This is a genomic window from Nocardioides sp. URHA0032, from assembly GCF_000620645.1.
Taxonomy (GTDB): Bacteria; Actinomycetota; Actinomycetes; order Propionibacteriales; family Nocardioidaceae; genus Nocardioides.
Genome location: NZ_KK211160.1, coordinates 1 through 113338 on the forward strand (window position 1 = coordinate 1; position 113338 = coordinate 113338).

Below are 113338 nucleotides of genomic sequence, written 5' to 3' on the forward strand. Positions count from 1 at the left end.
CCGCAAGCCGCAGACCGGCCGCCGGCAAGCCGGGAGGCGACCGCAACCACCCACCCGCCGTCCCCACTCGCTGCCATGTCGGTCGCCACCACCCACGGTCCGCAAGCCACAGGCCGGCCGCCGGCAACGTCCCTGCCGGGTGCGCCTAACTCCGGCGCGCGCCCCGGCGCGGCGGGAGCGGCACGAACATCGAGGTGCGCGCGGCGTACTCGGGATAGCCCGCGCGCTTCATCATCGTCCTCTCCAGCAGCCGGGCGCCGGTGATCCACACCAGCCAGACGGTCATGGCGGCCGGGGAGAGGACAGTGACGGCCGCCGCCAGCCAGCCGGAGGCGACCCCGCCGACGAGCCAGATGCCCCACCAGACGCAGGCGTCGCCGAAGTAGTTGGGGTGCCGCGTCCAGGACCAGAGCCCGCGGTCCATCACCGGGCCGCGGTCCGGGTCGCGCTTGTACGCCGAGAGCTGGGCGTCGCCGACGGACTCGAACACCACGCCCACGACCCAGACGAGCAACCCCAGCCAGACCGCCGTCGTCCACGAGGTAGACGATAGGGCCGCGGCCTGCAGCGGCAGCGAGACCAGCCAGACCGCCGCGCCCTGCACCAGGAAGACCCGGCGTACGGCGACGCCGACGCCGACCTCGGGCAGCGGTCCGCCGAGCAGCTCGCGGTAGCGCGGGTCCTCACCGTGGCCGCGGGCGCGGGTGAAGATGTGCGACGACAGGCGGCCGCCCCACACCGCGACCAGGCCGACCAGCAGCCACGACTGCCAGTCACCCGCGACGACCGCGCAGACGAGCGCGACCCCGACCAGGGCCAGTCCCCAGGCGACGTCGACGACCGACACGCGGCCGAGGCGTACGGCGGCCAGCGCGGTCAGCGTCATCACGACGAGCGCGACGGCGAGCGACAGGCCGGCCACGATCAAGAAGTCAGGCACGGGCACAGTCCATCAGTCCTCCCGGGCGAGGGTCAGCTGCTGCACGTCGAGGTACCCGGACGCGAACCCGGCCCGCGAGTAGCAGAGGTAGAAGTGCCACATCCGCAGGAAGGTCTCGTCGAACCCGAGGGCGAGCACCTCGTCCCGGCGGGCGAGGAACGCCTCGTCCCACCGGCGCAGCGTCTCGGCGTAGTCGGCGCCGAACGCCAGCCGGTCCACGACCCGCAGCGTCGTCTCCCGGGAGGCGATCTCGTCGATCGCCCGGGCCGACGGCAGGAAGCCACCGGGGAAGACGTACTTGTTGATCCACGTGTAGCTGCCGCGCGTCGCCAGCATCCGTTGGTGCGGCATCAGGATCGCCTGCAGCCCGACGCGACCGCCGGGCGCCAGCACCCGGTCCAGCGTGCGGAAGTAGGTCGGCCAGTACTCGTACCCGACCGCCTCGACCATCTCGACCGAGAGGACGGCGTCGTACGACCCGGTCGCGTCGCGGTAGTCGCAGAGGTCGACCTGCACGCGGTCGGCGTACCCGGCAGCCGCGATCCGCTCGCGGGCCAGCGCCTGCTGCTCGACCGACAGCGTGAGGGAGCGGACCGTAGCTCCCCGGGCAGCGGCGCGGATCGCGAGCTCGCCCCATCCCGTGCCGATCTCGAGCACCCGGGTGCCGGGGCCGACTGCGGCCGCGTCGAGGAGCCGGTCGATCTTGCGGAGCTGCGCCTCGTGCAGGTCGGTGGTCCCGTCGAAGAGCGCCGAGGAGTACGTCAGGGACTCGTCGAGGAACAGCCGGAACAGGTCGTTGGAGAGGTCGTAGTGGTGGGCGATCAGCTCGCGGGTGTGGTCCTTCGTCGTGCGGTGGTCGCGCGGGGTCCCGGGCAGCACCAGTCGGCGCATCCGCTGCAGGGGCCGCGGGACCAGGTCCGCGACGTTCGACGCGAGGACGGTGAGGAACCCGGTCAGGTCCTCGGCGTCCCAGGCACCGGTCAGGTAGGACTCACCGAACCCGATGAGCCCGTCGCGGCCCAGCCGCGCGTACACCTCGTCGGGCCGGTGGAGGGTGATCGCGTAGGGCTCCAACGGCAGCCGGCTCATCGCCGAACGGAAGAGCCCGCGGGCAACGCGGGCCGAGACCGCGGTGCGCGCGCCGCCCGGGACGTCCTCGAGGGAGGGCCAGGCAGCCCGGGTCGGGGTGATGGTCATCGGACAGCTTGCTGGTGGTGGTCGGGGCGCGGGCGGACCGGGAGCCGCCGCAGCCAGAGAGCGAGGCCGTGGGCACGGATCAGCAGCGCGCCGCGCAGGGCGGCGGGCGCCGCGCGCAGCGGCCCGTGGGTCGAGCGGCGACCGGTCAGCGAGGCGCTGAACCGGGCGCCGTCGTCACTGGTCAGCGTGACCGCCACGAGGAGGTCGTCGCCCGGCACCGGCACCCGCAGGTCGTACCGGCCGTCGGTGCCGTGGAACGGCGACACGTACATCGCCTTCGGGGTGGAGGCCCGGCCGTGCGCGTCCGGGTGCACGAGGTAGGCGTGCCGGTCGCCGTAGGTGTTGTGCACCTCGACGACCACGCACGGCGGCTGCTGCTCCGGGAAGACCCAGAACACGCTGATCGGGTTGAAGCAGTAGCCGAGCGCGCGGGGGTGGGCGGCCATCCACAAGCGGCCGGCGCCGAACTCGACGCCGTGGCGCAGCAGGAACGCCGCCACGTTGTCGCGGATCGTCAGCGTCGGGTCCCCGAGGTGGTCCCGGGCTTCGAACCGGCCGAGGACGCCGTGGTCGGGAAGTCGGTCCAGGTCGACCACCCAGGTGTGCGACCGGTGCGTGAACGTGCGCCGGAACGGCGCCCGGCGGGTGTGCCGGATCGTCGTCGCGTAGACGCCGGGCGACGGCTCGGGCTCACCCCAGTCGAACCCGAGCCGCGCCGCGGCGGCGGCGCCGGAGCGCGCGCCGTCCTCGTGGAAGCCCCACCCGTGGTACGCGCCGGCGAACGCGAGCCGGTCGGTGTCGAGCTCGGGCAGCCGGGCCTGGGCGGCGACCGACGCGGGCGTGTAGAGCGGGTGCTCGTACTCCATCCGGTCGAGGACCAGCGCCGGGTCGACGAGGTCCTCGCCGCCGAGCGTGACGAGGTAGCGCGTGGTGGTGGGCAGCCGCTGCAGCCGGGTCAGGTCGTAGGTGACGGTGACGTGGCCGCGGGCCTCGGCCGGCCGGTGGAAGTTCCACGACGCCCGGGCGCCCTCGGCGCGCGGCAGCACCGAGGTGTCGGTGTGCAGCAGCGCGACGTTGTGCGAGTAGTCGATCGCACCCAGGACCTCGCGCTGCGCGGCCGTCGGTGCGGCCAGCATCGCCAGCGCCTGGCCCGGATGCGTCGCGAGGACGACGGCGTCGTACCGCTCGACGGAGCCGTTGCCGTCCGTGACGTCCACCCGGTCCGCGGTCTCGAGGACCGAGGTGACCTTGGTGCCGAGCCGCACGTCCGGCAGCACGTCCGCGACCCGGCGCACGTACTCGTGCGAGCCGCCGGTGACCGTGCGCCACTGCGGCGAGTCCGACACGGACAGCATCCCGTGGTGCTCGAGGAACGCGAACAGGTAGCGCGCCGGGTACTCCAGCGCCACCGCCGGGTCGCACGACCAGACCGCGGCGACCAGCGGCTCCATGAAGTGCCGGCGGAAGTACGGCGGGAAGCGGTGCCGGTCGAGGAACTCGCGGAGCGTCACGTCGTCGCGGAGCCGCCGAGCCAGCCGGTGGAAGCGTGGGATGTCGACGAGCATCCGCAGGTACGCCGGGCTGGCGAGGTTGCGGCCGCCCGGGAAGAGCCCCCGCGCGCCGAGCGCCCCGGCGTACTCGACCCCGGAGACGTCGTCGCGCACGGACATCGACATCTCCGACTCCTGCGTCGCGACCCCGAGCTCACGGAACAGCCGCAGCAGCGTGGGATAGGTCCGCTCGTTGTGCACGATGAAGCCGGTGTCGATCGCGTGCCCGTCGGGGCCTTCCTCGACCTGATGCGTGTCGGCGTGGCCGCCGAGCCGGTCGTCCGCCTCGTAGAGCGTCACCCGTGCGGTGCGGGAGGCGACGTACGCCGCGGTCAGCCCGGCGACTCCGGAGCCGACGACGGCGACGCGCTGTCGTGGGTCAGGCACTGGTCCTCCCGAAGTCGAACAGCGCGATCGGCTTGGTCGTGGGCGATGTGGAGCCACCTGCCGGCTCGACGGTGATGCCCGCAGCGAGTGCCGTGGCGGCGTCGCCGCTGAGGATCACGGTCTGGTCGGCGGCGACCGGCATCACGCCGGCGGAGACCATGCCGCGCCCGGGCTGGTCCAGCCACAGCTGGTAGACCTTCCCGTCCGGCGGGGCCGGCATGTCCTTCGTGACGATGACCGCCTTGTCGAGCCCGTCGGAGTGGGTCACCGTCGCCTTCGCGCCGCCGGGGAAGTCCAGCGACGTGCTCTTGGCGTCCGACGCGTGCAGCACCTGGTCGGCGATCGGGACGCTGCCCTGGCTCGTGTCCGACCACGGCTGCTGCCAGGCGACGGCACCTCCGCCGGCCAGCAGGACGGCGGCCGCGGCGGCGACCAGCCACCGGGCGGTACGCCGCGGGCGCGGCCGGGCCACCGGCACCTCGGGGGGCAGTGGACGGATCGAGCCGATGCCGGCGAGCACCGCGGCGCGGAGCTCGGCGGGCGGCTCGACGGGCGTCGTCTCGGCGAGCAGGCCGGCGGCCTCACGGAGGCCGGCCACCTCGGCGCGGCACTCCGGGCACTCGGCGAGGTGGCGCTCGAACGCCGCGCGCTCGAGGTCGTCGAGCGCGTCGACGGCGTACGCGCCGGAGAGAGCGTGGATGTCACTCATGCGCGTACTCGCTTCGCTCCGTGCGCGCATGAGGCACATGGCACGCTGTCTTGGACGATGAGTTCGCTTCGCTCACTCATGAGCCCACCCCCAGGGCGTCGCGCAGCCGGATCAGTCCGTCCCGGATGCGGGTCTTGGCAGTGCCGACCGGCAGGTCGAGCATGGTCGCCACCTCCGTGTGTGTGTAGCCGCCGAGATAGGCGAGGCTGACGGCCTCGCGCTGCACCTCGGTCAGGTGCGCCAGCGCCCCCCTGACCCGGCGCGCCTCGAGCGAGGCCTGCGCGGCCTCGGCGGTCGAGTCGTGATCGACGGGCTGGTTGTGGTGCTGGTACGTGGTGTCGCGTCGCGATGCCGACTCTGCCGACCGGACCCGGTCCACCGACTTGCGGTGGGTGATGGTCAGCAGCCACGAGAGCGGACTGCCCCGGTCGGGGTCGTAGCGCCCGGCGGTGCGCCAGATCTCCAGGAACGACTCCTGGGTCACCTCCTCGGCCTGGGCCCGGTCGCGCACGACGCGGAGCGCGAGGCCGAACACCCGCGACGCCGTGGCGTCGTACAGGAGGGCGAACGCGCGCTCGTCGCCGCGACCGGACGACCGGAGCAGGTCGACCAGGTCGGGAGCCGGCGGCCCGTCCTCGGGGGACGGGCCGCCGGACTCGACAGGCCGGATGTGGTCCACGTGTCGCTCCTCCTGCCCGTCAGGGCATCAGCACGGAGTCGATGACGTACACAGTGGCATTCGCGGTCGGGATGTTGCCGCACAGGACGTGCGCGTCGCCCGACCCCACCGTGAAGTCCTCGCCCGAGCCCTGCACCGTCAGGTCGTCGCCCTCGAGGGTCTGGTGCGTGCCGGCGAGCTGGTCGGGCGTGAGCTGGCCCGGCACCACGTGGTACGTCAGGACCTTGGTCAGCGTCTGCTTGTCGGCCAGGACGGCTTTCAGGGCCTTCTTCGGGATCTTCGCGAACGCGTCGTCGGTCGGTGCGAACACCGTGATGCCGTCGGCCGAGTTCAGCGTGTCCCCGAGGCCGGCCTCGCCGACGGCGGCGACGAGCGTCTTCAGCAACGGGTTCGCGCTCGCCGCGGTCGCGACCGGCTCGGTCGCCATCCCGTTGAACGAGCCGCCGCCGGAGCTGGGAACGGCGGCGCAGCCGGCGCCGAACGTCTGGGCGCCGGCGTCGACGGCGGCGTCCGACCCCATGTCGTCGGAGGGGCTGCTCATCGAGCTCGGGGTGTCGCTCGCGGTGGAGTCACCGGAGGAGTCGCTGCTGCTGCACGCGGCCAGCCCCATGCTGGCGGTGAGTGCGAGTGCGGCGATGCCGCTGGTACGGCGGAGGGAGCGGTTCATGGTCTTGCCTTCCCGTTCGGGTCTGGTCGATGAGTGGTTCGGAGCCGCTCGCCGACCGGATGGGTGACGTCGGTCACCTGACGTTGACGACGATCTGCTGCACGCCGCTGGACCCGGCCGGGAACGGCGTCGCGCGCGCCATCGTCTGCACCTCGCCGTCGCCGTCGGTCGCGCGTACGGCGAGGATGTGCTGGCCGGGCTCGGCCGTCCACGGCAGGTACCACTGGCGCCAGTAGCCGCTGCCCGCGCTCGGGCCGAGCCGGGCGGGCAGCCACGCGCCGCCGTCGACGCGCACGTCGACCTTCTGCACGCCACCGCTGTGCTGCGCCCACGCGATGCCGCCGATCACGGTGCGCCCGGCGTCGACGGTCGAGAGCGGCCTCGGGGTGTCGATCCGGCTCGAGAGCTTGATCGGCGCGTCGGTCGCCCACTTCCGATGGGTCCAGTAGGCGTCCTGCTCGGCGTACGTCGTCAGCGTCATCCGGGTGATCCACTTGCAGGCGCTGACGAAGCCGTACAGGCCGGGCACCACCATCCGCGCCGGGAAGCCGTGCTCGCGTGGCAGCGACGCCCCGTTCATCCCGACCGCGATCATGGCGTCCCGGCCGTCGGTGGCGACGTCGAGCGGGGTGCTGATCGTCATGCCGTCGACGTCGGTGCTGAGGATCTGGTCGGCCTTCGTGCGGTCGATGCCCGCCTTGTCGAGCAGGTCGGTCAGGGGGACGCCGAGCCAGCGCGCGGCTCCGACGTACGTGCCGCCGACCTCGTTGGAGACGCAGGTGAGCGTGATGTCGCGCTCGACCAGCGGCATGGCGAGGAGGTCGTCGAGGGTGAGCGTCACCTCGTCGTCCACGTCCCCGTCGATGGTCAGCGTCCAGCCGTCCGGGTCGACGATCGGCAGCGTCAGCCGGGTGTCGACGCGGTAGAAGTCGGACCGCGGCGTGCGGAACGGCGTGATCCCGGGCACCCGCTGGTCCAGGCCGGCCGGGAACGGCCCGGCCGGGTCGGCGGCGGCCGGCAGGTCGATGCTGACCGGGCGGGTCCGGTACGACGTGAGCCACTGCCCGGCCGCCCCGAGGCCGACCGCGGCGCCGACGAGGACCCCGCCGGCGAGCAGAACGCCGCGTCGCCCGCCGGCCTCCGGTGGCGTACTGGTACGGACCAGCCAGGCCAGCGCCGCAACCCCCGTGACCGCCGCCACGAGGCTCGGCAGCACGTCGCTCGGAGCGGCTCCGGGACGGCGCAGCGCGGCCACCGCGGGGATCGCCACGAGGACGAGGAGCAGGGCTGCGCCGTACCGGAAACGGCGTCGCGCGAGCAGCCCCGCGACCGCCGCGAGCAGCAGCACGCCCACCATCACCGAGCCCACCAGCACCGTCTTGTCGTGCGTGCCGAAGCGCTGGATGGCCCATTCCTTCAGGGGTGTGGGCGTCAGGTCGATCACCGTCGACCCGACCACCAGCACCGGTGACGACGCGGGCTCGAGAGCGGCGGCCACGACATGCCCGGCCGCGACCCCGACGAGGGCGGCGAGGACTCCGGAGCCGGCGTACAGCAGACGAGTGCGCATACAGCGCATTCGGAGCCGACCGGTTCTCAGGATTTCCTCAAGATGCCGCGGGCGACCCGCGGAGCCCCTACCGTTTCGCCGATCGCACCGTACTGCCCGGAGACGGGCTGAGGCTGGGGGGCCACCGCGATGAAGCCGCTGACGCGCGCACTCATTTCTGCGTATCCGCACGACCACGCTCGTCGAGCGGGCGTCGTCGTGCTCACCATGGCAATAGCTGCCCTGGCTCTCGTGCTGGTGCCTGCCGCACCCGCGCGTGCGGCCGGAGGTGGCTCGTCGTCCTCGCCGAGCTTCGTGTGCACCACCGACGTCGTGTACAGCGTCGACGGCAACACGCACGTGCTCAGCAAGGTCAACCCGACCGCCGGCACGTCCACGCCCAACGGGACGATCCCGGCCGACGGCAGCGACGACATCAACGCACTCGCGCTGCCGAGCGGCGGCGGTCGGTACATCTACGCCTTCAACCGGGCCGACAACTCGATCATCCGGTTCGACGCGACGACCAACGACGCCGACACCTGGAGCGCCCCGTCGAACTCCAGCGCCAGCAGCGTGATCGCGGGTGCGATCAACCCCGCGAACGGGATCTACTACTACGCCTCCGGCGGCTCGACCTGGAAGCTGTTCGCGTTCAACACCAACACGAACACCTCGATCGGCCAGGTCGGCACGATCGGCGGCCTCTCGAGCAACGGCGACATGGCGTTCGACGCGACCGGCAACCTGTACGTCGTCAGCAACGCCAGCACCACAGCGGCCGGCACGCTGGCCCGCGTCAACGGTCCGCTGCCCACCACCGCAGGTACGACGGCGCTGACCGCGAACCTCCTGACCACCCTGCCGGACAACTCCGGCCAGTACGCCTCGATGGCGTTCAACGGCGACGGCTACCTGGTCGTCGGCACCGGCTCCGGCAAGGTGCTGAAGATCAACCCCTCCAGCGGTGTGCTCGTGCAGACCAAGACCGTCTCGCTGAGCCTGTCCGACATGGCCTCGTGCACGGCGCCGAGCGTCGCCTCGGCGCGTGTGGACCTGCCGCAGGGCCGCCACGACAGCGCCGACCAGTTCAAGGTCGCGATCACGGGCGGCGGCGTGACCACCGGCAACACCGGCACCACCACCGGCACGGACACCGGGCTGCAGGACGCCTCCGGCGAGGTCGCGGGCCCGGTCGTCGTGCTGCCGAGCACGACCTACACGATCACCCAGACCGCCTCGGGCGGCACGGACCTCAACGACTACACGACGACGTGGAAGTGCGTGAAGGCCGGCGACGGCTCGACGCTCTCCGAGGGCACCGGCAACAGCGGCACGTTCACGATGCCGAGCACCTCCGGCACGACCGCCGTCTGCACGTTCACCAACCTGCCGCTGCTCCCGGCGATCGAGATCGACAAGACCGCTGGCGCGATCAGCGACCTCGACGGCAACGGGCCGGACGCCGGCGACACGGTCACCTATTCGTTCAAGGTGACCGACACCGGCAACACCGCCCTCAGCAACATCGCCGTGACCGACGCCAAGGTCGGCGCGGTGACCTGCCCGCAGACGACGCTGGCGGTGGGCGCGAGCATGACCTGCACGCCCAAGAGCTACACGCTGCTCGCTGCCGACGTCACCGCCGGCAAGGTCGACAACACCGCCTCGGTCACCGGCAAGGGCCCCAACGGCGTGATCGTCACCGACGACGACACCGTCTCGACCATCGTGCCGGCCAACCCGAGGGTCGCGCTGGACAAGGTCGCCGGCGCGATCGTCGACCAGGACAGCAACGGCGCGGACGCCGGCGACAAGATCACCTACACGTTCAAGGTGACCAACACCGGCAACGTGCCGCTGACCTCGGTCGGCGTCACCGACGCGAAGGTCGGCACGGTGACCTGCGCGCCGACGACGCTCGCTCCGGGGGACTCCGTCACCTGCACGGCAGCGCCGTACGTCCTCACCCAGGCCGACGTGAACGCCGGCGTGGTGAACAACAGCGCGACCGCGAAGGGCACGCCGCCGACCGGCTCGGCGGTCACCGCGACCGACACCGCGACCGTCCCGGTCCCGTCGCTGCCGGCGATCGAGGTCGACAAGTCCGCGAGCACGCTCAAGGATCTCGACAGCAACGGCCCGGACGTCGGTGACGTGATCACCTACTCCTTCGTCGTGACCAACCGCGGCAACGTCGGGCTCACCCTCGTCGCGGTCAGCGACCCGAAGCTCGGCGGCACCATCCCGTGCCCGACGAGCTCGCTCGACCCGGGCCAGTCGATGACCTGCCCGAACAAGGACTACACGCTGACGCAGGCCGACGTGAACAACGGCCGCGTGGACAACACCGCGACCGCGACGGGCAAGCCGCCGACGGGCAGCAACGTCACCGACGAGGACTCGACGACGACGATCCTGACCGGCACCACGGCGCTCGTCGACCTCGACAAGGTCGCCGGCGCGATCGTCGACCTCGACGGCAACGGGCCGGACGCGGGCGACCGGATCACCTACACGTTCAAGGTCACCAACATCGGCACGGTGACGCTGAACCCCGTCTCCGTGACCGACCCGAAGGTCGGCACCGTGACCTGCTCGCCGAACCAGCTCGCGCCGGGCGCGTCCGTCACGTGCACCGCGCCGGCGTACGTCCTCACCCAGGCCGACGTCGACCTCGGCAGGGTCCAGAACACCGCGACCGCGCACGGCACGCCGCCGACCGGTCCCGAGGTCACCGACCAGGACACGACGAACAGCCCGGTGCCGGCGGCTCCGGCGCTGGAGCTCGACAAGTCGGCCGGGCCGATCGTCGACGGTGACAGCAACGGTCCGGACGCCGGTGACACCGTCACCTACTCGTTCACGGTGAAGAACACCGGCAACGTGACGCTGAACCCGGTGACCGTGAGCGACCCGAAGCTCGGCGCGATCACCTGCCCGGGCACCGCGCTGGCGCCCGGTGCGACGGTCGCCTGCACGAACAAGGCCTACGCACTGACGCAGGCCGACGTGGACGGCGGCACGGTGGCGAACACCGCGACCGCCCACGGCACGCCGCCGACCGGCTCCGAGGTCACCGACACCGACTCGACGACGACGCCGGTCCCGGCCGGGCCGTCGCTCTTCCTGGACAAGGTCGCCGGCTCGATCAACGACACCGACGGCAACGGTCCCGACGCCGGCGACACCATCGTCTACTCGTTCACGGTGAAGAACACCGGCAACGTGACGCTGAACCCGGTCACGGTCAGCGACCCGAAGCTCGGTGGCGCGATCAGCTGCCCGTCGGGTCCGCTCGCACCCGGTGCGACCGTCGCGTGCACCGACAGGACGTACGCGCTGACGCAGGCCGACGTGGACGGCGGCACGGTGGCGAACACCGCGACCGCCCACGGCACGCCGCCGACCGGCTCCGAGGTCACCGACACCGACTCGACGACCACCCCGGTGGCGCCGAGCGCATCGATCAACCTGGTGAAGACCGCCAGCGCGGTACACGACCTCAACGGCAACGGCATCGACGACGGTGACACCGTGACCTACACGTTCAAGGTCACCAACACCGGCAACGTCACGCTCACCAACATCACCGTCGCCGACCCGAAGGTCGGTCCGGTGTCCTGCCCGAGCAGCCCGCTGGCGCCCGGTGCGTCGGTCGACTGCGACCCGCGCACCTACACGCTGACCCAGGCGGACGTCGACAACGGCTCGGTCGACAACACCGCGACCGTCACCGGCAGCACGCCGACCGGCGGCACCGTGACCGACGACGACGCGCGGACCGTGGACCTGCCCGCCACCGGCTCGATCCAGCTGTCCAAGACCGCCAGTGCGGTCAACGACCTGGACGGCAACGGCCCGGACGCCGGCGACACCGTCACCTACTCGTTCCAGGTGACCAACACCGGCAACGTCAAGCTCGACCCGGTGATGGTGAGCGACCCGAAGGTCGGTCCCGTGACGTGCCCCTCGGGCGGTCTCGACCCGGACGAGTCCTTCGACTGCACGGACGTCGTCTATACCGTCACCGCGGCCGACGTCACCAGCGGCGGCGTTGACAACACCGCGACGGCGACCGGCAGGACGCCGGACGGCGGCACGGTGCAGGACACCGACTCCACCCACACCCCGGTCCAGCCGACGGTGACCAACGTCAAGGTCGTGAAGACCGTCGACGACGCCACTCCGCGGGTCGGGGACGTGATCACCTACACGCTGACCGTCACCAACACCGGCGCGGCCAACGCCCACGACGTGGTGGTGAACGACGCCCTCCCGAGCGGCGTGACCTTCGTGTCCGCGGACGCCGCGTGCGACCGCTCCGGCTCGACGGTCCGCTGCGAGCTGGGCACGGTCCCGGCCGGGGGCACCCGGAGCGTCGACGTCCAGGTCAGGATCGACCCGCTGCCGGAGCTCGGTGCGGACCACCAGCACCTCTTCGACGTGCAGAAGGCCGAGGTCCAGGTCGACGTCGAGCCGGGCGACGAGGCCACCGGCACCGTCGTCTGCCCGACCGGGTACGTCGTGACCGACGGCTCGGGCCGCATCGACCACGTCGACCAGGGGACCGGAACGCTCGCCGACCTGCACATGACCGAGAACCACGCGGTCGGCAACGACAGCTGGCGAGCGCACTTCGTGAACGAGGCGACGGGACGAGCGCAGGCGAAGGTGTTCTCGGTGTGCGTGAAGACCGAGAGCGAGGTCGTCAACGGCCACAGCCACCACATCGTGGTCGGTGACCTGATGAGCCACACCGAGCCGCTGCCGCACGGCCGGACCGACGTCACGCTGAACTGTGGCCCGGGCCAGACCCCGATCCAACCCGGCTACGTGCTCGACGGCATCGCGCCGGTCCTGACGACGTACCCGTCGGGCACCAACGGCTGGACGTGGGGGGTCGTCAACGACGGCGGCGCGACCACGGGCACGTTCACCATGCGCTGCCTGGACGACCTGGTCAGCGTCGTGGACGGGCACACCCACCACCTCGGGCTCGACGAGGTGCGTCAGCACATCACCGTCCAGCCTGGCCAGGAGGCGGAGTTCACGCTCAGCTGCGCGGACGACGCCAAGGGCGTCGTGGCGGGCTACGACATCGACGCGGGCCTGGTCGTGCTCGGCAACGACCCACGGCCGATCATCCGGGTGTTCAAGTTCTACAACCCGACCAGCCAGCCGCTGAGCGGTGACCTGTACCTGCTCTGCCTGAAGAACCGCACCGAGAAGGGCGCCGACCAGGGCGGCCACGTCGTGAACACCGCGACCGTGACCACCTCGACCCCGGAGACGACCAGCGGCGACAACAGCGACAGCGTCAGCATCCAGGTCGACGACTCGCCGGTCGTCACGCCGCTGGCACCGCTCGCGGTGTCCGGTGCGACGGTCTCCGCGGCCGTCCGCTGCGGCAACGGCGGGGGCACCTGCAAGGGCCGGGCCACGCTGGTCACGGCGTCGACGATCAAGGTGGGCGGCCGGACCATCAAGGCCGGGACGGTGCTCGCGAAGGGCGCGTACAAGATCCGGTCCGGCAAGAAGGGCACGCTGCGGCTGCACACGACCGCCGCCGGCAAGAGGGCGCTCGGGTCCAAGGCGCTCAAGAAGGCCACGCTGAAGATCGGCGGGGACACGCGGACGGTGCGCCTCCGGCACTGACACCGGGACCCCAGGGGGCGAGCTCGGGCCTGCGGCAGGCTCTCCTGTCAGGATGGGCCGCATGCCCGAGATCGTTCACTACACCTGGTCCGAGGCGGTCGCGACGATCACCCTGGACTCGCCCCACAACCGCAACGCACTGTCGCGCCAGCTCGTGACGGAGCTCTTCGAGGCGATCGAGCGGGCCGCCGCCGACGACGGCGTCCGGGTGGTGCTGATCGCCGCCGAGGGCCGGGTGTTCTGCTCCGGCGCCGACCTCTCCGAGGCGTCGACCGGCGGGATGGACGAGGGTGCGCGCCGGATCGTGGAGCTGCAGCGACTGATCGCGACCCTGGACAAGCCCGTGGTGACGCGGGTGTACGGCGCGGTGCGCGCTGGTGGCATCGGCATCGTGGCGGCCTCGGACGTCGTGGTGGCCGCGGAGGACGCGACGTTCGCGCTCACCGAGGTCAAGCTCGGGCTGGCCGCCGCGATCATCTCGCTCACCGTGCATGCCCGGATGAACCCCCGCGCAGCCGCGCTGACCACCCTCGGTGGCGAGGTGTTCAGCGGCGCCGACGCGGCGGCGTACGGCCTGGTCACCACCGCCGTAGCCGCCGACGCGCTGGACGACGAGGTCGCCCGGGTCTGCGCGTCGCTGGCCGGCGGCGCCCCGCAGGGCCTGCGTGAGTCCAAGCGGATACTCAACCGCGAGCTGGTCGCCCGCATCGACGCACACGGCGCCGAGATGGCCGAGCTGTCCGCCCGGCTGTTCGCCTCCGACGAGGCGAAGTCCGCGATGACGGCGTTCCTGACACGGAAGAAGTAGCCGACGGGTACGCTTGTCGACTTGCCGGAATCGGTCCGGGACGAGGGGAAGACAGGCGTTGTCGGAAGAGCTGGTCGATCGGGAGATCGCCAACGAGCAGGCGTTCGTTGACCGGGTGTACGTGCAGCTGGCGGAGTCCGCCAGGGCCGCAGCCGAGATCGCGAAGGAGGGCCACAGTCGTGGCCGGCTCGGCCACGAGGGTGGTCTGGTGGAGCGGGACGCGATGGTGTTCCAGGCCGCGCGCCGGATCGCGCAGCTGGACGCCGCGCACGAGGGGCTGGTCTTCGGACGCCTCGACCTGCGCGGCGAGGTCGACCCCGAGCCGCGCTACATCGGCCGGATCGGCCTGCGGGACGCCAACCGGGACTCGCTGCTGATCGACTGGCGCGCTCCCGCCGCCGCCGTGTTCTACCAGGCCACCGCCGCAGAGCCGCAGGACGTCATCCGGCGCCGGGTGCTCCGCGCCGCGGGGAACGTCGTGGTCGGCGTGGAGGACGAGCTCCTGGACGCCGACGCGCTCGAGCAGTCTGGAGCGGACCTGCCGATCATCGGCGAGGGCGCGCTGATGGCCCAGCTCTCGCGGGCACGCGACCGCTCGATGCACTCGATCGTCGCGACCATCCAGGCCGAGCAGGACCAGGCGATCCGCGCCCCGGGCAAGGGCGTCGTCACGATCTCCGGCGGGCCGGGCACCGGCAAGACCGTGGTGGCGCTCCACCGCGCGGCGTACCTCCTCTACACCGACCGGCGGCGCTACGAGAGCGGCGGCGTGCTGATCGTCGGCCCGAGCGGCGTCTTCATGCGCTACATCGAGCGGGTGCTCCCGAGCCTCGGGGAGACGGCGGTCGCGCTGCGCTCGCTCGGCGAGGTCGTGGACGGCCTGCGCGCCACCCGGCACGACGAGCCGGCCGTCGCCGACGTGAAGGGCTCGGCACGGATGGCCGAGGTGATGCGGCGCACCGCGCGGCAGCAGGCGCCCGGCAGCCCCGCCGAGTTCCGGATCTTCTGGCGGGACGACACGATCGTGCTGGGCCGCGGCGACCTCGGCCGGCTGCGTCGCCAGCTGATGTCGCAGGGCCGACGCAACCGGCAGCTCCCGCGCGTCGTGCCCACGCTGCTCGACGCGATGTGGCGGCAGGTGCGCGGCGAGCGCGGTCGCGACCGGGGCCGGGAGGCGTTCGACGACGACATGATGTCGACGCCGGCGTTCGTCGACTTCGCAGCCGCCTGGTGGCCGCCGCTCGACGCCACCGAGGTGTTCGGCTGGCTGCGGGAGCCGGAGTTCCTGGCCCGGGTCGCCGACGGCGTCCTCGGGCCCGAGGAGCAGCGGTTGCTCGCGAAGTCGTGGACGGCCGGCGCCCCGTCGATCGAGGACGTGCCGCTCCTCGACGAGCTGCGGTACGCCATCGGGGACGTCCCGGCCCGCACCGACGACGAGCGCGACCTCGACGAGACCGGCCTGCTCGAGGGCGGTGTCGACGTCCAGGAGCTGTTCACGGCGGCGGACCGCGAGTTCGCGCCGAGCGGGCGGGCGTGGGCACCGCCCACCCACCGGATCGAGGACGACCCGTACGCCCACGTGCTCATCGACGAGGCCCAGGACCTCACGCCGATGCAGTGGCGGATGGTCGGGCGCCGGGGCCGCACGGCGTCCTGGACGATCGTGGGCGACCCGGCGCAGTCCTCGTGGCCGGTGCCGGCCGAGGCGGCCGAGGCTCGGGCCGCGGCGCTCGAGGGCAAGGAGATCCACGAGTTCCACCTGTCCACCAACTACCGGAACTCCTCGGAGATCTACGCCTTCGCCGCGGCGTACGCCCAGCGGGTCGGCCTGGACGCCGACCTGCCGACCGCGGTCCGGTCGACCGGCGTCGAGCCGCAGGTCGTCGGAGGAGCGGCGGACCTCGAGTCCGCCACCCGCGCTGCGGTCGCCGAGGTCGCGGCGCAGGTCCAGGGCACGGTCGGCATCGTGGTCCCCGTCGCCCGGCGCTCGGAGGTCAACGCCTGGCTGGCGTCCTGGCCGGAGCTCGCCGACGACGCACCGGGCGCCCGGGCGGCCATCGACTCCTCGGTCACGCCGTCCGGGGAGGACCGGGTCGTCGTGCTCACCGGCCTGGACACCAAGGGCCTGGAGTTCGACGGGATCGTCGTCGTCCGCCCCCAGGAGATCGAGGACGAGTCGGCCACCGGCCGGGCGACGCTGTACGTCGTGCTCACCCGCGCCACGCAGCTGCTGACCTGCCTGAGCTGACGGCGAGAACAGGTTCTAGGATGCGCGCGTGCTCCGTGCCCTCGCCCTCGCCCTCGCCGCCGTCCTCCTGAGCCCGGCGGTCGCCTCCGCCGACCCGCTCCCGCGGCTGCACGCGACCCACGGGGCGAAGGCTGCGATCCGCACCGAGCACGGCGCGCAGGTCCTGCTCCGCGGGGTCAACGTGAACCAGGTCGGCGAGTACTTCCAGGCCAGCCCCGACCTCGCGCCGACGGTGCCGCTGACCGCGGACGACTTCCACGACATCGCGCGGCTCGGCTTCAACAGCGTGCGGCTGATCGTCAGCTGGTCGGCGCTGGAGCCGACCCCGGGCGCCTACGACACGGCGTACGTCGCCCGGATCCGGCAGGCGGTGCGGTGGGCGGCGTCGTACGGCCTGTACGTCGTGCTCGACATGCACCAGGACGCCTACGGCATCGCGGTCGACACCCCGCAGGACGTGACCTGCCCGAAGGGCACCGTGCCCAACAACGGCTGGGACGGGGCGCCGGAGTGGGCGACGATCACCGACGGCGCCTCGACCTGCCGGCCGGGCGAGCGTGAGCTCGCGCCCGCGGTGATCCACGCATGGCAGCACTTCTGGGACGACACCGACGGCATCCAGGCCCACCTCGTCGAGACGTGGGGACGCCTCGCCCAGGACTTCGCGCGCACCCGTGCCGTGGCCGGGTTCGACCTGCTGAACGAGCCGGGCTTCGGCCTGGACCCGACCGCCAACGGCACCACCGACCTCGGCGCCTTCTACGGCCGCGCGATCCGCGCGATCCGGGCGGGGGAGCGGGCGGGCGGCGGCTTCCACCACATCGTGTTCTGGGAGCCGAGCGTGCTGTGGTCGGCCTTCGGCAGCAACCCGGTGCCGGCCCCGGGGTTCACCCGGGACCGCAACCTCGTGTTCGCGCCGCACATCTACGCCGAGTCGCTGTCGCCGAACAGCATCCCGGGCGGCTTCGCGAGCGCCCGGGCCGTCGCCCGGCAGCACGGCGTGACGGTGTGGGGCGGCGAGTGGGGCTTCTGGCCGGAGCACCCGGCCGACGCCTCGGACAAGATCGAGCGGTACGCCGCGGCCGAGGACTCCGCCGGGTACGGCGGCGCATGGTGGGACTGGAAGCAGGCCTGCGGCGACCCGCACGTGGTGAACCGGCCCGGTGGCGAGCCGGCGGCGGTCTCACCCAGCCTGATCCGGTACTCCTGCCCCGAGCAGGTCGCCTCCCCCGTCGACCCGGCGTTCGGCGACGTGCTGGGCCGGCCGGTGCCGCGGGCGGTGCCGGGCACGATCACGGCGCTCACCTCCGACGGCCGCACCGGCGAGCTGGACCTGCGCGGCAGGGCCGGGAACGGCGCGGGCCGATGCGGGCTGCGGGTGTTCGTGCCGCACCGGTTCGCGGGCGAGAAGGTACGCGTCAGCGGCATCGACCACCTGCGCCGCAGCCGCGAGCTCGGCAACGTGGTGCTGAGCGGCTGCGTCGCGGACAGCTTCCGGCTGCGCCTGGGCTGATCACTACAGTCGTCCCATGACGACGACCCCCTCTGCCCGGGAAGCCATTGCGGCCGTCCAGGGGCACGAGGCGTGGGCGATCATCCGGCGCTCGACGCGGGCGGGTGACCGCGACACGGTCGGCGTCGTCGGGGGCCGCCGTCACGTGGTCGAGTCGATCCTCGACGTACCGCTCGAGGAGGGCGTGCCCGAGGCCGGGCACATCGCGGACCGGCTGCTCGCCGTACCGTTCCGGCAGGTGCGCGAGCGAGGCTTCGAGGCCCACGACGACGGGACTCCGCTGGTGGTGGTCGACGTCGAGACGGAGCTGGAGTTCACCGTCGCCGAGGTCGTCGACGCGATCGACGAGGTGGCGGTGGAGTTCTCCGACCGCGGGGGGTTCGACACCGACGACGACGCCTACGGCAAGCTCGTCGCGGCGATCATCACCGACGAGATCGGGCAGGGCGAGGGCGCCAACCTGGTCATCGGGCGGCACTACCGGGCGACCGTCGCGGACTGGGGCGCCGACAAGGCGCTGGAGGTCTTCCGCCGGCTGCTCGAGCGTGAGCGCGGCGCGTACTGGACGTTCGTCTTCTTCACCGGCGACCGGTACCTGATCGGCGCGAGCCCCGAGCGGCACGTGACCATCCACGGCGGCGACGTGCGGATGAACCCGATCAGCGGCACCTTCCGGCTGCCCCGCGAGGAGACGGACCTGCGCGGCGGGCTGCTGGACTTCCTGCGCGACGAGAAGGAGATCTACGAGCTCTTCATGGTCGTCGACGAGGAGCTCAAGATGATGTGCGACATCTGCCACGAGGGCGGGCAGGTGCTCGGCCCGTTCCTCAAGCCGATGAGCCGGCTCATCCACACCGAGTACCTCCTGGCCGGCCGCACCCGGCGCGACCCGCGCGAGGTGCTGCGCGACACGATGTACGCCGCGACCGTGACCGGCTCACCGGTCGAGAACGCGTGCCGGCTGATCAAGCAGTACGAGACCGAGGGGCGCGGCTACTACGGCGCCGCGCTGGCGATCCTCGGCCGCGACGCCCAGGGCGGACCGGTGGTGGACAGCCCGATCGTCATCCGCACCGCCGCCGTCGACCTCGATGGCCGGCTCACCGTGACCGCCGGCGCGACCCTGGTGCGCGACTCGGACCCGGCGTACGAGGTCGCGGAGACGCACGCCAAGGCCGGCGGCATCCTCAGCGCCTTCGGCCTGGTCGAGCCGGCGCCGGTCCCGAGCGTGAACGTCGCCGAGCTGGTGAACGACGAGGACGTGCTGCTCGAGCTGAACTCCCGCAACCGGCGGCTCTCCCGCTTCTGGCTCACCGACCAGGGCGGCTCGCCGCCGGACCCGCGCCTGGCGGGGCTCAGCGTCGTGATCCTCGACGGCGAGGACGACTTCGTGAACATGCTCCGGCACGTCCTCGGCGTGCTCGGCATGACGAGCACCGTCGTACGCCACGAGGACTACGCACCCGGCGTCCTCGACGGCTTCGACCTGGTGATCGTCGGCCCCGGTCCGGGTGACCCGCGCGACGGGGACGACCCGAAGATGGCGAGCCTGCGGGCCGCGGTCGCGGACCTGATGGCGGCCCGGCGGCCGTTCCTCGCGGTGTGCCTCGGGCACCAGACGCTGTGCCACCACCTCGGGATCCCGCTCACCTACAAGGACATCGTGTTCCAGGGGACGCAGTCACCGGTGGGCATCGCCGGCCGCACCGAGCGTGTCGGGTTCTACAACACCTTCGTCGGCCGGGTCGGCTCCGCGACCCTCCCCGACGGCGTCGCGGTCGAGACGGACGTCCAGACCGGTGACATCCACCTCGTCACCGGTCCGCACTTCCGGGGCATCCAGTTCCACGCCGAGTCGATCCTCACCGAGCACGGGTACGACCTGCTGCACGAAATCGTCGGCGACCTTCTCCTCGAACGCGGTACATCGAGTTCCTGATTCGCTACGCTCTTGCCTGTGACACGGCGGGAATCCGCTCGTGGGCCCGGTGAAGACTGCCCCCCAGCTTCATCGGGCCCTTCCGCGTTTCCGGGCGTTCGTGGTCGGCCCGGTTGGCGTCCCCAGGGGTGGGCTGGTGGCCCGGTTCGCGTCCCCAGGTCCGCGGTTGGTGACCAAACCGCACGGATTTCGGGCCGGAACCTGCGGTTGGTGACCAATCCGCAACGCCCGACACGCCGAGGACCTGACGCCGCGACTAGGTTGTGCCCGTGGCTCCGGACGTGGTCGTGGTCGACCACCACGACTCCTACACGTGGAACCTGGTCCACCTCATCGCGGCGGTGACCGGGGCGCTGCCGTCGGTCGTCCAGCACGACGAGGTGTCCGCGGCCCAGGTGCTCGCGCACTCCCACGTCGTGCTGTCGCCCGGCCCGGGCCACCCCGGCGTCCCCGCGGACTTCTCGGTCGGCCGCGAGGTGCTCGCCGCCGGCTCCCGGCCGGTGCTCGGCGTGTGCCTCGGCCTGCAGGGCCTGGTGACGGCGTACGGCGGCTCCGTCAACCGGGTCGAGCCCGCCCACGGCGAGGTCGCCGCGGTCACCCACGACGGCCGCGGGGTGTTCGCGGGCCTGCCGTCACCGTTCGCGGCGGTGCGCTACCACTCGCTCGCCGCGGTCGCCGTGCCCGACAACCTCGAGGTGTCCGCGTGGGCGGACGGCGTGGTGATGGGGGTGCGGCACCGGTCGCTGCCGCTCGAGGGCGTGCAGTTCCACCCCGAGTCGATCCTCTCCGAGCACGGTGCCCGGCTGGTCGCCAACTTCCTGGGCCTCGCGTGACCGACCCCGTCGCCTTCTTCCGGGAGACCGCCGCGGCCCACCCGCGCTGCTTCTGGCTCGACGGCGGCGGCGCCCGCGAGTGGTCCGGTCGCCGGTCGATGGTCGGCTGGCTCGACGAGGACGACCTCTCGCTGACGTACGACGCCGCGACGCGGACCGTCACCCGGCACGCCGCCGGCCGCGCGGACGTCGTCGGCGACGACGTGTTCGCCGCCCTGGAGGCCGAGCTCGCCGACGGCTCGCCCGAGGACCACTGGATCGGCTACCTCGGCTACGCCTGCCGGCCCGACCTGCCGGCCACCGTCGGCGGCCCGCTCCCGGACGCGGTCTGGATGCGGCCCCGCGAGATCAGGTTCTTCGAGCACGAGGTCGTCGGGCGTCCCCTGACGTCGCCGAGCGCCGCCGCGGCCGATGACGGCAGGGATCCGCGTCCGACCGGTGATCCCGGCACGCAGTACGCCACCGCTTTCGCCGAGGTCCAGGAGCAGCTGCACGCGGGCAACACCTACGAGGTCAACCTGACCTACCGGCTCGAGGCCGGGAGCGACCTCGACCCGGTGACGGCGTACCTGCGGCTCCGCGAGCTCAACCCCGCGCCGTACGCCGGGTTCCTCCAGCACGACCTGCCCGGGGCCCGCGCCTGGCTGCTGAGCAGCAGTCCCGAGCGGTATGCCCTAGTCGGGGCCGACCGCACCCTGGAGACCAAGCCGATCAAGGGCACCACGCCGCGAGGCGCGACTCCCGAGGAGGACGAGCGGACCCGCCGGCACCTCGCCACCGATCCCAGGTTCCGCGCCGAGAACCTGATGATCGTCGACCTGCTCCGCAACGACCTCGCGACCGTCTGCCTACCGGGGTCGGTCACGGTGCCGACGCTGATGGACGTCGAGTCCTACGAGACCGTGCACCAGCTGGTCAGCACGATCCGGGGCACGCTCCGGCCGGAGGTGACGACCGTCCAGGCGCTGCGGGCGCTCTTCCCGGCCGGGTCCATGACCGGTGCACCGAAGCTGCGCACCATGCAGGTCATCGAGGCTGTCGAGGACACGCCCCGGGGCGTCTACTCGGGCGCCTTCGGCTGGGTGTCGGCCGACGGCCGCGCCGACCTGGGCGTCGTGATCCGGAGCCTCACGACCGCCGGCGACGGCCGGTACTGGCTCGGCACCGGAGGGGGGATCACCGTGCGCTCCGGGCTGGAGGACGAGTACGCCGAGTCGCGCTGGAAGGCCGAGCGGCTCCTGAGCGCGCTGGCCCCGCGAGAACGCACCACCCAGGAACCGGCCGAGCGACGTGGGACGACCCCGCGATGACCCGGAACGGGCGTCGCGGCGAACGCCCGCATCGACCGGTGATCTACCGTGGAGGGCATGGAGAACGCGCACGTCATCGTGCTGTTCGGCGCGACCGGTGACCTCTCCCGGCGCAAGCTGCTGCCCGGCCTCATGCACCTGTGGCAGGCCGGACTCATCGACGACTCGCGCATCGTCGGCACGTCGCTGGAGGAGATCGACACCGAGACCTTCGTGAAGCTCGCGCGCGAGGCCTGCGACGAGTTCTGCAAGAAGCCGATGAGCCCGGAGGAGTGGGCGCGGTTCTCGCAGCTGCTCAGCTACGTCCCACAGACGGCCGGGCCGGCGGCCCTCGCCGAGACGGTGCGCGCCGCGGAGACCGATCTCGAGCACGGCGGCCGTGCGGTGGACTTCCTGCACTACCTGAGCGTGCCGCCGAAGGCGGCGCTCGACGTGGTGCACCAGCTCGACCAGGCCGGGCTGGTCAAGCAGTCGCGGATCGTGATGGAGAAGCCGTTCGGCACCGACCTGGAGTCCGCGCGCAGGCTGAACGCCCGGCTGCACGAGGTCTTCGACGAGAGCCAGATCTTCCGGATCGACCACTTCCTCGGCAAGGAGGCGGCCCAGAACATCCTGGCGTTCCGCTTCGCCAACGGCCTCTTCGAGCCGATCTGGAACCGCAACTTCATCGACCACGTGCAGATCGACGTCCCGGAGACCCTGGGCCTGGAGATGCGCACGAAGTTCTACGAGAGCACCGGCGCCTACCGCGACATGGTCGTCACGCACCTGATGCAGGTGCTGGCGTTCATGGCGATGGAGCCGCCGACCTCGCTCGCGCCGGACCCCATCGGCGAGGAGAAGCTCAAGGTGTTCCGCTCGATGCGGGCGATCGAGCCGCACAACGTCGTGCGCGGTCAGTACGCCGGCTACACCGATCACGCCGAGGTCGCCGAGGAGTCCGACACCGAGACCTTCGTGGCGCTCAAGGTGGAGATCGACAACTGGCGCTGGGCGGGCGTGCCGTTCTACCTGCGCACGGGCAAGAAGATGGCCGAGGGGGCGCGGATCATCTCCATTGCGTTCAAGGAGCCTCCGCTGGCGATGTTCCCGCGTGGCTCGAACGCCGGGACGCAGGGGCCTGACCACCTGACGTTCGACCTCGCCGACCAGTCCCGGATGTCGCTGTCGTTCTACGGAAAGCGCCCCGGGCCCGGGATGAAGCTCGAGAAGCTCTCCATGCAGTTCGCGACCCACGAGACGTCGTCCTCGCTCGCGGTCCTGGAGGCGTACGAGCGGCTCATCCACGACGCGCTGCGCGGCGACCACACCCTGTTCACGACGGCCGACGGCATCGAGACGCTCTGGGCGAAGTCCATTCCGCTGCTGGCCAGCCCGCCCCCGGTCCGCACGTACCCGGTCGGCAGCTGGGGCCCCAACGCCATCCACCAGCTGGTCGCGCCGAACGCCTGGCGCCTGCCGTTCGAGCGCTCCTGGCGCGACCCGAACGTCTACAGCTAGACCCCCGGCGCCTTCCGGCGCTCGCCGTTGTCGGAGTACTCGACGCCGCTGAGGTCGACGGCGCGCCGGCTGTTCGCGAGCGCCGCGACGGTGACGGTCCCGAGCGGGCCGCTGCGGTCGAACATCGCGCACGTCCCGGACGCGATGCCGTCGTGCTCGACGCGGTCGGTCGCGAGCAGCCCGATCTCGAGGCCCGCGGGCTGCCTGGCCAACGTCAAGGCGATGTCGGTGTTGATGTACTCGACCCCGCGGGTGCCCCAGTTGGTGACCATGCTGGCGCTGTCGGCGGCGGCGGCCGCGGTCTGGAAGCCGGTCAGCGGCTCGTCCGGGACGACGGGGATCGCGCTGGTCCAGTACGCCTTCCGGTCCGCGTTCTGGTGCTGGGTGAAGTCCTGCGACCAGGTGCCGCCGGAGAGCAGGAACGGCACCCGCGGCTCGTCGCTCGGCGGCGCAACGTCGAGCGGAGGAGGGGACGGGCGCCCGGCCGGCTCCCACACCTCGCCGTCCGTGCTCGCCGACGGCTTGAGGAACGTCGCGCTGGCCCGGGCCACCCGCTCGCCACCCTGGCTCATCGTCACGTCGACCAGGCAGATCCGCGACCCTTCGCGCACCACCTCGGTCGTGAACGCGCACGGCTGCATCCGCGCCTGCCGGAACAGGTCCACGGACCACCGCGCGGGCCGGAGGTCGGTGCGCCCGGCCCCCGCGAGACCCTCCTCGGCGGCGCGGGCGAGCGCGCCGCTGACGGCCACGCCGTGCATCTGGTCGTCGCTCCACATGCTGCACGCCAGCGGGGTCGGGACGAGGTCGGCGCCGGCGCGGGTGAAGAACGAGATCGGGTCGGTCACCGGCCTATTCTCGCGGAGCCTTCCGGGCCAGCAGCGCGAGGAGGTCGGTGGCGCTCGTCACGAACTCGTCCTCGTCGTACGGCCTCAGGTGCACGGCGTTGACGCTCTGCACGAGGCCCTTGGTCTGGACGAACCCGGTCACCAGGATCCCGGACCTCCGCTCACGGACGGCGATCCGGGCGGCGTCGGCGCCGGGCACCGTGACCGGGTGCAGCTGGGTCGCGATGGCGCCCATCGAGTCGAGGGCCGCGTCGAGGCCGCCGTCGAAGTAGAGGTACGAGACGTCGTACGCCGGCCCGCCCTTCTCCTCCGGCACGAACGTGCAACGTGGCTGGTCGGTGGTCCCGGTCTGCTCGGTCACCTGCTCCCCGGCGATCCGGCTGACCGCCGCGGCCGTCAGCCCGTCGCAGGGGCTCCACGCGACGTCGGCCGCCAGGGTCTCCTGCGCGGAGGGGGCCGGGGAGCCGGACGGGTCGGACGACGAACAGCCGGCCAGCAGCGCCGCCGCGGCGAGCGCGACGGGGACGGCGCGTCCCCTCACGACGCGGGTGTCCAGTCCGGGACCGGGGCGATCGAGCCGGGCAGCCAGAGGGTCATCCGGGCGCCGCCGGACGGCGACGTGCTGGCCTCGACGGTCCCGGAGTGCCGGGACGCGACCTGGCGCACGATCGACAGGCCGAGCCCCGACCCGGGCATCGAGCGGGACTCCTCCGAGCGGTAGAACCGGTCGAACACGTGCGGCAGGTCCTCGGGACCGATGCCCGGCCCTTCGTCGTCGACGACCAGGGTGCCGTCGGCCATCCGGACGGTCACGGTGCCGCCCGTCGGGCTCCACTTCGCCGCGTTGTCCAGCAGGTTGGTGACGGCACGCTCGATGCCGGCCTGCTCGCCGACGACGAACCACGGCTCGAGGTCGACGTCGAAGGTCGTGCCCGGCGCGCGCCGGCGCACCCGGCCCACGGTGCGGTCGACGAGGTCGGCGAGGTCGACCTCCTCCACCACGTGGGTGAGCGGCTCGTCGCGGGAGAGCTCGACCAGGTCGCCGATCAGCGTGGTCATCTCCTCGATCTGGGCGCGCACGTCGTCGAGAAGCTCCTCCTTGGCCCCGGGCGGGAGCCCGCCGGAGCTGTCGGCCTGGCTGAGCAGGTCCAGGTTGGTGCGCAGCGAGGTCAGCGGCGTGCGGAGCTCGTGCCCGGCGTCGGCGACCAGCTGTCGCTGCCGGTCCCGGGACGCCGCGAGGGCGGCCAGCATCTGGTTGAACGCCGCGGTGAGGCGGGCGATCTCGTCGTCGCCCTCGACCGGCATCGGGCGGAGGTCCTCGGTGCGCGCGACCTCCTCGACCGACGCCGTCAGCCGGCGGACCGGGCGCAGGCCGTTGCGGGCCACCGCCCACCCGGCCATGCCGGAGGCGATCACACCGGCCAGCCCGAAGAGGAACATCACGATGCCGAGCTTGCGCAGCACCTTCTCCTGCGACTCGAGCGACTGCGCCACGACGAGCGCCTGGCCGGGCTGCTGGGTCGGCACGGTGACCACGCGGAACGCCTGCCCGGCGGCATAGATGGTGCGGATGCTCTCGTGGGCATCGCCGGTCGCCACGTCGACCTCCTGCTGACCGAGCTCGAGCTGGTCGTCGGAGCTCTTCGTGGTGGAGCACGTACGGACCGCCGGGGTCGCGCCGACCTGGATGAAGGCGATGCGGACGTCGGCGGCTCCCAGGGCCCAGGTCGGGATCTCGCAGTCGCTGGTGATCTCGGCGAGGGCCTGCGACTTCGCGGCCTGGGTCGCCCGTTGCACCAGCGAATCGTCGAGCGTCGCCTGCAGCTGCATCCGCACGGTCAGGTAGGCGCCGAAGGCGACCAGCAGGACCGTCGCGCCGGCCGCGATGGTGGTGAGGACGGTGACCCGGGAGGCCAGCGAGCGGCGGTAGTGCCACCGCCCGTCCGGGCCGGCGGGTGGGAAGACGGTCACGATTCCTTCAGCACGTAGCCCACGCCGCGGACGGTGTGGATCAGGCGGGGCTCCTCCTCGGCCTCGGTCTTGCGGCGCAGGTAGCCGACGTAGACCTCGAGCGAGTTGGCGGTCGTGGGGAAGTCGTAGCCCCAGACCTCCTCGAGGATGAAGGAGCGCTCGAGCACGCGGCGGGGCCGGCGCAGGAACATCTCCAGGAGGGTGAACTCGGTGCGGGTCAGCTCGATCGGCCGCTCCCCGCGCCGGACCTCACGGGTCGCGATGTCCATCGAGAGGTCGGAGAACGAGAGCACCTCGTCCTCGGCGTCCTCGTCCCGAGGGGCGGCCCGGCGGAGCAGCGCCCGGAGCCGGGCGAGCAGCTCCTGGAGGGCGAACGGCTTGGTGAGGTAGTCGTCGGCGCCGGCGTCGAGCCCCTCGACCCGGTCGCCGACGGCGTCGCGCGCGGTGAGGACGAGGATCGGCAGGTCGTTGCCCGCGGTGCGCAGCGCGCGGGTCGCCTCGATGCCGTCGAGCCGGGGCATCATCACGTCCATCACGACCACGTCCGGGGCGGAGGCGGCGATGCCGGCGAGCGCCTCGGCGCCGTCGCTGGCGAGGGTGACGGCGTACCCGTTGAACTCCAGGGACCGCCGCAGCGACTCACGGACCGCCTTGTCGTCGTCGACGACGAGGACGCGCGGCTTCGGTCCGGGAGCGGTGATCACGTCCCTACTGTGCCAGCCATGCCTGAGTCCGCACTGAGAGCGGCGCTCACGTGTAGCGGGCCGCGATGTCGGCCGCGCGACCGGCGTACCCACCCCCGAAGTGGCAGGCGTGCACGAGCAGCGGGAACAGCTGGTGCAGGGCGAGCCGGTCCTCCCAACCGTCGGCGAGCGGGTTCGTGCCGGCGCACGCCTCGGCGTACGCGTCGAGCATCCGCGGCAGGTGCGGCAGGCCGAACAGCGCCAGCATCGCGAGGTCGATCTCCCGGTGGCCGCCGTACGCCGCCGGGTCGATCAGCCACGCGTGGCCGTCCAGGCCCCAGAGCACGTTGCCGTTCCAGAGGTCGCCGTGCAGCCGCGCCGGTCCTTCCTCGGGGACCAGCGCGGCCAGTCGCGGCACGACCGCCTCGATCGCGGCCGCCTGCTCCGGGGTCGCCGAGCCGCGGTCCCGGGCGAGCTTGACGTAGGGGAGCAGCCGACGGACCGCGTAGAACTCGGCCCAGCTGTCGCAGGGCTTGTTGGGCATCGGCAGCTTCCCGATGAAGCCGTCCCGCTCGCGGCCGTACGACGGCGCCCCGGCCGCGTGGGTGGTGGCCAGCTCGCGGCCGAGCGCGGCCGCGGCGTCCACCGAGCTCTTGCCGGGCTCGACCCAGCGGATGATCAGGCACTCGTGGTCGACGGCGAGCACCTCGGGGACGTGCGCCGCCCCGTCGGGCGCCGGCTCCGCCAGCCACCGCAGGCCGGCCGCCTCGGCGGTGAAGAAGTCCTCGGGCGCGTGCGGCAGGGTCTTCATCAGCGCCGTGGTCCCGTCGCTGAGCCGCAGCCGGGTGGACGTGGCGATGTCGCCGCCGGCGATCGGCGCCGTGGCCACCACCGACGAGCCGAGGAGCTCCTCGGCCCTGCGGGCGACCAGCGGCTGGCGCGTCACGTCGCGCGCTCCTCCAGTGCGGCGACCAGCGCCGCCGTCGTTCGCTCGACCATGGCGAGGACCTCCTCGAAACCGGAGTCCCCACCGTAGTACGGGTCCGGCACGTCTCCGCCCGGTTCGAGCGGGTCGAAGTCGCGGAACAGCCGCACCCGGTCGCGGCGGCCGCCCAGGTCCGCGAGGTTCTGGGCGTCCATCGCGAGCACCAGGTCCTGGGCGTCGAGGTCGTCGGTCCCGGCCCACTGCTGCGCCCGGTGGTGCGTGGGGTCGTACCCGGCGGCTGCCAGCGTCGCCGCGGCGCGCCGGTCCATCGGGTTGCCGACGTGCCAGCCGCCGGTCCCCGCGCTGGTCACCTCGACACGGTCGTCGAGCCCGGCGTCGGCGAGCTTCGCCGCCAGGACGACGTGCGCCATGGGCGAGCGGCAGATGTTCCCGAGGCAGACCAGGGCGACCCGGTAGCTCCCGGGCCGCCGCGGCTCAGGCGTCCCGGGCGTCACCGAAGAGCAGGCCGACGACCCAGGTCACGACCGTGATCACGATGGCCCCGCCGACGGCGTTCCAGAACCCGTTGACGTAGAAGTCGATGTCGAACAGCCCGGCCAGCCACTCGGTGAAGAGCAGCATCAGCGCGTTGATCACCAGCAGGAAGATCCCGAGCGTGATGATGATGAACGGGATCGACAGGAACTTGATGATCGGGCTGACGAACGAGTTGACGATGCCGAGGATCAGCGCCACGAACAGCAGCGCCCAGACGTTGTCGGCGACCTCGCCCCAGCCGGACGAACCCGTGAAGCCGATGCCGTCGAAGATCAGGACGGCCGCGGCCAGCGCCACGGCATTGGTGGCGAGCCACCCGACGAACTTCGCGAAACCCACGACGCCACCCTAGGGGGTGACCAGGCCCAGGGCGCTGAGGATCGACGTCTCGGCGTCGTCGAGGTGCTTCTGGAGGAACGCCGAGGCCCCGTCGACGTCGCCCCTCTCCAGGAGCATCACCAGCTGGGTGTGGGTGTCGGCCTGGTCGTGGGCGTTGCGGCGGATCCGGTCCACCTGGGCCAGGGCCAGCTTGAGCTCGCGGACCAGGCTCTCGGCCATCGCCACCAGCCGCGGCGACCCCGTGAGGCCGACCAGCGAGATGTGGAACGCGAGGTGCCGCTCGTTCAGCTCCTGGTACGTCGCCGCGTTGCGGACCGCCCCCGTGTAGCTGACCAGCGAGGTGCGGACGGCGTCCCGCAGCCGCTCGTCGGCCTGCCGCCAGCAGCGGACGCCGGCGCCCTCGAGGACCCAGCGGGCGCGGCAGATGTCGTGCACCGTGGCCGCCTCCGTCGTCGCCACCGAGACCCCGCGGTTCGGCTCCCGGGTGGCCAGCCCCTCCGCGACCAGCAGCCCGAGCGCCTCGCGGACGGTCGGGCGGGAGACGCCGAGGGACTCGGCCAGGGCCACCTCCCGCAACGGCGTCCCGCTCTCGAGCTCGCCGTCGAACAGGGCCCGGCGCAGCTCGTCGGCGACGCGGTCCACGGTCGAGGAGAGCTCGAGGTGGAGCGTGCTGAACGGCGGTTCGGCCATGGGGGCCATTCTGCTCTACACTCCGGTCTGTCAGGTTGTCTGACAATCTGGCAATACCGAGCACCTGCGCGTGAACTGAGGAGGGACCATGGACCTGCACTGGGGCCGCCGCTACGTGATGGTCGAGCCGACCCACTTCCGGGTCGAGTACCGGATCAACCCGTTCATGGACCTCGCCGACCAGCCCGACCCCGCGCGTGCGCTCGCCCAGTGGCGCGAGCTGGTCGCCACCATCGAGCGGCTCGGCGGCACCGTCGACGTGGTCCCGCAGCGCGCGGACGCGCCGGACATGGTCTACGCGATGAACCTCGGCCTCGCCCTGGTCCGCGAGGACGGCGTCCCCCACGTCGTGATGTCGCACATGCGCTACCCCGAGCGCCGGATGGAGACGCTCTCGGCGCAGCCCTGGTTCGCCTCGCGGGGCTTCGCGACGTCGTACGTCGGCCGCGACGCCGTCGGCCCGCACCTCGAGGCCGGTGACGCGTTCGCGTTCGGAGATGCGCTGGTCGTCGGCTACGGCCCGCGCACCGAGGAGCTCGCGCTCAAGCACCTCGCCACCGAGCTCGACGTCCGGGTCCGCGGCCTCCGCATCACCCACCCGGGGATGTACCACCTCGACCTGGCCTTCTGCCCCCTCGACGACCGCCGTGCGCTGGTCTGCCCCGCAGCCCTGGACGAGGAGTCCGCGGCCGCGCTCCTCGACCTGGTGCCCGAGCCGCTGGTGCTCACCGAGGAGGAGGCGCTGACGACGTTCTGCGCCAACTCGATCGTGCTCGGCCGGACCGTGCTGATGCCCGCCTGCCCCGACCGGGTGCGCGCCCGGCTCGAGGAGTGGGGCTTCGAGGTCGTGCTCGTGGAGGTCTCCGAGTTCCACAAGGGCGGCGGCTCGATCCGCTGCCTGACCAACCCCGTCGACGTCACCATCGGCCGCGACCTGCCGTCGGTGCCGGGCGGCGAGGTGCTGCTGCCGTAGGGGGCGGGCCCGGGCGGGTTTCTCCGGCTGACCGGAGAAACCCGACGACACGCCGGGACACCAGCGGCGTGTCGGGCGGGTTTCCCCCGACAACCCCGAGCGCGCCTCCTGAGCCCCGCTACGGTCGAGGCGTGTTTCCGGTCGGCGGCGTGGGGGTGATGCTCGCCCTGGTCGTCGTCTCCGGCCTCGGCTGCGCGCTGCTCGCGGTGGGGCTGAGCCGGTGGCTCGGCTGGCTGACCGCCGTGTCGGTGGCCGGGCTGGTCTGGTCGGTGCTCGTCATCGGCTCGATCACCCTCATCCCCGCGAACGGCGCTCCGGGCATCGTGTCCGCGGAGGGCCGGCTCGTCACGTGCTCCTGGGACATCGGTGGCCCGGCGCCGGAGGGCTTCTGGATCTTCGGCGGCGGCCAGCGGACGCTCAACGCCGTGGTGTTCGTGCCCGCGGGGGCGCTGCTGGTCCTGGCCCTCGCCCGCTGGCCGCGGTTCGCGTGGGTGGGGGTACCGGTCGGGCTGGTGCTGCTGGCGGCGTACTCGATCGGGATCGAGGCGACGCAGCTCGCGCTGGCGCGGATCGACCGGGCGTGCGACGTGACCGACGTGATCGACAACGTCACCGGCGCGGTCGTCGGGGTGGCCGTCGGCATCCTGCTGGCGCTCGCGCTCCGCCCGTGGCGCCGTGGCTAGGGTGCTGCCCATGACCAGCCCCCAGCCCCGGTCGAACGTCGCGGAGATCCCGCCGTACGTCGCCGGGAAGCCGCCGACGGTGCGCCCCGGGATGACCTCCTACAAGCTGTCGTCGAACGAGAACCCGTACCCGCCGCTCCCCGGTGTCGTCGAGGCCGTGCAGGCCGGCGTCGGCGCCATGAACCGCTACCCGGACATGGGCGCCTCGGCGCTCTACGAGGCGCTGTCGCGGAAGTTCGGCGTGCCCGCCGGGCACCTCTCGGTCGCCACCGGCTCCGTCGGGCTGATCTACCAGCTCGTGCAGGCGTTCTGCGACCCCGGCGACGAGGTCGTGTTCGCGTGGCGGTCCTTCGAGGCCTACCCGATCGCGGTCACCGCCGCGGCCGCGACCGGCGTCAAGGTGCCGGTGCTGGCCGACGGCCGGCACGACCTGGACGCGATGGCGGCCGCCGTCACCGACCGCACCAAGGTGGTGCTGGTCTGCACCCCGAACAACCCGACCGGCCCCGCGGTCACCCAGGCCGAGCTGGACGCCTTCCTGGCGAGGGTCCCCTCGGACGTCCTGGTCGTGGTCGACGAGGCGTACGTCGAGTTCGTGCGGATGCCCGACGCCGTGGACGGCATCGCGACCTACCGCCGCCACGAGAACGTCGTGGTCACCCGGACCTTCTCCAAGGCCTACGGGCTCGCGGGCTTCCGGGTGGGGTACGCCGTGGCGCCCGCTCCGATCGCGGCGGCGTTGCGCGCGGTGTCGCTGCCGTTCGGCGTCTCGACGGTCGCGCAGGCGGCGGCGATCGCGTCCCTGGAGCGGCAGGACGAGCTGTTCGAGCGCGTCGACGCGCTGGTGACGGAGCGCACCCGCGTCGTGACCGGCCTGCGTGAGGCCGGCTGGCACGTGCCGGAGGCGCAGGGCAACTTCGTCTGGTTCGACCTCGGCGAGCGGACGCTCGACTTCGCTGCCGCGGCCGACGAGGCCGGGATCGTCGTGCGCCCGTTCGCGGGCGAGGGCTGCCGGGTGTCGATCGGCGAGACCGAGGCCAACGACCGGCTGCTCGCGGTCGCCGCGGCCTTCCCGCGCTAGGCCGGGGCGCGGCGTCAGCGAGGCGCCACCTCGACCTCCGCATGCGCACTCGCGTCGGGCCGCCGGTCCATCTCGCGCCAGCGGGGGTCGACCGCCGGCAGCATCGTGACCGCGAAGTAGGCGAGGCCGACGACCAGCATGGCCGGCTCGAGGCCGACGCCGGTGACGAGCACGCCGCCGAGCAGGCCGCCGAACGGGATCAGCGCGAAGCACATCGCCGTCGTCAGGGAGGACACCCGGCCGACCAACGGCTGCGGGATGCGCTCGAAGATCACCGCGCCGAGCACCGGGTTGATGAACCCCGCGGCGAAGCCGCAGGCCACGGTCGCGGCGACGATCAGCCAGAGCGGGCTGTCGAACGCGAACACGGCGTACCGCGGCAGGCCGCAGACCAGGAACGCGAGCAGGTAGGTCCGGTAGCGCGGCAGCCGTGACGCCCAGGCCGCGGCGCAGACGGCGCCCAACGCGGAGCACCCGCCGAAGACGGCGAACACGAGACCGATCGCGCCTGCGCCGCGTCCGGAGTCGACCGCCCAGACCGGCACCAGGACGCTGACGTACGCCGCGTCCAGGAGATTCGTGAGCGCGACCATCACCGCGATGCCGAGCAGCACCCGGTCGCCGCGCAGGAAGTCCCAGCCCTCGCGCAGCTGGCGCCGGTAGGACGCCTCGTCGTCCTCGACCACCGGCGGGGGTGCCGGCAGCGAGCGGGTCGTGAGGATCAGCACGACAGCCGAGATGCCGAAGGTGGCGGCGTCGACGACGAGCGCGTTGGTCGCTCCGACGACAGCCACGAGACCGCCGGCGAGCGCCGCGCCGAGCATCGACGAGGTGCGCTCGACCGTGCCGGCCAGGCCGGTGACCCGCTCCATCGGCACGTTCGCGTGCTCGGCGATCGCCGGGACCAGCGCGTGCTTGGCCGAGTCGCCGGGTCCGCGCAGGGCACCCGCGACCGCGACCAGGGCCAGCAGCAGCGGGAAGGACAGCAGGTCCAGCAGGTGCAGCGCCGGGATCGAGCCGACGACGACCAGGCTGCCGAGGTCGCAGGCGATGCTGACCCGGCGCGCACCGGCCCGGTCGATCATCGGGCCGCCGAGCACCTTCAGCACGACCATGGGGAGGGTCTCGAACAGCGCGACCAGGCCGGTCTGGGTGGCCGAACCGGTCGTCGTGAGGACCAGGAACGGCAGCGCGATCATCGACACCCGGGTGCCGGTGAGCGAGACCGCCTCCGCGGTCAGCCAGCCGTAGAGGGGCGTACGGCGCAGGGTCACTCCTCGGCCCCGCCGACCCGGCCCGGGTACGGGAACCCGTTGAGCTGCACGACGTACTGGACCGCCTCGTCGTCGTCCTCCTGCTCGGGCTCGGCGTGCAGGACCTCGGCCAGCCTCTCGACGAGCGCCTTGGCCCGGGCGGGGGTCAGCTTGATCACCCAGTCGCTGTAGGTCGTCGCGTCGGACCAGGCGGGCGGCAGCAGCCCGAGCTCCTCGACGGAGCGCTGGAGGGTCTGGGTCATCACGACCGCGACGGACTGGAGGTAGGCCTCCAGCGTCTCGGCGTCCGCGGGGTCGGCCGGCCGGGCCGTGTCGGTCGTCGTCGACTGGTGCGCGGCCCGCCACCAGCGGTCCCGGGCGTTGCCACGCGCGGTGTCCTCGGCCACGAAGCCGTGCCGCTCCAGCTGGCGCAGGTGGTACGACGTCGCGCCGGTGTTCAGGCCGAGCCGGGTCGCCAGCGTGGTCGCCGTGGCCGGCCCGTCGATGCGGAGCAGGCCGAGCATCCGCAGCCGGAGCGGGTGGGTCAGCGCCTTGAGGGCCTCGGGGCTCGGGGTGATGGAGGTGACGTCCATGGCAGCACGGTACGACTGCAAAGAGACATTTGCAAACGGTTCTTTGCAGTCACGTCTTGTAGCGTCGCCGCTGTGCTCCCTCAGCTCCTCGTCCCGTTCGTCGCCACCCTCGCGATGGCCCTCCCGCACGCGGCCCCGGACCGGCCTGCGGACGTCCTCGCGGACATGTCGCTGGCGCAGCGGGTCGGGCAGCTGTTCATGGTCGGGACGCCTGCCGCCGAGGTGGACCAGCGGACCCGAGCCCAGATCGGGCGCTACCACGTGGGCAACGTGATGCTGACCGGCCGCAGCTACGGCGGCGTCCGCGCGCCGAAGCACGTCTCGAAGGTGATGCGTGCCGAGGTTGACGCGGCCTCGACCGACCGCGTGCGACTGCTGGTCGCCACCGACCAGGAGGGCGGCCTGGTGCAGGTGCTCCAGGGGGGCGCCTTCTCCGACATGCCCTCTGCCCTGACCCAGGGGAGCTGGGGGCTGCCGAAGCTGCGCGGCGCCGCGCGGGCATGGGCCGGGCAGCTGCAGAGCGCCGGCGTGAACATGAACCTCGCGCCGGTCATGGACACCGTCCCGAGCCCGCAGGCCGCCCAGCACAACCCGCCGATCGGCGGGTACCAGCGGGAGTTCGGGTTCACCACGCGCGTGGTCGCCCACCACGGGGTCGCGTTCCTGCGGGGGATGACCGACGGCCACGTCGTACCGACCGTGAAGCACTTCCCCGGCCTGGGCCGGGTGCGCGCCAACACCGACACGCACGCGAACGTGACCGACCGCGTGACCCGGCGACACGACCCCTACTTCCGGCCGTTCCGGGCGGCGGTCACCGCCGGCGTGCCCGCGGTGATGATGTCGACGGCGTACTACACGCGGCTCGACCCGAGGCACCCGGCGGCGTTCTCCCCGTTCGTGATCGGGACCGTGCTGCGCGGCGACCTGGGCTTCACGGGCGTCGTGATCTCCGACGACCTGGCGCGCGCGAAGCAGGTGGCCTCGTTCAGCCCCGCCGGGCGGGCGCTGCGGTTCATCGGCGCCGGCGGCGACATCGTGCTCACGGTCGACCCCGACCCGCTGCCGGCGATGTACGACGCGGTGCTGGCCCGGGCGCGCACGAGCGAGAAGTTCCGGGACAAGGTGGACGCCGCGGCGCTGCGGGTGCTGAGGGCGAAGGACCGTCAGGGCCTGCTGCCTACAGTGAGGCCATGAGCGACTCGGGCGAGTACCAGCGCGACGCCAACTACATCCCCGACCGGATCACCCGGGGCGCCCGGAAGCCCGAGCACGGGCCCGTGGAGGGCGAGTTGTGGCCGGTCGAGCCGGGCCGGTACAGACTCGTCGCGGCAAGAGCGTGCCCCTGGGCGAACCGCTCGATCATCGTCCGCAGCCTGCTCGGGCTCGAGGACGTGATCTCGATGGGCCTGTGCGGACCCACCCACGACGAGCGCAGCTGGACGTTCGATCTCGATCCCGGCGGCCGCGACCCGGTGCTCGGCTACGAGCGTCTGCAGGAGGCCTACTTCAGGCGGTTCCCCGACTACCCGCGCGGCATCACGGTGCCGGCGGTCGTCGACATCGAGTCGGGCGGCGTGGTCACCAACGACTACCCGTGGATCACCCACGACCTCTTCCACGAGTGGCGCGACTTCCACCGGCCCGACGCACCCGACCTGTGGCCCGATGACCTCCGCGAGGAGATGGACGAGGTCATGGAGCGGATCTACACGGAGGTGAACAACGGCGTCTATCGCGCGGGGTTCTCCACGTCGCAGGAGGCGTACGAGGCGGCGTACGACCGGTTTTTCGCGACCCTTGACTGGCTCGAGGACCGGTTGACCGACCGGCGCTACCTGATGGGTCCGTCCATCACCGAGGCGGACATCCGGCTGTTCACGACGCTGGCCCGCTTCGACGCGGTCTACCACGGGCACTTCAAGTGCAACCGCAACAAGCTCACCGAGATGCCGGCGCTGTGGGGCTACGCGCGCGACCTGTTCCAGACGCCCGGCTTCGGCGACTCCATCGACTTCTTCCAGATCAAGAAGCACTACTACGTCGTGCACTCCGACATCAACCCGAGCGGCATCGTGCCGAAGGGTCCCGACAACTCGGTCTGGCTGACGCCGCACGGCCGGGACGGGCTCTGACCGGGATCGGCGCTCTGACGGGATCCCCGGCTCGCCGGGGATCCCCTCGCTTCTCGGGCGTTGCAACGGCCGAAAAGCGACAGGAGTGCCCGACCGGTGTGACGGGAGGGGCTACTGGTGGTCGTCGAACGTGGCCGGTGAGCGGCGACCGGTACGCCGCGATCGGCTCGGTGATCACGATGCGGCCCCGACCGGCGCGGCCCGGCTGGCGGGTCGGGATCCGGAGGTGTCCGCGGGCGCTCACACGTCCACCTGCAGCCGCACGTCGACGACCATGCCCGGCTCTGGCGGGACAGCTGTGACGGGATCCCCGGCTCGCCGGGGATCCCCTCGCTTCTCGGGCGTTGCAACGGCCGAAAAGCGGCAGAAGTGCCCGACCGGTGTGGCGGGAGGGGCTACTGGTGGTCGCCGAACGTGGCGGTGAGCGGCGACCGGTACGCCGCGATCGGCTCGGTGATCACGCTGCGGGCGGCGACCGCCGCGGCCCCAGCCCGCGCGGCCCCAGCCCGCGCGGCCCAGCCCGCGCGGCCCAGCCCGCGCGGCCCAGCCCGCGCGGCGCCGGCGCGCCGGGATCCGGACGTGTCCGCGGGCGGTCAGACGTCCACCTGCAGCCGCACGTCAACGACCATGCCGAGCTCGATGGCCTCGGCCCTGCGGACCCGGTCCTTGAGCGGCACCACGTAGCTGCCGTCCCTGGGCCACAGCGACGTCGTCCACGCAGTGTCACCGATGGTCACCGTCACCGGGATCATGCCCCAGCCGTAGGTCACCGCCGCGGCGGTCTCCTGGAGCTGCTCGGCCTCGTCCTCGGGCACCCACACGAAGTGGTACGGCGCGGGGCCGCGCCACTCCCAGACCTCGCCGCTGAACTCCAGCTCCACGGCGACAGCCTAGGCGGGCCGAGCCGGGGTCAGCGGCGGACGAACCCGTGCACGTGCGGTGTGGCGTGCCGCCAGTGCAGGTACGCGGCGTACAGCACCCGGCGCGCCCACGGACGGGCCGCCCGCCCGAGCTCGAACCGGTGCGGGCAGGGGCGCCGGCCGTGGCCGCACGTCCAGCCGTGGAAGTAGATGATCGGCTGCTTGCGCCCGGCCGTCAGGACGTCGGCGCCGCCGGGACCGCAGATGCGGGTGTTGTCGCGGCGCAGCAGGGAGTGGGCGCGGGCGTGCCGCCACCCGAAGAGGTGCCGCGACGTCCGCCAGGTGGTGCGGTAGTCGCAGCTGCCGAAGTAGCCCTCGGAGGTGAACAGCACCAGGTGCTTGCGGTGCCGGACGAGGACCGGGTTCTCGACCGTGTGCCCGCTGCGCAGCAGCACCCGGGCCCTCGCGCGGTCGCCGCGGTGGAGGCCGTCGCGGGTGAGCCGGATCATCCGGATCGACGTCGGGTTGCCCTGCGTCTTGAACAGCAGCGTCCGGCCACCGTTCGCCCGCCGGAACCCGGACGGGTCGATGGCGCCCTGCGGAGGGCACACCAGGGGGTGCTTGCCGACCGGGTGGAACGTGTCGAGCACGTGCCGAGCCGCAGCGACACCGATGCAGCGCCGCCGGCCGTGCGCCACCGCCGAGTAGTACAGGAGCCAGCCGCGCTTCGCCTGCACCAGGTCCGGCGCCCAGACCTGGTCCGACCTGACCCACCGCGGAAGGTCCACCAGGGCTCGGCGCACGGGGCGCCACGGCCCACGCGGCGAGCGGGACACCGCCCGGGGCGCGAGGTAGCCGGTCGCGACCGCGACGTACCCCCGCGAGAAGGACGCCACCGAGGGATCGGCGAACCGGTCCTGGTGGATCAGCGGCGTCGCCCGCTGCAGCGGCGCCAGTGACGCGTCCGCGCCGCCGCCCAGCGAGACCGTCATCATCACCACGAGGGCAGCCGACGCCGCCCGAATCCCCCACCGCACCTGTTGCCGCCCCACCACTCGCACCCGGTTGTGAGCGCACAGGATCACCCGCCGGGCGGCCGCGCGCAGGACAACACGCCGAATCGTCACAATGGACGCATGGGCCACGACCACGACCACGACCACGCCGCCGGTCGCGCGGCGGACCGCGGGCGGCTGCGCGTCGTGCTCGTCGTGACTCTCGTCGTGATGGCACTCGAGGTGGTCGGCGCGATCGTCACCGGGTCCCTCGCGCTGTTCGCGGACGCGGGCCACATGGCCACCGACGCCGCCGCCGTGGTACTGGCGCTCGGGGCGTCGTACGTCGCGACGCTCCGCGGCGGACCGCGCTCGACCTTCGGGCTGCACCGGGCCGAGATCCTCGCCGCGCTCGTGAACGCGCTGGTGCTGCTCGTCGTGTGCGGCTACCTGGCCTGGGCGGGGATCTCGCGGCTCGCCGAACCGGTCGAGGTGGACGCCGGGCCGATGGTGCTGTTCGCGCTCGTCGGCCTGGTCGCCAACGGCGGGTCGCTGTACGTCCTCAACCGCTCCGACACCGGCTCGCTCAACCTGCGCGGTGCGCTGAACGAGGTGCTCGCGGACCTGCTGGGGTCGCTGCTGGCCGTCCTCGCCGGTCTCGCGATCCTGCTCTGGGGCTTCGACCGGGCCGACCCGATCGCCTCGCTGGCGATCGCCGCGCTGATCCTGCCGCGCTCGCTGGTGCTGCTGCGCGAGGCCTCGCTGGTGCTGCTCGAGGTCGCGCCGGCAGGGCTCGACCTCGACGACGTCCGCACACACCTCCTCGAGATGTCCGGTGTCGTGGACGTGCACGACCTGCACGCCTGGACGATCACCAGCGGCATGCCGAGCCTGTCCGCGCACGTCACCGTCACCCAGCAGGCGCTCGACGAGCACGGCGTCGGCGGCATCCTGGACCGGCTCTCCGAGTGCACCGCCGAGCACTTCGACGTACGCCACTCGACGTTCCAGGTCGAGCCGGAGACGCACCAGGAGCACGAGGACCTCGGTGAGGTGCACTAGGGCCGGCGAGGACGATTGGCGGGGGCGACGACGACGCAGGTAAGTTGAGTGTGCACGATTGTGTTCCGGGTCACAGGGCGCACCACCCCCGCGTCCCGCGTCCGGAGCGACAGCCATCGGCACGCGGAGACCCCGTACCGCCGACGACATCGAAGGAGCGCACGTGAGCACGCAGTCATCGGGTGAGACACCCGGCTTCGGGCCCGACCTCGTGGAGGTCTTCGGGCCCTCGCAGCAGGACGGCGGCCCCGAGCTCGTCCAGCTGCTGACCCCCGAGGGGGAGCGGGTCGAGCACCCGGACTTCTCCTTCGACCTCGGCGACGACGCGATCCTCGGCTTCTACCGCGACATGGTCCTGACCCGTCGCATCGACACCGAGGCCACCGCCCTCCAGCGGCACGGCGAGCTCGGCATCTGGGCGCAGCTGCTCGGCCAGGAGGCCGCGCAGATCGGCGCCGGCCGCTCGCTGCGTCCCCAGGACTTCGTCTTCCCGACCTACCGCGAGCACGGCGTCGCGTGGTGCAAGGGCGTCGACCCGCTCGACCTGCTCGGGCTGTTCCGCGGCGTCGACCAGGGCTCCTGGGACCCCGCCGACAACAACTTCGGCCTGTACACGATCGTGATCGGCGCGCAGACGCTGCACGCGACCGGCTACGCGATGGGCCTGCAGCGCGACGGCGTCGTCGGCACCGGCGACCCGGACCGCGACGCCGCGGTCATCGCGCACTTCGGTGACGGCGCCTCCTCGCAGGGCGACGTCAACGAGTCGTTCATCTTCGCGGCGTCGTACAACGCCCCGGTCGTGTTCTTCTGCCAGAACAACCAGTGGGCCATCTCCGAGCCGATCGAGCGGCAGACCCGGATCCCGCTCTACCAGAGGGCTCTCGGCTTCGGCTTCCCCGGCGTCCGCGTCGACGGCAACGACGTCCTCGCGACGTACGCCGTCACCCAGGCCGCGCTGCAGCGAGCCCGCGACGGCCAGGGCCCCACGCTCGTCGAGGCCTACACGTACCGGATGGGTGCGCACACCACGACCGACGACCCGACGCGCTACCGGCTCAGCGACGACCTCGAGCGCTGGAAGCTCAAGGACCCGATCGCCCGCGTGAAGGCGTACCTGCGCCGCAACGGCGTCGCGGACGACTCGTTCTTCGCGGACGTCCAGCAGGAGGCCGACGACCTCGGCCACCGGCTCCGCGAGGGCTGCAAGGCGTTGCCGGACCCGCAGCCGCTGAGCATGTTCGACCACGTCTACTCCGAGATGACCGAGGAGCTCGTCGCCCAGCGCGACGGGTTCGCGGCCTACCTGGAGAGCTTCGAGGGGGCGCACTGATGGCGACGCAGGGTACGCAGAGGATCACGCTCGCCAAGGGCCTCAACATGGGCCTGCGCAAGGCGATGGAGGACGACCCCAAGGTCCTGCTCATGGGGGAGGACGTCGGCAAGCTGGGCGGCGTCTTCCGGATCACCGACGGGCTGCAGAAGGACTTCGGCGAGGACCGCGTCATCGACTCGCCGCTGGCCGAGTCCGGCATCGTCGGCACGGCGGTCGGCCTGGCGCTGCGCGGCTACCGCCCGGTGGTCGAGATCCAGTTCGACGGGTTCGTCTACCCGGCGTACGACCAGATCGTCTGCCAGGTCGCGAAGATCCAGTTCCGGTCGCAGGGCAAGCTGAAGATGCCGATGGTCATCCGGATCCCGTTCGGTGGCGGCATCGGCGCGGTCGAGCACCACAGCGAGTCGCCGGAGGCGCAGTTCGCGCACACGCCGGGCCTCAAGGTGGTCGCCTGCTCGAACCCGGTCGACGGCTACTGGATGATCCAGCAGGCCATCGCCAGCGACGACCCGGTGATCTTCCTGGAGCCGAAGCGGCAGTACCACGCCGACAAGGCCGACCTCGACGAGTCCGCCACGCCCGAGCCGTTGTTCACCTCGCGCGTGGTCCGGGCCGGCACCGACGCCACCGTGCTCGCCTACGGCCCGATGGTGAAGTCCGCGCTGGCCGCGGCCGAGGCCGCCGCCACCGAGGGCAAGTCCCTCGAGGTCATCGACCTGCGCACGCTGTCCCCGCTGGACATGGCCCCGGTCTACGAGTCGGTGCGCCGTACCGGTCACGCCGTCGTCGCGCACGAGGCGCACGTCAACCTCGGCATGGGCGCGGAGATCGCGTCGCGGATCACCGAGCAGTGCTTCTACTCGCTCGAGGCCCCGGTGCTGCGGGTCGGCGCGTTCGACACGCCGTACCCGCCGTCCCGCATCGAGGAGGACTACCTCCCCGACCTGGACCGGATCCTGGACGCCGTCGACCGCTCCCTCGAGTTCTGAACCGGAGTTCTGAGCCATGCCTGAGTACAAGCTGCCCGACGTCGGTGAAGGCCTGACCGAGGCGGAGATCGTCGCCTGGCACGTCAAGGTCGGCGACGTCGTCGAGATCAACCAGATCGTCGTCGAGATCGAGACCGCGAAGTCGATCGTCGAGCTGCCGTCGCCGTACGCCGGCGAGGTGACCGCGATCCTGGTCGAGGCCGGCGAGATGATCCCGGTCGGCACGCCGATCATCGCGATCGGTGAGCCCGCCGCGGCCACCGCCGATGCCCCCGTCGAGATCGACCTGTCCAACCCCGCCGCCTCCGGTGGCGGCGAGGGCGAGTCGCTGGTCGGCCGCAACAAGGCCGACCGCGGCCCGGTCCGACGGGCCCGCAAGGTCGCGTCCGGCGCCGCCGCGGCGCACATGCAGGCGCAGGCCGCGTTCGAGGCCGGCGAGTCTCCGATGGTCGAGGCGGACGAGACGCCGGTGCCGTCCACGCCCGCAACGACGGCGCCTGCCGCGTCCGTCCAGGTGCTGGCCAAGCCGCCGGTGCGCAAGCTGGCCAAGGACCTCGGCGTCGACCTGCGGTCGTTGACGCCGACCGGGCCGAACGGCACGGTGTCCCGCGAGGACGTCGAGTCGGCCGCCGGCGGGACGTCGTCCGAGGTGGCTGCTCCGGTGGCCAGGTCGTACGACACCCGGCCGGGTGAACGGGAGACCCGGGAGCCGATCAAGGGTGTGCGCAAGATGATGGGCCAGGCCATGGTCCAGTCGGCGTTCACGGTGCCGCACGTGACCGAGTGGGTCACCGTCGACGTCACCAGGACCATGGAGCTCGTCGAGCGGCTGCGGTCGCGCCGCGAGTTCCGCGAGGTCAAGATCTCGCCGCTGCTGGTGCTGAGCCGCGCGGTGATGCTGGCGATGCGGCGTACGCCGGAGATCAACTCGTGGTGGGACGAGGCGGCCGGAGAGGTCGTGCTCAAGCGCTACGTGAACCTCGGCATCGCGGCGGCCACCCCGCGCGGGCTGGTCGTGCCGAACGTCAAGGACGCCGAGTCCATGTCGCTGCTCGAGCTCGCGCAGGCGCTGAACGCGCTGACCGCGACCGCGCGCGAGGGGAGGACGCAGCCGGCGGAGATGGCCGGCGGCACCTTCACGATCACGAACGTCGGGCCGTTCGGCGTCGACGGCGGCACCCCGATCATCAACCCGGGCGAGTCCGCGATCCTGTGCTTCGGCGCGGTCAAGAAGGCGCCGTGGGTCGTCGACGACGAGATCGTGGTGCGGCAGGTCTGCACGCTCGCGCTGTCCTTCGACCACCGGCACATCGACGGCGAGAAGGGCTCGCGCTTCCTGTCCGACGTCGCCGGGATGCTCGAGGACCCGGCCACGGCGCTGGTCTTCTAGGGGCCGTTCCAAGGGCGGCCGGCCGCGGCCCAGCTGTCCGGTCGCACCGGCGGCGGTCCGCCGCGCAGCCAGGCGGCCACGGCCCGGGCGTGGTCGGCCGGTGCCGCCGCGGCCGACGTCAGCCGGAACGCCTGGTCGGAGTAGGGGAACGCCGCGGCCCGCTCGCGGACCGAGGCCTCGTCGAGGTCCGTCTCCTGGCGTCGGCCCCGGAAGCGGCGGACCGCCTCGTCGGGCGGGACGTGGATCTCGACGACCCAGAGCGGGGTGTCCGGCGCGGCCGCGACCAGGCTGGCCCGCTGCTCGCGCCGGGCGTAGGTGCACTCGAGGAGCACGTCCCGCCCGCGGTCGAGCGCCAGGCGGGCGAGGACGTGCGCGGCGTCGTACCCGAGCATCCGGTCCTCGCGGCCCCGGTCCGATCCCGGGAGCAGCAGGTGGAAGAGCGCGTCTACCTCGAGGTGGACCCGGTCGGCGGCGAGCAGCCGCCCGATCGAGGACTTCCCCGAGCACGGCGGCCCGGACAGGAGCAGCACGCCGGCGGGCGGCATCAGTGCCCGGCCGTGTCGAGCGCGTCGGCCGTGAGCCGGCGGCCGAGCTCGATCATCTCGTCCGCGCGGTGGAACTCCAGCGACCGGGCGGCGCTGACCGGCACGGTCACCAGGACGTCCGGCGGCATGCCGGCCATCCGGTACCGGCTGATCAGGCCCTGCATCGCGTCCATGGACATCCCCACCACGTCGGAGATGCGGAGCTCGTCGAGCAGGCTCGGGGCGACCGGCTCGACGGTCCGCCCGACGGTACGGCGGACCCGGTCCACCAGCTCCTCGCGCCACGACGGCTCGGCCGCTTCCCGCGCGGGCGCTGACGGTTCCTGCGGCAGCCGGGCGCCGGACAGCGAGATCGCGATGGTGAGGTCGGCCGCCGCGGCCGCGGTCGGCTCGATCGGCACCGGGTTCATCAGGCCACCGTCGGCGAGCAGGCGGCCGTTCATCTCGACCGGCGTGATCACGCCCGGGATCGCGATCGAGGCCCGGATCGCCGACAGGAGCGGACCGCGCTGGAACCACACCTCGCGGCGGGCGTGCAGGTCGGTGGCGACCGCGGTGAACGGGACCGCGAGGTCCTCGATCAGCCGGTCACCGACCAGCTCCTCGACCTGCTCGAAGATCCGCTGGGCCCGGATCGCGCCGGGCGCGGACCACTTCGGGTCGAGGAGGCGCAGCACGTCGCGCTGGGTGAGCGAGCGCGCCCACTCGGCGTACGGCTCCATCCGGTCGGCCGCCGCGAGGCCGCCGACCAGCGCGCCCATCGAGGTGCCGGCGATCGCGACGATCTCGTGCCCGCGGTCCCGGATCTCCTCGATGGCGCCGATGTGGGCGTACCCGCGGGCACCGCCGGAGCCCAGGGCCAAGGCCACGCGGTGGGAGCTCATGTTGGCACCCTAGGGAACCGGGGTAGGACTCGCAGCGTGGAGACGCTCGGGCCCTACCGCCTCGTCCGCCGCCTCGGCAGCGGCGGCATGGGTGTCGTGCACGAGGCGTGGGACACCGGGCTCGAGCGCTCGGTCGCGCTGAAGGTGATCTCGCCGCAGCTCGCCGACGACCCCGGCTTCCGCGAGCGCTTCGTCCGGGAGGCCCGGACGCAGGCGGCGCTGACGTCCGAGCACGTCGTGCCCGTCTACGCGCACGGTGAGGACGCCGGCCGGCTCTGGATCGCCAGCCAGCTGATCCCCGACGGCGACCTCGGCCGGCTGCTGCGGGAGTACGGCGCGCCGCCGGTCCCGGTCGCTCTCGACCTGATCGGCCAGGTGGCGTCCGGCCTCGCGGACGCGCACGCCGTCGGGCTCGAGCACCGCGACATCAAGCCCGCCAACGTGCTGCTGCGCCGCGGCCCGCGGATTCGCGCGTACCTCTGCGACTTCGGGATCGCCGGCCCGGTCGGGAGCGCGCCGGACGACGCCGGCACCCCGGCGTACATGTCGCCCGAGGGCGTCGCCTCGGACGTCTACGCGCTCGGCTGCCTGCTGTGGGCGACGCTGGAGGGCCGCCCGCCCCGCGCGGACGGCCCGGTCCCGCAGTTGCCCGGCACCGACGCCCGGACCGTCGCGGTCAACCGGGTCCTGGCCAGGGCGCTGGCGAAGGACCCGGCGGAGCGCTATCCGTCCGCCGCGGCGTTCCGCGACGGCCTGGCGGCCGCGGCCCGGCTGGCGGGCGAGCCGCCGGCCGCATCGGCGCGTCGGCGGGGGTGGCTCGTGGCCGTCCCGGTCGTGGTCCTGGTCGCCGTCGCCGGCACGGTGTGGGCCCTCACCCGCTCCGACGACGGGCCGCCACCGGCCGCGCCGGTGGAGGTCGAGCACCGGGCGACCAGCGAGCTCGCCGACTCGCTCGCCGGTGCCATGAACGACGTGCGGGCCGAGTGCGTCGCCCAGCACGTGGTCGACGACCTCGGCTTCGACGCCCTCGTCGACGCGGGGCTCTTCGACGAGCAGGGGCACTTCCTGAACCCGGACCTCGCCCACGAGCCCGAGGTCAAGGACTCGCTGACGCTGGCCGCGCAGTCCTGCGTGGGCTGACCGGTCAGGCCTCGATCGGCCCGACCTCCCAGCCGGGCGGCGCGATCGGGTGCAGCATCGCGTCGGTCCCGCCGTCGATGAAGAGCACCGCGCCGACGATGTTCGCCGCGGGCTCGGAGAGCAGGAAGCCGATCGCGGCCGCGACCTCCTCGGGCCGGCCGAGCCGGCCGATCGCGTTGGGGTACGCGTCGATCGCGGTCCCGAGCAGCGGATCGGCCCGCATCTGGTCGACCATCGGCGTCTCGGTGGCGCCCGGCGCGACGGAGTTGAGCCGGATGCCGGCGCCCGCCCACTCCGGCTTCACGCCCTCGCGGCGAGCCCACCAGGCGAGCGCCGCCTTGCTGGACGGGTAGACCATCACCGAGTCGACCTGCGCGGCCTCCTCCCGGGCGAGCGGCTCGTCGTCGCGGAGGCAGGCCTGCGCGACGGGGGCGTTCCAGCCGGGCATGCCGGTGATCGAGTTCGACGCGAGGAACACCACGCCCGCGCCGCCCGCTGCCGCGAGCTCGTGGTGCAGCCCGCGCACCAGCGCGACGGCGCCGAAGAAGTTCACCGACACCAGCAGGTCGGACGGGACCCCGGTGCGACCGGCGATGCCGGCTGCCGGCACGACGCCGTGGACGACGTCGGCGAGGGTCCGGACCCCGGCGACCGCGTGCGCCCGCCCCTCCGGCGTCGCGAGGTCCGCCAGCACGTCGATCCCGCCGCCCTCGCGGTCCACCTCGACCCGGTCGACCGTGATCACCCGGTGACCCTGCTCCTGCAGCAGCGCCGCCGTGGCGCCCCGATGCCGGACGCGGCCCCGCTCACGACGTACGTCTTCATGGGCCGGAACTGTAACCTGTTCTACAGGCCCGGTGACTGCTACAGGTACCGGCGGGCGCGATCGGCGGGACTGCCCGGCCCCGCGTCGAGGAGCGCGGCGAGCTCGTGCTCGAGGACCGCGCCGACCCGCTCGCAGAACGCCTCGGGCTCGTCGGCGGCGTCCGGGAGCTCGGCGACGATCCGGTCCACGATGCCGGCCTCGCGCAGGTCGAGCGCCCGCACCTTCTGGGCGCGCGCCATCTCGGGAGCGTGGTCGAGGTCGCGGTGCACGATCGCGCTGGCGCCCTCCGGCGGCAGCGGTGAGAGCCAGGCGTGCTGGGCGGCGATCACCCGGTCCGCCGGCAGCAACGCCAACGCCCCGCCGCCGTTCCCCTCGCCGAGCATCAGGCACAGGGTGGGCGCCCGGACGGTGACCAGCTCGGCGAGGCAGCGCGCGATCTCGCCGGCCATGCCGCCGTTCTCGGCCTCCGGGGAGAGGGCCGCGCCCTGGGTGTCGATGACCGTGACGAGGGGCAGGCCGAGGTCGGACGCGAGCCGCATCCCGCGCTGGGCCTCGCGGAGTGCCTCCGGGCCCATCGGGTGCTCGGCGGTCTGGCCGCGGCGGTCCTGGCCGAGGAACACGCACGGCGCCTGGCCGAAGCTGACCAGGGCGAGCAGCAGCCCGGGGTCCCGCTCCCCCTGGCCGGTGCCGTTGAGCGGGATCACGTCGCTGGCGGCGTACTTCAGCAGGCGGCGGACCCCGGGCCGGTCGGGACGCCGCGACCGGGTCACCGCGTCCCACGTGTCGACGTCGGGCAGCGGGGTCAGCCGGACCGGCGCGGGCACCGGCTTGATGCCGTGGCGGGGCGCGAGCAGGATCGCGAGCGCGCGGTCGAGGATGCCGGCGATCTCCTCGGGCGGCAGGACGGCGTCCAGGATGCCGTGGGCGTAGAGGTTCTCCGCGGTCTGCACGCCCTCCGGGAACGGCCTGCCGTACAACGCCTCGTACACCCGTGGGCCCAGGAAGCCGATCAGTGCGCCCGGCTCGGCGACGGTCATGTGCCCGAGCGAGCCCCAGGACGCCATCACTCCGCCGGTGGTGGGATTGCGGAGGTAGACGAGGTACGGCAGGCCGGCGGACTTGTGCGCCGCGACCGCCTCGGTGATCCGGACCATCTGCACGAACGCCGGCGTGCCCTCCTGCATCCGGGTGCCGCCGCTCACGGGCCCGGCCAGCAGCGGCAGCCCCTCGCGGGTGGCGCGCTCGATCGCGGCCACGAGCCGGTCGGCCGCGGCGCGACCAATCGACCCGGCGAGGAACCGGAACTCGCCCATCACGACCGCCACCCGGCGGCCGTGCATGAGGCCCTCGCCGCTCAGCACCGACTCGTCGACCCCGCTCTTCTCGCGCGCGGCGGCCAGCTCGGCGGCGTACTCCTCGCTGAGGTCGCCGTACGACGGCGGGGTGTCCCACGAGGTCCAGGAGCCCTCGTCGAGGACCAGGTCGATGAGCTCGGCGGCCGACAGGCGGGTCACTCCCGGAGGCTATGCCACGCGGCGAGGACCGCGGCCTCGCGGTCGCGTGACATTCCGCTCACGGGCGCGTCCGGGGTGGCCCGCACCCAGGCCAGCGTGTCCCGCGCGGTGTCGGCGACCGGCCGGAGCACCAGGCCCGCGGCGTACGACGGCGCCGGGTCGTGGGTGCCGAGGCCGTCGCACTCGGGACGCGGGAGCCAGAGCGGCAGCGCCTCGGGCCCCATCCACGGCTCGACGCCCTGCTCGGCGAGGAACTCCTGCGGGACCCAGGTGAACGTGGCGTCCGAGCCGACTCCCGCGGCTGTCTCGGCGAGCATCCGCGAGAGCGGCATGACCTCGCCGACGCCGTCGAGGTCGCCGCCCGTCCGCTGCTCGGCGCAGGTGACGATCCACGCCGCGAGGTCACGGACGTCGATCACCTGCATCCGGTCCCCGGGCCGGCCGCCGGCGAGCGCCTCACCGCCGTCGGCGAGCCGGACCGGCCAGTACGTGAAGCGGCCGGTCGGGTCGCCGGGGCCGACGATCAGCCCGGGGCGGATCACCGTCCAGGACGCCGCGCCCTGCCGCACCAGCTGCTCGCACGCGACCTTCATCGGTCCGTACGCCTCCGGGTCCGTGCCGAGGTCGGCGTCCTCGTGCCGGGGCTCCCGCAGCTCGAGCGTGCCGGGCGTCCCGTCGGGGACGGAGTCGTCGGCGTACGCGTTGACGGTCGAGACGAAGACCCAGTGCGCGGACGGGAAGGCCGCCACGCCCTTGCGGACCCAGGAGGGGATCCGGGCGACGTCGACGACGGCGTCGTACGACGCGCCGGCCAGCTCGCCGGGGACCTCCTGGGTGCGGTCCCACGCGACGAAGGTGGCACCGTCCGGCACGGGGCCGGACGTGCCGCGGGTCGCGCAGGTCACCTCGTGGCCGCGCTCGAGCGCGTCCGTCGCGACCGCCTTGGACAGGAACACCGAACCGCCGAGCACGAGGATCTTCACGAGCGGCACGCTTCCCGGTCCGGCGTACGTCCGCAAGGGATTCCGCCCATGGCAGACGGGCCGGGAGCGGCGACTTGTCGGGGGAAACCCGACGGACACGCCGATCCCGCCCGGCGTGTCCGTCGGGTTTCACCGGCCGACCGGAGAAACCCGCCCGGGTTTGCACGCTCAGCCGCGCTGCGGCGTCTCCGGCCCGAGCAGCCAGGCGTTGAAGAAGTTCCGGAGGTCCTGGCCGCTCTTCTCCGACCACCACGAGGTGATCTCCTGGTAGTCCGCGTTGCCGTCCTCGTGGCTGGCGGGCCAGGCCCGCACCAGCTTCCAGAACTCGTCGTCGCCGAGCTTCTTGCGCAGCTCGTCCCACATCACCGCGGGGATGTAGTAGACGTTGCCCGCGCCGAACGAGTCCGTCCGGTAGTTCGCGGGCGGGCCGGCGTCCTGCCGCAGCTGGGTGTCGAGCGTGGCCCAGTAGTCCATCCGGTCCTCGAGCGGCGTGCCCTCGTCCTCGCTCTGCCAGACGCCCTGGAGGTACGTGGCCATGCCCTCGTTCATCCAGACGTCTCGCCAGTCGAGCGGCGTCACCTCGTCGCCGTACCAGTGGTGCGCCATCTCGTGCACGAGCACCTCGGGCGAGGTCGCGTAGCGGGTGTCGCCGAGGGTGATCATCGTCTGCGTCTCCATGCCGCTCCTGGAGTCGACGACGAGGAAGCCGAGCTGGTCGAACGGGAACGGTCCGAGCCGGTCCTCGAGCCAGGCCATCGCGGCCGGTGCCCGGCGGAGCCGCTGGAGCAGGTCCGGGCGGTCCGCCGGCGTCCAGTACGTGATGGGCACCCCGGACGGCGAGCGGTCCTCGGTCATCGTGAAGTGGCCGATCGCGACCGTCACGAGGTACGACGAGGCCGGCTCGTCGAGCCGCCAGTGGGTGACGGTGTCGCCGTCCTGCTCGCGGCGGGACAGGAGCGCGCCGTTGGACACGCCGACCATGCCGGCGGACGCCGAGATCGTCACGTCGTACAGCGCCTTGTCCGACGGCTGGTCGTTGACGGCGTACCAGCTGTAGGCGCCGTACGGCTCCTGCATGGTCCACGCGCCGCCGTCCCGGGTCACCGTCCAGCCGGTGCTGCTGAAGTCGCTGCGCTGGACGGGTGCGGGAACCGGCTCGGGCTTGCCGGAGTACCGGATCACCAGCGTGTACTCGGCGTTCGCCTCGACCGGACGGTCGACGACGAGGTCCTTGCCGTCGTGGTCGTACGTCGCCTTCTCGCCGTCGACCGTGACCGAGCTCGGGTCGAGCGGCGCGGCGAAGTCGAGGCGGAAGTCGTCGGCGCTGGCGGTCGAGCGGAAGTGCAGCCGCTCCGTCGCGTCCAGCGTGGAGGTGCGGGGGTCCCAGGCGAGCGCCAGCCCGTAGTGGAGGGCGTCGACGCCGGGATCGCCGACCTCGGGGTAGACCGAGTCCTCGACGGTCCTGCTGAACCCGTCGGCGACGTCGCCGGTGGGGGACGCGGCGGGCTGCGGTGAGGTCCGGCCGGCGTCGGAGGTGCAGCCGGTGAGCAGGAGGGCGAGGGCCGCGAGGGCGGCCGCGCCGTCCTTCATCCGTCACCCCGGAGCAGGGGCCGGGCGAGCTTGCGGCCGTGGTGGATCTGGGCCTTGATGGTGCCGAGCGGCGCCCCGACCTGCTCGGCGATCTCCTCGTAGGAGAGCCCGTAGACGTCGCGGAGCAGCAGTGGCTCCACGAACTGCGGGTGGTCCTTCTCGATCGTCTCCATCGCCTCGAGCAGGTCGAGGCGGGTGCCGGCGATGACGCTGGTGGTGCGCGGGTCCGGCTTGTCGAGCGGGCCGACCTCCTGGGGGTCGGCGGCGATGGCCTGGTTCTTCATCCGGCGGTACGTCGTGCGCGCGCTGTTCACGGCCACGACGTGCATCCAGGTGGTGAACCGGCCGCGGCCGCCCCAGGATCCGATCTTGTTGGCGACGTTGATCAGCGCCTCCTGGCAGGCGTCCTCGGCGTCCGGCAGGTGCGGCAGCACGCCCCGGCACACGTTCAGCGCGCGCGGCCGGACCGCCGTGAGCAGCGCCTCCAGCGCGTCCCGGTCTCCCTGTTGAGCACGCCGGGCGAGATCGTCGATCTCGTCCGGCGTCAGTGCCTCCATCACGCAGTTCACCCTTCCCCGTCGTACCGACCCTAGTCGGACGACGGGGAAGGGTGACCAAACGGTTACTTGACCTCGGAGCGCAGCACGCTCCAGAGCCCGATCGTCATCGGGATGATCAACCAGAAGAGGCTGGTGACCCCGATCTGCGCCCAGTGCTGGCCCGACATGTCGCCGTTGAACAGGTAGCCCTGGGCGAAGTTGAAGTCGACCCACGGCTGGGCCTTCTCGAACCAGGCCTGGCTCTGCGCGAGCAGCATGGACAGCGGCACCAGCACGAAGCTGATGACGAAGTAGCCCACGATGGCGGCCGCGGAGTTGCGCAGCAGGACGCCCAGCATGAATCCGATGAGCATGCCGAGCACGTTGGCGAGCACGATGTAGGCGAGTTCGAGGGCGCTGACGTCCCAGACCGTGTCGGTCCCGGCGATCGTTGAGCCCAGGAGGTTGCCGAGAGCTCCGATCGCCGCGGCGAGCAGCATCGACGCGACGCCGACTCCGACCGTGACTGCCAGCTTGGCGCCGATCACGCGACCGCGGTGCGGCACCAGCGTGAACGAGGTGAGTCCGGTGCGCTGGCTCCACTCGCTGGTCACCGACAGGACCGCGATCACCGGCAGGACCACGGCCATGGGGAAGCCGATCGCGGCGGCGAAGTTGTCGTAGGTGAGCTGGTCGTCCGGCGCGAACAGGATGGTCGCCCCCGTCGCGATCACCGCGAGGATGCCGATGCTGGCCATCAGCCAGAAGCCGGACCGGGTGTCGAACGACTTGCGCAGCTCCACGGTCACGATCCGGGAGAACGGGATCCGCGCGGGCGCGGGTCGCGGCGCGCGGACGACCTCGGTCTGCACCGCGCCTTCGACGGTCGTGGCGGTCATGCTGCTACTCCTTCTCGCTGGGTGTCTGCGGTGAGCTCGAGGAACATCTCCTCGAGGCCGGCGCCGTCGGCGGCGCGCAGCTCGGTGAGGGCCACGCCGGCCCGCAGGGCGACCTGTCCGACGACGTCGGGGTCGGCCTCGACGCGGAGGGCGTCGGTCATGGGGGAGAACTCGACATCGGCGTCGACCAGGGCTCGGGACAGCGTCGGCACGTCCCGGGTCCGGACCAGGGTGCCCGCGGAGGCGAGCAGCTCGGCCTTCGTGCCCTGGGCGACGATCCGGCCGTTGCCGATCACCACGAGGTCGTCGGCGATGACCTCGATCTCGTGCAGCAGGTGGCTGCTGAGCAGCACGGTGCCGCCCTGGTCGGCGTACCCACGCAGCAGGTCGCGCATCCAGCGGATGCCGGCCGGGTCCAGGCCGTTCGCGGGCTCGTCGAGGATCAGGACCTCGGGATCGCCGAGCAGCGCGGTCGCGATGCCGAGGCGCTGGCGCATGCCGAGGGAGTAGTTGCGCACCCGGCGGCCCGACTCGGTGGGCGTCAGGCTGACGCGCTCGAGCATCTCGTCGACCCGGCCGGCCGGCAGGCCCATGGTGCGCTGGGCGATGGTGAGGATCTCGCGGCCGGTGCGTCCGGCGTGCTGGGCGGAGGCGTCGAGCAGGACGCCGACCTCCAGGCCGGGGTTCGGCAGGTCGGCGAACCGCCGGGCGCTGACCTCGGCGTAGCCGGAGGTGGCCGGGGTGAGCCCGACCATGACCCGCATGCTCGTGGACTTCCCGGCGCCGTTCGGGCCGAGGAAGCCGGTGACCCGGCCCGGCCGGGCGGTGAAGCTGACGTCGTCGACGGCGGTGAAGGCGCCGTACCTCTTGGTGAGTGAATCGACCTTGATCATGGCCACGAGCCTGTCGCCTGGAGCGTGGTGCCCACATCAGGGAAGTGGGGCGCCTCGTCCCTGAGCCGACCCCGGCCCCTCCCGGGGTGGAGGCTCGGGGTCGGGCGGCGGGTCCCTGATAATGGCCGGGTGTCCATGCCCTCCCGTCTCGGCCGGTACGCCGTGCGCCGCCGGATCGGGTCCGGCGGGTTCGCGACCGTCTGGCTCGCCTACGACGAGCAGCTGGACTCGCCCGTGGCGGTCAAGGTGCTCGCGGACAACTGGACCGAGGACACCGCCGTGCGGCAGCGCTTCCTCGAGGAGGGGCGGTTCCTGCGCAAGGTGGAGTCGCCGTACGTCGTGAGCGTGTACGACGCCGGCGAGCTCGAGGACGGCCGGCCCTACCTGGTGATGTCGTACGCCGACCAGGGCACGCTGGCCGACCGTCTCGAGCTCGAGGGCGTGACACCGGCGCAGGCGATGGAGGTCGTGCGCCAGGTCGGCTCCGGACTCCAGGCGCTGCACGAGCGCGGGGTGCTGCACCGCGACGTGAAGCCGGCGAACGTGCTGTTCCGCACCGTCGAGGACTCCGGCAACGGCACCGTGCGGGCGATGGTCGCCGACCTCGGGCTCGGCAAGGCTCTCGACGTCTCGTCGCGGCTGACGATGATCGCCGGCACGCCGACGTTCGTGGCGCCGGAGCAGGCGCAGGGCGAGCCGCTGGACCCCCGCGCCGACCAGTACTCCCTGGCGGCCATCACGTACCTGCTGCTGAGCGGGCGGGCGCCGTACGCCCACGCGTCGCTGTCCGCCGCGGCCTCGCCGGCGGCGCCCGCGCCGCTGTCGACCCCGGACCGGCCGTTCGCGACGCCGGTGGAGGCCGTCGTGCGCCGGGGGCTCTCGGTCGACCGCGCGGACCGGTGGCCCGACGTCATGTCGTACGTCGACGCGCTCGAGGACGCTCTCGGAGCGGCCGCGGCCGGCGACCGGTCGGCTGCCTGGCTGCCGGTCGACCCGCACCTGACCCAGCCCGGAGCCCGGCCCTCGCAGCGGCCGTCCGACGAGCCACTGCCGGCACCGGTGCCGCCGCGCCGGCGGCGCACCCGCTGGGCGATCGGCGCGCTCGCCGGTCTCCTGGCACTCGCGGTCGGCGTGGGTGCCGGGTACTGGGCCGAGCAGCGCGGGGAGGGCGAGGCGACCGTCGGTGACGACACCGGCACGCTGTTCGTGACCGTGCCCGGCGACTGGGAGCGGGCGGTCGCGCCGAGCGGCTGGGAGGCGCCCACCGACGGCGGCGAGTTCCCGGCCCTGTCGGTCGGCACTGTGACGGACTGGACCGACGTCAGCTCGCGCGCGCAGGGCGTCTTCCTCGGCATCCTGCCCGGCACCGAGCTGCCCGCGCGGATGCCGCGGCACCCCGAGTGCGCCAGCGCGCAGGAGCCGGTCCCCGGCACCTTCGGCGGACACCCCTCCCGGACCGTGCTCTACACCGACTGCCCCGGCGGCGTCACCGTCGAGCGGGTGGTCCGGCTGGCCGCGAACCGGCTGCTCTGGGTGCAGATCCGCAGCGCCAGCCGCGCCACCGCGAACAACGTCCTCGACGACGTGCAGGCGCGCGGCTTCTGAGCTGGGGGAGCTAGGGGAGCTTCTCGATGCTCGCCGCGACGTGGTCGCGGAGGCTGTCGAGGCCGGGGACGTCGACCGCGCGGCCGACCACGCTCATCTCGAACTCCGCGAGGGTGCCGCCCGGGACCGTGAACCAGGTGAACGTGTTGAACCGCTCGGTGTTGTGGTCGGGGTCACGGTAGCGGAAGGAGAGCATGTCGTCGGTCCGGGCGAGCACGTGCACGTCGTCGTAGATCGCCTGCACCGCGGCCAGCTTCGCGGCGACCATCTCCTCGTTGGTGCGGTGCTCGTTGACCAGCTTCACGCGGAGGCTGTAGCCCCCGATGGTCGGCTCGTCGGCCGGTCGCCAGCGGACCTCGAACAGCGGCGAGACCTCCTCCGGCGCCCAGCCCTTCGGCACGTCGTACCGCCACTGGTAGGTCGGGTCGCCCAGCTTGTGCGCCTTGTAGTCGAGGTCGGTCTCGAGCGGCGGGTAGTCGATGTCCGGGGAGTAGCCCCGCGTCGGGAGCACCGGGATCGAGGGCGACTGTGCCGGCACGGGAGCGGCGACCGCGACGGTGGTGGGCTCCTCCTGCCGGAGCACGCCGATGCCGTACCCGGCAGCGGCGCCCAGCAGCACGAGCGCGAGCGTCACCCCGACCCACCGCACCCTCATGTGGGAGGAGGGTAGTCGGGGTGCCGACTTGTGACACTTCTGTGCAAGAGTTGCTCGACACCGTCACAAGGGAGAATGTGCCATGACCGACGCCCTGCTCGACCGCCACCGCCAGCGCCTCGACGACGCGGTCGCGGCCAGTGCGAGCCGCACCTACTACTCGGCGTTCGACGAGTCGCCCTCGCCGCGGGTGTACGGCGAGGACGCGGCCGGTGCCGGCAAGGCGGCGTTCGAGGCGTGGCTCGGCGGCACCTTCCCGCTCAGCACCCCCGGCGCGTCCGGCGCCGTGTCGACCGAGCGGTCGCCCTTCGGCTTCGACCTCGGGGTCTCGTACCCACGGGCCGTGGACGTCGACGCCCTGCTGTCGGCGTCGCGTGCCGGCATGAAGCAGTGGCGCGACGTCGGTCCCGAGGGACGGACAGGGGTGTGCCTGGAGATCCTGTCGCGGCTCCACACGCGCATCTTCGAGCTCGCCAACGCCGTGCAGCACACCAGCGGCCAGGCGTTCGTGATGGCCTTCCAGGCCGGTGGGGCGCACGCGCTGGACCGGGCCCTGGAGGCCATCGCCTACGCGTGGACCGAGATGACCCGGACGCCGGCGACCGCGGTCTGGGAGAAGCCCGGGCGCGGCGAACCGCTTCGGATGGAGAAGACGTTCACCGTGGTGCCGCGAGGCGTCGCGCTCGTGATCGGGTGCAACACGTTCCCGACCTGGAACTCCTGGCCGGGCCTGTTCGCCTCGCTCGGGACCGGCAACCCGGTCGTGGTGAAGCCGCACCCGGCGGCGGTGCTGCCGCTCGCGATCACCGTGCAGGCGTGCCAGCAGGTGCTGGCCGAGGCCGGCTTCGACCCGAACCTGGTCACCCTGGCCGCGGAGGAACCCGACGACCACCTGGCCGCGACCCTCGCCGTACGCCCCGAGGTGCGGCTCATCGACTTCACCGGCGGCAACGCGTTCGGTGACTGGCTGGAGGAGCACGCCCGGCAGGCCGTGGTGTTCACCGAGAAGGCCGGCGTCAACACGGTCGTCGTCGACTCCACCTCGGACTTCGCGGCGATGTGCCAGAACCTCGCGTTCTCGTTCTCGCTCTACTCCGGCCAGATGTGCACGGCGCCCCAGAACGTCTACCTGCCCGCGTCCGGCGTCGCGACCGAGGACGGCGTGAAGACGCCTGCCGAGGTGGCCGACGGCATCGGTGCGGCGCTGGAGCGGCTGCTCGGCGACGATGCCCGCGCGGTCGAGCTGCTCGGCGGCATCGTCAACGACGGTGTGCTCTCCCGCCTCGACGCGGCCGCCGACGGCGACGTCCTGGTCGCGTCGCGCACCGTCACCCACCCCGCGTTCGACGCGGCGACCGTGCGCACGCCCACGCTGCTGCGGCTCACCGCGAAGGACGCCGACGTCTACGAGTCAGAGTGCTTCGGCCCGGTGGCGTACCTGATCGAGACCGGCGGCACCGACGAGTCGATCGCGCTGTTCCGCGACACCGTGCAGCGGCACGGCGCGATGACCGCCGCCGTCTACTCGACCTCCGACGAGGTGATCGCCGACATGCGCGACGCCGCGCTCGACGCCGGCGTGGCGCTGTCGGAGAACCTCCTGGGCGGGGTCTTCGTCAACCAGTCCGCGGCGTTCTCCGACTTCCACGGGACCGGCGCCAACCCGGCCGCGAACGCGTCGTACACCGACGGCGCGTACGTCGCGTCGCGCTTCCGGGTGATCCAGTCGCGCCGGCACGTCTGAGCGTCCGGGACCGATGAATCGGAAAGTCTCGGCAGGTCTGTCGAAATCGTAGGAGCTGGTTCGTGGAGTAGGTGAAGGCACCTGCCACCCGAGGAGACGACGATGACCGACCTGAAGAGCCGCTGGCTGGCGCTGTACGTGCTGTGCCTCGGCGACCTGATGATCGTGCTGGACTCGAGCATCGTGAACGTCGCGCTGCCGTCGATCCAGACGGACCTGGGGTTCTCCCAGTCGGCGCTGGCGTGGGTGGTGAACGCGTACCTGCTGACCTTCGGCGGGTTCCTTCTGCTCTCCGGCCGGCTCGGCGACCTGCTCGGCAACCGCCGGGTCTTCGTCGGCGGCGTCGTCTCGTTCACCGTCGCGTCGATCGCCTGCGGGCTGGCCCCGTCCGCCGGCCTGCTGGTCGTCGGCCGGGCCATCCAGGGTCTCGGCGGCGCCGCGGTGTCCGCGGTCGCCCTGTCCCTGATCATGGGGCTGTTCGCCGACCCGGCCGAGCGGGCCAAGGCCATGGGCTTCTTCGGGTTCGTGATGTCCGGCGGCGGCGCCGTGGGCGTGCTGCTCGGCGGCCTTCTGACCGGGCTGTTCTCGTGGCACTGGATCTTCCTGGTGAACGTCCCGATCGGCGTCGGCGTCTGGATCGCCGCGCGCCGCGTGCTCCCGGCCGACGAGGCCGCGACGGAGCGTGCCCGGATCGACGTCCTCGGTGCGGTGCTCGTGACCGCGGCGCTGATGCTCTCCGTCTACGGGATCGTCAGCAGCCATTGGGTCCTGCTCGGCGGCAGCGCGGTCCTGCTCGGGGCGTTCGTCCTCTGGGAGTCGCGCACCGCCGCGCCGCTGGTGCCGCTCCGGCTGTTCCGCCTCCGCAACGTCGTGGTCTCGCAGGTGGTCGGCGTGCTGTGGGCGGCCGCGATGTTCGCATGGTTCTTCCTGGCCGCGCTCTACCTCCAGCAGGTGCTGGGCTACACCGCCCTCGAGGTCGGTCTCGCCTTCGTCCCGACCAGCGTCGTGATGGCCTTCTGCTCGCTGCGGGTGTCCGACAAGCTGGTCATGCGGTTCGGCATCCGCCCGCCGCTGGTCGCCGGCCTCTCCCTGGCCGCCGTCAGCCTGGCGCTGTTCTCCCGCGCTCCCGTCGGGGGCGACTTCGCGCTCGACGTACTGCCCTCGATGCTGCTGCTCGGCGCCGGCGCCGGCATCGCGTTCAACCCGGTGCTGCTGGCCGCGATGGGCGACGTCGAGCCGCACGAGTCCGGCCTCGCCTCCGGCGTCGTGAACACCTCGTTCATGATGGGCGGCGCCCTCGGCCTCGCGGTGCTCGTCAGCGTCGCGGCGTCCCGCACCGAGTCCCTCACCGCGTCCGGCTCGGCCCCGCTCGAGGCCCTGAACGGTGGCTTCCAGCTCGCCTTCGCGGTCGGTGCGGTCGCCGCCCTCGCCGCCGCGGTCGTCGGCGGGGTCTTCCTCCGCCCCAGGCCGATGGCGATGTCCGAGGCCGACCCGGACCTGGACTCCGAGCCCTGGGCCGCCTGAGCGGTAGTCCCTGACGAAAATGTCCTGTGGGAACGTTCCCACAGGACATTTCGGGCAGGGACTACCCGAGATCAGCCGACGGTGAGGGGCTCCCTCGTCACCGGGCAGCTCATGCACCGAGGGCCGCCGCGGCCGGAGCCGAGCTCGGACCCGGAGATCCGGACCACCTCGATGCCGGCCTCCTCGAGGCGGTCGTTGGTCTCGACGTTCCGCTCGTAGGCGACCGCCACGCGGGGGGCGATGGCGAGGGTGTTATTGCCGTCGTCCCACTGCTCGCGCTCGGCGGTGACCGGGTCGAGGCCGGTGTCGATCTGGTGGAGCGTGTCGATCTCCATCGCCTTCGCCGCGGCGACGAGGAACGGCTCGGCGCGGGCCACCGCCAGCACCAGGTCGCGGTCGTCCTCGGCGCCGTCGGCCAGCGTGACGGCGTGGGCCTGGAGGGAGTCGGCGACGTTCGGGTACATCACGATCTTGTCGGCGTCGACCATCGTGCACACCGTGTCGAGGTGCATCGTCGCCCGCTCCTGCGCGATGGGTACGGCGAGCACGGTGTGGGCCAGTCCCGCGTGGAACGCCTGGCGGGCGAACCGCTCCACGCCGGCCGGCGTGGTCCGCTCCCCGACGCCGACCGCGATCACGCCGGGCGCGAGCAGCAGTACGTCGCCGCCCTCGACGTGCTCGTGGTGCCAGCCATGGATCTTCCGGGTCCCCCGGAAGCGCGGATGCTCGGTGTAGATGAGCTCGGTGAGCTGGGTCTCGCGGGTGCGTGCCGGCATCGCGAGCGACGTGATGGCGACGCGGTCCCGGACCCAGACGCTCGAGTCGCGGGTGAAGAGGAGGTTCGGCAGCGGGTCGATCAGGAAGTCGTCGCTGGCCAGCAGCGAGGTCACCAGGCCCAAGCCGCCGCGCACCTCGTCGTTCCGGATGCCGGCGGTGAGGTAGTCGGTGAGCTCCGCCGGCGAGGCCTCGCGGAGGAACCGGGCGAGGTACCCGCGGAGCGTGTCGCCGAGGTGCAGCCCCGCCAGCGCCGTGGTGATCGCGTGGTTCCGGGCGTCGTCGTTCTCCAGGGTCTCGGTCAGCAGGTCGGTCAGGTAGAGCACCTCGACGCCGCGGTCGCGCAGCTGCTGCGCGAACCCGTCGTGCTCCTCCTGCGCCCGGGCGACCCAGGGGATCCCGTCGAACAGGAGACGGTCGTTGTTCCGCGGCGTGAGCCGCTTGAGCTCGTTCCCCGGTCGGTGGAGCATGACGGTCTGGAGCGTGCCGACCTCGCTGTCGGCGCCGTGCGTGGACATGCCGGACAGCCTAGGAGACGACTACGAGAGCAGGTCGTACGCCGTGATCGCGGCGAGCACCAGGCAGACGCCGGCGCCCACGTAGTGCAGGACGTGCAGCTTCACGAACTTCTGCAGCTGACGGCCGGCCACCACCGCGAGCCCGCTCACGATGAGCAGCGCACCGAGCGCGCCGATGAAGACCTCGACCGGCGCCTCGTACTTCGCGACCAGCGAGATCGTGAGCAGCTGGGACAGGTCGCCCCACTCGGCGGCGAACAGCACCAGGAAGCTGGCGATCACCGCCTGCAGCCCGTGCACGTCCTTCGTCTCGACGTCCTCGCCCTCGGCCGCCTGGTGGCTGCGGCCCTCCCGGATCAGGATGATCGCGCCGAGCAGGAACATCACGCCGGCAGCCAGGCGCACGACGTCCTCGGGCAGGAACGACACGGCGTGCCCGAGGAGCACCGCCACGATCGTCTGCACCGTGAACGCCAGGCCGACGCCGATCCAGACCAGGATCGGGCGGTACTTCGTCGCGAGCACGAGCGTCGCGAGGAACGTCTTGTCGGGCAGCTCGACCACGAAGATGGCCAGGAAGCTCAGGCCGATGACGACAGGATCCACTTACCGGAACTTTCGGGAGAGGGCGGTGGCCTCGGCGAGCACGTCGACCACCGGTCGGCCCAGGTCGGTGGCGGCCCGGACGACGTCGTCGTACTCCGGCTGCGCGTTGACCACGACACCGCGGTGGCGGGCGAGCTTGACGGCCACCTCACGGCCGTCGACCTCCACCGCGACCATCTCACGGTCCAGGGCGTGCTTGCGCAGCGGCTGCTCCCGGAGCCCGATGGTGCTGGTCTGCCGGAAGATCGCGGTCCGCACCTCCTCGGCGCGGGCGCCGTCGACGAGCGCGTGCAGCGTGTGGGCCGGGCGGCCCTTCTTCATCAGGATCGGCGTCAGCCACGCGTCGGAGGCGCCGGCCTCGAGCAGTGCCGCGATCACCGCCGGCCAGACCCGCGGGTCGAGGTCGTCGACGTTGCACTCGAGGAGCAGCGGCTCACCTCCTCCGGAGCCCGTCGCGGCGCCGGCGAAGAGGCGCAGGACGTTCGCATGACCCTCCGGGTCGCGCCCGCCGGCCCCGACGCCGATGGTCTCGACCGTCATCGCCGGCTGCGGACCGTACGCCGTCGCGAGCGTCGTCAGCAGCGCCGCGCCGGTCGGCGTGCAGAGCTCCATCGCGACGGCGCCGGCATGCGTCGGCACGCCACGGAGCAGCTCGGCGACGGCCGGAGGCGGCACCGGGAGGGTGCCGTGCGCGGTCTGCACCGTGCCCGAGCCGACCGCGACGGGCGAGACCGTGACGGTCCGGGCGCCGAGGTGCTCGAACCCGGCGCAGACCCCGACGATGTCGGCGATCGCGTCGAGTGCGCCGACCTCGTGGAAGTGCACCTCGTCGGGAGTGGTGCCGTGCACCGCCGCCTCGGCGACCGCGAGCCGCTCGAAGACCGACAGCGCCAGGTCGCGCCCGGCCAGCATGCTCCGGACGTCGCGCCAGGTGCGGTGGTGGTGGGACTCGGCGGCGTCGACGTGCACGCGGGTGGCGGCCAGCCCACCCCGGCGTACCTCCTCGACGCGGAGGGCGACGGGCTCGGGTGCGACCTCATCGATCGCCTCCTGGAGTACGGCGGGCGGCACGCCCGCGCCGACGAGCGCGCCGAGCAGCATGTCCCCGCTGGCGCCCGCGGAGGCGTCGACCCAGACGTCGCTCATCGCGGGACGCTCTGGCGCGCGACGCGCGCCGCGTGCACGCCCGCGCCGTAGCCGTTGTCGATGTTGACGACCGTCACGCCGGGCGCACACGAGTTCAGCATCGCGAGCAGTGCGGCGACGCCGCCGAGCGAGGCGCCGTACCCGACGCTGGTCGGCACGGCCACGAGCGGCACGCCGGTCAGCCCGCCGACCACCGAGGGCAGCGCGCCCTCCATGCCGGCGACCACGACCAGGCAGTCGGCGGCGTGGAGCCGGTCGCGTACGCCGAGGAGCCGATGCAGGCCCGCCACGCCCACGTCGTCGATCCGGTCGACCCCGGCGCCGTGGACGGCGACGGTGAGCGCGGCCTCGGCCGCCACCGGGGCGTCGGAGGTGCCCGCGCTGACGATCGCGACGGTCCCGGTAGGAGTGGGAAGCGGACCGAGCGTGACCGCCCGGGCGACCAGGTCGATCTCGGCGTCCGGCAGCACCCGGCTCACCGTGTCCAGCGCCTCGGGGGCGAGCCGGGTCGCGAGCACGGCGCGCTCGGGATGCTTCTCGTGCAGCGCGCGGAGGATCGCGACCACCTGGTCGGGAGTCTTGCCGGCGCCGTACACGACCTCGGGGTCGCCCGTGCGCGCGGCGCGGTCGACGTCGACGCGCGCGAAGCCGAGGTCGGCGATCCGGGGGTCCTGCTCGTCCACGTGAGGAACCTACTCGTCCGGTCCCACAACGTTCACGTCGTCGTCCCGAGATCGGCATTGCCACTGTCGGCGGCCGGGTGTTGGCTGGCCGGTGGGGTCGCACCGAGTGAGGAGCAGGAGCAATGCCGAAGATCGAGAAGTACGCGCAGGGCACGCCGAGCTACGTCGAGCTGGTGACGCCCGACCAGGCGGCGGCCAAGGAGTTCTACGGCCCGCTGTTCGGGTGGGAGCTCGAGGACGTCCCGCTGGGGGATGCCGGCTACTACGTGGCGGTCGGCAAGGAGGGCGACTCGGTCGCGGGGATCGGCGGGCAGATGCCCGGCATGGAGGGGCACCCGGCGTTCTGGGGCGTCTACCTGACGGTGGACGACGTGGACGCCGTCGTCGCGAAGGTCGCCGCGGCCGGCGGCACGGTCGAGGCCGAGCCGTTCGACGTGATGGACCTCGGCCGGATGGCGGCGATCAAGGACCCGAGCGAGGCCCGGGTGAACCTCTGGCAGGCGGGCGCGACGATCGGCACGGTGCGCGCCAACGAGCCGGGCACGCCGATCTGGAACGAGCTGATCAGCCCGGACCTGCCGGCGGCCACGAAGTTCTACAGCGACGTCCTCGGTGTCTCCTGGGAGGCGGCGCCCATGGAGGGGGGCATGGACTACACCTGCCTGGTCGTCGACGGCCGCCAGGTCGGCGGCGCGATGCCCCCGATGACGGAGGGCGTGCCGCCGCACTGGAACGTCTACTTCAACGTCGAGAGCGTCGATGACACCGTCGCGAAGGCGACCGGCCTCGGCGGCTCGGTGGTCGCGCCGGCGTTCGACGTGCCCGGCGTCGGCCGGATGGCGGTCCTCGCCGACCCGCAGGGCGGCATGTTCAACCTGATGCAGAACCCGAGCTAGCGGCTGACCTCGGCGCGGAACGGGTCCGCGCGGTAGACGCCGAGGACCTTGATGTCGGTGGTGAAGAACGCCAGCTCCTCGAGCGCGTTCTTCACGCCGACGTCGTCGGGGTGCCCGTCCACCTCGGCCAGGAACTGGGTCGCGGTGAACTCGCCGCCGACCATGTAGCTCTCGAGCTTGGTCATGTTCACGCCGTTGGTGGCGAAGCCCCCGAGCGCCTTGTAGAGGGCGGCCGGCAGGTTGCGCACGTTGAAGATGAAGCTGGTGACGACCGGGCCGTTGCCCGACGGCGCCTCGACCAGCTCCGGGGAGAGGACGACGAAGCGCGTGGTGTTGTGGTCCTCGTCCTCGACGTCCTCGGCGAGGACCTCCAGCCCGTAGATCTCCGCGGCCAGCGGCGGCGAGATCGCGGCCTGGGTGACGTCGGCGAACTCCGCGACCTCGCGCGCGGCGCCCGCGGTGTCGCCGGCGATCACCGGCTTGAAGCCGTGCTCGCGGATGATCCGGCGGCACTGGCCCAGGGCGTGCACGTGGCTGTGCACGGTCTTGATGGTGTCCATCGTGGTGCCCGGGACACCCATCAGGCAGAACCGGATCCGCAGGAAGTGCTCGGCGACGATGTGCAGCCCGGAGTCCGGCAGGAAGTGGTGGATGTCGGCGACCCGGCCCGCGATCGAGTTGTCGATCGGGATCATCGCCAGGTCGGCGCCCCCGGACTCCACGGCCGCGAAGACGTCCTCGAAGGACGCGCAGGGCACCGCCTCCCAGTCGGGGTAGTGCTCCATGCACACCTGGTGGGAGTTGGCGCCGGGTTCGCCCTGGTAGGCGATGCGTCGGGTCACGCCCGTCATGGTCCCACGCGGGCGCGCGCCGCCCCGGCTCCTGTCCGCCCGCCAGACCTACCCTCGGGGGGTGGACCTCGTCGCACTCGTCATCGCTGTCGTCGCCCTGCTGCTCGTGGCGGTGACGCTGAGACGGACCGCGCCCAGGAAGGGCGACGGCGTCGAGGCGGTGCCCGAGGACGTGCACGGCCTGCGCCAGGAGGTCGCCGCGCTCCGGGCCGAGGCGAAGGACGCGCTGCGGCACCTCGCCGTGGTCCGGTACGACGCGTTCGGCGACATGGGCGGTCATCTCTCCTGGTCGGTCGCGCTGCTCGACGACGGGGGCAACGGCGTCGTGCTGACCTCCATCCACGGCCGCAGCGACGCGCGAAGCTACGCCAAGAGCGTCAGCGGGTGGACCTGCGAGCAGCAGCTGTCCCCGGAGGAGCTCGAGGCGATCGAGCACGCGCGGCCGTCCTGACTCCTATGCTCCGGCCATGAACCCGATGCGGTGGATGGCGCTGAAGCTCGGCGCCCAGCCCTGGCTGCACCGCTTCGCCGGTGCCATCGTCGGCCTCGACAAGCTGCTGCAACGGGTGACGCGGGGTCGCGTCGACCTGCTGACCTTCGCCGGCCTGCCCGAGATCCTGCTCCAGGTGCCCGGCCGGAAGACCGGCATCCTCCGCTCGACGCCGCTGCTCTGCGTCCCGCACGGCGACGGCTGGCTGGTCGCCGGCTCCAACTGGGGCGCGCCCGAACGGCCCGCCTGGGTCGGCAACCTCGAGGCGGCCGACGAGCCGCTGGTGACGTTCAAGGGCCGGACGGTCGCCGCCGACGCCCGCCTGCTCGAGGGCCCGGAGCGCGACGAGAAGTGGCCGATCATGCTCGAGACGTGGCCGAACTACGCCCGGTACGCCGAGCGCACCAACCGCGAGCTCCCGGTCTTCTGGCTCACCCCGCGCTGAGGCTCAGCGCGGGACGCGGACCAGCAGCCGGCCGTGCACGCAGGTCATCCGCAGCTCCTTGCCCGGGCCGATCGAGTCGCCGTCGAGCTGGCGCGGGGTGTCGACCGCGGCCCGGATCGCGACCGTGTGACCGGTCATCCGGTTGACGAGGTCGTCGGTGCGCGGCCGGCGGGCGAGCACCCGGTAGGCCAGCGGGATCCAGGAGAGGAACTTCCGGGGGTGCAGCAGCACCACGTCGAGCACGCCGTCGTCGATCGCGGCGTCCGGCAGCAGCGGCATGCCGGCCTGGAGGAAGCCGACGTTGCCGACCACGACGGTGCGGGCGCGGTGCTTGGTGAACTCGGCGCCGTCCACCGAGACCTCGACGCGGACGGCGGGGAACATCAATGACTTCAGGGCCGACAGCACGTAGGCCAGCCAGCCGACGCGCTTCTTGATGTCCTCGTTGACGCCCTCCATGATCGCCGCGTCGAAGCCCATACCGGCCATCACCATGAAGTGGGTGTCCTCGATCCCGTCGCCGGACACCTCGACCAGGTCGATCGCCCGGTCCTGGCCGGTGAGTGCGACGTCGATGGCGGCGCGGAGGTAGAGCGGGATGTCCAGGTTCCGCGCCAGCAGGTTGCCGGTCCCGGCGGGGATGATGCCGACCGGGATGCCGGTGCCGGCGAGCTCCGCGCACACCTCGCGGACGGTGCCGTCGCCACCGCACACGAGCACCAGGTCCGCGCCCGCGACCGAGGCGGCCTCGGCCATGCCGGTGCCGGGGTCCTCGATGGTCGTGTAGTGCCAGGTCGGCGCCGACCAGCCCGCCTCGGCAGCCATCGCGGTCACGATCGCCTCGAACTGGCCGACGTCCTCGACCTTGATCGGGTTGAGCACCACCGCGAGCCGCCGGTCGGAGACGTACACCTCGGGCAGGGGCTCGCTGCTCGCGGCGTGACTGCGCGGCAGCGGGTTGTAGAGCGCGATGCCCAGCAGCACCATGCCGATGCCGAGCAGGTAGCCGCCCACGACGTCGCTCGGGTAGTGCCGCCCCAGCAGCACCCGGTCCGCGCCCACCAGCAGCACGACCAGCACGATCCCGACGTACGCCGCCCGGCGCAGGTTCGCGCGGCGCACGAACATCGACACGAGCACGGCGAGGACCCCGCCCAGCGCCGCGATCGACGACGCGTGCCCGGACGGGTAGGACATGCTGTGCAGGAACTCGTCGGGGTTCTGCCACCCGGGTCTGCCGCGGCCGACCAGGAGCTTGAGCGCCGTGGTCGCCAACGAGGTCACGATCATCACCCCGGCGGTGAAGAACGCCGCGCGGCGATGGCCGCGGACCAGCAGGAACACCACGATCACCACGGTCAGGATCGTCATGCCGACGGTCCCGAAGGCGTCCTCGACCACGTTCAGCGGGTTCCGCAGCCACGCCGAGTCGACCGCCCAGGTCTCCGCGCGCTCGCCGCGATCGTCCAGCGACGTCAACGAGCCCCACCCGCCGATCACCCCAGCGGTCAGCAGTGCGAACGCCGCGAAGCAGACCGCGGCCCACGTCAGGAACGCGGCGCGGGGTCGGTCGAGCATGAGGGGAAGTATGCCTGCCGGTATCTGGCGAGCGTCCGTGCCGCCGCCCCGGATAGCCTTGCCGGCATGATCGACCCGCGCATCCTCCGAGACGACCCCGACCGCGTGCGCGCCGCCCAGGCCAAGCGCGGGCTGTCCGACGAGGTCGTGGATCGTGCGCTGTCCGCCGACTCGGCCCGGAGGGCCGCCATCGCGGCGTTCGAGGCCAAGCGCGCCGAGCAGAAGCTGCTCGGCAAGCAGGTCGCCCAGGCACAGGGCGAGGCGAAGCAGGAGCTGCTGACCCGCACCAGGGCGCTCGCCGCAGAGGTGAAGGAGCTGGAGGCCGCGCAGGTCGAGGCCGAGGCGGCCTGGCACGACGCCGTGATGGGCATCCCCAACCTCGCTGCCGAGGAGGCGCCGGCCGGCGGCGAGGACGACTTCGTCGTGCTGGAGACGATCGGCACGCCCCGCGACTTCACGGCCGAGGGCTTCGAGCCCCGCGACCACGTCGAGCTCGGCCGGATCCTCGGTGCCATCGACCTCGACCGCGGCGCGAAGGTCTCGGGCTCCCGCTTCTACTTCCTCACCGGCGTCGGCGCCGAGCTCGAGTTCGCGCTCGTGAACCTCGCCAACGAGACCGCGCGCGAGTACGGGTTCACCCAGGTGATCGCGCCCTCGATGGTCAAGCCCCGCGCGATGGAGGGCACCGGATTCCTGGGCCAGGCCGCCGACGACGTGTACCGGATCGAGGGGCAGGACATGTATCTCGTCGGCACCTCGGAGGTGCCGATGGCGGCGTACCACTCCGACGAGATCCTCGACGGCGACTCGCTGCCGCTGCGGTACGCCGCGTTCAGCCCCTGCTTCCGCAAGGAGGCCGGCTCGCACGGCAAGGACACCAAGGGCATCATCCGGGTCCACTGGTTCGACAAGGTCGAGATGTTCGTCTACACGACGACCGAGGAGTCCTTCGCCGAGCACCAGCGACTGCTCGGCATCGAGAAGTCGTTCCTGGACAAGCTCGAGCTGGCCTACCAGGTCATCGACACCGCCGCCGGGGATCTGGGGCTGTCGGCGCAGCGGAAGTTCGACTGCGAGGCGTGGATCCCGACGCAGGGCAAGTACCGCGAGCTGACCTCGACCTCGAACTGCACCGAGTTCCAGACCCGCCGCCTCGACACCCGGGGCCGGTTCGGCCAAGACATCAGGCCGGTCGCGACCCTCAACGGCACGCTCTGCGCGATCCCGCGCGCGATCGTGGCCATCCTGGAGACCCACCAGCAGGCCGACGGGTCGGTGCGGGTCCCCAAGGCGCTGCAGCCCTGGCTCGGTGGCCGCGAGGTGCTGGAACCGGTCGCTCAGTGAGCGACGGGGTGACCGGCTGGCGGCCGAAGCTCGTCGCGCTCGACATCGACGGCACGCTCCTGAAGTGGGTGGAGGGCTCCGGAACGACCCGCGAGGAGATCTCGCAGGCGGTGAAGGACGCGGTCCAGCGCGCGGTCGAGGCCGGCGCGCACGTCGTGCTCGCCAGCGGCCGGTCTCCGCACGGCATGACGAACGTCGCGGACATGCTCGAGCTCCACGGCGAGGGTCGCGAGCGGCTCTGGAGCGTCGCGTCGAACGGCGCGGTCGTGTTCCGCTATCCACCGCTCGAGGTCGTGCACGAGGAGAAGTTCGACGCCCGGCCCGCGGTCGAGGCGATCCTGGCGCGGCACCCCAACGCGCTGGTCGCGGTCGAGGAGCGCGGCGTCGGCTACCGGGTGAACTCGCACTTCCCCGACGGCGAGCTCTCCGGGGACATGATCGTGACGGACGTCGCCGACCTGGTCGCCGCCGAGGTCAGCCGGGTGATCATCCGCGATCCGGAGTCGACGGCCGACGAGTTCGTCGCGCTCGCCGGCGAGCTGGGTCTGCACGGCACCAACTACGTCGTCGGCTGGACCGCCTGGCTCGACCTCGCGCCGGTCGGCGTCTCGAAGGCCTCGGGACTCGCCCACGTCGCCGACCGGCTCGGCCTCACCGGTGCGGACGCTCTGGCGGTCGGCGACGGGCGCAACGACGTCGAGATGTTCGAGTGGGCGCACCGCGGCGTCGCGATGGGACAGGCGATCGAGGACGTCATCGCCGCGGCCGACGCCGTGACCGACAGCGTCTACGAGGACGGCCTCGCCATCGAGCTGGACACGTGGTTCGGGTGAGGCTGCCCGACGAGATCACCAGCGACCGGCTCCGGCTCCCACTCTGGACGCCCGGCGAGGCCGCCGACATCCTGGCCGGCCGGCACCGCGACGGCTGGCACACCGACTACCCGCGCCAGGACGACCGTGACGCCGCCACGATGTACCACGCCGGCGACCCCTGGGCGCCTCGCCACGTCATCCGCGGTACGACCGCGCTCGGGTCGCTGGGCTTCTTCGGCCCGCCCGAGGACGCGGCCGACGGCGTGCCCGAGGTCGAGGTCGGCTACGGCCTCGTCGAGGAGGCGCGCGGATGGGGCTTCGCGACCGAGGCGCTCGCGGCCGTGCTCGTGGAGACGGACCGCGCGGGCGTCCGGGTGCGGGCGAGCGTGGAGCCCGAGAACCAGGCCAGCATCAGGGTGCTCGCCAAGTGCGGGTTCACCGACCTCCGCGGCAGCGACGAGGACGGCCACCTGGTGATGGCCAGGCCGCTGCCCGCCCCATGACCCGCCCCGGGCTGGTCGCCACCGACCTGGACGGCACCCTGGTCCGCAGCGACGGCAGCGTGTCGCCGTACACGGCCGACGTCCTCGCCCGGGTCGAGGCGCTCGGCGTCCCGGTGGTGTTCGTGACCGGACGGCCGCTGCGCTGGACCGAGGAGGTCTTCGAGCACGTCGGCGAGCACGGCCTGGCCGTCGTCTCGAACGGCGCCCTCGTCTGGGACGTGGCCCGGCACCGGCCGCACCTCGAGCGGCTGATCGACCCGGCGCTCGGGCTGGAGGTCTGCGCGCTGATCCGCGAGGCGATCCCCGGCTCGACCTTCGCGGTGGAGACGCTCGACGGGATCGGCCTGGAGGAGGACTTCCTCGAGCGGCACGCCATCCCCGACGGTGCCCGTCGCGCGCCGGTCGCGGAGCTGTTCGACCGTCCGGCCCTCAAGCTGCTGGCCCGCCACGAGGAGCTCTCGGCGCAGGAGTTCTGGGACGCCGCCGAGGCCGTCGTCCAGGGCCGGATGGTGATCACCTGGTCGTCGGCGACGGCGCTGCTCGAGATCAGCGCGCCCGGCGTCACCAAGGCCTCGACGCTCGCGCTGCTGTGCGCCGACCTCGGCGTCGACGCGACGGACGTGGTCGCGTTCGGCGACATGCCCAACGACCTGCCGATGCTCGCCTGGGCGGGCACGTCGTACGCGATGGCGAACGCCCACGCGACCGTTCTCGAGGCGGCCACGCACACCGCGCCCGCCAACGACGAGGACGGGGTCGCGCGGGTGCTGGCTGGTCTCCTCGACCTGTGATCTGTTGAGATGGACGTCGTGATCCCCCGACTGCTGGCCGTCCTGCTGCTCGTCTGCGGCGGCGTTCTCGCCCTCGGCGCACCGGCCTCGGCGTGCCCGCGGGTCGACAGCTCGCCGGCCTCGCTGGTCAGGAACGCGGACGCCGTGTTCACCGGGACCGTCGCCGACCGGACCCGCCGGGGCCCCGGGATCCACTACTCGGTCGACGTGCAGAAGGTCTACAAGGGCGGCGTCGGCGAGCGGGCGAGGCTCAGCACCCCCCGGAGCGCACGCGCCTGCGGCGAGCCTGACCTCCAGGTGGGCCGGGACTACGTGTTCTTCGCGAGCGGTCACGGCACCGAGCCGCGGATCGGGACGCACGGTGCGGCCCCGGTCACCGACGCCCGGGTGCAGCGGGTCGAGCGACTGCTCGGGGCCGGCACGTCGCCGGCCCAGCCCGAGCCCGTGCAGGCGACGTTCACGATGGTCGCCGGCGAGCGCACCAGCCTGGCCCGGCTGGCCGCGCCCGGGGTCGCGATGGTGATCGTCGGGCTGCTGGGCCTGCTGCTCGTGGCGAGCCTCGGCCGCCGCCGCAGCTAGAGGTACATGCCGCCGGAGCCGCCCGGCTGCTGCGGCTGCTGCGGGTCCTCGACCTGGCCCTGCGGCGGCGCCATCCCGCCCGGCAGCGCCTTGCGGATCTGCTCGAACTGCGCCCGGGCGGCCATCTGCTGGGCGTAGATCGCGGTCTGGATGCCGTGGAAGAGGCCCTCCAGCCACCCGACGAGCTGCGCCTGTGCGATGCGCAGCTCGGCGTCCGACGGCGTCGCATCCTCGGTGAACGGCAGGGACAGCCGCTCGAGCTCCTCGACCAGCTCCGGGGCAAGGCCCTCCTCCAGCTCCTTGATCGAGGCCTGGTGGATCTCCTTGAGGCGGTTGCGACTGGCATCGTCCAGCGGCGCGGACTTCACCTCCTCCAGGAGCTGGCGGATCATGCTGCCGATCCGCATCACCTTCGCCGGCTGCTCGACGAGCTCGGTCACCGAGCGCTCCTCGTCGCCCTCGGGGGCGCCGATCGGCCGCCCGTCGGGTCCGATCACCACGACCTGCTGCTGCTCCTCGCTCATGGGCCCAACCTATCCGGCGGTCCCTTGTCAGAAGGTCAGCAGGATCTTCCCGCTGTGCTCGCCGGACTCCATCAGCTCGTGGGCGGCCGCCACCTCCGCGACCGGCAGGGCGCCGTGCACCACCGGCGCCACCAGCCCCTCGGCGACCAGCGGCCAGACGTGCTCCACGACCGAGGCGCAGATCGCGGACTTCTCGGCGACCGGCCGCGAGCGCAGCGTCGTCCCGATGATCGCGGCGCGCTTGCGCATCAGCTTGTTGATGTCGAGCTCGGCCTTCGAGCCGCCCTGCAGGCCGATGACGACCAGCCGTCCTTCGGTGCCGAGGGCGTCGAGGTTGCGGTCGAGATACTTCGCACCCATGTTGTCGAGCACCACGTCCACGCCGCGGCCGTCGGTCGCCTCCCGCGCCTTCTCGACGAAGTCCTCCTCGCGGTAGTCGATCGCCACGTCGGCGCCGAGCGCGAGGCAGGCGGCCCGCTTCTCCGGCGTACCGGCCGTGGTCAGCACGCGGGACCCGAGCTGGTGCGCGAGCTGGATCGCGAACGTGCCGATGCCGCCGGCGCCGCCGTGCACGAGCAGCGTCTCGCGGGGCTGGAGCCCGGCGACCATGAACACGTTCGACCACACCGTCGCCGCCACCTCGGGCAGCGCGGCCGCGGTCACCAGGTCCACGCCCGCGGGCACCGGCATCAGCTGCCCAGCGGGTACGGCGACCTGCGCGGCGTACCCGCCGCCCGCGAGCAGCGCGCACGCCTCGTCCCCCACCGACCAGCCCTCGACGCCCTCCCCGAGGGCGGCCACGGTGCCGCTGCACTCCATCCCGATCACCTCGGAAGCGCCCGGCGGCGGCGGGTAGAAGCCCTGCCGCTGCAGGAGGTCGGCGCGGTTCAGACCCGCCGCGACGACGTCCAGCACCACCTCGCCCGGCCCGGGCTCGGGATCGGGCAGCTCGCCCACCGAGAGGACCTCGGGACCACCGGCTCCGTTCGCTACGACCGCACGCATGACGCCAACCTAGCGATCACTCCTCCTCGAAGGCGTCGCCGGTGTGGTCGACCCAGCTGTCGTCCGGGACGACGTCGTCGACGTCGTCGGGATCGGGCGCGCCGGCGGGCCGGTCCCAGCCGTCCGCGAGCAGCTGCACGCGAGCGGCCAGCGCCTCCAGCCGCTCGGGGTCGGCGTCCTGTGACCCCGCGGCGAACCCGAGGAGGTACGTCGTGATCGGCGCCGCCGGGCGAGCGACGTTGTGCGCGGCCACGCGGGCCAGGTCGAGCACCAGACCTTCGTCGAGATCGGTGTCGACGTCGAGGACGTCACTCAGCTCGTCGATCCAGTCGTGGAGGTTCACGAGCCCCAGATTCGCGTCAACCGCCGCGGGTCCGCAACCCCTACAGGTCCCGCAGGTCGGCCCAGCTGTCGACGTCGCGGCCCTCGTCCCCCTCGGGGGCGACGTCGGCGAGGTCGAGCCCCTCGAGCAGCCGGTGCATCGGCATCCCGTGCTGTCCCTCGTGGTCCGGCCGGATGCCCGCGAGGCGCGCGGCGTCCAGGACCCCGGCGAGCTGTCGGCGCCCGTCCGCGTCCGTCAGGAACGCGCCGTCCCGGCCCGCGGCGGCCTCCCGCAGCCGGCGGAACGTCCAGGGCGTCACCCTCGGCATGTCAACCGCCAGCACGCCGACCGTGCTGGGGCGGTCGACCAGTGCGTCGTACCCGGTCAGGAGCGCCGCGACCGGTCCGCCGTACCGCGGACTCTCGCGGCAGAACGTGACCGGACGGGTGGTCGGCACCGGTTCGCCCACGACCACCACCTCGTCGGCATCGAGCAGCGCCTCGATCGCGTGCTCGAGCAGGGACCGCCCGTCGTGCTCGACCGACGCCTTGTCCGCGCCGTCCATCCGCACGGCCCGACCGCCCGCAAGCACGATCGCCGCGAAGCTCATGTGTGGCAGTCTCGCAGGGTGGCCAGCCTGCGAGTCGCCCTCGTCCAGCACGCGTCCGGCCTCGAGCCGGGCGCGAACCGCGAGCTCCTCGCCGCGCTGACGCCCGGCGACGTGGACCTCGTGGTGTTCCCGGAGGCGTTCGCCCGCGACTTCGGCGAGGCCGGGTCGGACGTGGGGCCGTACGCCGAGCCGCTGGACGGGCCGTTCGCGACCGAGGTCGGCAGGGTGGCGCGCGAGCGCGGCACGACCGTCGTCGCCGGCATGTTCGAGCGCGGTGACGACCCGCGGCGCCCGTTCAACACCCTCGTGGTGCGCGGCGCGGCCGAGGCGTCGTACCGGAAGATCCACCTGTACGACTCCTTCGGCTACCGCGAGTCCGACCGGCTCACGGCCGGGCCGGTCCGGCCGGTGCTGACGGACCTCGGCGGGTTCCGACTCGGGCTGATGACCTGCTACGACCTGCGGTTCCCGGAGCTGGCCAGGCGCCTGGTCGACGAGGGCGCCGAGGTGCTGGTCGTGCCCGCCGCCTGGGTGGCGGGGCCGCGCAAGGTCGAGCACTGGCGCACGCTGGCCCTCGCACGCGCCGTCGAGAACACCGTGTTCGTCGTCGCCGCCGCGCAGCCCGGCCCGCGGTACAGCGGCCACTCGCTTGTCGTGGACCCGCTCGGGGACGTGCTCGCGGAGGCGGGCGAGGGGACCGAGGTGGTCTCCGCCGTGCTCGACCGGGAGAGCCTCGCCACCGCCCGGAAGACCAACCCCTCGCTCGACAACCGGCGAATGTAACCTTCCCTGCCGTGCCCAGGTCCGCCCCGCGTCGTCGTGCCGAGCGGCCGCCGTCCCGGAGGGCCCGGATGGCGGCAGGCGCGCGGACCCGTGCGGAGCGGGTCGCGAGCTCGCGGCTCCCGGTCGCGGTGTGGGTGGTGATCGTGCTGGCCGGCGCGGCCGCGCTGGGCACCTGCGTCGCCGACGTCGGCCTGCCCTGGGTCTGCGGCGCCGGATCGGTCGCGATCGCGACGGCGTACTCGTGGGCGCTCGCGGCGCGCACCGGCGGCCGCCCGGTGGTGGTCGGGCTGCTCGCCCTGGTCCTCGGCGTCCTGGTCGTGGTCAGCGACGACGACCGGCTGCGCACCGGCGCCGCGGTGCTCACCTGCGTGGTCGCAGCCGTCCTCGCGGTGATGGTCACCGTCCCGGCGGTGCGCTACGCGCAGGCCGTCCGCGAGGTCGTCGTCGCGATCGCCGTGGCCGCGATCGGCGCGTTCGCGGTCGTGGGGTTCGAGCCGGTGGTGACGATCGCGCGCTTCGAGTACGTCACGCTCGGCCTGGCCCTGCTCGGGGCCTTCGCGGTCGTCTTCCGGCTCGGCGCGGGCCTGCACGGCCTCGGCCGGCGGGGCGTGCTGACGGTGCTGATCGGGACGGCGGTCCTCGCGCTCACGCTGGCGTACGCCGAGCTGCTGCGCCGCTACGGCACCCCCGGTCTGGTCGGCAGCCTCCTGGACGGTGTCGCCTGGAGCCGGGAGAACCTCGGCGCCTTCCCGCGCCCGCTCGAGACGGTGCTCGGCGTCCCCGCGCTCGCCTGGGGCACGCACATGCGGGCCCGCCGGCGCCAGGGCTGGTGGGTGTGCGCGTTCGGGGTCGCCGCGACCACCCCCGTGGCGAACGCGCTGGTCAACCCGTCGATCTCGCTCGAGGAGACGGCTCTCTCGGTGGCGTACGGCGTGGTGGTGGGCCTGGTCATCGGCCTGGTCGTGATCCGCCTGGACCTGGCGTTCACCGGCTCGGCCGGCCGGCGCGGCCGGCGGGCCGAGGAGGCCAATGCGCTGCGACCCGAGCCCGCCCGGACCCGCTCGTTGCTCTGATACCTCCCGGTAACGGCTAGGTTCGCAGCATGGCGCGCGAGCAGGTGGTCGAGGTCGTGGCGGAGATGGTGGCCAACGTGCTGAGCGTGGCCGTCTCGCCCGGCGAGGCCGTGGCCGCCGGTGACACGGTCGTGCTGCTGGAGTCGATGAAGATGGAGATCCCCGTCCTCGTCGAGGCGCCCGGCACCGTGCGGGCGATCAAGGTCGCACCCGGCGACGTCGTCCAGGAGGGCGACGTGCTCGTGGAGGTCCTGGTCGGCTGACAGGTCGCTCTGGACCGGGTCGGCGATCGCGCGGAGGGCGGTGACGTGGCCGTCGAACGCCGTCCGCCGTCGTGGACGGCCAGGCGCCGCGGACCCGCCCGGCTAGACTCCACCGGTGCCCGCGGGCACACGGAGGGGTGCCGGAGTGGCCGATCGGAACCGCCTTGAAAGCGGTCGTGGGGAGACCCACCGCGGGTTCGAATCCCGCCCCCTCTGCCGTACTCGGTGCTCTACTCGGAGCCGCCGAGCTCCAGCTCGACCTCGTCGTACGCCAGGTCGTGGAGGCGCTGGACGTGGTGGGAGACGTCGACGAGCAGCCGGTGCAGCTCCGTGCGGACCTCGTCGACATCCTGGTTCTCCAGCACCTGGCGTCCGAGCGCACTGAGCCGTCCGAGCAGCGCGTTGCGCTCGCGGAGCAGCCCCACCTCGCGGGCGGCGAGCCAGCCCTCGCCACCCTGGCCCGTCTCGGCGACCAGCGCGTCACGGACCGCACCCATGCGCTGCCGGACGCCCCATCGCCAGTTCCCGAGCTGGACTCCGGGCCGGCGGAAGGCCTCCAGGGCCTGCTGAAGGCCTTGGATCGCGCTCGTCATCCCGATGGAGGTGACGGTCATGAGAACCTCCCGGAGGCCCGGAGCGGTGGGGGGACTTCGAGTGTCACTCCCCACGGCACCGCCCACAACCCGGTGGCGAGGCAAATTCCGGTGTCTTGTTCAATCAACGCGTGCAGACGTCCGACTATCGGCTCGCGACCGCCTTCGGCGCCCGGTTCGCCGGGGCGCTGCTCGTCGCGCTCGCGCTGCTACTGGTGCTCGCGACGCTGGTCGTCGCACTCCTCGACCTCTCGCTGGGCCCGGTGGTCGCGATCGGCGTGCTCGGACTGGTCGCGGTGGCGGTCGCGGCGTACGCCGTCCTCCGCCGGGTGCCCGTCGTGCGTCTCGGGACCGAGGGCTACCGGGTGCGGATGGTTCGCAACGTCGGCGCCGACCGGGCGGCCTGGGTCGAGGTGGCCGAGGCCGTGACCGCGACGCCGGGCGGCACGCCGGTGGTCGTGCTCAGGCTCCGCGACGGCCGGTCGACGACGATCCCGGTGCAGCTGCTGGCCGCGGACCGGGAGGAGTTCGTCCTCGATCTCCGGCGACACCTGCAGGACGGCCAAGGCCTCCGCCCGCTCTGAACCGCCCGATTGGCCGTCGCCCGCGCGGTCCTTGTAGCCTGTGCGGGCTGTCGGGAGGCGTCGCCTAGTCCGGTCTATGGCGCCCGCCTGCTAAGCGGGTTTGGGGCTACAACCCCATCGAGGGTTCAAATCCCTCCGCCTCCGCCAGTCCTCGGCCCCCGGTGCGCCTCGCGCCCGGGGGCCGCGGCCAAATGCTGTACCCGGTCCTGCGCTGCAGAAACCTGCAACGTTGCAGAAATGTGCAATGCACATTTTTGAGGCATCGTTCCATTCGTGCGCAGGGGCGTACCTCGCCCACACTGGTGACACCGGGTCTTCCGTGGGACCCGATGAGCATGAAGGTGGAGAGGGAAATGAACGTTACGCGAAAGGTCGCAATCGCGGTCGTCACCGCGACGCTGAGCTTCGGTCTGCTGGGTATCTCGGCCCCGGCGCACGCCGACAGCAGTTGGAATGGCCGGCCCCCCGCCGGCGGCCGCTGATCAGCTGAAGAACTCGGTCGAGTCGGGGACCCAACTCACCCCCCACTTGTTCGGTCCCAGTGCCACCCCCCCGGCCCGGCTCGACCACCATGACGAAGGGCAGTGACCTCAGGTCACTGCCCTTCGTCATGTCTGCGCCGGGCGCCGCTCACCCCTCGGCCGCGTCGTCCTCCTCGTCACGACCCGTGATCCCTCGCCTGCCGATCGTGTAGCCCAGCTGGAATCGGGTCTCCGCCTCGAACTCTTCCTTGAGGTCCGAGATGTAGCCGGCGTAGGTGCGAGGGCTGACCCCGAGCCGTTTCGCCGAGACCGGATCGGAGTGGCCCTCGATCAGCATCCGCAGCGTCATCGACCGCTGCTCGGCGGCGATGTCCTTCATCACCGACGCCTCGCGGCTGGTGAACGGCCGACCCCGCTCCCAGGCCCTCTCGAACACGTCGACCAGGTAGGCCACCACCGACAGCTCGCGGACCACCAGGGCGACCCGCACGGTCTCCTTGCTGGGGATGATCGCGACCCGCCGGTCGACGACGATCATCCGGTTGAAGAACTCGTCGACGGTGCGCACCTCGCCGCCGCGCTCCGTCACCTGCGCGACGTACTCCCGCGTGACGCCGTTCCGCCGTGCGCTGTGCTGGTAGAGGGTGCGGATCCTGGCGCCCCGCTCGAGGAGGGCGGTGTCGCGCAGCACGACGTGCGGCATGGTCTTGGTGTCCCGGAGCGCCTGCGGCTGCGCGGTGAGCATCTCTTCCTCGCACTCAGCCATCAGGTTGGCGATGAACGGGTCGATCTCCTCCAGCGGCAGATAGGTGAAAGGTCCGCCAGAGATCTCCTGCGGAGCCTTGCGCCAGGCCTGAGTGAGTGGACCGAAGGCGTGCGCCCAGTGCGACGACTCGCTCAGCAGCCGGGCACCCTCCTGGCCCAGCGGGGACACCACGCGGGACTGGACGGCCGACGGGTCCAACGCATCCCATTGCTCGCCATCGACACTGAGCTTGGCCAGACCCATGTGGCGGAGCAGATCGAGTGCCTCCGCGAACTCACCGCCCGGGAGGACCCGGGGATCATCGGCCCGAAGTCCGGCTGAGGCCACCATCTCCTCGAACAGGGCGGCGCCGGCTCGCTCGAAGAGCGCGCGCTCCTCAGGCCCGTAGCTCTCCACCCTGCTCGTCCCCTCTCGACCATCCCCCGTAAGTCGAACTCTTGGGGCAGATGATTCCACAGGTGAGACGGGATCGGCCCGTGTCCGGCGCGGACGGGGACGATCGCGGTACGCCGGGGAGCCGTCGGTGATCAGTCGCCGAGGCGCGCCCGGAGGCCGTCGAGCTCGGTCCACAGCACCGCCGGGAGGTCGTCGCCGAACTTCTCGAACCACTCCTGGATCTGGGGGAGCTCGTCCTTCCACTCCTCGGGGTCGACGTGGAGCGCCGCAGCGAGCGCCTCGGGGGTCATGTCCAGGCCGTCGGTGTCGAGGGCGTCCGGGGTCGGGACGTGGCCGATCGGGGTCTCGACCGCCCCGGCCCGACCGTCGATCCGCTCGACGACCCACTTGAGCACCCGGCTGTTCTCGCCGAAGCCCGGCCAGAGGAACCCGCCGTCGTCGTCGCGGCGGAACCAGTTGACGTAGAAGATCCGCGGCAGCTTCGCAGCGTCGTTGTCCTTGCCGACCGTGATCCAGTGGTTGAAGTAGTCGCCGGCGTTGTAGCCGATGAAGGGGAGCATCGCCATCGGGTCGCGCCGCACCACGCCCACCGCGCCGACGGCGGCGGCGGTGGTCTCCGAGGAGAGCGTCGCACCGAGGAACGTGCCGTGCGTCCAGTCGCGGGCCTCGAAGACCAGCGGGACCGTGGTCTTGCGGCGACCGCCGAACAGGATCGCGTCGATCGGGACACCGCGCGGGTCGTCGTACTCGGCCGCGAGGATGTCGCACTGCTTGATCGGCGTGCAGTAGCGGGAGTTCGGGTGGCTGGAGAGCTCCTCGGACTGCGGGCCCCACGGCTCGCCCTTCCACGAGGTCGCGCTGGCGGGCGGGTTCTCGAGGCCCTCCCACCAGATGTCGCCGTCGTCGGTGAGCGCGACGTTGGTGAAGACCGAGTTGCCCTTGTTGATGGTCTTCATGGCATTCGGGTTGGTGTGCTCGTTGGTGCCGGGAGCGACGCCGAAGAAGCCGTACTCCGGGTTGACCGCCCACAGCCGGCCGTCCTCGCCGATCCGCATCCAGGCGATGTCGTCGCCGAGCGTCTCGACCTTCCAGCCCGGGATGGTCGGCTGCAGCATCGCGAGGTTGGTCTTGCCGCAGGCGCTCGGGAACGCGGCGGCGACGTACTTGACCGTGCCCTCGGGCGAGGTGAGCTTGAGGATCAGCATGTGCTCGGCGAGCCAGCCCTCGTCGCGTGCCATCACGGAGGCGATCCGCAGCGCGTAGCACTTCTTGCCGAGCAGCGCGTTGCCGCCGTAGCCGGAGCCGTAGGACCAGATCGCCCGCTCCTCGGGGAACTGGACGATGTACTTGGTGTCGTTGCACGGCCACGCCACGTCCTGCTGTCCCGGCTCGAGCGGGTGGCCGACGGAGTGGATGCACGGCACGAACTCGGCGTCGAGCTCCTCCATCCGCTGCAGCACGTGGCTGCCCATCCGGGCCATCACGCGCATCGAGGCGGTGACGTACGCCGAGTCGGTCAGCTCGATCCCGAACATCGGCTTCTCGGCCTCGAGGTGCCCCATCACGAACGGGATCACGTACATGGTCCGGCCCCGCATCGAGCCCTGGTAGAGCCCGCGCATGAGCTCCTTCATCTGCTCGGGGTCCATCCAGTTGTTCGTGGGTCCGGCGTCGCGCTCGTCGACCGAGCAGATGAAGGTCCGGTCCTCCACGCGGGCGACGTCGATGGGGTCGCTGGCGGCGTGGAAGGAGTTCGGCTTGATGGCCGGGTTCAGCCGGGTGAAGGTCCCGGTCGACACGAGCGCGTCGGTGATCCGGGACCATTCGTCGTCGGAGCCGGTGCACCAGTGGATGTGGTCGGGCTGGGTCATCGCTGCGACCTCGTTGACGAAGTCGAGGATGCCCTGGTGGGTCGTCGGGGCGGTCGTCGTGGCGGTCATGGCGGTTCCTTCTCGCACGTTCGCGGTGGCTCGCTCGGCGTCGTTGTCGGCGACTCTGGTGGGCCCCCGTGGTGCGGCGGCGGACCGTGCCCGACCCCGTGGGTGGGCCGACAGTACCCCCGCACTCGATCGCACTCACATTGGATCGATCAATGCCTCGTGGGGTGCGTCACATCCCTTGTTTTGAGCGGGAAAGTCCCTTCTCCAAGAGCCGGGCTTCGGCCTTTTCCAGACCTAAGAAGGGCGCTTCGTCGGCGCTCGGGCCCGTGACCGGTGCCGCGACCGTGGGCCGGTCGCTGACGGGACCGGATTTCGGCAACCCCGACGGGGTCGGCTATCCTCGACCAGTCGTTCACCCCGGGTGGCGACGGGCGCCTGTAGCTCAACGGATAGAGCATCTGACTACGGATCAGAAGGTTTGGGGTTCGAATCCCTACAGGCGCGCAAGACAACGGGCCCGTGACCTGCGCACTGCAGATCACGGGCCCGTCGTTCCTCGACCGGAGTGCTGGCTCTCCGGCGCCTTGGTGACGGAGGGTGGTCTGGCCGGGCCGGGCGCGAAGGGGATCGGGATGGCTGAGACGGACAAGAGTCTGCTGAGCGCGTTGGGGCTGTCGCGCACCAGCGAGCAGGTGTACCTGTTCGTCGTGCAACGTGGCCGGACCTCGGCGGATGACGTCGCAGAGGCGTTCGGGCTGTCCGCCGAGACGGCTGTCGAGGTTCTCGACGGGCTTCGCGACGTCGGCCTGGTGGCGCTTCCCGAGGTTCCTGGCGGCGCCTACGCCGCCGTTGATCCACAGATCGCGCTCGGAGCTGCGGTCGACCAGCTCAACGAGCGGGCGGCAGCTCTTCGCGACCGCATTCCGGCGTTGGTCGAGCAGTTCAGGAGCGGTGTGGCCGGCGAGCACGTGGCGCCGATGACGTTGGTGCTCACAGATCCCGTCGAGGTGGCGTCGTGGTACGCACGACTCCAGCATCAGGTCCGTAGCGAGATGCTCACGTTCGACCGGCCGCCCTACATCTCCCTGGGCATGGAGCCGCTGCAGGTGAGCACCATCGCCCGCGGCGTCAGCTGGAGGGTCGTCTACGCCGCGGAGAGCTTCTCCCGCGACGACGCGTGGGACGAGACGGTGCGGATGAGCGAGCAGGGGGAGCAGGCCCGGGTTGCGCCGTCGGTGCCGTTCAAGGTCGTGGTGGTCGACCGCAGCTGTGCGCTGCTGGGGCTGCGGCTCGACGGCATCAGCGTCGAGTCGATGGTGACCGAGTCTCCACCCCTGGTGAAGCTCCTGGTCGACACCTTCGAGGCCTACTGGGAGCGTGCGCTGCCGCTCGGCCCCGGTGGTGCGACGACGTCCGCCGAGATCCGCGAAGCACTCGAACAGCGCGAGCTGGAGCACCCGCCGGCCCCGGCAGGGACGCGCGCGGCGGTGCCACCGACGCGTGAGCAGCAGGCGATCCTCGCGCTGATCGGTGCCGGACTGACCGACGAGGTGATCGCGGCTCGGCTCGGGCTCTCCGTCCGGTCGCTACGCCGTCGGAGCCAGCAGCTGATGCACGACCTGAATGCCGACAACAGGTTCCAGCTCGGGGTGGAGGCCGCCCGCAGGGGCTGGGTCTGACCGGGCGTTCGCGGGAGCTCTCGAAGTGGGGGCGTGGCCTGCTGCGGTCATTGGCAGCGCGATGCCAACGGGTTCGCATAGCGTCCCGGCTCGCGGCCCATCCCGGGTGCCGACCGAACCCTCGAAGGAACGTCTGTGACCAGCCCCCACCCGACCTGGCGACGCCGCGTGTGGCGAACCAGGGCGCTCGGACTTCCCGTCCTCCTCTCCGCAGCTCTCACCGCGTTCGCGGTCCCGGCCACCGCCGCTGACACCAGCACGACGTTGAGGCCCGCCGGCACGCACGGCACCCCGTCGGCCTCGAAGCCGCTCACTCCGACGGCCGGCCGGTCCGGCTACCGGGCCGGCACGTACGTCGTGGTGCTCCGGGACCCGGCCGCAGCCAGCTACCGCGGCGGGATCTCCGGTCTGAAGGCAGCCGTTCCCGCCCGCGGGTCGTTCTCGGCGCGATCCCCGCGGACCCGCAGCTACGTGTCACACCTGGCACGCAGCCAGCGCCAGGTGGCGTCCTCGGTGGGGGTGACCCCACGCGTGTCCTACTCGCTCACGACCAACGGGTTCGGCGCGCACCTGACCGCCAAGCAGGCTGCACAGCTGTCCACGGACCCGAGGGTCAAGCAGGTCGTCAGGAGCGAGCTGCTCCACCTCCAGGACGCCACCACCTCCACCGGCTATCTCGGCCTCGAGGGCGACGACGGCGTCTGGCAGGACCTCGGCGGCCCGGCACAAGCGGGCAAGGGCGTCGTCGTCGGGGTCGTCGACACCGGCATCGCGCCAGAGAACCCGTCGTTCGCGGGCGACCCGCTGGGCACCGACGACGGTCCCGAGCCCTACCGCGACGGGGACTCGATCGTGTTCCACAAGAGCGACGGCACCGACTTCCACGGCATCTGCGAGACCGGAGAGCAGTTCACCGCCGACGACTGCACCCAGAAGATCATCGGCGCCCGTTACTTCATCGACGGGTTCGGTGCCGGCAACATCGGCGACGCGTCGACCGGCGAGTACGTCTCGCCCCGGGACGGCACCTCTCACGGCTCGCACACCGCGAGCACTGCCGCCGGTGACCACGACGTCACGACCTCCAAGGGAACTCACATCTCCGGCGTCACCCCCGCCGCGAAGATCGCCGTCTACAAGGCGTGCTGGTCGGGCAGGAACCCGGCCGGCGAGGACGACGACGGCTGCTCCACCCTCGACCTGCTCTCCGCCATCGACGCGGCCGTCGCCGACGGCGTCGACGTCATCAACTACTCGATCGGCGGAGGCCCCGCCCAGACGACCGACTCCCTGACGGACCAGGCGTTCATGGCGGCCGCGACCGCGGGCATCTTCGTCGCCGCAGCGGGTGGCAACTCGGGCCCGGACGCCTCGACCCTCGACAACGCCGCCCCCTGGGAGACGACGGTCGCCGCCTCGACGTTCCCCGCTCCCGAAGCGACGGTCCGCCTCGGCGATGGCACCACTGCGCTCGGCGCCTCCATCACCGTGCCCAGCGCGGGTGTCGCCGGCAGCTTCGTCTACGGCGCTGATGCGGCGCAGCCGGACGCGCGGCACCCGGAGCTGTGCGGCACGGGCACCCTCGACCCCACGAAGGTCGACGGCGGCATCGTGCTGTGCGACCGCGGCGTCGTCGCCCGGGTCGAGAAGTCGGCCGAGGTCAAGCGCGCCGGCGGCGTCGGCATGGTCCTGGTCAACACCTCGCCGGACTCCACCGACGTCGACGAGCACTCCGTGCCGACCATCCACGTCGACGCCCGGTACGCCGACCAGCTGCACGCCTATGCCGAGACCCCTGGCGCGACGGTGACCCTGGTGGCCGGCAACGCCGGCGCGGACCCCTCGGCGCCCACCCCTCAGATCGCGGGCTTCTCCTCTCGCGGGCCGGTCGAGGCCGACGGCTCCGACATCATCAAGCCGGACGTCGCCGCCCCCGGCGTCAACGTCCTCGCGGCCGTTGCGAACCCCCAGGACGGGGGCCCTCGTTGGGGCTACATGTCCGGCACCTCCATGGCGTCCCCGCACGTGGCGGGCCTGGCTGCCCTCTACCTCGGCTCGAACCCGGGCGCGTCCCCGGCTGAGATCAAGTCGGCGCTGATGACCTCGGCGACCGACACCGTCGACGCCGAAGGCCGACCCGACCCGGAGCCCTTCGCCCAGGGCAACGGCCAGGTCGTGCCCCGCCACTACCTCGACCCCGGACTGGTCTACCTCAACGATGCCGACGACTGGAGCTCCTACCTGGCCGGCCTCGGCGAGGCCACGCCGTCCGGTGTCTCACCCATCGACGGGTCGGACCTGAACCTCGCCTCCATCGGCATCGGCAGCCTGCCCGGTCGGCAGACCGTGACCCGCACGGTCACCGCGACGCGCCCGGGCACCTTCACGGCCACGGTCACCGGCCTCGACGGAGTTCAGGCAGACGTCCAGCCCTCGACCCTGACGTTCGGCGAGGCCGGTGAACAGCACACCTTCACCGTCACGTTCCTGCGCGACGATGCGCCGCTCGGCGAGTTCACGACCGGGTACCTGACCTGGTCCGACGGCAGGACCGACGTGCGCAGCGCGCTCGCGGTCCGACCGGTCGCGTTCGACGCACCCGCCGAGGTCGCCGCCGGCGGCACCAGCGGTTCGGCCGACGTCACGGTCAGCGTCGGCGACACCTCCGACGTCCCGCTGACGGTCGAGGGCCTCGCCCACGGCTCACGGGTCGAGGGCACGGGAACCGTGGGCGGTCCGACCCACCGGTACGCCGTCACCGTCCCCGACGGAGCGACGTTCGCCCGGTTCGATCTCGACGCGGCCGACCAGACCGGCGACGTCGATCTGCTCGTCTACCGGGTCGACGAGTCCAGCGGCAACGTGTGGTTCGTCGACGCGTCGGCGACCGACAGTCCCGACGAGGAGCTGGACCTGGAGCAACCGGTCCCCGGCACCTACATCGCGGAGGTGAGCTTCTACCGCGCAGGCCAGCAGCAGGGCGACGACCTGGACTACGCCCTGACCAGCTACGTCGTCGATCCGTCGACCACGGCAGGCGGCTTCCACGTCAGCCCGGACACCATCCACGCGGACGTGGGCGACACGCCCACGCTGACCGCGTCCTGGAACGACCTGGCTCCCGGCCCGTACCTCGGGGTGGTCCGGTTCGGTGACACCGGCATCAGCACGGTCGTCACCGTCGACGCCGGCACCGACACCCCTGCTGAGCCCGGGACCCCGACCCTGACCGTCTCCCCTGACGCGAGCGGTTGGGTCGCGCGCACCAACGACCTGCGCGTGACTGCGTCCGGCCTGACACCAGGGGTGACGTACGCCGCAACAGTCGGAGACGGCACCGTCCTGCGCACCGGCAAGGCGTCGGCGAACGGCGCCATCGACTGGATGATCACCATCACCGCCGACGTGCCGACAGGTCCGAACACGCTGACGCTGACGGGGGCGGGCACGACCCTGCACGCGCCCTTCCGCGTCACACCGGTCAAGATCGCCGACGCCGCCCCCTTCCCGTGGACGGCGTTCAACGGCAAGGCGTTCGCACGACTCGACGTCGAGTACGCCGGCTACGGCGACATCCAGTACCGGATCCAGTCCGTGGGTGGTGGCCACGTGTACGCGGAGAAGACCGTGCACGTCAACGCGTTCGAGGGTGCGACGACCTGGTCGTACAGCAGCGACTGGTCCGCGATCGGAGACGAGGACGTCGAGGGAGTCATCACCCCGGTGATGCCGGACGGCAGCGATGGGCCCAGCTTCACGACGGCACCAGCGCCGGTGGACCACTTCGACGCCGGCACGACCACGTTCACGCCGACGAACAGCGACCCGAACGTCGTCGATGTCAGCACGGTGAACAACTCCTTCACGCAGTACTCCACGATGGTCCGCTACCACGGCTGCGACGGCCGCTACGTCGTCGCCTTCGGATTCGTCCCGGTGGGCACCGGAACCCAGCGGTGGAACCTGACCGGGATGGAGGACGTCGACGTCGTCGACCAGTTCGGGCAGGTGATCGCCACCTACCGGAACCCGGCGGCTACCGGCACCTGCGACCCGTCGAAGATGTCGATCTCGCAGAACTACTGGGCGACCATGACCGCCACACCGCACGGCGACCCGTCGTACGACCCCGCGAAGCCGATCACGATGGAGGTCAGCAACCGGTACGCCCCGCACAGCGGCGGTTTCAACCTCGCTGTCGGTGAGGGCACCCAGCGGTTCCAGCAGCAGCCGTTCTACACCGACGACATCCCCACGGATGTCATCCAGGAGCGCGGGCCCGTCCTCAGCCGGTCGGTCCCGGTACCCGAGGGCTCTCCGCTCTGGGCGTCCTCGGACTGGGAGGAGTACGTCGACCCGCCCGGCATCCTGTTCCTGCGGACCGCGTGGGTGCTCGTCCCGGCGCTGACCGTCCACGACCTCACCCCGGAGGTCGGCACACCGCCGGTCACGCCGATCAGCGGCGTGACCCCGACCGTCGAAGGTGAACCCGTCGTCGGGTCGACGCTCCGCGCCGTGCCGAACACGTGGAGCCCGGCAGGAGTGCGGCTGGCCTATCAGTGGCTGCGCGACGGTAGCCCCATCGCTCAGGCAACCAGCCCGAGGTACCACCTCGTCGCGGCGGACGCCCTGCACCAGGTCACCGTTCGTGTCACCGGCACCCTGGACGGCACGGAGCCGGTCAGCCGCACCAGCCGGCCCGTCAGCGTTCGCCTCGGGGCGTTCACCACGGCCCCGAAGCCGACGATCACCGGCACGGCGGCTCCAGGGCACCGACTCACGGTCCGTACCGGTGCCTGGGAGCCGGCCGCCGCAGAGCTGGGCGTGGTCTGGTACCGCGACGGCCACCGGATCGGGCACGGGATCCACTATCAGGTGAGGCGAGCCGACAGACACCACCGGATCACGGTGGTCGTGACCGGACGGCTCGCCGGCTATCAGCCGGTCTCCCGAACCAGCGCGCCGGTCCGCGTCCGCTGACCGTCGAGGTCGACCGACGCTGCTGCTCCAGCAGGCGACTCCCGTCACCTGTACCTCGAACTCCCTCGGCCGGGCGACCCCCGCGCCCGGCCGAGGGGCGACCCGGCAGCTGCCCCAAGGTCGACCCAGGCGCCGACACCCAGACAGCGCCGACCAGCAACCGCGCTCACGGCCGGCAGGAGCCGTCCGATCGCCGCCGATCTGGCGGCACAGCTGTCGGGTCGTCAGCCCAGCCCGCCGGGTCAACGCCCTGGAGAGGCCCACCCTCGCGACACGAGCGCGACATCTCGACATCCTCACAACCATCAGCACGCAGAAGGAGCCGTCATGACCGTCACCAGCATTCCTTCGCCGCCCCAAGGGCAGGACCTGGCCCGAGTGCCCATGAAGTTCGAAGTGACCCGCATCCCGATCACCGACTTCGACCGGGCGAAGGACTTCTACCAGCGCCTGGGTGGCAGCTCGACATCGATCTCCAGTTCACCGAGCAGGTGCGCGGTGTGCAGTTCACTCCGCCCGGCTCCCCGGCCTCGGTCCAGTTCGGCCCGCCCGCGGGTCCTCCGCTGGAGGGTCTGCTGTTGATCGTCGACGACATCGAGGCCGCCCACGCCGAGATCGGGAGTCGCGGCATCGAGATCAGCGACGTCTTCCACGCTGCACCGGGTGGACAGCCCGAGCCCGGGCGCGATCCGGAGGGTCGCTCGTACGTCAGCCAGGCGGCGTTCTCCGACCCGGACGGCAACACGTGGGTCCTCCAGGAGGTCACCGAGCGCATTCCCGGCAGGATCACTCTCTGAAGCCGGCAGTCGCGTCGCCCACCGCAAGCATCGGGAGCATCGACCCGACACCCTGAGCGAACCTTTCGAGCAAAGCCGGGCCCCAGCCGACCTGCCGGACTGGTGGTCGGACAGCACGGGCATGGAGGCGACCATCCCGGGCGGGGCACGGTCGCCCTGTCAAGGGACGCGAGTTCGCCGTAGCATCGGGTGCAACGTGCTCACGGAGCCGCCGGGTCGCCGGCCACCCTGTGATGACCTCGCAAGGGAGAGGGCGGAAGGCCGTGGACGCAGACGTGCACGAGGCAGCCTCTCCAGGGTCGAGGCTGCTCGACCGGGGGAGCGAACGCTCCGCGCTCGACGCCCCCCGACGGCAACGAGTGCCTCGCCTGGGGCCGATGTGACCTCCGTGCTCCTCGACCGCGAGCAGGAACGGTCGGCGCTGGGCGCCCTGCTGTCCGCCGTGCACCAGGGCGAGAGCCGGGTCCTCGTCGTCCGAGGTGACGCCGGGGTCGGCAAGACGGCACTGCTCGAGCACGTGGTGGAGTCGTCCACCGGCACTCGGCAGCTGCGGGCACAGGGGGTCGAGTCCGAGATGGAGCTGGCCTTCGCCGCGCTGCACCAGCTCTGCGCCCCGCTGCTGGACGGGCTGCCGGACCTGCCGACACCGCAACGGACGGCACTGGAGACGATCTTCGGCCACCGCGCCGGGCCGGCGCCCGACCAGTTCCTCGTCGGGTTGGCGGTGTTGAGCCTCCTCGCCGACGCCACCTCCGAACGACCGTGCATCTGCCTCGTCGAGGACGCCCAGTGGCTCGACCGGGCCTCGGCTCAGGTGCTCGGCTTCGTCGCGCGGCGGCTGCGCGCCGAGTCGATCCTGATGGTCTTCGTGACACGGGCGCCCGGTGCCGAGCTGCCGGTGCTGGAGGGGCTCCCCCAGATGGAGGTCGCCGGGTTGGGCGACTCCGATGCCAGGGTGCTGCTCGGCTCGATCACCCCGGCGCCGTTGGACCGACGCGTCGTGGACCGGATCGTGGCCGAGGCTCGGGGCAACCCGCTCGCGCTGCTCGAGCTCCCTCGCGGGCCCGCGGCCGAGCAGCTGGTCGGACGGGCCGCGCGGACCACGGCTCGGGCGAGGGAGCCGCTGTCGAGGCGCCTCGAGGAGACCTTTCTCGCGCGCGCGAGAGAGCTGCCGGATCAGGCGCGCCTGCTGATGCTGGTGGCGGCCGCCGAGCCCATGGGGGACGCCGCGCTGCTCTGGCAGGCCGCGCACGAGCTCGACATCGACGGCGGTGCCGGATCGGCCGACGAGTTCAGGGCGCTTCTGACGATCGACGACCGAGTGACCTTCCGGCATCCGCTCGTGCGTTCAGCCGTCTATCAAGGGGCGACGATGGCGGACAGACGTCGCGTCCATCGGGCTATCGCTGAGGTCACCGACCCGCTCGTCGACCCGGATCGCCGGGCGTGGCACCGGGCGTCAGCTGCGACGGGGCCGGACGAGGCCGTGGCCGAGGAGCTCGAGCTCTCGGCGCAGCGTGCGCAGGCCCGCGGTGGCCTCGTGGCCGCTGCCTCCTTCCTCCAACGTTCCGTCGCTCTGACGGAGCAGCCGTCGCTCCGCGTTCGCCGCGCGCGGGCAGCCGCACGGGTCAGCGTGCACGCGGGGGAGTTCGACCTGGCGGCCCGGATGATGACCATCGTCGAGACAGCGGCAACCGACGACGACCAGGTCGCTCATGCGCTGTTGCTGCGTGGGCAGCTGGCCTTTGCCTCCGGCCGGCCCCGTGACTCGATCCGACTCTTCATGTCCGCCGCCGAACAGCTGAAGGAGCTCGACCCGGCGGTGGCGCGTGAGACCTACCTCGAGGCCTGGGCTGCCGCCGTCTTCGCCGGAGAGCCGGGCGTGGACACCAGCCTGCTCGCCGTCTCGACGGCGGCGGCTCGACTGCCACAGGTGGCGGATCCCGGACCAGCCGGGATCCTCCTGGAGGGTCTGTCGACCTGGATCACCGAGGGGCGCGTCGCCGCGGCGCCGCTGCTGCGACGAGCCATGAACATCTTCGACTCGCCCGACCTCTCGATCGAGGACAGCCTGCGGTGGGGCTGGATGATGGGCAACCCGCCGTCCCTGCTCTGGGACGAGGAGGCCCTGCAGCGGATCCTGCAGCGCCAGGTCGATCTCATGCGGGCCGCCGGTGCGCTGGCCCGACTCCCTCTCCTGATGTCGACCATGGCCATCGTGGCTGCCTGGCGAGGTGACTTCGCCGGCGCCGCCGCGGCCAAGGCCGAGGTGGACGCGGTGGTCGAGGCGACCGGGACCCGGATCGCGCCGTACGGCGCCATGCTGGTCGAAGCTCTCCGCGGTCGCACGGAGGAGGCGACGGCGCTCATCGACACCGTCAACGAGCACGGGAGCGCGGTCGGCCAGGGCTTCGAGGTGCAGTTCACCCGATGGACAAGGGCTGTCCTCCTCAACGGCGTGGGCAGCTACGAACTGGCGTTCGTCGCCGCGGAGCAGGCAAGCGCGGAGCAGCCGGAGTTGTTCCTCTCCGCCTGGGCGCTCCCGGAGCTGGTGGAGGCGGGAGTGCGATCGGGCCACGACGACGCCGCGAGACAGGCGCTCGCCCGGCTGACCGACGCCGCAACCGCGGCGGAGACGGCCTGGGCGTGGGGGGTGGAAGCGCGGTCCCGGGCCCTGCTCAGCGAGGGTGACGAGGCGGAGAGCTGCTACCGGACGGCGGTCGAGCAACTGGCGCGGACCCAGCTGCGGCCCGAGCTGGCCCGCGCCCATCTCCTCTACGGCGAGTGGCTGCGTCGGGAGGGCCGGCGGTCGGACGCTCGCGATGCGGTCCGGTCCGCGTACACGATGTTCGACACCATCGGGATGGTGGCGTTCGCCGAGCGTGCCAGGCGCGAGCTGCTGGCCACGGGGGAGAAGGTGCGCCGTCGTACGGAGGAGTCCAGGACCGACCTCACCGCCCAGGAGCAGCAGATCGCCACGCTGGCCGCCGAAGGGCTCACGAACCAGGAGATCGGTGAGCGGCTGTACCTCAGCACGCGCACGATCGAGTGGCACCTGGGAAAGATCTTCACCAAGCTCGGGATCAGGTCGCGCCGCGCCCTGCGTGGGGTCGCGGCGAGCCTGACGCCACCGGCGCAGGCGTAGCTGCTGGGCCTGCCGGCTTCCGCCGGAGGGGCGCGGAAGCTGCGCACCGGCGACAGGTCACGGTGCGGCCCGAGGGCCGGCTGCGGTCCGCCGACGTGGAGGTGGCCACGAGCGAGCCCGACGGTGACGACCTGCGCCCGGCCCGGCTCGGCGGCGCGCGGGCGATCCTGTTCAGGCGGCTCGGACGCCGGCCCGATGTGCCGCCGCGGGTCCGGCTGTGGTGGACTTGCCCACTCTCGGACCGCTCCCGTCCGGATACACGGAAGAAGAAGCATGCGCAAGATCGTCGCCCTGGTCCTGGTCGGGCTCGGAGTGTTCCTCGTGGTCGCCGGCATCGTGGCCCGGGCGTGGGCGCCCGGCCAGATCGAGCGGACACCGCTGGACACCGACAACACGACGTACCTCTCCGGTACGGCGCAGGTGCCGAACGCCGACCTCCAGCTCGAGAAGACCCCGGTCCTGGCGTGGAGCACGAACAAGGCCGACGCCGACGCCTCCGACGAGGACGTCGTCGCGTTCGCGACCTCGCTCTGCCTGGTCCGCGACGCCGACGGCATCGACGGCTGCGTGGACGGCGACGACCCCCGGCTGATCTCCGCCGAGACCGACGTGTTCGCGGCGGACCGGCACACCGGCCTGACGGTCGACGACCCGCAGTACCTGCCGGCGGACGCGCCGCACGAGGAGGGCCTGCAGAACAAGTGGCCGTTCGGTGCCGAGCGGAAGACCTACCCGGTCTGGGACGGCGTGGTCGGCGCCGCCGTCGACGCGACGTACGAGGGCACCGAGAAGATCGACGGCCTCGAGACCTACGTCTACCGTGCGGTCGCGAACGCCGACGGCGTGGACGTCGTCGCGGACCTCCCGGGCAGCTACGCCAGCTCGACCGAGTACTACATCGAGCCGCGCACCGGCGCGATCATCAACCAGGTCATCCACCAGCAGCGCGTCGCCGACGGCGTGGGCACGGTCCTGGACCTGGACCTCGCGTTCACCGCCGGCCAGGTGCAGACCAACGTCGACGACGCCCGCGACAACCTCTCGCTGCTGACCCTGATCGAGTCCACCGTCCCGGTCGTCGGTCTCGCTGTCGGCATCCCGCTGGTGCTGGTCGGACTGGGCCTGCTGCTCCTCGGCCGCAGGCGGATCGAGCAGCTCGACCCCGAGCGCGCCCAGGAGCTGAGCGGCGTCTGAGCCGACCGCCTGCCGGCGTGCAGGTGCGGTGAGTCACACCGGCGCGGAGTTGGTCCGCGGCCGGCCGCCTGCCTACCGTCGAGGAGCCCTGCCACCGCGGGGTGACCCTCCGAGCGCGCCGAGTCCTGTCCGGCCGGAGGGTGGTCATCGATGAACACGCTCGGACAGGAGCGGGGGACCCACAGGTTCCACGGGCCGCACCGCGGCCCTCGGGGTGAAGCCACGTGCCGGACGACGGCCGTGACCGGGCAACTCCAGCCCGAACCCGACAGCTCACCTCGCAGGCGCACGGAGGAGCTGTTCCATGCGCATGCGCACCCTCGTGTCGGCCCTTGCCCTCACGGCCACGACCCTCGTCCCCGTCCTTGCCCTCGACGCCCCCGCCCACGCCGCGAGCGGCAGGACCTGGGACCGGCTCGCCCGCTGCGAGTCGGGCGGCAACTGGCACATCAACACCCACAACGGTTACTACGGCGGCCTGCAGATCAGCATCGGCACATGGCGCGGGTACGGCGGCGGCAAGCTCGCCTCGCTGCCCAGCCGGGCCAGCCGGGCCGAGCAGATCCGGGTCGCCGAGCGGATCAAGCACCACCAGGGGTGGGGCGCCTGGCCCACCTGCTCGCACCGCATCGGCCTGCGCTGAGCCCGGACCGTGGTGGCTCGACCGGGTGACGCTCGTCATGGACCCGGGCCGGCGGCGTGACCCGCACCGTGGGAGCGCCGTTGCAGACGGTGTCAGCGATCGGGACTTCCGTCCCTACCCCGGAGGCGCACCGGTGCGCGATGTTGGGTACGGTGCGAGCACCGGGCGAGCGGACCGAAGGGTGTGCAGTTCATGGTCGACGTGGAGACTGTCCTCGACGAGGCGGGCTTGAAGAATCCGAGGGTGCGCGAGTACGTCGCGCACTGGGCCGAGATCACCGGCGCGGAGCGGGTCGAGGTCGTCAGCGCTGACGACGACGCCCGTCTCGTGCAGGAGGCGCTGGACGTCGGCGAGCTGCAGCCGGCCGGCGAGGGCCTGTACTACTCACGCAGCTACTTCAAGGACACCGCGCGCTCCGAGGAGCGCACGATCGTCGCGACCAGCAACCCCGCGGACAAGGGCGTCTACAACAACTGGCGGCAATCCTCGGAGATGAAGCCCATGCTGATCGAGCGGATGCGCGGCGCATCCCAGGGCAAGACGATGTACGTCGTGCCCTACCTGATGGCACCGCCCGGCTCCCCGCTCGAGGCGTACGCCGCCGGCGTCGAGCTCACCGACACGCGGACCGTCGCGCTGCACATGATCCGGATGGCGCGCGTGGGTGCGCAGTACGTCGACAGCCTGGCCGACCCCGACAGCTTCGTGCGCGCGGTGCACGTCACCGGCGACCTGGAGAACCTCGGCCAGGGCACGCCGGACGACCAGCGCTACTTCGTGACGGTCGCCGACGAGCGGACGATCCTGCACTACGGCTCGTCGTACGGCGGCAACGCGCTGCTCGGCAAGATCGCGCACGGCCTGCGGCAGGCCTGCTACGACGGCTGGGCGTCGCGGGAGTTCCTCGCGGAGCAGTTCATGCTGCTCGGCATCGTGGACAACGAGACCGGGAAGAAGTACCACGTCTGCGGCGGCTTCCCGAGCGCCTCGGGCAAGACCAACCTCGCGATGACCCTGGCGCCGGACGCGCTCGGTGACCGCTACACGGTCGAGTTCTACGGCGACGACATCACCTGGCTGTGGGTGAACCCCGAGGACGGCCGGCTCTACGGGATGAATCCGGAGAACGGCGTCTTCGGTGTCGCCAAGGACACCAACGAGAGGACGAATCCGACCGCGCTCGACTCGATCCGGCCCGGCTCCGGCGCGATCTTCACCAACGTCGCGTACAACGCCGACACCCACGAGGTCTGGTGGGAGGGCAAGACCAAGCAGCCGCCGTCCGAGGTCGCCGGGTGGCGCGACTGGAAGGGCCAGCTGATCTCCGAGCGCGAGCCCGGCGACGACTCCCCCTGGGCGCACCCGAACAGCCGCTTCACCACCACGCTCGCGAACGTCCCCAACGTCGCCCGCGACTTCGAGGATCCCGCGGGCGTGCCGATCGACGCGATCATCTTCGGCGGCCGCACCAGCGACCGCGAGCCGCTGGTCCGCGCGATCCACGACCTGGCCGAGGGCGTGTACGACGGCCTCACGCTCGGCGCCGAGGCGACGTTCGCAGCGGAGGGCGTGGACGGCCAGCTGCGCTACGACCCGATGTCGATGCGCCCGTTCATGGCGTACGGCGAGGGCGACTACGCGGCGCACTGGCTGCGGATCCTCGGGCAGGTGTCCGACCTGCCGATCTTCGCGCACGTCAACTGGTTCCAGCGCGATCCCGACGACGGCCACTTCCGCTGGCCCGGCTACCGGGAGAACCTGCGCGCGCTGCTCTGGCTCGTCCAGCTCAAGGCCGGCGAGGTCACCGGTCGCCAGACGCCGGTCGGCGTGCTGCCGACGCCGGAGGAGCTGCGCCTCGACGGCATGGAGATCAGCCAGGAGGACCTCGACGTCATCCTGACCATCGACGTCGAGCGCTGGTGCCAGGAGATGGGCTTCCGCGAGGCGCACCTCAAGCAGTTCGACAACCTCCCCGAGGAGATCTGGGAGGCACACCGCCGGGTCGCGGCCGCGCTCGACGCCGAGCGGGGCTAGAACACGTCCTAGTCTGAGTCCATGAAGACCAGGCTGACCTGCCCCTGCGGTGAGGTGATCAGGGCCCAGGACGAGGACGAGCTCGTCGAGCTGACCCAGCAGCACCTCGCCGCCGCGCATCCCGGCATGGAGTACGGCCGCGACGAGATCCTCTTCATCGCGACGTAGCCCAAGGGCCGGGTGGGGCCGTGCTCTCCCGGACCACGAGTCCGGTCGGGAGCACGACCGGCTCCGGGTGACCGCCGGCCATCACCGCGGCGATCGCCGCGACGGCGGCGGCGCCCTTGGCCGGGACCTCCTGGCGCACGGTCGTCAGCGGCGGCCGGCTCGCGGCCGCGAGCACGCTGTCGTCGAAGCCGACCACCGAGAGGTCCTCGGGCACGCGCAGCCCCAGGGACTCCGCAGCCCGCACGGTCGCCAGGGCGAACGCGTCGGAGAAGCAGACCATGCCGGTCGGCCGGTCCGGCCGGTCCAGCAGCGCCCGCGCCGCGTCGTACGCCTGGGTCGGCGGGTGGTACGGCGTCGCGACGACCGACGGCTCGACACCGACCGCGTCGAGCGCGTCGCGCCAGCCGAGCATCCGCTCGCGGGCCGGGTGGTTGAGCTCGTCCTGCTCGGTGGCCAGCGTCACGATGCCGACCTGGCGGTGGCCGAGGTCGACCAGGTGCTGGGCGGCGAGCCGGGCGCCGCCGCGGTCGTCGACGTTCACCGACGCGATGCCCTCGCGCACGTTGTGGTCGACGACGACCAGCGGCACGTTGCGCCGCTCCAGCCAGGCGATGTCGGGCGAGGTCGGGTCGCAGATGTAGACCAGGACACCGTCCACGGCCACGTCGCGCGCGGGCACGAACTGCTGGTCCGACGACGCGGGCAGCAGCGTCAGCGCCAGCCCGCGCGCGGAGAGCTCGTCGGACACCGAGGCGAGGAACGCCGCCGACACGGCGTCCTCGAACGCCTCGCTCAGGCTGCCGTTGATGAGCAGGCCCACCGAGCCGGTGCGGCCACGGGCCAGCGCCCGCGCGGCCGGGTCCGGCCCGACGTACCCGAGCTCGTCGGCCGCGGCCAGGATCTTCGCGCGCAGGTCGGCGGAGAGCTGGTCGGGCCGGGAGAAGGCGTTGGAGACCGTCATCCGGCTGACGCCGACGCGGTCCGCGATCGACTGGAGGGTCACCTTGGCCATGGCAGGGCCAAGGATAGGCACGCTCATGCGCGGCGCGGGCTCCCCGCGGGCTGGGGCTCCACCCACCGGGCGACCGCGTGCAGGACGGCGGCCGACCTGGTCCGGGTGGTGCGCAGGCGGGGCGGGCGCGGCGCCCGGTCGGGGACGACGGGTGCGTCGGGGCGGGCGCTGCCCGCGGTGGCGCGAGCCGCCCGGACGGCCAGGTCGGCGGCGATGGGATCGAATGTCATGGCTCCTCCTCCGGGACTCTCTTGACCGGTACAGTACGCCTGACCTCTGTACCGGTCAAGTAATCCGGTGGTGACCCGAGGTAACGCTGGGTCGTGCTTGCGACAGGTGGGGGTCGACGGGGGAGCCACACGACAGGGAGGAAAACACCTATGAGCAAGATCCGCCTGACCGCTGCCGCGCTGACCTCGGTCCTCGCCCTCGGCACCACCGCCGCTCCGGCGGTCGCCGACGACGCGGCCGGCTCCTGCGACCAGCAGCAGGCCCAGGTCGACCGCGCGCAGGCGAAGTACGACGCGCTCCAGCAGAAGTTCGCCGAGCACCCGACCCACAAGGGCCAGAAGGCCAAGAAGGCTCAGGCCCAGCGGGTCGCCCGTGCGCAGGCGCGCCTCGACAAGTGCGAGGCGGGCTCGACCGAGAGCTGACGGCAGCCGCAGCCACGCGGCGACCGGGCGTCGGCGTCCGCACCCCACCCGGAGGTCGCGGGCGTCGACGCCTTCGCGCGTGGGCGCCGACCAGCTCGCGTGTCGTCTGCCGCCCCGAAACGCGCGGGCGCCGCGGGCGACCGGTGGCTACGGTGCAGGCGTGAGCGAACCAGCCGACGGCGCAGTCGTGGCAGCGAGCGTCCTGCTGCGCCGGGGCCGACTGCTGGAGGGTGCGACCCTGGCGTGGAACGTCACCGGTGTCGCCGTGCTCGCGGTCGCCGCCATCGAGGCCCGGTCCGTCGCGCTCGCCGGCTTCGGGCTCGACTCGCTGGTGGAGATCGGGGCCAGCGCGGTCGTCCTCTGGGAGCTGTCGGGGACGGGGGAGCAGCGGCAGCGACGGGCCCTCGGCCTGATCAGGGCGGCGTTCGTCGCGCTGGCGGCCTACCTGGCGGTGCAGAGCCTGGTCGTCCTGCTGTCCGGCTCGCGCCCGGAGCACAGCCCGGCCGGCATCGCGTGGACGGCCCTCACTGGACTGGCGATGTTTGCGCTCGCGGCCGGCAAGCTCCGGGCCGGTCTCGGCCTCGGGAATCCGGTCCTCACCCACGAGGCAGCGGTGACGGTCGTGGACGGGCTGCTGGCCGTCGCGGTGCTCGTCGGCCTCGTGCTGAATGCTGCTCTCGGCTGGTGGTGGGCCGACCCCCTCGCCGCCCTGGTGATCGTCTCCTACGCGATCCGGGAGGCGCGCAGCATCACCCGCGACCTCACGCCGGTGGCAGCTGGGCGCGAAGTCCCGCGATGAGGGTCTCCACCCCGAACGCCCAGACGTACTCGTAGTCGGGCACGTCGCTCGCGACCGAGCGCACGAGTGGGAACGACGCAGCCGGGAGCTGGTCGAGCTGGGTCTCGAGGAGCTCGCCCCGCGCGACCATGCTGCGCTCCATCCCGATCATCAGCGCCAGGTACGACGCGGCCTTGATCGCCGCGAAGCCGTTCGCGGCACTGAAGCCGGCCTCGGCGAACGCCGCGAGCCCGATCTCGAAGGACGCGGTCGCCCGCGCACCCTGCACCGGGCGCTGCCGCAGCGCGTGGAAGGCGCCGGGGTGGGTCGCCGCGATGCCGACGACCCCGTCGACGAACCGTCGTACCCACTCGTCCCACGTCACCGGGCCGGTCGGCAGCTTGGCCTCGTCGAGCAGCAGCTCGACGAGCCCGTCCGTCACCGCGTCGCGGGTGGGGACGTGGTTGTAGAGGGACGTCACGTGGACCCCCAGCTCGCCCGCGATCTTGCGGAGCGTCACCGCGTCGGGGCCGTCGCGATCGGCGAGCCGGACCGCGGTCCGGAGGATCCGCTCCCGCGTCAGTGCCATCTCCACCCTCGCTGCCTCTTGACAAACCTACGGCGTAGGTTAACGCTTACCTACACCGTAGGTCACCCCAGGAGGAACCGTGTCGTTCACGCAGGCCGAGCTCGAGAAGAAGCTGGCAGAGCTCATCGACAGTCATCACGTCCCCGGCGCCCAGCTCGCGGTGCTCGACGGCGACGAGATCACCGAGGTGACGGCGGGCGTCCTCAGCATCCGCACCGGCAGCCCGGTCACCACCGACGCGCTGTTCCTGCCGGGGTCCATCGGCAAGCTCTACACGGCCACCCTGGTGCTGATGCTCGTCGACGAGGGGCTGATCGACCTCGAACGTCCGGTGAAGACCTACCTCCCCGACTTCGAGGTCCGCGACGAGCACGCCCGCGACACCGTGACCGTGCGCGACCTGCTGCGGCACGCCAGCGGCTTCGACGGTGACGTCTTCATCGACACCGGCCGCGGCGACGACGCGCTCCCGCGCTACATGAAGGAGATCGTCGACCTGCCGCAGATCTGTGAGCCCGGCAAGATCTGGAGCTACAGCAACAGCGGCTTCTCGATCCTCGGCCGCCTGGTCGAGGTCGTCGCGGACACGGTCTTCGAGACGGCGCTGCGCGACCGGCTGCTCGGCCCGCTCGGCCTGAAGCACTCCGTGGTCTTCCCCGAGGACGCGATCCCGCACCCCCTCTCCGTCGGCCACGAGGCCGACCCGGAGAACCCGGACGCCCTGCGGGTCAGCGACCCGTGGGGGCTCTACCGGTCGTGCGGGCCGATGGGCGCCTCCCTGGTGGCCAGCGCCGGCGACGTGCTTCGGTTCGCGCTGCTCCACCTGGACGGCGGCGTGGCCGCGGACGGCACCCGCCTGCTCTCCGCCGACATCGTGGCCGCCGCCCAGGAGCCGCAGATCAGGCTGGTCGACGACACCGTGCTCGGCGAGGCCTGGGGGCTCGGCTGGATCCTGGACCACTTCGGTGACGTGCAGGTGATCGGGCACGACGGCAACTCGCTGGGCCAGAACGCGTTCATGCGGGTCGCCCCCGAGCAGCGGTTCGGCTTCTGCCTGCAGACCAACGTGGAGAGCGCGCTGTCGATGTACCGCGAGCTGGCCGGCTGGCTGTTCCAGGAGCGGCTCGGGGTCGAGCCGCGCCAGGACCCCGAGCGCCTCGCGTCGACGGTCGTCCCCGACCCGGGGCGGTACGCCGGCACCTACCAGCGCTCCGGCCTGGTCTTCGACATCGCCGCGGCCGCCGACGGCTCCCTGGTCGCGAGCATCAAGGCGTCGCACGCCGCCGCAGAGATGCAGAACCTGCCCCCGATGGAGGAGCTCCCGCTCGTCCCGGTCGCGGTGGACGACTCGTTCCTGCTCAAGCTGCCGATCGCCGACAGCGAGCTGCTCGCTGTCTTCTTCAACCCCGACGACGGGTCGGCCGCTCCGTCGTACCTGCACTTTGGCGGTCGGGCCCACAAGCGGGTCGGCTGAGGGTACGGCCTCAGGCTCGCGGGCCGGCGACGTAGTCGCGCAACCCGGACATCGCGTCGTCGAGCAGGACGGCGAGGTCGGCGTCCGGGTCCGCGAGCCAGCCCTCGTAGGCCGAGAGGGCCAGCGCGAGGGACACGTTGCCGACCGTGCGCGGCAGCAGGTCGTCCGGGGAGCGGCCGAGGCTGGCCGCGACGTGCTCGGCGATCACGGCCCGCCACGCGGCGTACCGGAGCACGGAGTGGGCCTGGAGGGCGGGGGTCTCCAGGATCAGCCGCATCCGCTCCCGATGGCTCGGTCGCGCGTCGGGCGGGAACTCGTTGAACCGCTGCACGGCGCGGTGCACCGCCACGTGCAGGGGGAGCTCCCGGGGCATCTCCGCGAGGATCGCCCGGAAGCCGTCCAGGGTGCGGTCGAACTGGCCCCACGGGATGTCGTTCTTCGACTCGAAGTAGCGGAACAGGGTGCGCCGGCCGACGCCGACCCCGGCCGCGATGTCGGCCATCGTCACGTCGTCGAAACCGCGCTCGGCGAACAGCCGGAAGGCCACCCGCTCGATCTCCGCGTGGCTGGTCGCGACCGGGCGACCGCGACTGCTCATGCCTCGACCCTATCTTTGTGGCGCTGGGTGCCATTAGTGTGGCCGGCACCACATCCGATGTCGAGGAGGCTGCCATGGACCCGGACCGGGAGAACCAGAACGACGAGCTCGTCGCCGAGGACCTGATCGAGGAGGTCTCGATCGACGGCATGTGCGGCGTCTACTGAGATGGACCTCGACGAGCTTGGCCTGGACCAGGCCTGGGCGCTGTCGCCGTCGGTGGCGCTGCGCCCGGAGCCGTTCGGGGCGCTGGCCTACCACTTCGGGAACCGGAAGCTGATCTTCCTCAAGCGCCCCGAGCTGGTCGCCGTCGTCCGCGGGCTCGGGGCCGTCGGCGGTGATGGATCGGTCCGGTCGGCCCTGGTGGCCGCGGGTGTCCCGGAGGCCGGGTGGCCGGCGTACCTCGCCGCGCTCGAGGGCCTCGCCGCCTCCGACATGATCGCCAGGGTGGCCTGATGAAGCTGGTCGAGCACTTCGAGTCGGGGCTGGACGCACCCATCTGCCTGACCTGGGAGCTGACCTATGCGTGCAACCTCGAGTGCGCGCACTGCCTCTCCTCGTCGGGCCGGCGTGACCCGCGCGAGCTGACCACCGAGCAGTGCGAGGCGGTCATCGACGAGCTCCAGCGGATGCAGGTGTTCTACGTGAACATCGGCGGCGGCGAGCCGACGATCCGGCCGGACTTCTGGCACCTGCTCGAGTACGCCGTCGACCACCAGGTCGGCGTGAAGTTCTCGACCAACGGCGTGCGGATCACCCCCGAGCGCGCCGCGTTCCTGGCCTCTCCCGCGTGCGGGGGCTACGTCGACGTGCAGATCTCGCTCGACGGCGCGACGGCCGAGGTCAACGACTACGTGCGCGGTCCGGGGTCCTACGACACCGCGATCACGGCGCTGCGGAACCTGCGCGACGCGGGCTTCACGGACGCGAAGATCAGCGTGGTCTGCACGCGCCAGAACATCGGCCAGCTGGACGAGTTCCAGGCGCTCGCGGACGAGTACGGCGCCACCCTGCGCCTGACCCGGCTCCGCCCGTCGGGTCGTGGCGCCGACGTGTGGGACGAGCTGCACCCGCTCCCGGAGCAGCAGCGCGAGCTCTACGACTGGCTGAGAGGTTGGGGCGAGGGCGTACTGACCGGCGACTCGTTCTTCCACCTGGCAGGGTTCGGTGAGTCGCTGCCGGGGCTCAACCTCTGCGGCGCGGGCCGCGTGGTCTGCCTGATCGACCCGGTGGGCGACGTGTACGCCTGCCCGTTCGCGATCCACGACAACTTCCTCGCCGGCAACCTGCTGACCGGCGGTGGGTTCCAGCAGGTCTGGCAGCACTCGCCGCTGTTCGAGGACCTCCGCTCGCCGCAGACCGGCGGTGCCTGCACGCAGTGCGCGCACTACGACGCCTGCCGGGGTGGCTGCATGGCCGCGAAGTTCTTCACGGGCCTGCCGCTCGACGGCCCGGATCCCGAGTGCGTCCAGGGGTACGGCGAGGCTGCTCTCGCCGGGAGCAGGACGATCCCGGCCGGGTCGCAGGACCACTCCAAGGCCGCGCCGACGCGCAACCAGCCGGTGATGCTGAAGCTGATGACCCGTCCGCCGGTCAGCGACTGCGCCGAGAGCCCCCTCGCCGGATGGACGCCGTGACCCGGCCGTCCTGGGCAGAGAACCCCTGGCGGCAGAACCCCTGGTTCGAGTCGGTCGCGGTCGCGCAGCGCCGGGCGCAGAAGCGGCTGCCGTCCCCGGTGTACGCCGCGCTGCTTGCCGGCTCCGAGCGCGGCCAGACCGTCCGCGACAACCAGGCTGCGTTCACGGAGCTCGGGCTGCTCCCGCACGTCGCCGGCCAGCACGCCGAGCGGTCGATGACGCGGACGGTGCTCGGCCAGGAGGTCGCGCTGCCGGTGCTGATCTCGCCCACCGGCGTCCAGGCGGTGCACCCGGACGGCGAGGTCGCCGTGGCGCGCGCGGCAAACAACCGCGGGACGTTGATGTGCCTGTCGAACTTCGCGTCCAAGCCGGTCGAGGAGGTCGTCGAGGCCTGCCCGCGCACGCTGTTCCAGATGTACTGGACCGGCGACCGGGACGTGATGGTCCAGCGGATGCAGCGGGCCCAGAAGGCCGGCGCGGTCGGTCTGATCGCCACGTTGGACTGGTCGTTCTCGATGGGCCGCGACTGGGGCAGCCCCGAGATCCCCGAGAAGGTCGACCTCAAGACGATGGTGCGGATGGCGCCCAAGGTCGCCACGAAGCCGCGCTGGCTCTACGAGTTCGGCCGCACCGGGCACATCCCGGACCTGACCGCGCCCAACCTCGCGCCGCCCAACGGTCCCGCGCCGACGTTCTTCGGTGCGTACTACGAGTGGATGACCACGCCGCCGCCGTCGTGGGCGGACGTGGCCTGGATGCGGGAGCAGTGGGGCCGGATCAGCGGGACGCCGTTCCTGCTCAAGGGTGTCGCCCGGGTCGACGACGCCAAGCGGGCGGTCGACGCGGGAGTGGACGCGATCTCGGTGTCCAACCACGGCGGCAACAACCTGGACGGCACCCCGGCCGCGATCCGGCTGCTGCACCCGATCGCGACCGCGGTCGGTGACCAGGTCGAGGTGCTCCTCGACGGCGGCGTACGCCGCGGCTCGGACGTCGTGAAGGCGCTCGCGCTGGGCGCCCGGGCGGTGCTCATCGGACGGGCCTACCTGTGGGGGCTGGCCGCGAACGGCCAGGCGGGCGTGGAGAACGTGCTCGACATCCTCCACGGCGGCATCGACTCCGCGCTGCTCGGTCTGGGCATCTCCTCGATCGACGAGCTGTCGCCCGAGTCGCTGCTCGTGCCCGACGGCTTCCACGTCCCATGAGCTCGCTCGCCCGGGCCATCTCGGCCGAGACCGCCGGCGCCGGGCTGGTCCTGGTGCCGCTCGGCTCGACCGAGCAGCACGGCCCCCACCTGCCGCTGGACACCGACACCGTGATCGCCACCGCGGTCGCCCACGAGGTCGGCGCCGCGCTCGACGCGTGGGTGGCGCCGCCGGTCGCCTACGGCTCCAGCGGTGAGCACCAGTCCTTCCCCGGCACGGCGTCGGTCGGCACCGAGGCGCTCACCCACGTGCTCGTCGAGCTCGTCCGCTCGCTGCGCACCTGGGCGTCCCGGGTCGTCATCGTCAACGCCCACGGGGGCAACGTCGCCGCGCTCACCGCCTCGGACGAGATCGAGTGGGTGGCCTGCGCGACCGAGGCGCATGACCTCCACGCCGGCATCACCGAGACCTCGCTGATGCTCCACCTGCGTCCGGAGTCCGTGCGGCTCGACGCCGCCGAGCCCGGGAACACCCAGCCGTTGAGCGAGATTCTCCCCGCGATGCTGGCCGGCGGCGTGGCCGCGGTGTCCCCGAACGGGGTGCTCGGCGACCCGGCCGGCGCGACGCCCGAGGAAGGTGCACGCGTGCTGCGGCACATGGTCGCGGAGATCGTGGAGCGGCTGACATGACCCGTCCGAGCAGGGTCGCGCTCGTCACCGGGGCCGCCGGCGGCATCGGGTCGGCGACCGTCAGAGCCCTTGCTGCACAGGGGTACGGCGTCGTCGGCCTCGATCTCCGCGAGGCTCCCGAAGCGGAGAACGCCGTGCACGTCGTCGGCGACGTCCGCGACCGCGAGGCCCAGCAGCACGCGGTGGACCTCGCCCTCGAGCGGTGGGGCCGTCTCGACGCCGCGGTCGCGGCGGCCGCGCTCATCGCCGGCGGCCACCCGCTCTGGGAGGCGCCCGACGGTGAGCTCACCGAGCTGCTCGAGGTCGACGTCCGTGGGGTCTGGAACACCGCGGCCACCGCCGTACCCGCCATGCTCGACGGCCCGGACCCGAGCGGCTGCCGGTTCGTCGCCGTGGCCTCGGCTGCGGGCAGCTACGGGCTCTACCACCTTGCGGCCTACTCCACCGCCAAGCACGCGGTCGTCGGTCTCGCGAAGGGGCTGGCTGCCGACCTGACCGCCACCGGCGTCACCGCGGTCGCGGTCTCGCCCGGCTCGACGCGCACCGACATGCTCGACGCCACCGCCGAGCTCTACGGCATCCCCGACCCGGTCGTCTTCACCTCGCACCAGCTGCTCCGCCGGCTGCTGGACCCCGAGGAGGTCGCGGCCACGATCGCCTTCTGCTGCTCGGTCGAGGGCGGGGTGCTCAACGGCAGCGTGGTGCACGCGGACGGCGGCTTCCGGCCATGACCTCGGTGAGGGCCCGGCTTAAGCCCGGCGTCCGCCGCGGCGACGTGCTGGTCGGCGGGTCGCCGATGCGGGTGGTGCGGCTCCGTCCCGGCGCCCTCTCCGACGGCATCGCCGATGGTGCCCTCGCGCGGCGGCTGCTCGACGGCAACCTCGCCGACCCGGTGCTCGACGACGTCCCGCCGCTCGACCCGGCCGAGCTCACCGTCGTCCTGCCGGTGCACGGCCGCGGCGACGAGCTGGACCGCGCGCTCGCGGCGCTGGAGCCCCTGAGCTGCCTGGTGGTCGACGATGCGTCACCAGATCCGCTGGCGCCCTGCGCCCCTCATGTCGAGGTCATCCGGCTGGAGGACAACGTGGGGCCGGCGGGCGCCCGGAACGCGGGGCTGGCCAAGGTGAGCACGCCGTACGTCGCGTTCGTCGACTGCGACGTCACCGTCTCCCCGGACACGCTGCTGCGGCTCGGCCGGCACTTCGCCGACGAGCGGGTCGCGCTCGTGGCGCCGCGGATCGAGGGCCGCGCCCGCTCCGCGCACCCGCGCTGGTTCGAGCGGTACGAGGAACGGGCCGCGTCGCTCGATCTGGGCGGCGTCGCGTGCTCGGTGCGCCCGGGCGCCGCGGTCGGCTGGCTGCCGAGCGCCTGCCTGGTCGGGCGGACCGACCTGCTCGGCGCCGGGTTCGACGAGACCATGCGGGTCGGCGAGGACGTCGACCTGGTGTGGCGGCTCGTCGACGAGGGACTGGTCGTCCGCTACGAGCCCAGCGAGGTCGCCCACCACGACGCGCGGCGGACCCTGCGTGCGTGGCTGGGCCGCAAGTACGTCTACGGCACCGGCGGCGCCCCGCTCGCCGAGCGGCACGGCGACAAGGGCGCGGTCGCCGTGCTGTCGCCCGCCATGGGCCTCGGCGCGGCCGCCCTGCTGGCGCGGCGCCGGTGGTCGGTCCCGGTCGCGCTGCTCTGCGCCGGCCGAGGGGTGCAGGTGCTGCGCCGCACGCTGCCCGACGTGCCCGACCGGGACCGGATCGCCGTGGGCCTGTCGGCGCGCGGGCTCTGGTGGTCGCTGCGCCAGGAGTCCGCCCTGCTGCTGCGGCACTGGTGGCCACCGGTCGCGGTGGCCGCGGTGCTCTCGAGGCCGGTACGCCGCGCCGTCGTCAGCGCGCTGCTGGTCGACGTCGTCGTGAGCAGCGGCTCGGGCGTCGCCGGTCGCCGGCTGGACGACCTCGCCTACGGGGCCGGGCTGTGGTCGGGCGTGCTCCGCAGCCGGTCGCTCCGAGCCGTCAGCGTGCGAGGTGCAGGGGCGCGCCGCTCGCGCGGTCCAGCGAGCGGCCGATCACGAGCCGCTGGATCTGGTTGGTCCCCTCGAAGATCTGCATCACCTTCGCCTCGCGCATGAACCGCTCGACGGGGAAGTCGCGCGTGTAGCCGTAGCCGCCGAGCACCTGGACGGCGTCGGTCGTGACCTTCATGGCGTTGTCGGTGGCGACCAGCTTCGCGATCGACGCCTCGCGGCCGTACGGCAGGCCCTGGTCCTTGAGACGCGCGGCGTGCAGCAGCATCGCGCGGGCGGACTGGATCGCGGCCTCCATGTCGGCCAGCACGAACGCCAGGCCCTGGTGGTCGATGATCCGCTCGCCGAACGTCTCCCGCTCCCGGGCGTAGGCGACCGCGTGGTCGAGGGCGCCCTGCGCGAGCCCGGTGGCCACGGCGGCGATCCCGAGCCGCCCGGCGTCGAGGCCGGCGAGCGCGATCTTCAGGCCCTGGCCCTCCTCGCCGAGCATCCGGTCGGCCGCGACCCGGACGCCGTCGAAGCGCATCGTCGCGGTCGCCGAGCCGGTCAGGCCCATCTTGTGCTCGGGCGGGTCCGCGACCAGGCCCTCCGCGTCGGCCGGGACGAGGAAGCAGGAGATGTCGTTGCGGCCGTCACCGGTGCGGGCCATCACCTTGTAGAAGTCGGCGTGCCCGCCGTGCGTCGTCCACGCCTTCGCGCCGGAGATCACCCACTCGTCGCCGTCGCGGCGGCCGCGGGTGCGCATCGCCGCCGGGTCCGAGCCGGCGTGCGGCTCGGAGAGGCAGTACGCGCCGAGCAGCTCGCCGCCCAGCATCTCGGGGAGCCAGCGCTGTCGCTGCTCCTCCGTGCCGGCGGTCGCCAGGCCGAAGCAGGAGAGCGCGTGCACGGAGACACCGACGCCGACCGACGCCCACACGGCGCCGATCTCCTCCAGCACCTGGAGGTAGACCTCGTACGGCTGGCCACCGCCGCCGTACTCCTCGGCGTAGGGGAGGCTCAGCAGGCCCGCTCGGCCCAGGGTGCGGAACACCTCGCGCGGGAACGTCTCGGTGCGCTCGGCATCGGCGACGAGCGGCGCGAGCTCGCGGGTGGCGAGGTCGCGGACCAGGCCGATCAGGTCGACGGCCTCGTCGGTGGGCAGCAGGCGGGACGCGGGCATGAGTACCACAGTACGCCGATCTGGTACTGATAGCGTCATCGCGTGCCGCCGCCCCGCCACCAGCTCCTCGACGAGCTGATCGAGCTGTTCCTCGCCGAGGGGTTCCTGGAGCTCGGCGTCGGTGACCTGGCGGCGCGGCTGCGCTGCTCGCGCACGACGATCTACCAGGTCGCGCCGAGCAAGGAGGAGATCGTGCTGACCGCGGTCCGTGGCTTCTTCCGCCGCGCGACCGAGCGGATCGAGGCGCAGGTGGAGGGCGAGCCCGACCCGGGCGCGCGGCTGTCGGTCTACCTGGTCGCGGTGGCTGCCGAGCTGGCGCCGGCCTCCGAGCGGTTCTACGCCGACCTCCAGGCGTACGCGCCCGCGGCCGGCATCTACGAGGCCAACACCCGGCTGGCCGCGCGCCGGCTCCAGGACCTGGTCACCGCCGGGGTCGCCGCCGGGGCGCTGCGGCCGGTCGACGCGACCTTCGTGGGTGCCGCGGTCGCGCAGGTGATGACCGCGATCCAGGGCGGCGCGATCGCGTCGGCGTCCGGTCTGGCCGATGCGGCGGCGTACCGCGCCCTCGCCGACCTGGTCGTCCACGGTGTGGGCGGGACCACTGCCTGAGCACCTCCCGGGGGCCGGTCGCTGGCTGAGAGAGTGGCGGCCATGACGAACCTCCCCGAGTCCCTCGCTGGCAAGACCGTCGCCGTCCTCGGCGGCACCGGACCGCAGGGTCGTGGGCTGGCGCGCCGCTTCGCCGTCGCCGGTGTTCCCGTGGTGATCGGCAGCCGGAGCGCGGAGCGGGCGGCGGAGGCCGCGACCCGGCTCGCGGCGGACCTGTCGGGTGAGGTCAGCGGTGCCGACAACGCCGGCGCCGCGGCGGCCGGCGACATCGTCGTGGTCGCGGTCCCGTGGGACGGGCACGGCGAGCTGCTGGCGTCGCTGAGGTCCGAGCTGGCCGGCAAGGTCGTGGTCGACTGCGTCAACCCCCTGGGCTTCGACAAGCAGGGCGCGTACGCGCTGGCGGTCGAGGAGGGCTCCGCGGCCCAGCAGGCGCAGTCGATCCTCCCGGACTCGACCGTCGTCGGTGCGTTCCACAACGTCAGCGCGGTCAAGCTCGAGGATCCCGAGGTGGAGACCGTCGACACCGACGTGCTGGTGCTCGGTGACGTGCGCGAGGCGACCGACCTGGTGCAGGACCTGGCCGACGTGATCCCGGGCGTGCGCGGGGTGTACGGCGGACGCCTGCGCAACGCCCACCAGGTGGAGGCCCTGACCGCCAACCTGATCTCGGTGAACCGTCGGCACAAGGCGCACGCGGGCATCCGGATCACCGACATCTGAGCCGGTGTGCCGGACATCACCCGGCTGGACAGTCAGGAGACCGCAATATTGTTCGAGTCCGGGGTGTTGAGAGGGTAATCTTTTCGGTCGGAGCCCGTCGGCCCCGACACCCCCACATCGTTCGACCACGACACGGTCGCCGCACCTGGTGCGGCGGCCGTGTCGCACGTCCACACCCCGGAAGGAAGTGCCATGAGCCTCGATCTCGCCACCCTCGTCGGAGTCGCCGGCACTCTCCTGGCGGCCGCCTACACGGTCCCGCAGTTCCGCAAGCTGCGCCGGATGACCACCGCGGCCGGCGTCAGCGTCGCCGCGCTGGCCAGCTCGACGATCAGCGGCGTGGCGTGGACCGTGTTCGGCGTGCTCGAGCACCAGGTCTGGGTCGCGTTGCCGGCGGCGGTCGCGGTGCCCGCGACCGCCGGCGCCGTCACCCTGGCGTGGCTCCGCGGCGGGTCACGGGCGCGGCTCTGGCTGCCGGTCACGTGGCTGTTCGTGGTCTCCGCCGCCGGCCTCTCCGCGATCTGGGTGGGCTCCGGCCCGGCGACGGTCGTGCTCGGCGGCTCGGTCGCGCTGCTGGTCGTCCCGGCCGCGCTCACCGCGTGGCGCAGCCACGACGTCTCGGCGATCGCCGCCTCGGCCTGGTCGCTGATGATCGTCGACGCCCTGCTCGCCGGTGCGTACGGCCTGCTGGCCGACGTCGACGCGAACCTGATCTACGCCGCCGTCGCGACCATCGGGTCGCTGGCGATCCTGCTGCGGGTCGGCATCCCCGCCCACGTGCACGCCCGCCTGGTCCGCCTCCCCGACGGCATCGACCCCGACGTCACCTGCGACGAGCTCTCGCTGGCCGCCTGATCTGGGTAGTCCCTGGCGAAAATGTCGTGGAACCGGTCTGGGGAGAGCATTTCGGGCAGGGACTAGGCCGCCGGGTTGCGGGTAGTCCCTGGCGAAAATGTCGTGGAACCGGTCTGGGCGGAGCATTTCGGGCAGGGACTACGCGGCCGGATTGCCCGCGTCTGAGAGGGTGCAGGCATGAGGTTCCCCGGGGGCCGAGCCGCGAAGAGGGTCGTGCTGGAGACCGTCGGATGGGTGCTCGTGGTGGCCGGCGTCGCCGCGCTGGTGCTGCCCGGGCCCGGGCTGCTGATGATCGCGGCCGGCATGGTGATCCTGTCCCAGGAGTACGAGTGGGCGGAGCGCCGGGTCGAGCCGATCAAGCGCAAGGCCCTGCGGGGCGCCGCCGAGGGTGTCGACACGAACCTCCGGGTCGCGATGTCGACGCTGTTCGCGCTCGTGCTGCTCGCGTGCGGCCTGCTGTGGATCTGGAGCCCGCCCGTGCCGGGCTGGTGGCCGTTCCCCAGTTGGCTCTGGTTGCCCGGGAGCATCTGGACCGGCGTGACGCAGGTGCTGTCGGCGTTCATCGCCCTCGGCCTGATCGCCTGGAGCTTCCGGCGCTACCGGGTCCGGGGCGAGCTGCCCCCCGAGTAGGTCCCCGAGCGGAGCCAGAAACACCCCGTGGTACGCCGCCGCCCCCCCGGCGACGGCGTACCCCCCAGGGACCTAGATGACCCGCGGGCGCAGGCCGATCCCGCCCAGGGTGTCGCAGATCGGCAGCGGCAGGCCGAGCTGGCACACGGGGTCGAGGATGGTGCCGGGATCCGGCGGCAGCGGGACGCCGCCGTTGGCCGCGTCGCAGATCTCCTGCGGCAGTCCCGCGTCGCACAGCGCCTGGATCGGGCTCTCCCCACCCGGGCCGGGCGGGTTGGTCGCCGCGTCGCAGATCGGCTGCGGCAGCCCGGCGTCGCACAGCGGCTGGATCGGGCTGTCACCACCGGGAGCCGGCGTCGGCAGCGTGGAGAACGCGTCGCAGATCTCCTGTGGCAGCCCGGCGTCGCACGCCGGCTGCAGCGGGGAGTCCGTCCCGCCGTCGCCGCCGCCACCGCCCTGGTTGCGCTGGCACCTCTTGAGCCTGGACTTCGCCTTGCCCAGGGCCTTCTTCTTGGCCTTGAGGTGCTTCTTCGCCTTCTGGACCCGCTGGTCGGCGGCGTGCTTCTGCTTCTTGCTGCCGGCGTGCTGCTTGGCCTTCTTCGCCTTCTTGACCTTCTTCTGCGCCTGGTGCACGGCCTTCTTGGCCTTGGCGACCTTGGCCTTCTGCTTCGCGCACGGCGCCGCGACGCGGGCGCCGCTGTCGCTGCCGGGGGCGGAGGCCTGGGCGGTCGTGACAGCGCCGGAGCCGAGGCTCAGCGCCAGCGTCACGCATCCCGCCAGGACCAGCCTCGCTGCGTTCCTGATCAATGTCCCTCCCTGGGTCGGTAGGGGTGGCGTTCCCATCCGGCGCGTCCGCCAACCCGCGGTCCAGACCTGTGCCGCCGGTCTGCCGGGTACCGTCTGCGCATCGGCACCGGGGCATGGAACATCGCGCGAGTGGGGCGGGCCGTCGCCGTCGCCCTGCTCCTGACCCTGCCGTTCGCGGCCGCCCTCACGGCGGTCGGGCACGCTCCACCCGCCCGGATCGAGGTGGCCGGCCAGCCCGTGTCGGTGCGGCCGGTGCTCGGCCAGGACACCAGCCTCCTCTTCGACGGCGCCCTCGTCAGCCCCCGGCACCGGGAGCTCGCGGGGATCGACGTGGGCGTGGACGTGGACGCGAACTGGATCCAGATCGTGCCCAGCGACAAGGACACCCGGAGCTACCTGGTCAGCCTGTGGGCGAACCCCCAGCCCGCGATGCAGCTCATCCAGGACGCGGCGCGGCGCCAGGTCGTCACGTGGGGCGCGGGCGGGTTCGCGGCGGGGACCGCCGTCCTCGTCGGGGTGCTGCTCGTGCTCCGGTCCCGCCGGCGCCGCCTCGCCGGCTACACCGCCGAGCAGGCGGCCCTGGTCCGGGGGCACAACCGCCGCCTACGGCGGGTGCTCGCGGCGGGCGGTGTCGTCCTCGTGCTGGTCGTGGACGTGCTCGGGGCCCGGGTCCTGCTGCACCGCGACCACCGTGTGGTCACCCCCACCGCCTCGTTCGACGGCACCGCGCTCGAGGGCACCGAGGTGCGGGGGCTGCTCGCCGACGTGCTGCCGTTCCTCTCGGTGCTCCGGCCGCGCTCGGAGTTCTACGACGACGTGGCGGCGAACCTCGAGGACGCCGTCCGCGCCGAGTCGACCCTGGCCCCCGCCGACGGCGAGGTCCGGTTCGTGATGGCCGAGGACTTCGAGGACGTCAACGGGATGGCCCGGCAGGTCGGCCTGACCGCCAGCCTCGTGGACGCGGACTTCGTGGCGCTCAGCGGCGACCTGACCTTCGCGGGCAAGGACATCGAGACCTACGTGATGGACACCGTCGACTACTACGCGGAGGGCCGGCCGGTCTACTTCGCCCCCGGGCTGCACGACACCCGCACCATCGTCGACGCGGCGCACGCCCGAGGCTGGGTGGTCGCCGACGGCACCACGCGGACCATCGGCGGGCTCGACCTGCTCGCCGTACCCGACCCGCGCATCTCGACCGTCGGGGACTTCGGCTCGGGGACCGTGCTGCGCGACCCCGACGTCGACACCGACGCCTTCGTGGCCGACACGGTACGGCGGGCCTGCGAGGACGAGCCGGACTTCGTGCTGCTCCACGACCACCTGCTGGGCAGCACGATCGCCGAGGCGGGCTGCCAGCGGGTCGCGGTGCTGGACGGCCGGTCCTACGAGTTCCTGGGCCCCCGGCCGGTCGAGACCAGCGACGGGTCGGAGACGACCGAGTTCACCGTCGGCAGCGCGGGTGGCCACGTCTCGACCGAGCCGGACCCCGGGGTCATCCGGCACCCCGCTCGCTTCGCCGTGCTGTCCTTCCGGCCGGCGACCGGCGCGACGACGTACTCCGTGGTCACGGTGAACCCCGACGCCAGCGTCAGCATCACGCCGCGCCTGCCGCTGTCGGTGCCGTACGACGCCGGCTGACTCACGCCGCCGCCGTCAGAAGCCGATCGGCAGGCCGGCGTAGTTCTCGGCCAGCCCGGCCGCGCCCGCCTCGCTGGACACGACCCAGCGCAGCTGCGCGAGCTGGAGCTCGCGGTCGAACGGGTCGTCGCCCGCGTGCAGCATCGTGGTCATCCACCAGGAGAAGTGCGTGCACCGCCAGACCCGGCGCAGGGCGGTCGCGGAGTAGGCATCGGCGAGGGCGTGGTCGCCCGCCAGCAGCGCCACCAGCGCCGGCGCGAGGAGCGCGACGTCGGCGACGGCGAGGTTGAGGCCCTTGGCGCCGGTGGGCGGGACGATGTGGGCCGCGTCGCCGGCGAGGAAGAGCCGGCCGTGCCGCATCGGCTGCTGCACGAACGACCGCATCGGCAGCACGCTCCGGTCGGTGATCGCCCCGGTCGCGAGCCGCCACCCGTCCTGCCCGTGGCCGAGCCGGGTCGCGAGCCCGTCCCAGATCCGGTCGTCGGGCCAGTCGGCGAGGTCGGTGCCGTTCGGCACCTGGAGGTAGAAGCGGGAGACGGTCGACGAGCGCATCGAGTGCAGCGCGAACCCGTCCGGGTGCCAGGCGTAGATCAGCTCGTCGGTCGACGGCGCGACGTCGGCGAGGATGCCGAGCCACGAGTACGGGTAGGTTCGCGCCCAGGTACGCCGTACTCCCTCCGGCACCGCCCCGCGCGACGGGCCGAACGAGCCGTCGCAGCCGGCGACCACGTCGGCCTCGAGCCGCTGCGGCACGCCGTCCGCGTCGGTGAAGGTCACCGAGGGCCGGTCGGTCGCGAGGTCGTGCAGGGCGGTGTCGCTGACCTCGTGCACGAGCTGCTGGCCGCGCGCGTGCGCGGCGTCGACCAGGTCCTTCTGCACCTCGGTCTGGCCGTAGACCCACACGGACCGGCCCACCAGGTCGACAAAGTCGAGGTGGTGCCGCTCGCCCGGCCACTGCAGGTGGATGCCGCGGTGCCGGTCACCCTCGCGCCCGAGCCGCTCGCCGAGGCCGACGTCGCGCAGCAGGTCCACCGTCGACTGCTCGAGGATGCCGGCGCGGATCCGGCTCGCGACGTACTCCTCCGACCGGGTGTCGAGCACGACGGAGTCGACACCCTCGGCCGCGAGGAGGTGCGAGAGCAGCACACCGGCGGGGCCCGCGCCGATGATGGCCACCTGCGTCCGCATGGCGCGAGTCTCGCGGCGCTCACGCGGGCCGGGCCATCAGCTCGTTCCGCTGGCCGAAAGTGCCCGGCCGACGCCGCGGGCCGCGACGTGCAGCGCACCGGCGAGCCGGGACCGGTCCCGGAGCGTCGGCACCACGATGCCGAGCGCGGCGACCACCTCCTCGCCGCGCCGGATCGGCACCGCGATCGAGCACGCGCCCAGGCTCATCTCCTCGGTGGTGGTGGCGTCGTCGTCGCGCAGCACCCGGGCGAGCTGCCGGCGCAGCAGCCCCGGCTGGGTGACGGTGTACGGCGTCACGCGGGTGAGGTTCGCGAGCACCTCCTGCTGGACCGCGGCCGGCGCGTGCGCGAGCAGCACCTTGCCGACGCCGGTCGCGTGCATCGGCAGTCGCGAGCCGACGCTGCTCACCACCGGGACCGACGCGTGCCCCGCCAGCCGGTCCAGGTAGAGCACCTCGCTGCCGTCGCGCACCGCGAGGTGCACGGTCGCCAGGGTGGCGCCGTACAGGTCGTGGAGGTACGGCGAGGCCAGCTCGCGCAGCCCCGTGTGCACGGGCGCCAGCAGTCCGAGGTCCCACATCCGGCGACCGACCGCGTAGTCGCCGGCCGGGGTCCGCACCAGCGCCCCCCAGGCGACCAGCTCGCCGACCAGCCGGTGGGCGGTCGGGACCGGGAGCCCGGCCCGGCCCGCGAGCTCGGTGAGGGAGAGGCCGCGGTGGTGCTCGTCGAAGGCGCCGAGCAGGGCCAGCACCCGCGACGCGACCGTCGCGCCCGGGGTCGAGGTGTTGCCGGCCATGGGGCGATTCTTCCACTGGCCGGAAAGCCGGCCTCGTCCCGACCGCACGTCGGTCCCTACGGTCGGCGGGTGACGAGCTCCGATGCCGCGACCGCGACCCAGGCGGGGATCAGCGCCGAGATCGCGGCGATCGCCCACGAGTACGACGGCGCAGGGGTCGTCGAGACCGCGACCCGGCTCGACTACCCGCCGTACCGCTCCAGCATCCTG

The 113338-nt window shown here is 72.4% G+C and carries 108 protein-coding genes, 3 tRNA genes and 1 riboswitch (1 of these 112 cut by a window edge); of the genes, 61 read left to right on the top strand and 50 right to left on the bottom strand.

Annotation, left to right across the window (positions count from 1 at the left end):
- Positions 1–145: 145 nt before the first annotated feature.
- The 7 genes from N538_RS0118060 to N538_RS0118090 all read right to left on the bottom strand — a co-directional run bounded on the left by N538_RS0118060 (position 146) and on the right by N538_RS0118090 (position 7699).
- Entirely contained in the window at positions 146–940 is a 795-nt protein-coding gene (locus N538_RS0118060; protein WP_028638465.1) for a DUF1295 domain-containing protein, read from the bottom strand.
- Between the two features lie 12 nt (positions 941–952).
- Positions 953–2137, bottom strand: a complete 1185-nt coding sequence (locus N538_RS0118065; RefSeq protein WP_028638466.1) for an SAM-dependent methyltransferase — start codon at positions 2135–2137, stop codon at positions 953–955.
- Positions 2134–4074 carry an FAD-dependent oxidoreductase gene (locus tag N538_RS0118070; RefSeq protein WP_028638467.1) on the bottom strand — a complete coding sequence of 647 codons (1941 nt, stop codon included), beginning with the start codon at positions 4072–4074 and terminating at the stop codon, positions 2134–2136. Before N538_RS0118070 ends, N538_RS0118065 begins: the two co-directional genes overlap by 4 nt.
- Positions 4067–4783: an anti-sigma factor gene (locus N538_RS0118075; protein ID WP_028638468.1), complete on the bottom strand. Its 717-nt coding sequence runs from the start codon at positions 4781–4783 to the stop codon at positions 4067–4069. The genes N538_RS0118070 and N538_RS0118075 overlap by 8 nt, the downstream gene beginning before the upstream one ends.
- Positions 4784–4859: 76 nt before the next feature.
- Positions 4860–5462 carry an ECF RNA polymerase sigma factor SigK gene (sigK, locus tag N538_RS0118080; RefSeq protein WP_028638469.1) on the bottom strand — a complete coding sequence of 201 codons (603 nt, stop codon included), beginning with the start codon at positions 5460–5462 and terminating at the stop codon, positions 4860–4862.
- A gap of 19 nt (positions 5463–5481) precedes the next feature.
- Positions 5482–6129 (bottom strand): fasciclin domain-containing protein, encoded by a 648-nt coding sequence (locus N538_RS0118085; protein ID WP_028638470.1) that lies wholly within the window; start codon positions 6127–6129, stop codon positions 5482–5484.
- Between the two features lie 73 nt (positions 6130–6202).
- On the bottom strand, positions 6203–7699 hold the full coding sequence (locus tag N538_RS0118090) for a molybdopterin-dependent oxidoreductase (RefSeq protein ID WP_036571257.1): 1497 nt from the start codon (positions 7697–7699) through the stop codon (positions 6203–6205).
- Positions 7700–7828: 129 nt separating this feature from the next.
- On the opposite strand from N538_RS0118090, the gene N538_RS26095 reads away from it, so the two are divergent.
- The 8 genes from N538_RS26095 (at position 7829) to zwf (ending at position 23487) form a co-directional block, all read left to right on the top strand.
- Complete coding sequence (locus tag N538_RS26095; protein ID WP_081790572.1) at positions 7829–13336, top strand: DUF11 domain-containing protein; 5508 nt, start codon at positions 7829–7831, stop codon at positions 13334–13336.
- A 61-nt stretch (positions 13337–13397) separates the two neighbouring features.
- On the top strand, positions 13398–14144 hold the full coding sequence (locus N538_RS0118105; RefSeq protein WP_331279526.1) for an enoyl-CoA hydratase-related protein: 747 nt from the start codon (positions 13398–13400) through the stop codon (positions 14142–14144).
- A 58-nt stretch (positions 14145–14202) separates the two neighbouring features.
- A complete protein-coding gene (locus N538_RS0118110; protein WP_028638473.1) occupies positions 14203–16392 on the top strand; it encodes a HelD family protein in 2190 nt (729 codons plus the stop codon).
- 28 nt (positions 16393–16420) lie between these two features.
- Entirely contained in the window at positions 16421–17905 is a 1485-nt protein-coding gene (locus N538_RS26100) for a glycoside hydrolase family 5 protein (protein ID WP_051549422.1), read from the top strand.
- Positions 17906–17921: 16 nt separating this feature from the next.
- Positions 17922–19844, top strand: a complete 1923-nt coding sequence (locus N538_RS0118120) for an anthranilate synthase family protein (protein ID WP_028638474.1) — start codon at positions 17922–17924, stop codon at positions 19842–19844.
- A 269-nt stretch (positions 19845–20113) separates the two neighbouring features.
- Positions 20114–20677: an anthranilate synthase component II gene (locus tag N538_RS0118125; RefSeq protein WP_028638475.1), complete on the top strand. Its 564-nt coding sequence runs from the start codon at positions 20114–20116 to the stop codon at positions 20675–20677.
- Positions 20674–21987, top strand: coding sequence for an anthranilate synthase component I family protein (locus tag N538_RS26105; RefSeq protein ID WP_051549423.1), 1314 nt, complete (start codon positions 20674–20676; stop codon positions 21985–21987). The genes N538_RS0118125 and N538_RS26105 overlap by 4 nt, the downstream gene beginning before the upstream one ends.
- Before the next feature lie 57 nt (positions 21988–22044).
- Positions 22045–23487, top strand: a complete 1443-nt coding sequence (gene zwf, locus N538_RS0118135) for a glucose-6-phosphate dehydrogenase (RefSeq protein ID WP_028638476.1) — start codon at positions 22045–22047, stop codon at positions 23485–23487.
- Here zwf and N538_RS0118140 read toward each other — a convergent pair.
- From N538_RS0118140 to N538_RS0118175, 8 genes are read right to left on the bottom strand one after another with little or no spacing between them, the layout of a single operon-like run.
- Positions 23484–24335: an acyl-CoA thioesterase domain-containing protein gene (locus N538_RS0118140; RefSeq protein ID WP_051549424.1), complete on the bottom strand. Its 852-nt coding sequence runs from the start codon at positions 24333–24335 to the stop codon at positions 23484–23486. The two genes, zwf and N538_RS0118140, sit on opposite strands and share 4 nt — an antisense overlap.
- Before the next feature lie 4 nt (positions 24336–24339).
- Positions 24340–24876, bottom strand: a complete 537-nt coding sequence (locus N538_RS0118145; RefSeq protein WP_028638478.1) for a DUF3558 family protein — start codon at positions 24874–24876, stop codon at positions 24340–24342.
- Positions 24873–26306: a sensor histidine kinase gene (locus tag N538_RS0118150; RefSeq protein WP_028638479.1), complete on the bottom strand. Its 1434-nt coding sequence runs from the start codon at positions 26304–26306 to the stop codon at positions 24873–24875. The genes N538_RS0118145 and N538_RS0118150 overlap by 4 nt, the downstream gene beginning before the upstream one ends.
- Positions 26303–27010 carry a response regulator transcription factor gene (locus tag N538_RS0118155; protein ID WP_028638480.1) on the bottom strand — a complete coding sequence of 236 codons (708 nt, stop codon included), beginning with the start codon at positions 27008–27010 and terminating at the stop codon, positions 26303–26305. Before N538_RS0118155 ends, N538_RS0118150 begins: the two co-directional genes overlap by 4 nt.
- A 46-nt stretch (positions 27011–27056) precedes the next feature.
- Positions 27057–27935 carry a fructosamine kinase family protein gene (locus tag N538_RS0118160; RefSeq protein ID WP_028638481.1) on the bottom strand — a complete coding sequence of 293 codons (879 nt, stop codon included), beginning with the start codon at positions 27933–27935 and terminating at the stop codon, positions 27057–27059.
- Positions 27932–28429 carry a low molecular weight protein-tyrosine-phosphatase gene (locus N538_RS0118165; RefSeq protein ID WP_036571262.1) on the bottom strand — a complete coding sequence of 166 codons (498 nt, stop codon included), beginning with the start codon at positions 28427–28429 and terminating at the stop codon, positions 27932–27934. The genes N538_RS0118160 and N538_RS0118165 overlap by 4 nt, the downstream gene beginning before the upstream one ends.
- Complete coding sequence (locus N538_RS0118170) at positions 28410–28811, bottom strand: phage holin family protein (protein WP_028638483.1); 402 nt, start codon at positions 28809–28811, stop codon at positions 28410–28412. The genes N538_RS0118165 and N538_RS0118170 overlap by 20 nt, the downstream gene beginning before the upstream one ends.
- A 9-nt stretch (positions 28812–28820) precedes the next feature.
- A complete protein-coding gene (locus N538_RS0118175; RefSeq protein WP_036571266.1) occupies positions 28821–29501 on the bottom strand; it encodes a GntR family transcriptional regulator in 681 nt (226 codons plus the stop codon).
- Positions 29502–29589: 88 nt separating this feature from the next.
- On the opposite strand from N538_RS0118175, the gene N538_RS0118180 reads away from it, so the two are divergent.
- The 3 genes from N538_RS0118180 (at position 29590) to hisC (ending at position 32238) form a co-directional block, all read left to right on the top strand.
- Complete coding sequence (locus tag N538_RS0118180; RefSeq protein ID WP_028638485.1) at positions 29590–30474, top strand: dimethylarginine dimethylaminohydrolase family protein; 885 nt, start codon at positions 29590–29592, stop codon at positions 30472–30474.
- Between the two features lie 131 nt (positions 30475–30605).
- On the top strand, positions 30606–31157 hold the full coding sequence (locus N538_RS0118185) for a VanZ family protein (protein ID WP_028638486.1): 552 nt from the start codon (positions 30606–30608) through the stop codon (positions 31155–31157).
- A gap of 10 nt (positions 31158–31167) precedes the next feature.
- Complete coding sequence (hisC, locus tag N538_RS0118190) at positions 31168–32238, top strand: histidinol-phosphate transaminase (protein ID WP_028638487.1); 1071 nt, start codon at positions 31168–31170, stop codon at positions 32236–32238.
- 14 nt (positions 32239–32252) lie between these two features.
- Here hisC and N538_RS0118195 read toward each other — a convergent pair whose 3' ends face one another.
- Positions 32253–33512 (bottom strand): MFS transporter, encoded by a 1260-nt coding sequence (locus tag N538_RS0118195; protein WP_051549425.1) that lies wholly within the window; start codon positions 33510–33512, stop codon positions 32253–32255.
- The gene (locus N538_RS0118200) at positions 33509–34084 is read right to left on the bottom strand and encodes a winged helix-turn-helix domain-containing protein (RefSeq protein ID WP_051549426.1); all 576 of its coding nucleotides are present in this window, start codon (positions 34082–34084) and stop codon (positions 33509–33511) included. Before N538_RS0118200 ends, N538_RS0118195 begins: the two co-directional genes overlap by 4 nt.
- A gap of 72 nt (positions 34085–34156) precedes the next feature.
- On the opposite strand from N538_RS0118200, the gene N538_RS26110 reads away from it, so the two are divergent.
- Together N538_RS26110 and N538_RS0118210 are read left to right on the top strand one after the other, a co-directional pair.
- Positions 34157–35281, top strand: a complete 1125-nt coding sequence (locus N538_RS26110) for a glycoside hydrolase family 3 protein (RefSeq protein WP_197025392.1) — start codon at positions 34157–34159, stop codon at positions 35279–35281.
- On the top strand, positions 35278–36219 hold the full coding sequence (locus N538_RS0118210; protein ID WP_028638490.1) for a glutathione S-transferase family protein: 942 nt from the start codon (positions 35278–35280) through the stop codon (positions 36217–36219). The genes N538_RS26110 and N538_RS0118210 overlap by 4 nt, the downstream gene beginning before the upstream one ends.
- A 593-nt stretch (positions 36220–36812) precedes the next feature.
- On the opposite strand, the gene N538_RS0118215 is transcribed toward N538_RS0118210, so the two are convergent.
- Together N538_RS0118215 and N538_RS0118220 are read right to left on the bottom strand one after the other, a co-directional pair.
- Positions 36813–37100: a DUF1905 domain-containing protein gene (locus tag N538_RS0118215; protein WP_028638491.1), complete on the bottom strand. Its 288-nt coding sequence runs from the start codon at positions 37098–37100 to the stop codon at positions 36813–36815.
- 29 nt (positions 37101–37129) lie between these two features.
- The gene (locus tag N538_RS0118220) at positions 37130–38074 is read right to left on the bottom strand and encodes a family 43 glycosylhydrolase (RefSeq protein ID WP_231496291.1); all 945 of its coding nucleotides are present in this window, start codon (positions 38072–38074) and stop codon (positions 37130–37132) included.
- Between the two features lie 141 nt (positions 38075–38215).
- Between N538_RS0118220 and N538_RS0118225 the strand changes: the two genes are divergently transcribed.
- The 4 genes from N538_RS0118225 (at position 38216) to N538_RS0118240 (ending at position 42851) form a co-directional block, all read left to right on the top strand.
- Positions 38216–39136, top strand: coding sequence for a cation diffusion facilitator family transporter (locus tag N538_RS0118225; protein ID WP_028638493.1), 921 nt, complete (start codon positions 38216–38218; stop codon positions 39134–39136).
- A 163-nt stretch (positions 39137–39299) separates the two neighbouring features.
- Entirely contained in the window at positions 39300–40469 is a 1170-nt protein-coding gene (gene pdhA / locus N538_RS0118230; protein ID WP_028638494.1) for a pyruvate dehydrogenase (acetyl-transferring) E1 component subunit alpha, read from the top strand.
- The gene (locus tag N538_RS0118235; RefSeq protein ID WP_028638495.1) at positions 40469–41461 is read left to right on the top strand and encodes an alpha-ketoacid dehydrogenase subunit beta; all 993 of its coding nucleotides are present in this window, start codon (positions 40469–40471) and stop codon (positions 41459–41461) included. Before pdhA ends, N538_RS0118235 begins: the two co-directional genes overlap by 1 nt.
- Positions 41462–41477: 16 nt before the next feature.
- Complete coding sequence (locus N538_RS0118240) at positions 41478–42851, top strand: dihydrolipoamide acetyltransferase family protein (RefSeq protein ID WP_028638496.1); 1374 nt, start codon at positions 41478–41480, stop codon at positions 42849–42851.
- Here the strand turns inward: N538_RS0118240 and N538_RS0118245 are convergent.
- Together N538_RS0118245 and N538_RS0118250 are read right to left on the bottom strand one after the other, a co-directional pair.
- Positions 42848–43396 (bottom strand): AAA family ATPase, encoded by a 549-nt coding sequence (locus tag N538_RS0118245; protein WP_028638497.1) that lies wholly within the window; start codon positions 43394–43396, stop codon positions 42848–42850. The genes N538_RS0118240 and N538_RS0118245 overlap by 4 nt on opposite strands.
- Positions 43396–44280, bottom strand: a complete 885-nt coding sequence (locus tag N538_RS0118250; protein WP_036571269.1) for a patatin-like phospholipase family protein — start codon at positions 44278–44280, stop codon at positions 43396–43398. The genes N538_RS0118245 and N538_RS0118250 overlap by 1 nt, the downstream gene beginning before the upstream one ends.
- Positions 44281–44316: 36 nt before the next feature.
- Between N538_RS0118250 and N538_RS26115 the strand changes: the two genes are divergently transcribed.
- A complete protein-coding gene (locus N538_RS26115) occupies positions 44317–45420 on the top strand; it encodes a serine/threonine-protein kinase (RefSeq protein WP_051549427.1) in 1104 nt (367 codons plus the stop codon).
- 4 nt (positions 45421–45424) lie between these two features.
- Here the strand turns inward: N538_RS26115 and N538_RS26120 are convergent, their stop codons facing one another.
- From N538_RS26120 to N538_RS0118290, 7 genes are all read right to left on the bottom strand, one after another.
- Positions 45425–46165, bottom strand: a complete 741-nt coding sequence (locus N538_RS26120) for an SDR family oxidoreductase (protein WP_231496269.1) — start codon at positions 46163–46165, stop codon at positions 45425–45427.
- 119 nt (positions 46166–46284) lie between these two features.
- A complete protein-coding gene (locus N538_RS0118265; RefSeq protein ID WP_028638499.1) occupies positions 46285–47760 on the bottom strand; it encodes a carboxyl transferase domain-containing protein in 1476 nt (491 codons plus the stop codon).
- On the bottom strand, positions 47757–48743 hold the full coding sequence (locus N538_RS0118270) for an NAD-dependent epimerase/dehydratase family protein (protein WP_028638500.1): 987 nt from the start codon (positions 48741–48743) through the stop codon (positions 47757–47759). Before N538_RS0118270 ends, N538_RS0118265 begins: the two co-directional genes overlap by 4 nt.
- A gap of 168 nt (positions 48744–48911) precedes the next feature.
- Positions 48912–50333: a M1 family metallopeptidase gene (locus N538_RS26125; RefSeq protein WP_051549428.1), complete on the bottom strand. Its 1422-nt coding sequence runs from the start codon at positions 50331–50333 to the stop codon at positions 48912–48914.
- The gene (locus N538_RS0118280; RefSeq protein WP_028638501.1) at positions 50330–50890 is read right to left on the bottom strand and encodes an RNA polymerase sigma factor; all 561 of its coding nucleotides are present in this window, start codon (positions 50888–50890) and stop codon (positions 50330–50332) included. Before N538_RS0118280 ends, N538_RS26125 begins: the two co-directional genes overlap by 4 nt.
- Positions 50891–50955: 65 nt before the next feature.
- Complete coding sequence (locus N538_RS0118285) at positions 50956–51771, bottom strand: ABC transporter permease subunit (protein WP_028638502.1); 816 nt, start codon at positions 51769–51771, stop codon at positions 50956–50958.
- A complete protein-coding gene (locus N538_RS0118290; protein WP_028638503.1) occupies positions 51768–52664 on the bottom strand; it encodes an ABC transporter ATP-binding protein in 897 nt (298 codons plus the stop codon). The genes N538_RS0118285 and N538_RS0118290 overlap by 4 nt, the downstream gene beginning before the upstream one ends.
- 135 nt (positions 52665–52799) lie before the next feature.
- Between N538_RS0118290 and N538_RS28635 the strand changes: the two genes are divergently transcribed.
- A complete protein-coding gene (locus tag N538_RS28635; protein WP_036571454.1) occupies positions 52800–54269 on the top strand; it encodes a serine/threonine-protein kinase in 1470 nt (489 codons plus the stop codon).
- Between the two features lie 10 nt (positions 54270–54279).
- Here N538_RS28635 and N538_RS0118300 read toward each other — a convergent pair whose 3' ends face one another.
- Positions 54280–54924, bottom strand: coding sequence for a hypothetical protein (locus N538_RS0118300; RefSeq protein WP_155992228.1), 645 nt, complete (start codon positions 54922–54924; stop codon positions 54280–54282).
- An 82-nt stretch (positions 54925–55006) separates the two neighbouring features.
- Here N538_RS0118300 and paaN point away from each other — a divergent pair, with 82 nt between their 5' ends.
- Positions 55007–56668 carry a phenylacetic acid degradation protein PaaN gene (paaN, locus tag N538_RS0118305; RefSeq protein ID WP_028638505.1) on the top strand — a complete coding sequence of 554 codons (1662 nt, stop codon included), beginning with the start codon at positions 55007–55009 and terminating at the stop codon, positions 56666–56668.
- Positions 56669–56770: 102 nt separating this feature from the next.
- A complete protein-coding gene (locus N538_RS0118310; protein ID WP_028638506.1) occupies positions 56771–58192 on the top strand; it encodes a DHA2 family efflux MFS transporter permease subunit in 1422 nt (473 codons plus the stop codon).
- Positions 58193–58263: 71 nt separating this feature from the next.
- Here N538_RS0118310 and N538_RS0118315 read toward each other — a convergent pair whose 3' ends face one another.
- The 4 genes from N538_RS0118315 to larB are packed head-to-tail and all read right to left on the bottom strand — an operon-like array spanning position 58264 to position 61919.
- The gene (locus N538_RS0118315; protein WP_028638507.1) at positions 58264–59484 is read right to left on the bottom strand and encodes an arginine deiminase; all 1221 of its coding nucleotides are present in this window, start codon (positions 59482–59484) and stop codon (positions 58264–58266) included.
- Between the two features lie 21 nt (positions 59485–59505).
- The gene (locus N538_RS0118320) at positions 59506–60090 is read right to left on the bottom strand and encodes a TMEM165/GDT1 family protein (RefSeq protein WP_028638508.1); all 585 of its coding nucleotides are present in this window, start codon (positions 60088–60090) and stop codon (positions 59506–59508) included.
- Entirely contained in the window at positions 60091–61236 is a 1146-nt protein-coding gene (gene larC, locus N538_RS0118325) for a nickel pincer cofactor biosynthesis protein LarC (RefSeq protein WP_028638509.1), read from the bottom strand. It abuts the gene before it with no gap.
- Positions 61233–61919, bottom strand: a complete 687-nt coding sequence (gene larB / locus N538_RS0118330; protein ID WP_028638510.1) for a nickel pincer cofactor biosynthesis protein LarB — start codon at positions 61917–61919, stop codon at positions 61233–61235. The genes larC and larB overlap by 4 nt, the downstream gene beginning before the upstream one ends.
- A gap of 122 nt (positions 61920–62041) precedes the next feature.
- On the opposite strand from larB, the gene N538_RS0118335 reads away from it, so the two are divergent.
- Positions 62042–62815: a VOC family protein gene (locus tag N538_RS0118335; protein ID WP_028638511.1), complete on the top strand. Its 774-nt coding sequence runs from the start codon at positions 62042–62044 to the stop codon at positions 62813–62815.
- Here N538_RS0118335 and N538_RS0118340 read toward each other — a convergent pair.
- On the bottom strand, positions 62812–63657 hold the full coding sequence (locus N538_RS0118340; protein ID WP_442937188.1) for a prephenate dehydratase: 846 nt from the start codon (positions 63655–63657) through the stop codon (positions 62812–62814). The two genes, N538_RS0118335 and N538_RS0118340, sit on opposite strands and share 4 nt — an antisense overlap.
- A gap of 70 nt (positions 63658–63727) precedes the next feature.
- On the opposite strand from N538_RS0118340, the gene N538_RS0118345 reads away from it, so the two are divergent.
- Positions 63728–64117, top strand: a complete 390-nt coding sequence (locus N538_RS0118345) for a DUF4446 family protein (protein WP_028638513.1) — start codon at positions 63728–63730, stop codon at positions 64115–64117.
- 16 nt (positions 64118–64133) lie between these two features.
- Complete coding sequence (locus N538_RS0118350; RefSeq protein WP_028638514.1) at positions 64134–64601, top strand: nitroreductase family deazaflavin-dependent oxidoreductase; 468 nt, start codon at positions 64134–64136, stop codon at positions 64599–64601.
- Positions 64602–64604: 3 nt separating this feature from the next.
- On the opposite strand, the gene N538_RS0118355 is transcribed toward N538_RS0118350, so the two are convergent.
- A complete protein-coding gene (locus N538_RS0118355; RefSeq protein WP_028638515.1) occupies positions 64605–66179 on the bottom strand; it encodes a diacylglycerol kinase family protein in 1575 nt (524 codons plus the stop codon).
- Between the two features lie 66 nt (positions 66180–66245).
- Between N538_RS0118355 and serS the strand changes: the two genes are divergently transcribed.
- The 5 genes from serS to N538_RS0118380 are packed head-to-tail and all read left to right on the top strand — an operon-like array spanning position 66246 to position 70211.
- Positions 66246–67523: a serine--tRNA ligase gene (gene serS / locus N538_RS0118360; RefSeq protein WP_028638516.1), complete on the top strand. Its 1278-nt coding sequence runs from the start codon at positions 66246–66248 to the stop codon at positions 67521–67523.
- A complete protein-coding gene (locus N538_RS0118365; RefSeq protein WP_028638517.1) occupies positions 67520–68356 on the top strand; it encodes an HAD family hydrolase in 837 nt (278 codons plus the stop codon). The genes serS and N538_RS0118365 overlap by 4 nt, the downstream gene beginning before the upstream one ends.
- Positions 68353–68841 carry a GNAT family N-acetyltransferase gene (locus N538_RS0118370; RefSeq protein ID WP_028638518.1) on the top strand — a complete coding sequence of 163 codons (489 nt, stop codon included), beginning with the start codon at positions 68353–68355 and terminating at the stop codon, positions 68839–68841. The genes N538_RS0118365 and N538_RS0118370 overlap by 4 nt, the downstream gene beginning before the upstream one ends.
- Positions 68838–69632, top strand: a complete 795-nt coding sequence (locus N538_RS0118375) for a Cof-type HAD-IIB family hydrolase (protein ID WP_028638519.1) — start codon at positions 68838–68840, stop codon at positions 69630–69632. Before N538_RS0118370 ends, N538_RS0118375 begins: the two co-directional genes overlap by 4 nt.
- A gap of 9 nt (positions 69633–69641) precedes the next feature.
- Positions 69642–70211 carry a hypothetical protein gene (locus tag N538_RS0118380; protein WP_028638520.1) on the top strand — a complete coding sequence of 190 codons (570 nt, stop codon included), beginning with the start codon at positions 69642–69644 and terminating at the stop codon, positions 70209–70211.
- Here the strand turns inward: N538_RS0118380 and N538_RS0118385 are convergent.
- Genes N538_RS0118385 through mobA form a run of 4 tightly spaced genes read right to left on the bottom strand, consistent with a single transcriptional unit; the run spans position 70208 to position 72672 of the window.
- Positions 70208–70735 (bottom strand): bacterial proteasome activator family protein, encoded by a 528-nt coding sequence (locus tag N538_RS0118385; protein ID WP_028638521.1) that lies wholly within the window; start codon positions 70733–70735, stop codon positions 70208–70210. The two genes, N538_RS0118380 and N538_RS0118385, sit on opposite strands and share 4 nt — an antisense overlap.
- A gap of 27 nt (positions 70736–70762) precedes the next feature.
- Positions 70763–71740, bottom strand: coding sequence for an NAD(P)H-quinone oxidoreductase (locus N538_RS0118390; protein WP_028638522.1), 978 nt, complete (start codon positions 71738–71740; stop codon positions 70763–70765).
- Positions 71741–71756: 16 nt separating this feature from the next.
- On the bottom strand, positions 71757–72083 hold the full coding sequence (locus tag N538_RS0118395) for a DUF6457 domain-containing protein (protein WP_028638523.1): 327 nt from the start codon (positions 72081–72083) through the stop codon (positions 71757–71759).
- A gap of 40 nt (positions 72084–72123) precedes the next feature.
- Entirely contained in the window at positions 72124–72672 is a 549-nt protein-coding gene (gene mobA, locus N538_RS0118400; protein ID WP_036571275.1) for a molybdenum cofactor guanylyltransferase, read from the bottom strand.
- Positions 72673–72690: 18 nt separating this feature from the next.
- Here mobA and N538_RS0118410 point away from each other — a divergent pair, with 18 nt between their 5' ends.
- The 4 genes from N538_RS0118410 (at position 72691) to N538_RS0118425 (ending at position 75007) form a co-directional block, all read left to right on the top strand.
- Entirely contained in the window at positions 72691–73455 is a 765-nt protein-coding gene (locus tag N538_RS0118410; protein WP_331279527.1) for a carbon-nitrogen hydrolase family protein, read from the top strand.
- Positions 73456–73466: 11 nt separating this feature from the next.
- Positions 73467–74528 (top strand): hypothetical protein, encoded by a 1062-nt coding sequence (locus N538_RS0118415; RefSeq protein WP_028638526.1) that lies wholly within the window; start codon positions 73467–73469, stop codon positions 74526–74528.
- Between the two features lie 29 nt (positions 74529–74557).
- Positions 74558–74791 (top strand): biotin/lipoyl-binding carrier protein, encoded by a 234-nt coding sequence (locus tag N538_RS0118420; RefSeq protein WP_028638527.1) that lies wholly within the window; start codon positions 74558–74560, stop codon positions 74789–74791.
- Positions 74792–74922: 131 nt separating this feature from the next.
- A tRNA-Ser gene (locus tag N538_RS0118425) sits at positions 74923–75007 on the top strand.
- A gap of 14 nt (positions 75008–75021) precedes the next feature.
- Here the strand turns inward: N538_RS0118425 and N538_RS0118430 are convergent.
- A complete protein-coding gene (locus tag N538_RS0118430) occupies positions 75022–75405 on the bottom strand; it encodes a hypothetical protein (protein WP_028638528.1) in 384 nt (127 codons plus the stop codon).
- 110 nt (positions 75406–75515) lie between these two features.
- On the opposite strand from N538_RS0118430, the gene N538_RS0118435 reads away from it, so the two are divergent.
- From N538_RS0118435 to N538_RS28640, 3 genes are all read left to right on the top strand, one after another.
- The gene (locus N538_RS0118435; protein WP_036571279.1) at positions 75516–75968 is read left to right on the top strand and encodes a hypothetical protein; all 453 of its coding nucleotides are present in this window, start codon (positions 75516–75518) and stop codon (positions 75966–75968) included.
- Positions 75969–76021: 53 nt separating this feature from the next.
- Positions 76022–76115, top strand: a tRNA-Ser gene (locus N538_RS0118440).
- A 182-nt stretch (positions 76116–76297) separates the two neighbouring features.
- Complete coding sequence (locus N538_RS28640; RefSeq protein ID WP_155992230.1) at positions 76298–76450, top strand: hypothetical protein; 153 nt, start codon at positions 76298–76300, stop codon at positions 76448–76450.
- A gap of 148 nt (positions 76451–76598) precedes the next feature.
- On the opposite strand, the gene N538_RS0118450 is transcribed toward N538_RS28640, so the two are convergent.
- Entirely contained in the window at positions 76599–77612 is a 1014-nt protein-coding gene (locus N538_RS0118450; RefSeq protein ID WP_028638530.1) for a LuxR family transcriptional regulator, read from the bottom strand.
- Positions 77613–77743: 131 nt separating this feature from the next.
- The gene (locus tag N538_RS0118455; RefSeq protein ID WP_028638531.1) at positions 77744–79552 is read right to left on the bottom strand and encodes a phosphoenolpyruvate carboxykinase (GTP); all 1809 of its coding nucleotides are present in this window, start codon (positions 79550–79552) and stop codon (positions 77744–77746) included.
- Positions 79553–79923: 371 nt separating this feature from the next.
- Between N538_RS0118455 and N538_RS0118460 the strand changes: the two genes are divergently transcribed.
- From N538_RS0118460 to N538_RS28080, 9 genes are all read left to right on the top strand, one after another.
- Positions 79924–79996, top strand: a tRNA-Arg gene (locus N538_RS0118460).
- Between the two features lie 128 nt (positions 79997–80124).
- Entirely contained in the window at positions 80125–81171 is a 1047-nt protein-coding gene (locus N538_RS0118465; protein ID WP_155992232.1) for a helix-turn-helix transcriptional regulator, read from the top strand.
- A 135-nt stretch (positions 81172–81306) separates the two neighbouring features.
- Positions 81307–86151, top strand: coding sequence for a S8 family serine peptidase (locus N538_RS27590; protein ID WP_081790573.1), 4845 nt, complete (start codon positions 81307–81309; stop codon positions 86149–86151).
- A gap of 500 nt (positions 86152–86651) precedes the next feature.
- Positions 86652–86948 carry a hypothetical protein gene (locus N538_RS26140; RefSeq protein WP_051549431.1) on the top strand — a complete coding sequence of 99 codons (297 nt, stop codon included), beginning with the start codon at positions 86652–86654 and terminating at the stop codon, positions 86946–86948.
- A gap of 388 nt (positions 86949–87336) precedes the next feature.
- Positions 87337–90093 carry an ATP-binding protein gene (locus N538_RS26145; protein ID WP_197025393.1) on the top strand — a complete coding sequence of 919 codons (2757 nt, stop codon included), beginning with the start codon at positions 87337–87339 and terminating at the stop codon, positions 90091–90093.
- Positions 90094–90366: 273 nt separating this feature from the next.
- On the top strand, positions 90367–91287 hold the full coding sequence (locus tag N538_RS0118485) for a DUF3068 domain-containing protein (protein WP_028638533.1): 921 nt from the start codon (positions 90367–90369) through the stop codon (positions 91285–91287).
- 147 nt (positions 91288–91434) lie between these two features.
- Positions 91435–91589, top strand: a riboswitch (cyclic di-AMP (ydaO/yuaA leader).
- 2 nt (positions 91590–91591) lie between these two features.
- Positions 91592–91930, top strand: coding sequence for a transglycosylase family protein (locus N538_RS0118490; RefSeq protein WP_028638534.1), 339 nt, complete (start codon positions 91592–91594; stop codon positions 91928–91930).
- 192 nt (positions 91931–92122) lie between these two features.
- Positions 92123–93964, top strand: a complete 1842-nt coding sequence (locus tag N538_RS0118495; protein WP_028638535.1) for a phosphoenolpyruvate carboxykinase (GTP) — start codon at positions 92123–92125, stop codon at positions 93962–93964.
- 21 nt (positions 93965–93985) lie between these two features.
- Entirely contained in the window at positions 93986–94132 is a 147-nt protein-coding gene (locus tag N538_RS28080) for a DUF1059 domain-containing protein (protein ID WP_081790576.1), read from the top strand.
- Here N538_RS28080 and N538_RS0118505 read toward each other — a convergent pair.
- Together N538_RS0118505 and N538_RS0118510 are read right to left on the bottom strand one after the other, a co-directional pair.
- Complete coding sequence (locus N538_RS0118505) at positions 94119–95144, bottom strand: LacI family DNA-binding transcriptional regulator (protein WP_028638536.1); 1026 nt, start codon at positions 95142–95144, stop codon at positions 94119–94121. The genes N538_RS28080 and N538_RS0118505 overlap by 14 nt on opposite strands.
- A 23-nt stretch (positions 95145–95167) precedes the next feature.
- Positions 95168–95374 (bottom strand): hypothetical protein, encoded by a 207-nt coding sequence (locus N538_RS0118510; protein ID WP_028638537.1) that lies wholly within the window; start codon positions 95372–95374, stop codon positions 95168–95170.
- Between the two features lie 150 nt (positions 95375–95524).
- Between N538_RS0118510 and N538_RS0118515 the strand changes: the two genes are divergently transcribed.
- Complete coding sequence (locus tag N538_RS0118515; protein ID WP_028638538.1) at positions 95525–95797, top strand: hypothetical protein; 273 nt, start codon at positions 95525–95527, stop codon at positions 95795–95797.
- A 160-nt stretch (positions 95798–95957) separates the two neighbouring features.
- A complete protein-coding gene (locus tag N538_RS26150; protein ID WP_051549432.1) occupies positions 95958–96596 on the top strand; it encodes a cation transporter in 639 nt (212 codons plus the stop codon).
- Here N538_RS26150 and N538_RS27595 read toward each other — a convergent pair.
- Positions 96559–97164, bottom strand: coding sequence for a TetR family transcriptional regulator (locus N538_RS27595; protein WP_028638539.1), 606 nt, complete (start codon positions 97162–97164; stop codon positions 96559–96561). The two genes, N538_RS26150 and N538_RS27595, sit on opposite strands and share 38 nt — an antisense overlap.
- Positions 97165–97243: 79 nt before the next feature.
- On the opposite strand from N538_RS27595, the gene N538_RS0118530 reads away from it, so the two are divergent.
- Entirely contained in the window at positions 97244–98638 is a 1395-nt protein-coding gene (locus tag N538_RS0118530) for a serine hydrolase domain-containing protein (protein WP_028638540.1), read from the top strand.
- 10 nt (positions 98639–98648) lie between these two features.
- Here N538_RS0118530 and mftR read toward each other — a convergent pair whose 3' ends face one another.
- The gene (gene mftR, locus N538_RS0118535; RefSeq protein WP_028638541.1) at positions 98649–99236 is read right to left on the bottom strand and encodes a mycofactocin system transcriptional regulator; all 588 of its coding nucleotides are present in this window, start codon (positions 99234–99236) and stop codon (positions 98649–98651) included.
- A 74-nt stretch (positions 99237–99310) separates the two neighbouring features.
- Between mftR and mftA the strand changes: the two genes are divergently transcribed.
- Genes mftA through mftF form a run of 7 tightly spaced genes read left to right on the top strand, consistent with a single transcriptional unit; the run spans position 99311 to position 104829 of the window.
- Positions 99311–99403, top strand: coding sequence for a mycofactocin precursor MftA (gene mftA / locus N538_RS28085; protein WP_081790577.1), 93 nt, complete (start codon positions 99311–99313; stop codon positions 99401–99403).
- Between the two features lies 1 nt (position 99404).
- Entirely contained in the window at positions 99405–99692 is a 288-nt protein-coding gene (mftB, locus tag N538_RS0118545) for a mycofactocin biosynthesis chaperone MftB (protein WP_028638918.1), read from the top strand.
- The gene (gene mftC / locus N538_RS26160) at positions 99692–100873 is read left to right on the top strand and encodes a mycofactocin radical SAM maturase (RefSeq protein WP_051549433.1); all 1182 of its coding nucleotides are present in this window, start codon (positions 99692–99694) and stop codon (positions 100871–100873) included. Before mftB ends, mftC begins: the two co-directional genes overlap by 1 nt.
- Positions 100861–102078, top strand: a complete 1218-nt coding sequence (gene mftD, locus N538_RS0118555; protein ID WP_051549434.1) for a pre-mycofactocin synthase MftD — start codon at positions 100861–100863, stop codon at positions 102076–102078. The genes mftC and mftD overlap by 13 nt, the downstream gene beginning before the upstream one ends.
- Positions 102075–102707: a mycofactocin biosynthesis peptidyl-dipeptidase MftE gene (gene mftE, locus N538_RS0118560; protein WP_051549435.1), complete on the top strand. Its 633-nt coding sequence runs from the start codon at positions 102075–102077 to the stop codon at positions 102705–102707. Before mftD ends, mftE begins: the two co-directional genes overlap by 4 nt.
- Positions 102704–103438 carry a mycofactocin-coupled SDR family oxidoreductase gene (locus N538_RS0118565; RefSeq protein WP_028638544.1) on the top strand — a complete coding sequence of 245 codons (735 nt, stop codon included), beginning with the start codon at positions 102704–102706 and terminating at the stop codon, positions 103436–103438. Before mftE ends, N538_RS0118565 begins: the two co-directional genes overlap by 4 nt.
- Positions 103435–104829, top strand: a complete 1395-nt coding sequence (gene mftF / locus N538_RS28090) for a mycofactocin biosynthesis glycosyltransferase MftF (RefSeq protein WP_081790578.1) — start codon at positions 103435–103437, stop codon at positions 104827–104829. The genes N538_RS0118565 and mftF overlap by 4 nt, the downstream gene beginning before the upstream one ends.
- Here mftF and N538_RS0118575 read toward each other — a convergent pair.
- Entirely contained in the window at positions 104714–105883 is a 1170-nt protein-coding gene (locus N538_RS0118575; RefSeq protein ID WP_028638546.1) for an acyl-CoA dehydrogenase family protein, read from the bottom strand. The two genes, mftF and N538_RS0118575, sit on opposite strands and share 116 nt — an antisense overlap.
- Positions 105884–105925: 42 nt before the next feature.
- Here N538_RS0118575 and N538_RS0118580 point away from each other — a divergent pair, with 42 nt between their 5' ends.
- The 4 genes from N538_RS0118580 to N538_RS26165 all read left to right on the top strand — a co-directional run bounded on the left by N538_RS0118580 (position 105926) and on the right by N538_RS26165 (position 108697).
- Positions 105926–106492, top strand: a complete 567-nt coding sequence (locus N538_RS0118580; RefSeq protein ID WP_028638547.1) for a TetR/AcrR family transcriptional regulator — start codon at positions 105926–105928, stop codon at positions 106490–106492.
- Positions 106493–106534: 42 nt separating this feature from the next.
- Positions 106535–107212 (top strand): NADPH-dependent F420 reductase, encoded by a 678-nt coding sequence (gene npdG / locus N538_RS0118585; RefSeq protein ID WP_028638548.1) that lies wholly within the window; start codon positions 106535–106537, stop codon positions 107210–107212.
- Positions 107213–107404: 192 nt separating this feature from the next.
- Entirely contained in the window at positions 107405–108067 is a 663-nt protein-coding gene (locus N538_RS0118590; RefSeq protein WP_028638549.1) for a hypothetical protein, read from the top strand.
- Between the two features lie 177 nt (positions 108068–108244).
- Complete coding sequence (locus N538_RS26165) at positions 108245–108697, top strand: PGPGW domain-containing protein (protein WP_036571287.1); 453 nt, start codon at positions 108245–108247, stop codon at positions 108695–108697.
- Between the two features lie 72 nt (positions 108698–108769).
- Here the strand turns inward: N538_RS26165 and N538_RS0118600 are convergent, their stop codons facing one another.
- On the bottom strand, positions 108770–109465 hold the full coding sequence (locus tag N538_RS0118600) for a hypothetical protein (protein ID WP_028638550.1): 696 nt from the start codon (positions 109463–109465) through the stop codon (positions 108770–108772).
- A gap of 168 nt (positions 109466–109633) precedes the next feature.
- Here N538_RS0118600 and N538_RS0118605 point away from each other — a divergent pair, with 168 nt between their 5' ends.
- Positions 109634–111145 carry a hypothetical protein gene (locus tag N538_RS0118605; RefSeq protein WP_028638551.1) on the top strand — a complete coding sequence of 504 codons (1512 nt, stop codon included), beginning with the start codon at positions 109634–109636 and terminating at the stop codon, positions 111143–111145.
- Between the two features lie 15 nt (positions 111146–111160).
- Here the strand turns inward: N538_RS0118605 and N538_RS0118610 are convergent, their stop codons facing one another.
- A complete protein-coding gene (locus N538_RS0118610; RefSeq protein WP_028638552.1) occupies positions 111161–112333 on the bottom strand; it encodes a 4-hydroxybenzoate 3-monooxygenase in 1173 nt (390 codons plus the stop codon).
- 36 nt (positions 112334–112369) lie between these two features.
- Positions 112370–113128 carry an IclR family transcriptional regulator gene (locus tag N538_RS0118615; protein WP_028638553.1) on the bottom strand — a complete coding sequence of 253 codons (759 nt, stop codon included), beginning with the start codon at positions 113126–113128 and terminating at the stop codon, positions 112370–112372.
- 69 nt (positions 113129–113197) lie between these two features.
- On the opposite strand from N538_RS0118615, the gene pcaH reads away from it, so the two are divergent.
- On the top strand, positions 113198–113338 hold the beginning of the coding sequence (gene pcaH / locus N538_RS0118620; protein ID WP_028638554.1) for a protocatechuate 3,4-dioxygenase subunit beta. 630 nt of this gene lie beyond the right edge of the window; 141 of the gene's 771 nt are visible here — the first part of the coding sequence; the start codon lies at positions 113198–113200; its stop codon lies off the right edge, out of view.

Coding starts and splice junctions, on each gene's coding strand:
- N538_RS0118280 (WP_028638501.1), bottom strand. CDS start 50,890: ATGGAGGCACTGACGCCGGACGAGATCGACGATCTCGCCCGGCGTGCT.
- N538_RS0118240 (WP_028638496.1), top strand. CDS start 41,478: ATGCCTGAGTACAAGCTGCCCGACGTCGGTGAAGGCCTGACCGAGGCG.
- N538_RS0118105 (WP_331279526.1), top strand. CDS start 13,398: ATGCCCGAGATCGTTCACTACACCTGGTCCGAGGCGGTCGCGACGATC.
- serS (WP_028638516.1), top strand. CDS start 66,246: ATGATCGACCCGCGCATCCTCCGAGACGACCCCGACCGCGTGCGCGCC.
- mftA (WP_081790577.1), top strand. CDS start 99,311: ATGGACCCGGACCGGGAGAACCAGAACGACGAGCTCGTCGCCGAGGAC.
- N538_RS26095 (WP_081790572.1), top strand. CDS start 7,829: ATGAAGCCGCTGACGCGCGCACTCATTTCTGCGTATCCGCACGACCAC.
- N538_RS0118385 (WP_028638521.1), bottom strand. CDS start 70,735: ATGAGCGAGGAGCAGCAGCAGGTCGTGGTGATCGGACCCGACGGGCGG.
- N538_RS0118355 (WP_028638515.1), bottom strand. CDS start 66,179: ATGCTCGACCGACCCCGCGCCGCGTTCCTGACGTGGGCCGCGGTCTGC.
- N538_RS0118090 (WP_036571257.1), bottom strand. CDS start 7,699: ATGCGCACTCGTCTGCTGTACGCCGGCTCCGGAGTCCTCGCCGCCCTC.
- N538_RS26165 (WP_036571287.1), top strand. CDS start 108,245: ATGAGGTTCCCCGGGGGCCGAGCCGCGAAGAGGGTCGTGCTGGAGACC.
- N538_RS0118380 (WP_028638520.1), top strand. CDS start 69,642: ATGGACGTCGTGATCCCCCGACTGCTGGCCGTCCTGCTGCTCGTCTGC.
- N538_RS0118285 (WP_028638502.1), bottom strand. CDS start 51,771: ATGACCGCCACGACCGTCGAAGGCGCGGTGCAGACCGAGGTCGTCCGC.
- N538_RS0118515 (WP_028638538.1), top strand. CDS start 95,525: ATGAGCAAGATCCGCCTGACCGCTGCCGCGCTGACCTCGGTCCTCGCC.
- N538_RS0118490 (WP_028638534.1), top strand. CDS start 91,592: ATGCGCATGCGCACCCTCGTGTCGGCCCTTGCCCTCACGGCCACGACC.
- N538_RS0118495 (WP_028638535.1), top strand. CDS start 92,123: ATGGTCGACGTGGAGACTGTCCTCGACGAGGCGGGCTTGAAGAATCCG.
- N538_RS0118505 (WP_028638536.1), bottom strand. CDS start 95,144: ATGGCCAAGGTGACCCTCCAGTCGATCGCGGACCGCGTCGGCGTCAGC.
- mftF (WP_081790578.1), top strand. CDS start 103,435: ATGACCTCGGTGAGGGCCCGGCTTAAGCCCGGCGTCCGCCGCGGCGAC.
- N538_RS0118250 (WP_036571269.1), bottom strand. CDS start 44,280: ATGAGCTCCCACCGCGTGGCCTTGGCCCTGGGCTCCGGCGGTGCCCGC.
- mftB (WP_028638918.1), top strand. CDS start 99,405: ATGGACCTCGACGAGCTTGGCCTGGACCAGGCCTGGGCGCTGTCGCCG.
- N538_RS26125 (WP_051549428.1), bottom strand. CDS start 50,333: ATGAAGGACGGCGCGGCCGCCCTCGCGGCCCTCGCCCTCCTGCTCACC.
- N538_RS0118375 (WP_028638519.1), top strand. CDS start 68,838: ATGACCCGCCCCGGGCTGGTCGCCACCGACCTGGACGGCACCCTGGTC.
- N538_RS0118120 (WP_028638474.1), top strand. CDS start 17,922: ATGACGACGACCCCCTCTGCCCGGGAAGCCATTGCGGCCGTCCAGGGG.
- N538_RS0118590 (WP_028638549.1), top strand. CDS start 107,405: ATGAGCCTCGATCTCGCCACCCTCGTCGGAGTCGCCGGCACTCTCCTG.
- N538_RS0118175 (WP_036571266.1), bottom strand. CDS start 29,501: ATGGCCGAACCGCCGTTCAGCACGCTCCACCTCGAGCTCTCCTCGACC.
- N538_RS0118290 (WP_028638503.1), bottom strand. CDS start 52,664: ATGATCAAGGTCGATTCACTCACCAAGAGGTACGGCGCCTTCACCGCC.
- N538_RS0118300 (WP_155992228.1), bottom strand. CDS start 54,924: ATGAGGGTGCGGTGGGTCGGGGTGACGCTCGCGCTCGTGCTGCTGGGC.
- N538_RS0118430 (WP_028638528.1), bottom strand. CDS start 75,405: ATGACCGTCACCTCCATCGGGATGACGAGCGCGATCCAAGGCCTTCAG.
- N538_RS28080 (WP_081790576.1), top strand. CDS start 93,986: ATGAAGACCAGGCTGACCTGCCCCTGCGGTGAGGTGATCAGGGCCCAG.
- N538_RS28635 (WP_036571454.1), top strand. CDS start 52,800: ATGCCCTCCCGTCTCGGCCGGTACGCCGTGCGCCGCCGGATCGGGTCC.
- N538_RS0118235 (WP_028638495.1), top strand. CDS start 40,469: ATGGCGACGCAGGGTACGCAGAGGATCACGCTCGCCAAGGGCCTCAAC.
- N538_RS27595 (WP_028638539.1), bottom strand. CDS start 97,164: ATGGCACTGACGCGGGAGCGGATCCTCCGGACCGCGGTCCGGCTCGCC.
- N538_RS0118510 (WP_028638537.1), bottom strand. CDS start 95,374: ATGACATTCGATCCCATCGCCGCCGACCTGGCCGTCCGGGCGGCTCGC.
- paaN (WP_028638505.1), top strand. CDS start 55,007: ATGACCGACGCCCTGCTCGACCGCCACCGCCAGCGCCTCGACGACGCG.
- N538_RS0118065 (WP_028638466.1), bottom strand. CDS start 2,137: ATGACCATCACCCCGACCCGGGCTGCCTGGCCCTCCCTCGAGGACGTC.
- mftR (WP_028638541.1), bottom strand. CDS start 99,236: ATGAGCAGTCGCGGTCGCCCGGTCGCGACCAGCCACGCGGAGATCGAG.
- hisC (WP_028638487.1), top strand. CDS start 31,168: ATGACCAGCCCCCAGCCCCGGTCGAACGTCGCGGAGATCCCGCCGTAC.
- N538_RS0118085 (WP_028638470.1), bottom strand. CDS start 6,129: ATGAACCGCTCCCTCCGCCGTACCAGCGGCATCGCCGCACTCGCACTC.
- N538_RS0118075 (WP_028638468.1), bottom strand. CDS start 4,783: ATGAGTGACATCCACGCTCTCTCCGGCGCGTACGCCGTCGACGCGCTC.
- N538_RS0118390 (WP_028638522.1), bottom strand. CDS start 71,740: ATGCGTGCGGTCGTAGCGAACGGAGCCGGTGGTCCCGAGGTCCTCTCG.
- N538_RS0118350 (WP_028638514.1), top strand. CDS start 64,134: ATGAACCCGATGCGGTGGATGGCGCTGAAGCTCGGCGCCCAGCCCTGG.
- N538_RS0118610 (WP_028638552.1), bottom strand. CDS start 112,333: ATGCGGACGCAGGTGGCCATCATCGGCGCGGGCCCCGCCGGTGTGCTG.
- N538_RS0118615 (WP_028638553.1), bottom strand. CDS start 113,128: ATGGCCGGCAACACCTCGACCCCGGGCGCGACGGTCGCGTCGCGGGTG.
- larC (WP_028638509.1), bottom strand. CDS start 61,236: ATGAGCGACGTCTGGGTCGACGCCTCCGCGGGCGCCAGCGGGGACATG.
- N538_RS0118310 (WP_028638506.1), top strand. CDS start 56,771: ATGACCGACCTGAAGAGCCGCTGGCTGGCGCTGTACGTGCTGTGCCTC.
- N538_RS0118455 (WP_028638531.1), bottom strand. CDS start 79,552: ATGACCGCCACGACGACCGCCCCGACGACCCACCAGGGCATCCTCGAC.
- N538_RS0118565 (WP_028638544.1), top strand. CDS start 102,704: ATGACCCGTCCGAGCAGGGTCGCGCTCGTCACCGGGGCCGCCGGCGGC.
- N538_RS0118315 (WP_028638507.1), bottom strand. CDS start 59,484: ATGTCCACGCACGGCGCCGACAGCGAGGTCGGCACGCTCCAGACCGTC.
- N538_RS0118210 (WP_028638490.1), top strand. CDS start 35,278: ATGAGCGACTCGGGCGAGTACCAGCGCGACGCCAACTACATCCCCGAC.
- mftE (WP_051549435.1), top strand. CDS start 102,075: ATGAGCTCGCTCGCCCGGGCCATCTCGGCCGAGACCGCCGGCGCCGGG.
- npdG (WP_028638548.1), top strand. CDS start 106,535: ATGACGAACCTCCCCGAGTCCCTCGCTGGCAAGACCGTCGCCGTCCTC.
- N538_RS0118465 (WP_155992232.1), top strand. CDS start 80,125: ATGGCTGAGACGGACAAGAGTCTGCTGAGCGCGTTGGGGCTGTCGCGC.
- N538_RS0118420 (WP_028638527.1), top strand. CDS start 74,558: ATGGCGCGCGAGCAGGTGGTCGAGGTCGTGGCGGAGATGGTGGCCAAC.
- N538_RS0118180 (WP_028638485.1), top strand. CDS start 29,590: ATGGACCTGCACTGGGGCCGCCGCTACGTGATGGTCGAGCCGACCCAC.
- N538_RS0118200 (WP_051549426.1), bottom strand. CDS start 34,084: ATGGACGTCACCTCCATCACCCCGAGCCCCGAGGCCCTCAAGGCGCTG.
- zwf (WP_028638476.1), top strand. CDS start 22,045: ATGGAGAACGCGCACGTCATCGTGCTGTTCGGCGCGACCGGTGACCTC.
- mobA (WP_036571275.1), bottom strand. CDS start 72,672: ATGAGCTTCGCGGCGATCGTGCTTGCGGGCGGTCGGGCCGTGCGGATG.
- N538_RS0118220 (WP_231496291.1), bottom strand. CDS start 38,074: ATGATGACGGTCTCGCTGGGCGGCGGCGCGGACGCGTCACTGGCGCCG.
- mftC (WP_051549433.1), top strand. CDS start 99,692: ATGAAGCTGGTCGAGCACTTCGAGTCGGGGCTGGACGCACCCATCTGC.
- N538_RS0118245 (WP_028638497.1), bottom strand. CDS start 43,396: ATGCCGCCCGCCGGCGTGCTGCTCCTGTCCGGGCCGCCGTGCTCGGGG.
- N538_RS0118485 (WP_028638533.1), top strand. CDS start 90,367: ATGCGCAAGATCGTCGCCCTGGTCCTGGTCGGGCTCGGAGTGTTCCTC.
- N538_RS0118225 (WP_028638493.1), top strand. CDS start 38,216: ATGGGCCACGACCACGACCACGACCACGCCGCCGGTCGCGCGGCGGAC.
- N538_RS28640 (WP_155992230.1), top strand. CDS start 76,298: ATGAGCATGAAGGTGGAGAGGGAAATGAACGTTACGCGAAAGGTCGCA.
- N538_RS0118335 (WP_028638511.1), top strand. CDS start 62,042: ATGCCGAAGATCGAGAAGTACGCGCAGGGCACGCCGAGCTACGTCGAG.
- N538_RS0118575 (WP_028638546.1), bottom strand. CDS start 105,883: ATGCCCGCGTCCCGCCTGCTGCCCACCGACGAGGCCGTCGACCTGATC.
- mftD (WP_051549434.1), top strand. CDS start 100,861: ATGGACGCCGTGACCCGGCCGTCCTGGGCAGAGAACCCCTGGCGGCAG.